Origin of the sequence: Stenotrophomonas sp. VV52, assembly GCF_002893095.1 — a bacterium.
GTDB lineage: Bacteria > Pseudomonadota > Gammaproteobacteria > Xanthomonadales > Xanthomonadaceae > Stenotrophomonas > Stenotrophomonas aracearum.
On the sequence record NZ_PKQQ01000011.1, the window covers coordinates 1 to 115,343 of the forward strand.

At 66.5% G+C, this 115,343-nt stretch carries 104 protein-coding genes (1 of these 104 running past the window's edge); 41 read left to right on the forward strand and 63 right to left on the reverse strand.

Going from position 1 to position 115,343, the window contains the following annotated elements; genetic code table 11:
• The 24 genes from C2U58_RS16115 to C2U58_RS16235 form a co-directional block, all read left to right on the forward strand.
• Positions 1-1,496: copper resistance system multicopper oxidase (locus C2U58_RS16115; protein WP_102946793.1), on the forward strand; the 1,496-nt coding region annotated here is incomplete at its 5' end.
• Positions 1,493-2,770, forward strand: a complete 1,278-nt coding sequence (locus tag C2U58_RS16120; RefSeq protein WP_017354984.1) for a copper resistance protein B — start codon at positions 1,493-1,495, stop codon at positions 2,768-2,770. The genes C2U58_RS16115 and C2U58_RS16120, both read left to right, overlap by 4 nt.
• A 12-nt stretch (positions 2,771-2,782) precedes the next feature.
• Positions 2,783-3,553: a cytochrome c gene (locus tag C2U58_RS16125; RefSeq protein WP_026070603.1), complete on the forward strand. Its 771-nt coding sequence runs from the start codon at positions 2,783-2,785 to the stop codon at positions 3,551-3,553.
• Positions 3,554-3,572: 19 nt separating this feature from the next.
• Positions 3,573-4,082, forward strand: a complete 510-nt coding sequence (locus C2U58_RS16130; protein ID WP_026070602.1) for a DUF4440 domain-containing protein — start codon at positions 3,573-3,575, stop codon at positions 4,080-4,082.
• A gap of 14 nt (positions 4,083-4,096) precedes the next feature.
• Positions 4,097-4,621, forward strand: coding sequence for a DUF411 domain-containing protein (locus C2U58_RS16135; protein WP_229301210.1), 525 nt, complete (start codon positions 4,097-4,099; stop codon positions 4,619-4,621).
• Between the two features lie 52 nt (positions 4,622-4,673).
• Complete coding sequence (locus tag C2U58_RS16140; protein ID WP_017354980.1) at positions 4,674-5,042, forward strand: four-helix bundle copper-binding protein; 369 nt, start codon at positions 4,674-4,676, stop codon at positions 5,040-5,042.
• Positions 5,043-5,204: 162 nt separating this feature from the next.
• A complete protein-coding gene (gene copC, locus C2U58_RS16145; RefSeq protein ID WP_102946794.1) occupies positions 5,205-5,588 on the forward strand; it encodes a copper homeostasis periplasmic binding protein CopC in 384 nt (127 codons plus the stop codon).
• 10 nt (positions 5,589-5,598) lie between these two features.
• Positions 5,599-6,528, forward strand: a complete 930-nt coding sequence (gene copD, locus C2U58_RS16150; RefSeq protein WP_017354978.1) for a copper homeostasis membrane protein CopD — start codon at positions 5,599-5,601, stop codon at positions 6,526-6,528.
• Between the two features lie 61 nt (positions 6,529-6,589).
• On the forward strand, positions 6,590-9,016 hold the full coding sequence (locus C2U58_RS16155) for a heavy metal translocating P-type ATPase (RefSeq protein WP_082746427.1): 2,427 nt from the start codon (positions 6,590-6,592) through the stop codon (positions 9,014-9,016).
• Positions 9,017-9,556: 540 nt separating this feature from the next.
• Positions 9,557-10,936, forward strand: coding sequence for a TolC family protein (locus C2U58_RS16165; RefSeq protein ID WP_253256769.1), 1,380 nt, complete (start codon positions 9,557-9,559; stop codon positions 10,934-10,936).
• Complete coding sequence (locus tag C2U58_RS16170) at positions 10,933-12,342, forward strand: efflux RND transporter periplasmic adaptor subunit (RefSeq protein ID WP_062165798.1); 1,410 nt, start codon at positions 10,933-10,935, stop codon at positions 12,340-12,342. Before C2U58_RS16165 ends, C2U58_RS16170 begins: the two co-directional genes overlap by 4 nt.
• 1 nt (position 12,343) lies before the next feature.
• The gene (locus tag C2U58_RS16175; protein WP_102946796.1) at positions 12,344-15,493 is read left to right on the forward strand and encodes a CusA/CzcA family heavy metal efflux RND transporter; all 3,150 of its coding nucleotides are present in this window, start codon (positions 12,344-12,346) and stop codon (positions 15,491-15,493) included.
• Positions 15,494-15,665: 172 nt separating this feature from the next.
• Positions 15,666-16,178: a MerR family DNA-binding protein gene (locus tag C2U58_RS16180; protein ID WP_102946797.1), complete on the forward strand. Its 513-nt coding sequence runs from the start codon at positions 15,666-15,668 to the stop codon at positions 16,176-16,178.
• Positions 16,175-16,489 (forward strand): DUF2933 domain-containing protein, encoded by a 315-nt coding sequence (locus C2U58_RS20405; RefSeq protein WP_065427866.1) that lies wholly within the window; start codon positions 16,175-16,177, stop codon positions 16,487-16,489. Before C2U58_RS16180 ends, C2U58_RS20405 begins: the two co-directional genes overlap by 4 nt.
• Position 16,490: 1 nt before the next feature.
• Positions 16,491-17,156 carry an isoprenylcysteine carboxylmethyltransferase family protein gene (locus C2U58_RS16190; protein ID WP_017357195.1) on the forward strand — a complete coding sequence of 222 codons (666 nt, stop codon included), beginning with the start codon at positions 16,491-16,493 and terminating at the stop codon, positions 17,154-17,156.
• The gene (locus C2U58_RS16195; protein ID WP_253256770.1) at positions 17,153-19,540 is read left to right on the forward strand and encodes a heavy metal translocating P-type ATPase; all 2,388 of its coding nucleotides are present in this window, start codon (positions 17,153-17,155) and stop codon (positions 19,538-19,540) included. The genes C2U58_RS16190 and C2U58_RS16195 overlap by 4 nt, the downstream gene beginning before the upstream one ends.
• Complete coding sequence (locus C2U58_RS19900) at positions 19,537-19,944, forward strand: hypothetical protein (RefSeq protein ID WP_049436410.1); 408 nt, start codon at positions 19,537-19,539, stop codon at positions 19,942-19,944. The genes C2U58_RS16195 and C2U58_RS19900 overlap by 4 nt, the downstream gene beginning before the upstream one ends.
• 82 nt (positions 19,945-20,026) lie before the next feature.
• On the forward strand, positions 20,027-21,412 hold the full coding sequence (locus tag C2U58_RS16205) for an MBL fold metallo-hydrolase (RefSeq protein ID WP_102946798.1): 1,386 nt from the start codon (positions 20,027-20,029) through the stop codon (positions 21,410-21,412).
• The gene (locus C2U58_RS16210) at positions 21,409-22,926 is read left to right on the forward strand and encodes a thymidine phosphorylase family protein (RefSeq protein ID WP_049404647.1); all 1,518 of its coding nucleotides are present in this window, start codon (positions 21,409-21,411) and stop codon (positions 22,924-22,926) included. Before C2U58_RS16205 ends, C2U58_RS16210 begins: the two co-directional genes overlap by 4 nt.
• Positions 22,923-23,837: a ribose-phosphate diphosphokinase gene (locus tag C2U58_RS16215; protein ID WP_017355176.1), complete on the forward strand. Its 915-nt coding sequence runs from the start codon at positions 22,923-22,925 to the stop codon at positions 23,835-23,837. Before C2U58_RS16210 ends, C2U58_RS16215 begins: the two co-directional genes overlap by 4 nt.
• Positions 23,834-26,299 (forward strand): hypothetical protein, encoded by a 2,466-nt coding sequence (locus C2U58_RS16220; protein WP_017355175.1) that lies wholly within the window; start codon positions 23,834-23,836, stop codon positions 26,297-26,299. Before C2U58_RS16215 ends, C2U58_RS16220 begins: the two co-directional genes overlap by 4 nt.
• Positions 26,300-26,324: 25 nt before the next feature.
• Positions 26,325-27,917 (forward strand): AarF/UbiB family protein, encoded by a 1,593-nt coding sequence (locus C2U58_RS16225; protein ID WP_102946880.1) that lies wholly within the window; start codon positions 26,325-26,327, stop codon positions 27,915-27,917.
• A gap of 63 nt (positions 27,918-27,980) precedes the next feature.
• Complete coding sequence (locus C2U58_RS16230) at positions 27,981-30,056, forward strand: heavy metal translocating P-type ATPase (protein WP_082316348.1); 2,076 nt, start codon at positions 27,981-27,983, stop codon at positions 30,054-30,056.
• 19 nt (positions 30,057-30,075) lie between these two features.
• Positions 30,076-31,179, forward strand: a complete 1,104-nt coding sequence (locus tag C2U58_RS16235; RefSeq protein WP_036196077.1) for an acetate/propionate family kinase — start codon at positions 30,076-30,078, stop codon at positions 31,177-31,179.
• A gap of 36 nt (positions 31,180-31,215) precedes the next feature.
• Here the strand turns inward: C2U58_RS16235 and C2U58_RS16240 are convergent, their stop codons facing one another.
• From C2U58_RS16240 to C2U58_RS16255, 4 genes are all read right to left on the reverse strand, one after another.
• The gene (locus tag C2U58_RS16240; RefSeq protein WP_017355170.1) at positions 31,216-32,415 is read right to left on the reverse strand and encodes a hypothetical protein; all 1,200 of its coding nucleotides are present in this window, start codon (positions 32,413-32,415) and stop codon (positions 31,216-31,218) included.
• A 94-nt stretch (positions 32,416-32,509) separates the two neighbouring features.
• A complete protein-coding gene (locus C2U58_RS20325) occupies positions 32,510-32,722 on the reverse strand; it encodes a GDCCVxC domain-containing (seleno)protein (protein ID WP_080354540.1) in 213 nt (70 codons plus the stop codon).
• On the reverse strand, positions 32,715-33,002 hold the full coding sequence (locus C2U58_RS16250) for a heavy-metal-associated domain-containing protein (RefSeq protein ID WP_017355169.1): 288 nt from the start codon (positions 33,000-33,002) through the stop codon (positions 32,715-32,717). The genes C2U58_RS20325 and C2U58_RS16250 overlap by 8 nt, the downstream gene beginning before the upstream one ends.
• A gap of 8 nt (positions 33,003-33,010) precedes the next feature.
• The gene (locus C2U58_RS16255) at positions 33,011-33,367 is read right to left on the reverse strand and encodes a mercuric transporter MerT family protein (protein ID WP_017355168.1); all 357 of its coding nucleotides are present in this window, start codon (positions 33,365-33,367) and stop codon (positions 33,011-33,013) included.
• Positions 33,368-33,408: 41 nt separating this feature from the next.
• Here C2U58_RS16255 and C2U58_RS16260 point away from each other — a divergent pair, with 41 nt between their 5' ends.
• Positions 33,409-33,834 carry a MerR family transcriptional regulator gene (locus tag C2U58_RS16260; RefSeq protein ID WP_017355167.1) on the forward strand — a complete coding sequence of 142 codons (426 nt, stop codon included), beginning with the start codon at positions 33,409-33,411 and terminating at the stop codon, positions 33,832-33,834.
• A gap of 18 nt (positions 33,835-33,852) precedes the next feature.
• Here C2U58_RS16260 and C2U58_RS16265 read toward each other — a convergent pair whose 3' ends face one another.
• Entirely contained in the window at positions 33,853-34,254 is a 402-nt protein-coding gene (locus C2U58_RS16265; RefSeq protein ID WP_102946799.1) for a hypothetical protein, read from the reverse strand.
• Between the two features lie 167 nt (positions 34,255-34,421).
• Positions 34,422-34,859 carry a hypothetical protein gene (locus C2U58_RS16270; protein WP_102946800.1) on the reverse strand — a complete coding sequence of 146 codons (438 nt, stop codon included), beginning with the start codon at positions 34,857-34,859 and terminating at the stop codon, positions 34,422-34,424.
• 171 nt (positions 34,860-35,030) lie between these two features.
• Between C2U58_RS16270 and C2U58_RS16275 the strand changes: the two genes are divergently transcribed.
• Positions 35,031-35,399 (forward strand): hypothetical protein, encoded by a 369-nt coding sequence (locus C2U58_RS16275; RefSeq protein ID WP_146033486.1) that lies wholly within the window; start codon positions 35,031-35,033, stop codon positions 35,397-35,399.
• Positions 35,400-35,465: 66 nt separating this feature from the next.
• Here the strand turns inward: C2U58_RS16275 and C2U58_RS16280 are convergent, their stop codons facing one another.
• Positions 35,466-36,851, reverse strand: a complete 1,386-nt coding sequence (locus tag C2U58_RS16280) for an amidohydrolase family protein (protein ID WP_216362410.1) — start codon at positions 36,849-36,851, stop codon at positions 35,466-35,468.
• Positions 36,852-37,010: 159 nt separating this feature from the next.
• Here C2U58_RS16280 and C2U58_RS16285 point away from each other — a divergent pair, with 159 nt between their 5' ends.
• Positions 37,011-37,589 (forward strand): DUF308 domain-containing protein, encoded by a 579-nt coding sequence (locus C2U58_RS16285; RefSeq protein WP_102946802.1) that lies wholly within the window; start codon positions 37,011-37,013, stop codon positions 37,587-37,589.
• Between the two features lie 14 nt (positions 37,590-37,603).
• On the opposite strand, the gene C2U58_RS16290 is transcribed toward C2U58_RS16285, so the two are convergent.
• From C2U58_RS16290 to arcA, 6 genes are read right to left on the reverse strand one after another with little or no spacing between them, the layout of a single operon-like run.
• A complete protein-coding gene (locus tag C2U58_RS16290) occupies positions 37,604-39,010 on the reverse strand; it encodes a MipA/OmpV family protein (protein ID WP_102946803.1) in 1,407 nt (468 codons plus the stop codon).
• Between the two features lie 8 nt (positions 39,011-39,018).
• On the reverse strand, positions 39,019-40,482 hold the full coding sequence (locus C2U58_RS16295) for a DcaP family trimeric outer membrane transporter (RefSeq protein ID WP_102946804.1): 1,464 nt from the start codon (positions 40,480-40,482) through the stop codon (positions 39,019-39,021).
• Between the two features lie 47 nt (positions 40,483-40,529).
• Positions 40,530-41,948 (reverse strand): efflux transporter outer membrane subunit, encoded by a 1,419-nt coding sequence (locus C2U58_RS16300; protein WP_102946883.1) that lies wholly within the window; start codon positions 41,946-41,948, stop codon positions 40,530-40,532.
• The gene (locus C2U58_RS16305) at positions 41,941-45,096 is read right to left on the reverse strand and encodes a multidrug efflux RND transporter permease subunit (protein WP_102946805.1); all 3,156 of its coding nucleotides are present in this window, start codon (positions 45,094-45,096) and stop codon (positions 41,941-41,943) included. The genes C2U58_RS16300 and C2U58_RS16305 overlap by 8 nt, the downstream gene beginning before the upstream one ends.
• Positions 45,093-46,256 carry an efflux RND transporter periplasmic adaptor subunit gene (locus tag C2U58_RS16310; protein WP_102946806.1) on the reverse strand — a complete coding sequence of 388 codons (1,164 nt, stop codon included), beginning with the start codon at positions 46,254-46,256 and terminating at the stop codon, positions 45,093-45,095. Before C2U58_RS16310 ends, C2U58_RS16305 begins: the two co-directional genes overlap by 4 nt.
• 22 nt (positions 46,257-46,278) lie before the next feature.
• On the reverse strand, positions 46,279-47,529 hold the full coding sequence (arcA, locus tag C2U58_RS16315; protein ID WP_102946807.1) for an arginine deiminase: 1,251 nt from the start codon (positions 47,527-47,529) through the stop codon (positions 46,279-46,281).
• Positions 47,530-47,840: 311 nt separating this feature from the next.
• Here arcA and C2U58_RS16320 point away from each other — a divergent pair, with 311 nt between their 5' ends.
• From C2U58_RS16320 to C2U58_RS16330, 3 genes are all read left to right on the forward strand, one after another.
• Positions 47,841-48,302, forward strand: coding sequence for a glycine zipper 2TM domain-containing protein (locus tag C2U58_RS16320; RefSeq protein WP_102946808.1), 462 nt, complete (start codon positions 47,841-47,843; stop codon positions 48,300-48,302).
• Positions 48,303-48,381: 79 nt separating this feature from the next.
• Complete coding sequence (locus tag C2U58_RS16325; RefSeq protein WP_102946809.1) at positions 48,382-48,882, forward strand: DUF6491 family protein; 501 nt, start codon at positions 48,382-48,384, stop codon at positions 48,880-48,882.
• A complete protein-coding gene (locus C2U58_RS16330; protein WP_102946810.1) occupies positions 48,882-49,445 on the forward strand; it encodes a TIGR00645 family protein in 564 nt (187 codons plus the stop codon). Before C2U58_RS16325 ends, C2U58_RS16330 begins: the two co-directional genes overlap by 1 nt.
• A 1-nt stretch (position 49,446) precedes the next feature.
• Here the strand turns inward: C2U58_RS16330 and C2U58_RS16335 are convergent, their stop codons facing one another.
• The 13 genes from C2U58_RS16335 to fusA all read right to left on the reverse strand — a co-directional run bounded on the left by C2U58_RS16335 (position 49,447) and on the right by fusA (position 63,281).
• Entirely contained in the window at positions 49,447-51,144 is a 1,698-nt protein-coding gene (locus C2U58_RS16335; RefSeq protein ID WP_102946811.1) for an alpha/beta-hydrolase family protein, read from the reverse strand.
• Complete coding sequence (locus tag C2U58_RS16340; protein ID WP_102946812.1) at positions 51,144-52,556, reverse strand: basic amino acid/polyamine antiporter; 1,413 nt, start codon at positions 52,554-52,556, stop codon at positions 51,144-51,146. Before C2U58_RS16340 ends, C2U58_RS16335 begins: the two co-directional genes overlap by 1 nt.
• A gap of 6 nt (positions 52,557-52,562) precedes the next feature.
• Entirely contained in the window at positions 52,563-53,987 is a 1,425-nt protein-coding gene (locus C2U58_RS16345; RefSeq protein WP_102946884.1) for a basic amino acid/polyamine antiporter, read from the reverse strand.
• A gap of 93 nt (positions 53,988-54,080) precedes the next feature.
• Entirely contained in the window at positions 54,081-54,749 is a 669-nt protein-coding gene (locus C2U58_RS16350) for an ATP-binding cassette domain-containing protein (RefSeq protein WP_102946813.1), read from the reverse strand.
• Positions 54,739-55,419, reverse strand: coding sequence for a molybdate ABC transporter permease subunit (modB, locus tag C2U58_RS16355; RefSeq protein ID WP_102946814.1), 681 nt, complete (start codon positions 55,417-55,419; stop codon positions 54,739-54,741). Before modB ends, C2U58_RS16350 begins: the two co-directional genes overlap by 11 nt.
• Before the next feature lie 3 nt (positions 55,420-55,422).
• On the reverse strand, positions 55,423-56,175 hold the full coding sequence (gene modA / locus C2U58_RS16360; RefSeq protein ID WP_102946815.1) for a molybdate ABC transporter substrate-binding protein: 753 nt from the start codon (positions 56,173-56,175) through the stop codon (positions 55,423-55,425).
• The gene (locus tag C2U58_RS16365) at positions 56,172-56,675 is read right to left on the reverse strand and encodes a molybdenum cofactor biosynthesis protein MoaE (protein ID WP_102946816.1); all 504 of its coding nucleotides are present in this window, start codon (positions 56,673-56,675) and stop codon (positions 56,172-56,174) included. The genes modA and C2U58_RS16365 overlap by 4 nt, the downstream gene beginning before the upstream one ends.
• Positions 56,672-56,932, reverse strand: coding sequence for a MoaD/ThiS family protein (locus tag C2U58_RS16370; protein WP_102946817.1), 261 nt, complete (start codon positions 56,930-56,932; stop codon positions 56,672-56,674). Before C2U58_RS16370 ends, C2U58_RS16365 begins: the two co-directional genes overlap by 4 nt.
• The gene (gene glp, locus C2U58_RS16375; RefSeq protein WP_102946818.1) at positions 56,929-58,188 is read right to left on the reverse strand and encodes a gephyrin-like molybdotransferase Glp; all 1,260 of its coding nucleotides are present in this window, start codon (positions 58,186-58,188) and stop codon (positions 56,929-56,931) included. Before glp ends, C2U58_RS16370 begins: the two co-directional genes overlap by 4 nt.
• Positions 58,185-59,183 carry a bifunctional molybdenum cofactor biosynthesis protein MoaC/MoaB gene (gene moaCB, locus C2U58_RS16380; RefSeq protein ID WP_102946819.1) on the reverse strand — a complete coding sequence of 333 codons (999 nt, stop codon included), beginning with the start codon at positions 59,181-59,183 and terminating at the stop codon, positions 58,185-58,187. Before moaCB ends, glp begins: the two co-directional genes overlap by 4 nt.
• Before the next feature lie 7 nt (positions 59,184-59,190).
• Positions 59,191-60,195, reverse strand: a complete 1,005-nt coding sequence (gene moaA, locus C2U58_RS16385; protein ID WP_102946820.1) for a GTP 3',8-cyclase MoaA — start codon at positions 60,193-60,195, stop codon at positions 59,191-59,193.
• Positions 60,196-60,238: 43 nt separating this feature from the next.
• Entirely contained in the window at positions 60,239-61,168 is a 930-nt protein-coding gene (locus C2U58_RS16390; RefSeq protein WP_102946821.1) for a M14 family metallocarboxypeptidase, read from the reverse strand.
• Between the two features lie 70 nt (positions 61,169-61,238).
• On the reverse strand, positions 61,239-63,281 hold the full coding sequence (fusA, locus tag C2U58_RS16395; RefSeq protein WP_102946822.1) for an elongation factor G: 2,043 nt from the start codon (positions 63,279-63,281) through the stop codon (positions 61,239-61,241).
• Between the two features lie 508 nt (positions 63,282-63,789).
• On the opposite strand from fusA, the gene C2U58_RS16400 reads away from it, so the two are divergent.
• Positions 63,790-65,973: a TonB-dependent siderophore receptor gene (locus C2U58_RS16400; RefSeq protein ID WP_253256771.1), complete on the forward strand. Its 2,184-nt coding sequence runs from the start codon at positions 63,790-63,792 to the stop codon at positions 65,971-65,973.
• Between the two features lie 132 nt (positions 65,974-66,105).
• Here the strand turns inward: C2U58_RS16400 and C2U58_RS16405 are convergent, their stop codons facing one another.
• The 28 genes from C2U58_RS16405 to C2U58_RS16535 all read right to left on the reverse strand — a co-directional run bounded on the left by C2U58_RS16405 (position 66,106) and on the right by C2U58_RS16535 (position 93,539).
• Entirely contained in the window at positions 66,106-66,402 is a 297-nt protein-coding gene (locus C2U58_RS16405) for an antibiotic biosynthesis monooxygenase (RefSeq protein WP_102946823.1), read from the reverse strand.
• Positions 66,399-67,412, reverse strand: coding sequence for a zinc-dependent alcohol dehydrogenase family protein (locus tag C2U58_RS16410; protein WP_102946824.1), 1,014 nt, complete (start codon positions 67,410-67,412; stop codon positions 66,399-66,401). Before C2U58_RS16410 ends, C2U58_RS16405 begins: the two co-directional genes overlap by 4 nt.
• Positions 67,413-67,473: 61 nt before the next feature.
• Positions 67,474-67,776 (reverse strand): metalloregulator ArsR/SmtB family transcription factor, encoded by a 303-nt coding sequence (locus C2U58_RS16415; protein WP_102946825.1) that lies wholly within the window; start codon positions 67,774-67,776, stop codon positions 67,474-67,476.
• Between the two features lie 68 nt (positions 67,777-67,844).
• Positions 67,845-69,059, reverse strand: a complete 1,215-nt coding sequence (locus C2U58_RS16420) for a DUF1120 domain-containing protein (RefSeq protein ID WP_102946826.1) — start codon at positions 69,057-69,059, stop codon at positions 67,845-67,847.
• Positions 69,056-71,533, reverse strand: coding sequence for a fimbria/pilus outer membrane usher protein (locus tag C2U58_RS16425; RefSeq protein ID WP_172448167.1), 2,478 nt, complete (start codon positions 71,531-71,533; stop codon positions 69,056-69,058). The genes C2U58_RS16420 and C2U58_RS16425 overlap by 4 nt, the downstream gene beginning before the upstream one ends.
• 123 nt (positions 71,534-71,656) lie before the next feature.
• Complete coding sequence (locus C2U58_RS16430; RefSeq protein WP_102946828.1) at positions 71,657-72,289, reverse strand: DUF1120 domain-containing protein; 633 nt, start codon at positions 72,287-72,289, stop codon at positions 71,657-71,659.
• Positions 72,290-72,316: 27 nt separating this feature from the next.
• Entirely contained in the window at positions 72,317-72,952 is a 636-nt protein-coding gene (locus C2U58_RS16435) for a DUF1120 domain-containing protein (RefSeq protein WP_102946829.1), read from the reverse strand.
• Between the two features lie 37 nt (positions 72,953-72,989).
• Positions 72,990-73,631, reverse strand: a complete 642-nt coding sequence (locus tag C2U58_RS16440; protein WP_102946830.1) for a DUF1120 domain-containing protein — start codon at positions 73,629-73,631, stop codon at positions 72,990-72,992.
• 183 nt (positions 73,632-73,814) lie between these two features.
• Complete coding sequence (locus C2U58_RS16445) at positions 73,815-74,543, reverse strand: fimbria/pilus chaperone family protein (RefSeq protein WP_102946831.1); 729 nt, start codon at positions 74,541-74,543, stop codon at positions 73,815-73,817.
• A 221-nt stretch (positions 74,544-74,764) separates the two neighbouring features.
• Entirely contained in the window at positions 74,765-75,406 is a 642-nt protein-coding gene (locus tag C2U58_RS16450; RefSeq protein WP_102946832.1) for a DUF1120 domain-containing protein, read from the reverse strand.
• Positions 75,407-75,600: 194 nt separating this feature from the next.
• Positions 75,601-76,236, reverse strand: coding sequence for a DUF1120 domain-containing protein (locus C2U58_RS16455; RefSeq protein WP_102946833.1), 636 nt, complete (start codon positions 76,234-76,236; stop codon positions 75,601-75,603).
• A gap of 214 nt (positions 76,237-76,450) precedes the next feature.
• The gene (locus C2U58_RS16460) at positions 76,451-77,083 is read right to left on the reverse strand and encodes a DUF1120 domain-containing protein (protein WP_172448168.1); all 633 of its coding nucleotides are present in this window, start codon (positions 77,081-77,083) and stop codon (positions 76,451-76,453) included.
• Positions 77,084-77,108: 25 nt separating this feature from the next.
• Complete coding sequence (locus C2U58_RS16465; RefSeq protein WP_102946835.1) at positions 77,109-77,744, reverse strand: DUF1120 domain-containing protein; 636 nt, start codon at positions 77,742-77,744, stop codon at positions 77,109-77,111.
• A 77-nt stretch (positions 77,745-77,821) separates the two neighbouring features.
• A complete protein-coding gene (locus C2U58_RS16470; protein ID WP_172448169.1) occupies positions 77,822-78,460 on the reverse strand; it encodes a DUF1120 domain-containing protein in 639 nt (212 codons plus the stop codon).
• A gap of 268 nt (positions 78,461-78,728) precedes the next feature.
• Positions 78,729-79,493, reverse strand: a complete 765-nt coding sequence (locus C2U58_RS16475) for a heme ABC transporter ATP-binding protein (protein WP_102946837.1) — start codon at positions 79,491-79,493, stop codon at positions 78,729-78,731.
• Positions 79,490-80,485, reverse strand: a complete 996-nt coding sequence (locus C2U58_RS16480; protein WP_102946886.1) for an iron ABC transporter permease — start codon at positions 80,483-80,485, stop codon at positions 79,490-79,492. Before C2U58_RS16480 ends, C2U58_RS16475 begins: the two co-directional genes overlap by 4 nt.
• Before the next feature lie 58 nt (positions 80,486-80,543).
• Positions 80,544-81,590, reverse strand: coding sequence for an ABC transporter substrate-binding protein (locus C2U58_RS16485; RefSeq protein WP_102946887.1), 1,047 nt, complete (start codon positions 81,588-81,590; stop codon positions 80,544-80,546).
• A gap of 55 nt (positions 81,591-81,645) precedes the next feature.
• Entirely contained in the window at positions 81,646-83,028 is a 1,383-nt protein-coding gene (locus C2U58_RS16490; RefSeq protein ID WP_172448170.1) for an ATP-binding protein, read from the reverse strand.
• Positions 83,029-83,113: 85 nt separating this feature from the next.
• The gene (locus tag C2U58_RS16495; RefSeq protein ID WP_102946838.1) at positions 83,114-84,112 is read right to left on the reverse strand and encodes an alpha/beta hydrolase-fold protein; all 999 of its coding nucleotides are present in this window, start codon (positions 84,110-84,112) and stop codon (positions 83,114-83,116) included.
• Positions 84,113-84,261: 149 nt separating this feature from the next.
• A complete protein-coding gene (locus C2U58_RS20100; protein WP_172448171.1) occupies positions 84,262-84,420 on the reverse strand; it encodes a hypothetical protein in 159 nt (52 codons plus the stop codon).
• Positions 84,421-84,600: 180 nt separating this feature from the next.
• Entirely contained in the window at positions 84,601-85,962 is a 1,362-nt protein-coding gene (locus tag C2U58_RS19905) for a hypothetical protein (RefSeq protein ID WP_146033487.1), read from the reverse strand.
• Entirely contained in the window at positions 85,901-86,512 is a 612-nt protein-coding gene (locus C2U58_RS16505) for a hypothetical protein (RefSeq protein WP_146033488.1), read from the reverse strand. Before C2U58_RS16505 ends, C2U58_RS19905 begins: the two co-directional genes overlap by 62 nt.
• Positions 86,513-86,617: 105 nt before the next feature.
• Positions 86,618-86,902 carry a hypothetical protein gene (locus C2U58_RS19910; protein WP_146033489.1) on the reverse strand — a complete coding sequence of 95 codons (285 nt, stop codon included), beginning with the start codon at positions 86,900-86,902 and terminating at the stop codon, positions 86,618-86,620.
• A 209-nt stretch (positions 86,903-87,111) separates the two neighbouring features.
• On the reverse strand, positions 87,112-89,655 hold the full coding sequence (locus C2U58_RS16515) for a TcfC E-set like domain-containing protein (protein WP_172448172.1): 2,544 nt from the start codon (positions 89,653-89,655) through the stop codon (positions 87,112-87,114).
• A gap of 61 nt (positions 89,656-89,716) precedes the next feature.
• A complete protein-coding gene (locus C2U58_RS16520; RefSeq protein WP_102946843.1) occupies positions 89,717-90,217 on the reverse strand; it encodes a CS1 type fimbrial major subunit in 501 nt (166 codons plus the stop codon).
• 68 nt (positions 90,218-90,285) lie between these two features.
• Complete coding sequence (locus C2U58_RS16525) at positions 90,286-91,044, reverse strand: CS1 fimbrial subunit B flags: Precursor (RefSeq protein ID WP_216362412.1); 759 nt, start codon at positions 91,042-91,044, stop codon at positions 90,286-90,288.
• 338 nt (positions 91,045-91,382) lie between these two features.
• Positions 91,383-92,831: an amidohydrolase family protein gene (locus C2U58_RS16530; protein WP_102946844.1), complete on the reverse strand. Its 1,449-nt coding sequence runs from the start codon at positions 92,829-92,831 to the stop codon at positions 91,383-91,385.
• Between the two features lie 102 nt (positions 92,832-92,933).
• Entirely contained in the window at positions 92,934-93,539 is a 606-nt protein-coding gene (locus C2U58_RS16535; RefSeq protein WP_102946845.1) for a glutathione S-transferase family protein, read from the reverse strand.
• 116 nt (positions 93,540-93,655) lie between these two features.
• Between C2U58_RS16535 and C2U58_RS16540 the strand changes: the two genes are divergently transcribed.
• The 4 genes from C2U58_RS16540 (at position 93,656) to C2U58_RS16555 (ending at position 98,718) form a co-directional block, all read left to right on the forward strand.
• Positions 93,656-94,636 carry a WYL domain-containing protein gene (locus C2U58_RS16540; protein ID WP_102946846.1) on the forward strand — a complete coding sequence of 327 codons (981 nt, stop codon included), beginning with the start codon at positions 93,656-93,658 and terminating at the stop codon, positions 94,634-94,636.
• Positions 94,637-94,675: 39 nt separating this feature from the next.
• The gene (locus C2U58_RS16545; protein WP_102946847.1) at positions 94,676-95,557 is read left to right on the forward strand and encodes a LysR substrate-binding domain-containing protein; all 882 of its coding nucleotides are present in this window, start codon (positions 94,676-94,678) and stop codon (positions 95,555-95,557) included.
• Between the two features lie 210 nt (positions 95,558-95,767).
• Positions 95,768-96,370, forward strand: a complete 603-nt coding sequence (locus tag C2U58_RS16550) for a response regulator transcription factor (RefSeq protein ID WP_253256773.1) — start codon at positions 95,768-95,770, stop codon at positions 96,368-96,370.
• Entirely contained in the window at positions 96,367-98,718 is a 2,352-nt protein-coding gene (locus C2U58_RS16555; protein WP_146033490.1) for an ATP-binding protein, read from the forward strand. Before C2U58_RS16550 ends, C2U58_RS16555 begins: the two co-directional genes overlap by 4 nt.
• Here the strand turns inward: C2U58_RS16555 and C2U58_RS16560 are convergent.
• The 6 genes from C2U58_RS16560 to C2U58_RS16585 form a co-directional block, all read right to left on the reverse strand.
• The gene (locus C2U58_RS16560; protein ID WP_070207989.1) at positions 98,663-98,935 is read right to left on the reverse strand and encodes a hypothetical protein; all 273 of its coding nucleotides are present in this window, start codon (positions 98,933-98,935) and stop codon (positions 98,663-98,665) included. The genes C2U58_RS16555 and C2U58_RS16560 overlap by 56 nt on opposite strands.
• A gap of 178 nt (positions 98,936-99,113) precedes the next feature.
• On the reverse strand, positions 99,114-99,518 hold the full coding sequence (gene crcB / locus C2U58_RS16565) for a fluoride efflux transporter CrcB (protein WP_102946890.1): 405 nt from the start codon (positions 99,516-99,518) through the stop codon (positions 99,114-99,116).
• A complete protein-coding gene (locus tag C2U58_RS16570; RefSeq protein WP_172448173.1) occupies positions 99,518-100,819 on the reverse strand; it encodes a replication-associated recombination protein A in 1,302 nt (433 codons plus the stop codon). Before C2U58_RS16570 ends, crcB begins: the two co-directional genes overlap by 1 nt.
• A gap of 112 nt (positions 100,820-100,931) precedes the next feature.
• A complete protein-coding gene (gene lolA / locus C2U58_RS16575; RefSeq protein ID WP_102946851.1) occupies positions 100,932-101,570 on the reverse strand; it encodes an outer membrane lipoprotein chaperone LolA in 639 nt (212 codons plus the stop codon).
• Between the two features lie 64 nt (positions 101,571-101,634).
• Positions 101,635-103,536 (reverse strand): DUF3857 domain-containing protein, encoded by a 1,902-nt coding sequence (locus C2U58_RS16580; RefSeq protein ID WP_253256776.1) that lies wholly within the window; start codon positions 103,534-103,536, stop codon positions 101,635-101,637.
• Positions 103,537-103,686: 150 nt separating this feature from the next.
• Complete coding sequence (locus C2U58_RS16585) at positions 103,687-106,053, reverse strand: DNA translocase FtsK (protein ID WP_070207994.1); 2,367 nt, start codon at positions 106,051-106,053, stop codon at positions 103,687-103,689.
• Between the two features lie 234 nt (positions 106,054-106,287).
• Here C2U58_RS16585 and trxB point away from each other — a divergent pair, with 234 nt between their 5' ends.
• Complete coding sequence (trxB, locus tag C2U58_RS16590; protein ID WP_070207995.1) at positions 106,288-107,259, forward strand: thioredoxin-disulfide reductase; 972 nt, start codon at positions 106,288-106,290, stop codon at positions 107,257-107,259.
• Positions 107,260-107,318: 59 nt separating this feature from the next.
• Here trxB and C2U58_RS16595 read toward each other — a convergent pair whose 3' ends face one another.
• Positions 107,319-108,923 carry an N-acetylmuramoyl-L-alanine amidase gene (locus C2U58_RS16595; protein WP_102946853.1) on the reverse strand — a complete coding sequence of 535 codons (1,605 nt, stop codon included), beginning with the start codon at positions 108,921-108,923 and terminating at the stop codon, positions 107,319-107,321.
• Between the two features lie 131 nt (positions 108,924-109,054).
• Between C2U58_RS16595 and C2U58_RS16600 the strand changes: the two genes are divergently transcribed.
• From C2U58_RS16600 to C2U58_RS16615, 4 genes are all read left to right on the forward strand, one after another.
• Positions 109,055-110,185: a GNAT family N-acetyltransferase gene (locus C2U58_RS16600; RefSeq protein ID WP_102946854.1), complete on the forward strand. Its 1,131-nt coding sequence runs from the start codon at positions 109,055-109,057 to the stop codon at positions 110,183-110,185.
• The gene (gene aat / locus C2U58_RS16605; protein ID WP_102946855.1) at positions 110,182-110,916 is read left to right on the forward strand and encodes a leucyl/phenylalanyl-tRNA--protein transferase; all 735 of its coding nucleotides are present in this window, start codon (positions 110,182-110,184) and stop codon (positions 110,914-110,916) included. The genes C2U58_RS16600 and aat overlap by 4 nt, the downstream gene beginning before the upstream one ends.
• 194 nt (positions 110,917-111,110) lie before the next feature.
• Positions 111,111-111,329: a translation initiation factor IF-1 gene (infA, locus tag C2U58_RS16610; RefSeq protein WP_005409596.1), complete on the forward strand. Its 219-nt coding sequence runs from the start codon at positions 111,111-111,113 to the stop codon at positions 111,327-111,329.
• Positions 111,330-111,546: 217 nt separating this feature from the next.
• Positions 111,547-111,918 carry a hypothetical protein gene (locus tag C2U58_RS16615; RefSeq protein ID WP_102946856.1) on the forward strand — a complete coding sequence of 124 codons (372 nt, stop codon included), beginning with the start codon at positions 111,547-111,549 and terminating at the stop codon, positions 111,916-111,918.
• Positions 111,919-111,983: 65 nt separating this feature from the next.
• Here C2U58_RS16615 and clpA read toward each other — a convergent pair whose 3' ends face one another.
• Both clpA and clpS read right to left on the reverse strand, forming a co-directional pair.
• Positions 111,984-114,266 (reverse strand): ATP-dependent Clp protease ATP-binding subunit ClpA, encoded by a 2,283-nt coding sequence (gene clpA, locus C2U58_RS16620; protein WP_102946857.1) that lies wholly within the window; start codon positions 114,264-114,266, stop codon positions 111,984-111,986.
• A gap of 456 nt (positions 114,267-114,722) precedes the next feature.
• Positions 114,723-115,052, reverse strand: coding sequence for an ATP-dependent Clp protease adapter ClpS (clpS, locus tag C2U58_RS16625; protein WP_070208114.1), 330 nt, complete (start codon positions 115,050-115,052; stop codon positions 114,723-114,725).
• Between the two features lie 94 nt (positions 115,053-115,146).
• On the opposite strand from clpS, the gene C2U58_RS16630 reads away from it, so the two are divergent.
• Positions 115,147-115,343, forward strand: the 5' end (the start) of a protein-coding gene (locus tag C2U58_RS16630; protein ID WP_172448174.1) for a hypothetical protein. It continues 268 nt past the right edge of the window; only the first 197 of its 465 coding nucleotides appear in the window; the start codon lies at positions 115,147-115,149; its stop codon lies off the right edge, out of view.

The window sequence follows — 115,343 nt, forward strand, 5'->3', positions numbered from 1 at the left end:
CCAACATGGACGGCGTGCCGGGCCTGAGCTTTGACGGTATCGGACGTGGTGAGACCTACCACTACCGGTTCACCCTGCATCAGGGCGGCACCTACTGGTACCACAGCCACTCGGGGTTCCAGGAACAAGCCGGGCTCTATGGCCCGATCATCATCGACCCATTGGAGCCGGAGCCCTTCAGCTTCGATCGCGACTACGTCGTGATGCTGAGCGATTGGACAGACCTGGACCCGACGGCCCTGTTCGATCGTTTGAAGAAGATGCCGGGCCATGACAATTACTACAAGCGCACGGTCGGCGATTTTGCGCGCGATGTGAAGCGCAACGGCCTGTCGGCCACGTTGGAAGATCGCAAGATGTGGGGCGTGATGCGGATGACGCCCACGGATCTGTCCGACGTCAACGCCAACACCTACACCTACCTGATGAACGGCACGACCTCGCTGGGCAACTGGACCGGTTTGTTCCGCAGTGGCGAGAAGGTGCGCCTGCGTTTCATCAATGGCTCTGCCATGACGTACTTCGATGTGCGTATTCCGGGGCTAAAGATGACCGTGGTGGCAGCAGATGGCTTGTATGTCCATCCGGTTTCCGTCGACGAGTTCCGCATCGCGGTAGCAGAAACCTTCGATGTGATCGTGGAGCCCTCCGGGCAGGACGCATTCACCATCTTTGCCCAAGACTCCGGTCGCACCGGCTACGTCAGCGGCACGCTCGCCGTGCGCGAAGGATTACGCGCGCCCGTTCCGTCTGTGGATCCCCGGCCGCTGCTGACGATGGCAGACATGGGCATGGATCATGGATCGATGGATATGTCTGGCGGCAGCAAGGGCATGGAAGGCGGCTGTGGTGCGGCCATGGGCATGCCTGGCATGACCCCACCTGCCAGCGGTAACGCGACCTCGGCCCATGCAGGCCATGCGATGCCCGCCGCCGGCGATGGTGCCATGGCAGGCATGCAGCACGGGGGCATGCAATCACACCCTGCCAGCGAGACCAACAATCCCCTGTTGGACAACCAGGCCATGAGCGTGAGTTCGCGCTTGGATGATCCGGGTAATGGCCTGCGCGATAACGGCCGTCATGTACTGACGTATTCCATGCTCAAGAGCACCTTTGAAGACCCTGACGGACGCGACCCCGGTCGCGAGATCGAGCTGCATCTGACCGGACATATGGAGAAATTCTCCTGGGGCTTCAACGGTCAGAAGTTCTCCGATGTCAAGCCGCTGCGGCTGAACTACGGCGAGCGTATGCGCATCGTATTGGTTAACGACACGATGATGACCCATCCCATCCATTTGCACGGCATGTGGAGTGACGTGGAGGACGACAACGGCAACTTCATGGTGCGCAAGCACACGGTGGATATGCCGCCGGGTAGCCGACGCACGTATCGCGTGCGTGCCGATGCGTTGGGCAGCTGGGCGTTCCATTGCCACCTGCTTTATCACATGGAAGCCGGAATGATGCGCACGGTGAGGGTCGACGAATGAACATCAATAGACGCGATACCACCCTGACTGCGCTGACGCTGGCTATCTCGCTGGCCCTGGCCAATGCGGCCAGCGCCCAATCCATGCAGCACGGCTCCATGCCGATGGAGCAGGGCGCGCAGACCCAGACTCAGGATCACTCTGCACAACAGGCGCCGACATCAAAACCTGCGCCAGCCCAAAAGCCTGCAACACCGGCCAAGCCGAGCGAAGCGACGATCGATCATGCGACGATGGGCCACGCCGCGCCGCAGGCTAAAGCAGCCGAGCCTGCCATGCAGGGCATGGACCATTCGCAAATGGGGCACGTCTCGCCCGCGAGCACACCTGCGGCGCCCACAGCACAGGCGCAGTCGATGCAGGGCATGGATCACAGTCAGATGGCACAGCCCGCTGCAGCCGACACCTCTAGTACGGCCACGCCTGCGATGCAGGGGATGGACCATTCCAAGATGGGGCACGGCGCGCCTCCGAGCACGCCCGCAACGCCCAAAGCGCAGACACAGTCGATGCAGGGCATGGACCACAGTCAGATGGGACACGGGCCTGCAGTGCCAACGCAGCCGCGCACCCCGATACCCGCGGTGACGGACGCGGATCGCAAGGCGGCCATCGCGCCGGAACACGCGCATCCGGTGCATGACAACTCGATCAAGAGCTACGTGCTGCTCAATCGCCTGGAAGCCTGGGATGCCGATCCGGGCACCGGGCTGGGCTGGGAGGGCCAGGCTTGGATCGGTACGGACCTCAATCGCGTCTGGCTCCGCAGTGAAGGCGAACGCACGGATGGTCAGACCGAGTCGGCTGATCTGGAAGTGCTCTACGGCCGCAGTATCTCCACGTGGTGGGATGTGGTGGCCGGTGTGCGTCATGACTTCAAGCCTGGGGCATCTCAAAACTTCGCCGCTATCGGTGTACAGGGCTTGGCGCCGATGAAGTTCGAAGTGTCCGCCACAGCCTATCTCGGCGAAGGGGGCCAGACTGCCGCCAATGTCGAGGCCGAGTACGAATTGCTGCTAACCAACCGGCTGATCTTGCAGCCGCTGGTGGAAGTCACCGCCTATGGCAAGAACGATCCATTGCGCGGGATAGGTTCGGGTCTGAGTACCGCTGAGGCGGGGCTACGACTTCGTTATGAGTTCACCCGAAAGTTCGCTCCCTACATCGGCGTGGTGTACGAGCGCGCGTTTGGCAATACCGCAGACATGCGACGCGAGCATGGCGAGTCCTTTGAAGACACGCGCTTGGTCATCGGCCTTCGTACCTGGTTCTAAGGGGAACTGACAATGAAATCCAACAAAAGGATGTGGGTATGGCTCGGTGCCGGCGTGGGATTGGTTGCGGTCGCGGCAACTGCCACGGTCTCTCTGGGCGTGTACAACGTGGCCGCCGACGATCCGCATAGTCGCCCGGTGTATGCGCTACTTGAAACGGCGCGCGAGCGTTCCATTGAGGTGCGCGCCGCCAAGCTTCAGGTGCCCACGAACCTGGATGATCCTGAGCGTATCCGCCAGGGTGCGGGCAACTACAACGCCATGTGCGTGACCTGCCATCTTTCGCCAGAGGCGGCGGCCACCGAGATGAGCAAGGGCCTGTACCCCGCGCCACCGAACCTAAGCAAACAGTCGGTCGCTCCAGCTGAGGCGTTCTGGGTGATCAAGCACGGCATCAAGGCCAGCGGCATGCCCGCGTGGGGCGGCAGCATGGACGATGAGTTCATCTGGAACATGTCGGCCTTCCTGCAGAAGCTGCCCACGCTGGACAAGGCCGGTTACCAGGCGTTGGTGGCCAGCAGTGATGGTCATTCGCATGGCGGCGGCGAGACGCAAGGCCACCATGACGACGAAAAGGCCGAGGATCACCCTGCCCTATTCGAGCCGGGCAACAACTCCATGCCGCATGCGCACCCGCCGGGCGTGGACGACGATCACCACGGCCCGACACCCAGCGACACGGAAGTCGGGTTGGTGAGCCACGGCCATCCCGACGGCAAGGTGGAGTCGCACCCTGCACCACACACGCCCGTGGCCGATGACGGCCATGCGCACACCCATTGATCTCCTTGGAGCCCACGCAATGAACGCAACAGCAATCTCGTTCACCCTCGCACTGGCACTGGCCGTCGTGTCCCCCGCAATGGCGCAGGCGACACAGCCGCACGCACATCACCCCGCTGCCGCGGCATCTGCGGACGTCGACGTCCCAGTCACTGCAGAGGCCGCGGTCGCCGTAGCGGAGCGTTTCAACAGGGCCCTGTCTAGCGGCGATCTGGCCACGGTCGAAGCCCTGCTCGCTGCCGACGTCCTCATCCTCGAGTCCGGGGGTGCCGAGCGCAGCCGCGAGGAATATCTGGGTCATCACGCAGTCAGCGATGCGGCATTCCTCAAGGGCGCCCATCGCCAGCTGCTCCGTCAGCGTGCACGCACCGCTGGTGAGTTCGCATGGGTCGGAACCGAAAGCGAGCTGCACGCCCAGAAAGACGGTAAGCCACTGACCGTCCAGAGCACCGAGACCATGGTGCTGAAGCAGACCACCGACGGTTGGCGGATCGCCCACATCCACTGGTCTTCGCGGACCAAGCGCTAAGCGGAGAACCAGAAATGAAAACCTGCAGATTGAACCGACTGGCGTGGGCGGCTTTTGCGGTCGCCGGCCTGGGTGCCTGCACCCAAGCGGCTACACCCGCGCAATCCACCATCGCGCCCACTGCACAGGTCGTCCCGGAAACAGCCGACGCGACTCCAGCCGCCCTGCCACGCATGACCGTCCACAAGACCCCGACCTGCGGGTGCTGCGGTAGCTGGATCGACCACGTGAAGAAGGCGGGGTTCACCGTGGATGTGCATGACATGGATGACCTGGGTCCGGTCAAGGAGCGCCTGGGTGTCCCCTATGCAAAGGGCTCCTGCCACACGGCCGAGGTCGACGGATACGTCATCGAAGGCCATGTCCCGGCCGAGGACATCAAGCGCCTCCTCGAAGAAAAGCCGGACGCACGCGGCCTGGTCCTGCCCGGAATGCCGCTCGGTTCGCCGGGCATGGAGGTCCCGGAAGGACGCCAGCAGCCGTATACGGTCGAGCTGGTCCATCACGACGGAACCACCGAACCCTTCGCACAGCATTGATCCGCAAGAGCAACAGGGGGCGGTGTTGCGGGCGCGCCGATTCTCGTCCGCGATGAAGCAGGAGATCCACATGACTCACCATTCCGAAGACCACCGGTCTCAGGCCATGAACGAGTGCATCGACAACTGCACGCAATGCCACGCGATTTGCCTTGAGACCATCAACTATTGCCTGAGCAAAGGAGGTGCCCACGCAGCCCCGGAGCACATCGCCCTGCTGGCGACGTGTGCCGATATCTGCGCCACCAGCGCCGACGCCATGTTGCGTGGCGCCAGCGCTCACTCGGTGGTTTGCAGTGCCTGCGCGGAGATCTGCCGCCAGTGCGCCGAAGCATGCGACGCCATGAACGACCCGGAGATGGCGCGCTGCGCCGAAGTTTGTCGCCGTTGCGCGGAAAGCTGCAGCGCCATGGCGGCTTGACGCGTCGAGGATCCCGCCTGAGCGGCGGGATCCTCATCTCAAATATCAAAAGCCGACCAACCGTGGTTTCGGTGACAGCCCGACACCTAACGCTTGTCGGATCCAACACAGCACGGCGCCGAACGGGGCTTTGCATCACATTCGCAATGAGGATTTATCCCTATGAAATCATCAAACGTCCTTCGCTCCTTCGCGCTCGTCCTCGCGATTGCGGCTGGGCAGTTCTCCCTGCAGATCGCGCACGCCCACGCCCCGCTGCAGCAGTCCACACCGGCGGCAAATGCGGTGGTGGCTTCGCCGGGCCAGATCGATCTCGTGTTCAACGAAACATTGATTCCGCGGGCGTCGCGTCTCAAGTTGCTCATGAAGCACGGCAGTTCCACCATGCCGATCGAGAATTTCACGACCGAGATCGTCAACAACGGTAAGACCCTGCGTGCCAAGTTGCCCCAGCCGCTGACTCCGGGCGTCTATACCGTGGAATACCGCGCCGTCGGTGGTGACAACCACCCCATGCCGGGCAGCTTCAGCTTCACGGTGCGCTGAGGAGTCGCGAATGTTCGACCTGTCGGCTTATGCACTGAGATTCCTGGAATACCTTGTCATCATGGTTCTTTTCGGGGTTCCACTCTTCGGTTGGTACGGGTCGCGTCGATCGGCACTCGCCGACGCCTTGGCCGGGTGGTCACTCATGGGCGTTCTATTGGCGGGTGCCGTAGCCGGTCTCGTGCTCACCGGGCTCGATGTCGTCTTCAAGACCGCGGGCATCATGGGAATGCCGCTTGCCGAGGTTGATCGCGCATCGCTTGGCTGGTATCTGCTCGAGACGTCCGCGGGCCGGGCAGCCATGGCGAGAGGCGCGCTGCTGGTCGCCCTGATGTTCGTGCTCGGATGGCATCGTCGCCGCGGGAAGGTGGAGACCGCCTTCCCGCTGGGGGCGATGCTGGCGGGCGGCGCACTCGCTTCGCTGGCATGGAACGGCCACGCCGCCGCTGGCGAGGGCTTGGCAGGCGCGGTCCGGCTTGCTGCAGGCATCGTCCATCTTCTCGCGGCAGGCGGCTGGATCGCAGCGGTCCTGATGTTCCTTGCCATGCTGCTGCGCGGCAAAGAGACGAACGGCAGCGGGCGTCTGCGATCAACGCATGACTTTCTGCATGGTTTTTCGACGCTGGGAACGATCTTCGTTGGTGCGCTCATCGTGTCCGGCATCGCGCACTACGGGGATCTCACCGCGTGGTCGTTTTCGGCCCTGTTCCAGAGCACCTACGGGAAGTTGCTGCTGTTCAAACTGGCCCTGTTCGCTGGAATGCTGGGTTTGGGAGCGCTGCACCGATGGACGCTGGTGCCGCGCTTGGAACGAGCGCTGACCAGCGGAGATCCCGCGCAGGAGGTGCGGGCTTTGCGGCAGAGTGTTACGGCTGAGGCCGCGCTGGCCATCTTGATCCTGATTGTTGTTTCAGTGCTCGGGACGCTCAGCCCCGAATAGCTGTGTAACCCGCAATGGCACACTGCCTTGGCAGTCCATCCCCACTAAAGCGAGCATCGGCATGAACTCACCGTCGTCCCATGACCATCACCATTCTGCAGGCGCAGCCCCTGTCGAGGCTGCGGATGGACGGGTCACCGATCCGGTCTGTGGCATGCAGGTCGATCCCGCCACGACGCAGCATCATGCGACCCACGCCGACACACCTTTCCACTTCTGCTCGGAGCGATGCCGCGCGAAGTTCGTGGCCGATCCGGAGCGCTATCTGACGCCCCAGGACGAACCCGAGGTGGCACAGCCCGGCGCCATCTACACCTGCCCGATGCACCCGGAAGTCCGGCAACAAGGTCCAGGCAACTGTCCCTTCTGCGGCATGGCGCTGGAGCCGGAAATGCCGAGCCTGGAGGACGATGACAATCCGGAACTTCGCGACTTCTCGCGCCGGTTCTGGTGGACGCTTCCGCTGACTGTGGTGACGCTCGTGCTGGCCATGTTCGGCCAGTACCTCCCGCGTGTCGTGCTGGGCGACGTGCAGATCCTGCCGTTGTCGATCGACGTGCAGACCTGGGTCGAGCTGGTCTTGACCACACCAGTCGTGCTGTGGGCCGGCTGGCCGTTCTTCGAGCGCTGCGTGCAGTCGATCCGCAACCGCAGCCCGAACATGTTCACCCTCATCGGGATTGGCGTTGCGGCCGCCTTTGGCTACAGCCTGGTCGCCACGCTGGCACCCGGCTTGTTCCCACCGTCGTTTACCGAACATGGGCGCGTCGGCGTGTATTACGAGGCGGCGGCGGTGATCGTGTCGCTGACGCTGCTCGGCCAGATGCTGGAGCTACGGGCGCGTTCGAAAACGTCCGCGGCAATCAAGGGCCTGCTTGGTCTGGCGCCCAAGGAAGCCCGGCGGGTCAATGCCGACGGCACCGAGGAAGACATCCCGCTAACCCACGTGCATGTCGGCGACCACCTGCGCGTGCGACCCGGCGAAAAGTTGCCGGTGGATGGCGAAGTGGTGGAAGGCCGCTCCAGGGTCGACGAGTCGATGCTCACCGGCGAGCCGATCCCGGTCGAGAAAACCACTGGCGATCAGGTCATCGGCGCGACCCAGAACGGCACCGGCGCGCTGGTGATCCGCGCCGCCAAGGTGGGTTCCGACACTGTGCTGTCGCAGATCGTGCAGCTGGTCGCGCAGGCGCAGCGCGCTCGCGCGCCGATGCAGCGGATGGCCGATACCGTCGCCTACTGGTTCGTGCTCGCGGTCCTGGCGATCGCGGTGGCCACCTTCTTCATCTGGGGCTTCTTCGGCCCGGAGCCGGCCTGGACCTTTGCCATCCTGAACGCGGTTTCGGTGTTGATCATCGCCTGCCCCTGCGCGCTGGGTCTGGCCACGCCGATGTCGATCATGGTCGCCACCGGCAAGGCGGCACAGGTGGGCGTGTTGTTCCGCGATGCCGAGGCCATCGAGCACATGCGCCGCATCGATACCCTCATCGTCGACAAGACCGGCACCCTCACCGAAGGACGCCCCGCGTTCAAGGAAGTCGTGGCCTTCGAGGGCTTCGACGCCGACCAGGTGCTGCACCTGGCGGCCAGCCTGGACCAGGGCAGCGAGCATCCGCTGGCCGATGCCATCGTGGCCGAGGCCCGACGCCGGAACTTCGAGTTCGACCGCGTGGAGGACTTCGACTCGGTGACCGGCATGGGTGTGCGCGGAACCGTCGCCGGTCGCGCGCTTGCGCTGGGCAATACCGCCCTCATGGATGATCTGGGCGCCGATCCCGGTGCGCATGTCGACGTCGCCGAGCGTCTGCGCCGCGAGGGTGCGAGCGCCATGTTCCTCGCCGTGGACGGTCGCCTGGCGGGTCTGATCGCGGTCGCAGACCCGATCAAGGCGTCGGCCGCGGCCGCCATCAATGAGCTGCACGCCGCCGGGCTGCGCATCATCATGGCCACCGGCGACGGGCTCACCACCGCACGGGCTGTGGCCACAGAGTTGGGCCTGGACGAAGTGCATGGCGAGGTCCGCCCCGAGGACAAGGCCGAACTGGTGCAGCGCCTCAAGCGCGAAGGCCGGCGGGTGGCGATGGCGGGCGACGGCATCAACGACGCGCCGGCGCTGGCCGCCGCCGACGTCGGCATTGCCATGGGTACTGGCACCGACGTCGCGATGTCGAGCGCGCAGATCACCCTGGTCAAGGGCGACCTGCGCGGCATCCTGCGCGCCCGGAAGATCTCTCAGGCCACCGTGGCCAACATGAAGCAGAACCTCACCTTCGCGTTCGTCTACAACGCGCTCGGGGTTCCGCTCGCGGCCGGGGTGCTCTACCCCGCGTTCGGGATCCTACTGAGTCCGATGGTCGCGGCGCTCGCCATGAGCGTGAGCTCGGTGTCGGTGGTGGCCAACGCGCTTCGCCTGGCCAAGTCGGTGGCAGTCCCAGCGGCAGCGAAGACGACCGAGCCGGACCGGGCCCCCGGACTGACCAGCGGTTGATTTGGATCAACTACACCCTCCTTGGCAAGGGGTAAGCTGCGGTCATGGCCCGCCTTCGCCACCGGAAATGGTTCCAGCGCACCGTCCTCCTCGCGATGGCGGCGCTGCTCTGGTCCCAGCTCGCATTAGCCGGACATGGCGAGTGCCTGGATCTCCCAGGTTCGCCGGCCGCACTCGTCACTGCCGCCAGCGACGCCCGACACGGCCACGGCCATGACTGCGATGCCTTGCTCCCCTCGGCGAGCAAGGCGCTGTGCGACGCACACTGCACCGAAGGTGACATCTCGGCGAACAGTGGGCGTATCCCACCGGTCCCGCCGCTGCTCGCCGGCGACTGGCACTCCTGGGTCGCGGTGGCTGATGGCGCGGATGGCTCCCACGTGGCCACGTCCATCCGGGTCGACTCGCCCCCCAGACCTGCCTGGCACCGACCAACCGCCCACCCAGCGGCCCTCCTGCTGATTTGATGCCCGAACGCTGACTGCCCCGCACCTCCTGTGCGGCGCAGTGCTCTGCGTTCGTGCCGTGCTGCATCACGGCATGTGCTCCTGCCCTCGTCCGAGCGACCTGCGTCGCTTCGGCCCAAGGACATCTGACATGGCATCCCCGTTCGACCGACTGCAGGCCAGGCGCCTGCTTCCTCGCCCGCTGTTCCGCCGGCGGCCACCGCTCCGGCACCTGCTTCCCTGCCTGCTCGCCAGCACCTTGTGGACGCTGGCGCTGCCTGTGTCGGCCACCGACCCTGTCCCGGGGCACAGCCTCGAGTCGATCCGCGTCTGGGTTCTCGAACACAACCCCGAGCTGCGGGTACTGGACCTCGAAGCCCAGGCCGCCGAGGCGCGAATCCTGCCTGCAGGCGCACTGCCTGATCCGTCTGCGTCGGTGGGCTTCAGCGGCCTGGATCCGGACAAGCCCTGGCGGACTCCCGATGCCGGTCGCGAAGTCTCCTACGCCCTGCGCCAGCGCTTCCCGCTCTGGGGCAAGCGCGGCCTGGCGCGGACCGTCGCCAGCCAGGACGCGGTCGCGCTCGGCCTCGACCGCGTCACCGCGACGCGCGACCTCTTGGCTGATGCCGAGGCGGCCTACGCACGCTACTGGCACGCAGACCAGGCGGTCGCTGTGCTCGATCGGCGCATCGTCCTCCTCCGCCAGATCGAAGAGATCGCCGGCGTTCGCTACGCCCTGGGCCGTGCGGCACAGCAGGACGCGATCCGTGCCCAGGTCGAGCAGACCAGCCTCCAGCGCGAGCGGATCGAGCGCCTCGCGGCCAAACAGGAGGCAGTCGCTACGCTCAACGCCGTGCTCGGCCGCCGCTCCGATGCGCCGCTGACCACCCCCGATGAGGCGCCCCGCCTCTTCGTTCGCAGCGCTTCGCTGGCCGAAGCGCTGGATGGCGCCGATGCGCATCCGGCAGTGCGTTCGCAGCGCGCCCGCGCCGAGGCCGCCCGCACGAACGTGGTGCTGGAGCGTCGCAACCGGTATCCCGATATCACCGTGGGCGTGGGCGCGATGCAACTCGGCAATGGGATCGAAAGCACCGAGCTGATGCTGGAGGTGGAGATCCCGTTCCAGCAGCGCGCCCGACGCGAGCGCGAGCGCGAATCCCGTCTGCTCGAAGACGCAGCACTCGCCCGCATGGACGCCACGCTTCGGAACGTCGAAGAGCGCGGCGCCTCCGCCTGGGCACAGTGGACCAGCGCACGCGAACGCCGCGGACTGATCGAAAACACGCTGCTGCCGCAGGCGGACGCCACCTGGCAGTCCGCGCTGGCCAGCTACCAGGTCGGTGAAGTCGACTTCGGGACGCTGCTGGAAGCACTCAATGAATGGCAGGGCGCCGACCTCGCACGGGTCGACGCGCTGCGTGACGAACTGTTGGGCGCCGCCGCCGTGCGCGCCATCGAAGGAGAGATCCGATGACCCGTGTCCAGACCCTGTCGCTCGCCATCGGCGTCGCATTCACCGCCCTGGCCATCGGCTGGATGGCCGGCCGCGCCACACAAGACTCCTCGTCCGCCGACACCTCTGCCGAGGCGACGACGGAACGCAAGGTGCTCTATTACCGCAATCCCATGGGCCTGCCAGACACTTCGCCCGTGCCGAAGAAGGATCCGATGGGTATGGACTACGTCCCGGTCTATGCCGACGACGCACCGCCGGCGGCACCGGGCACGGTGGTGCTGCCGCCGGACAAGGTGCAGGCGCTGGGCGTGCGCACCGAAGCGGTCAAGCGCGGAGCCCTGTCCGCTACCGTGCGCACCAGCGGCACGGTCGAGGTCGACGAGACCCGGCAGTACGCGATCGCCCCGCGCTTCGAAGGCTGGGTGGAGCGGCTGTACGCGAACCAGACCGGCATGCGGGTCAGCGCCGGGCAGCCGCTGCTCTCCGTCTACAGCCCGCAGCTGGCCGCGGCGCAGCAGGAATACCGGCTGGCCGACGAGACCGCCCGCAGGCTGGCCGGGTCCGATCCCGCGAGCGCGGCGTCGATGGTCCGCCTGCGCGATGCCGCCCGCACCCGCCTGCGCAACTGGGAAATCAGTGACGCGCAGATGGGCAAGACGGGCCTGGTGCTCACCGCGCCCGCGGACGCGGTCGTGATCGAGAAGCCGGTGGTCCAGGGCGCGCGTTTCGAGCCCGGCGAAACCATCCTGCGCCTGGCGGACCTGTCGAAGGTGTGGGTGATCGCCAAGGTGCCGGCGGCGCAGGCCGCGGGTATCCAGCCCGGCCAAACGGCCCGCTTTGAAACCGTGGCCCTGCCGGGCCAGGTGGCCGAGGGCGAGGTCACCTTCGTGCAGCCCGTCATCGATGCGATGACGCGCACCGTGGATGTGCGCATCGCCCTGCCCAACCCCGCTGGCGACCTGCGGCCCGGGCTGTATGGGACGGTGGTGCTGGAGGAGCCGGGGGCTGGACCGGTCCTGACCGTTCCGCGCTCGGCCGTGCTCGACAGCGGCACGCGCCAGGTGGTGCTGGTCGAGACCGGCCCTGGCCGCTTCGCACCGCGCGATGTCAGCCTGGGGCGGCGCGGCGGCGATCGCATCGAGATCCTCGACGGCCTGACCGAGGGCGAGCAGGTCGTGGTCTCCGCCAACTTCCTGATCGACGCCGAAAGCAACCTGCAGTCGGCACTCCAGGGTCTTGAGGGTCACACAGGACACGGCGCGCCTTCGGGCACCGCTGAGGATCCACACGCCGGGCACGGCGAGGACGCCGCCGACCCGCACGCAGGTCATGGTGACGAAGCCGCTGATCCGCACGCGGGTCATTCGATGCCGGCCACCCCGGAGGAGGCTCCGCCCTCCGCCACCGGCCACGAGGGGCACTGACATGCTTGGTCGCCTCATCGAGTGGTCGGTACGCAACGTCTTCCTGGTGCTGGTGATGACGCTGGCGATCGTCGCCGGCGGCATCTACGCACTGATGAACACGCCGCTGGACGCACAACCGGATCTGTCGGACGTGCAGGTGATCGTGTTCACGGAGTACCCGGGGCAGGCGCCCCAGGTGGTCGAGGACCAGGTCACCTATCCGCTGACCAGCGCCCTGCTCGCGACGCCGAAGTCGAAGGACGTCCGCGGCTTCTCGTTCTTCGGCGCCTCCTTCATCTACGTCATCTTCGAAGAAGGCACGGACCTGTACTGGGCGCGCTCGCGCGTGCTCGAGAACCTCAACGTCGCGTCGAAAAACCTGCCGGCTGGCGTGGCACCGGCACTGGGACCCGACGCGTCCGGCGTGGGCTGGGTCTACCAGTACGTGCTGCAGAGCGACCGCCACTCGCTGGACGAGCTGCGCGCGATGCAGGACTGGTACCTGCGTTACCAGCTCACCACCGCGCCCGGCGTGGCCGAGGTCGCCAGCGTCGGCGGCTTCGTGCGCCAGTACTCGATCACCGTCGATCCGGTCCGGCTGCGCGAGTTCGACATCCCGATTTCACGCGTGTCCGAGGTGATCGCCGAGAGCAACCGCGACGTCGGCGGCCGCGTGATCGAGATGGCCGAGACCGAGTACATGGTGCGGGGCCGCGGCTACCTGCGCGGTATCGAGGATATCGAGAGCCTGGTTCTGCGCGCCGAAGGGGGCGCACCGGTGCTGATCGGCGACGTCGCCCGGGTCGAACTGGTACCCGATGAGCGCCGTGGCATCGTCGACCTGGACGGCGAAGGCGACGTTGTGGGCGGGATCGTCATTGCGCGCTTCGGCGAAAACGCCCTGGCCGTGATCGGGGGGGTGAAGGACAAGATCGCCCAGCTTGCGAGTGGACTCCCCGAGGGCGTCAGCGTCCAGGCGGTCTACGACCGCTCCGATCTCATCGTGCGCGCGATCAAGACGCTACGCACGACGCTGCTCGAGGAGAGCCTGATCGTCGCACTGGTGTGCCTGGTATTCCTGTTCCATGCGCGCAGCGCGCTGGTCGCGATCGTCATGCTGCCCGTCGGCGTGCTGATCGCGGTGATCGCGATGCGCATGCTGGGCATGAACTCCAACATCATGAGCCTGGGCGGCATCGCGATCTCGATTGGCGTGATGGTCGACGCGGCGATCGTGATGATCGAGAACGCGCACAAGCACATCGAGCGCTCCGACGGCTCCCGCAGCCGGACCCAGCTGATCATCGATGCCTGTCGCGAGGTCGGGCCGGCGCTGTTCTTCAGCCTGATGATCATCACCGTCTCGTTCCTGCCCGTGTTCGCCCTGGAGGCTCAGGAAGGTCGCCTGTTCAAGCCGCTGGCCTTCACCAAGACCTTCGCGATGGCCGGTGGCGCGCTGTTGTCGATCACGCTGGTACCGGTACTCATGCTGCTGTTCGTGCGCGGCAAGATCGTGCCCGAGCACAAGAATCCGGTGAACCGGTTCCTGGTTGCGGCCTATCGGCCGGTGATCAACGTCGTTCTGCGGCATCGCATGGCCACAATCATGTTTGCGTTGGCCGCCCTGTTTGCAAGCCTGTGGCCTGCATCGCGGCTGGGCAGCGAGTTCATGCCAACCCTCAACGAAGGCACGCTGCTGTACATGCCCGCGTCGCTTCCGGGCATGTCGGTGACCAAGGCCTCGGAGCTGCTGCAGCAGCAGGACCGGATCATCAAGGGCTTCCCGGAAGTGGAGTCGGTGTTCGGCAAGGCGGGCCGTGCCCTGACGGCCACCGATCCCGCACCGCTGGAGATGTTCGAGACCGTCATCAACCTCAAGCCCGAGGACGAATGGCGGGACGGCATGACCACCGACAAGCTCATCGCCGAGATGGACGCGGCGCTGAAGTTCCCGGGCGTCGCCAACTCCTGGACGATGCCGATCAAGGCGCGCACCGACATGCTGGCCACCGGCATCCGCACGCCCGTGGGCATCAAACTCTTCGGCACGGACCTTGAGCAACTCGACGCGCTGGCCACCGAGATCGAAGCCGTGGTGCGCGAAGTGCCGGGCACGACCAGCGCGTTCGCCGAACGCCTGACCGGCGCCTACTACCTCGACATCACCCCCGACCTTGGCAGCCTGGCCCAGTACGGCGTCACCCTGGGCGAGGTGCAGAACGTGGTGGCCGCCGCGCTGGGCGGCGAGATCGTCACCACCATCCTCCAGGGCCGCGAACGCTTCAGCGCGATCGTGCGCTATCCCCGCGAACTCCGCGACGATCCGCACCGGATAGGCAGCCAAGTCCTTGTGCCGGTGCCCGGCGGCGCCCAGGTGCCGCTGGGCGAACTGGCGCGGATTGAGGTCAGGAAGGGTGCGCCGAGCATCCGCACCGAGAACGCGATGCTGGCGGCGTACATCTACGTCGACACCCGAGAGAGCGATCTCGGCCGCTACGTGAAGGCTGCGCAGGAAGCGGTCACCGAGCAGGTGCAGTTCCCGCCTGGCTACTACGTGACCTGGAGTGGACAGTACGAATACATGCAACGTGCCGCGGAGAAGATGCGTGTCGTCGTTCCGGTGACGCTGGCGCTGATTTTCCTGCTGCTGTACCTCAACTTCCGCCGTGTCACCGAGTCGCTGATCGTGATGCTGTCGGTGCCCTTCGCACTGGTCGGTGGCATCTGGCTGATGTGGATGCTCGACTACAACACCAGCGTCGCGGTGATCGTGGGCTTCATCGCGCTGGCGGGCGTCGCCGCGGAAACCGGCGTGGTGATGCTGATCTACCTCGACCACGCACTTGAAGCGCGTGCCGCGCAGAGGCAGGCCGAAGGCCGGGCACTGGATTCACGGGACCTGCGCGAGGCCATCATCGAAGGCGCGGTCGACCGCGTGCGCCCGAAGATGATGACCGTGGTCGCGATCATGGCGGGCCTGCTGCCCATCATGTGGAGCAGCGGTACTGGCTCGGAAGTCATGCGCCGAATCGCTGCGCCGATGGTAGGTGGCATGGTGTCTTCGACCATCCTCACCCTGGTCGTGATCCCGGCGCTGTACTCGCTGATCAAGCAGCGGCAGCTGGCCAGGAAGCCGCACCCCTCCTCCGCACTACCCAAGGAGAAGTAGTGATGGGGCCGTTCAACGCAGGCAGGGACCGACGGCTCATGCAACTGTGGCCGCGAACATCCGTCCGTCCACGGCCAATTCGCGCGTTACTGGCTTCGCCCACCGCAAGGCCGGTTGACCTGTGTGCGAGACACAGGTCTAGCCTGATCAACACCTCGCCGGGAGCAAGCCGATGACGACCAAGGAAGAAGTGACGCTGCCGCTGATGACGGTCCGCCAGCTGGCACGGCAGGGCGATGTCACGGTGTATGTGGTGCGCAACTACCTGCGGCGCGGTCTGTTGCAAGCGGCCACGCATACCGAGGGCGGCTACCAGTTGTTCTCCACCTCGGAGCTCCTTCGCCTGCACTTCATTCGCACGGCGCAACACCTTGGCTTCACGCTGGGGGAAATCGAGGAAATCATCCACCACAGCCTGCTGCGACATAGTCCCTGTCCGCTTGTGCGGGACATCATTCGGCGCAGGCTCGACGACACCCGCCAACAACTGGACAGGCTGCTCGCCATGCACGGACGAATGGAGCGTGCCATCCACGCCTGGGCGGAGCTTCCGGACTCCATTCCGACTGGCGATGACGTCTGCGCATTGATCGAATCTGTTGCCGCTGCTGAAGGCGGCGGGTTCGTCAAGTCCACCCCCCGGCGACTTCTTGGACGCCGCCCCACAGAGGAGAATTTGCCATGACAGCCTCCAGTCCTGCCCCCTCAGGCTCCCGACGCTGGGTCTTCTGGATCTTCCTGGCGCTGGCCGTGTTCTATCTCGCCGTCGAGCACCGCGCCCACCTTGGGGGGACGCTTCGCTGGTTGCCCCTGGCCATCCTGCTGCTATGTCCCTTGATGCATGTGTTCATGCACAAGGGGCATGGCGGTCATGGAGGTTCCGGAAGTCATGGGCGCGACGGCAATGCCGACGACACACCCCATGGCCAGCATGAGAGCCGTAGCAAGCGGGCACTGAACGACGAAACGTCCGACACCTCGAACGGAGGGCACTGACATGCAGGCACCCGACTCCGGCTACGGTCTTTGGCTCCTCGCCGCCATCAACGCCGCGTTCTTCATCTTCTTCGCCTGGAGCTTCTACAAACCGCTGACCCGTTGGGACTGGCGTGGGTTCGGTATGTTCTCCGCCTTCGTCGTGGCCCTGTTCGCGGAAATGTATGGCTTCCCGCTGACGCTGTACGTCCTGGGCGGCTGGCTCAGCGCCAACTATCCGCAGGTGGACTGGCTGAGCCATGACGCGGGCCATCTGCTCGAGATGTGGTTCGGCTGGCGCGCCAACCCGCATTTCGGCCCATTCCACATCGCAAGCTTCGTCCTGATCGGCGGCGGCTTCTGGCTGCTGTCGGCCGCCTGGCCGGTGCTGTATCGGGCACAGCGTGAAGGCCGGCTCGCCCGCGAGGGCGTGTATGCGCGCATGCGTCACCCGCAGTACGTCGCCTTCCTGCTCGTGCTGACCGGTTTCCTGCTGCAGTGGCCCACGCTGCTCACGCTCGCCAGCTATCCAGTGCTCGTGTGGGCCTATGCCCGCCTGGCGCGTCGTGAGGAAAAAGACTGCTTGAGCCGCTTCGGCGACGACTACGTCCGCTACATGCAGGAAGTGCCGGCCTTCATCCCGCGACGCCGGCGCGGCCCCGCTCCATCCCAAGGAGAAACCCGATGACGCACGTCCACAAACCCACTGTGCGCACGCGCACCTGGCCCATCGGCGACATGGTGAGTGCCGGCTGCGCGCGCACGCTGGAGAAGGCCGTGGCCGCGCTGCCTGGAGTCAACGCCACCAGCGCGAATTTCGCTACCGCGACCCTGCAGGTGTCCTACGACCCGGCCCGCCTGTCGGCGGGCGCGGTCGCCACCGCGATCCGCGACTGCGGCTTCCAATGCAACGCGCCGATGCCCGATGCCGACCCCGCCGCAGGCGCGCACGCCCATGCTGCGCATGCCGGGCACGGACAGGAATTGGCCGCAGAGCGCCCCGCTGACGCCCACGCCGGCCACGGCGATGACGCCACGGATGCCGGGGGCCACGACGCCCATGCGGGCATGAACCACGGCAGCGATCTGCACGCCGCGGCGCGCGACATGGGCCGCCGCTTCCTGGTCGCCCTCGCCTTCGCGATCCCGGTATTCGTGTGGTCGCCCATGGGCGGGCTGATAGAGCCGCCGCCGGTGCCGTTCGGACTGCGCGAGAACGTCTGGTTGTTCCTGCTGGCGACCGGCGCCGTGCAGTATCCGGGCTGGCCATTCTTCAGCGCCGCGATCCGGTCCCTGCGACGGGGTGTGCTGGACATGGCGGTCCTGGTGCTCCTGAGCGTGGGCACAGGTTACGGTTTCAGCATCGCGTCGACGTTCTTCTTCGACGGGCCGAACTTCTACGAGGCCTCGGCCGTCCTGCTGACCTTCGTCCTGCTTGGCCACTGGCTCGAGATGCGGGCTCGCGCCGGCGCCTCGGACGCCATGAAAGCGCTGCTGAAGCTGTCCCCACCCCGCGCGGTCGTCCGGCGCGAGGGGCAGGAGCTCGACATTCCCACCGCTGAAGTGCTGGTCGGCGAGACCGTGATCGTGCGGCCCGGGGCGAAGATCCCGGTCGATGGCATCGTGACGGAAGGCAGCTCTCAGGTCGACGAATCCATGCTGACCGGCGAGTCGATGCCGGTGCGCAAGGATCCCGGAGAGTCCGTCGTCGGCGGATCGATCAACAAGAGCGGCGCATTCGCCTACACCGCCACCAAGATCGGCAGCGACACGGCACTGGCGCAGATCATCAAGCTGGTCCAGACCGCGCAGAACTCCAAGGCGCCCGCGCAGCTGCTCGCCGACCGCGCCTCGCAATGGCTGGTGCTGGCTGCGATCGTGATCGGGCTGCTGACCTTCGCGGTCTGGTTCTGGTGGCTGGGACAGCCGCTGCTGTTCGCGCTCACGCTGACGATCACCGTCTTCGTCATCGCCTGCCCCGATGCACTCGGTTTGGCCACGCCGATGGCGATCATGATCGGCACTGGCCTGGGGGCACGACACGGCATCCTCTTCAAGCATGCCGAATCGATTGAGAAGAGCGCACGCCTGGACGTGGTGATCTTCGACAAGACCGGCACCCTGACGGTCGGCGCCCCCGAGGTGGTCGACATGGCGGTCGCGCCGGGCTGGACGCAGGAGCGGTTGCTGGCCGCGGCCGCCGCGGTCGAGGCGCACTCCGAGCACCCGCTGGCGCAGGCCATCCTGAAGCGTGCCGGTCCGGTAGCCGAGCGCGCTACCGCGTTCACCAACATCGATGGCCAGGGCGCTACCGGCGTGGTTGACGGGGTGCAGGTGGTGCTGGGCAACCGGATCCTGATGGTCGAGCACGGCATCGACCTCTCGGTATTGGAAGCGGAGGCTGCGCGCCTCACCGGTGCCGGTCGCACGGTGATCTATGCCGGGGTGGGTGACCGGCTCGCAGGCTTCTTCGCGATTGCCGACGCGATCCGGGAGACCTCGCGCGCGGCCATCGACGAATTGCACCGGCGCAACATCAAGGTGGCGATGATCACCGGCGACAACCGCCCCACGGCCGAGCGCGTGGCACAGGACCTGGGAATCGACATCGTGCTGGCCGACGTGCTGCCGGGCGGCAAGGCCGATGAGGTCATCAAGCTGCAGTCGCAGGGCCTCAAGGTCGGCATGGTGGGCGACGGCATCAACGACGCACCGGCGCTCACCCAAGCCGACGTTGGGTTCGCGATCGGCGCCGGCACCGACGTCGCCATCGAGAGTGCCGACATCGTGCTCATGCACAGCGACCCTTATGACGTCGTTCGCGCGACCACCATCGCCCACGCCACTCTGCGCAAGATGCATCAGAATCTGGGCTGGGCCGTGGGCTACAACGTGCTGGCCTTTCCGCTGGCGGCCGGTGTGCTCTATCCGTTCGTGCTGTCGCCAGAAATCGCCGCGCTGTCGATGTCGGGCAGTTCGGTGATCGTCGCCCTCAACGCGTTGCTGCTCAAACGCCTTCCACTGGCGGATGCCGCCACCCCTCGCAGCCCATCTAAGGAGTCCACACCATGAATACGGTCACACACGTCGCCCATTCCAGACCCCGAGGTACCAATCGCAGCCATTGGGTCGCCGCACTGGCCCTCGCGCTCGCGTTCGCATTGCCGGGGGTCGTCTCCGCGAACGAGGGTGGGTTCCGCCACAACGTGTTGATGCGCGGCCAGGTGCTGGAAAAGCAGGACGGAACGCTTGTGGTCTGTGTCGGGCAGGCCGACGGTGCCCAGGTCGGGCAGGTGCTGGACGTGATCCGGCACAAGCGCCGTATCCGGCATTCGCGGGCCGGCGGTCCACGCTACCGCCGCGAGAACGTTGGCCAAGTGCGCATCGTCGAACTGTTCGACAGCCACTACGCGGAGGCTGAAGTGATCTCCGGGAGCCCCAAGGTCAACGACACAGTGGAGCTGATCCGCCCCTGACAGGCGCGCGGGCGATGCAGATGCGCCTCGGCCCTCGCCATGCCCTCCGCAATCACTTCCCTTCCAGAACAGGAGCCACACCATGACAGCGTCTTCCAACCCCACCCTGCAATTCCTCGGTGCCGCGGGCACCGTGACCGGCTCGCGCTACCTGGTCGAGGCCAACGGTCAGCGCGTGCTCGTGGACTGCGGCCTGTTCCAGGGCTACAAGCAATTGCGCGAGCGCAACTGGGCTCCGTTTCCCGTCGAGGCGTCATCAATCGACGCGGTGGTCCTGACCCACGCCCACCTGGACCATTCGGGCTACTTGCCCGCACTGGTCAAACAAGGGTTCCGCGGCCGGATCCACTGCACCCATGGCAGCGTGGCCCTGTGCGGCCTGCTGCTTCCCGACAGCGGACACCTGCTCGAAGAGGAGGCCAAGTACGCGGCCCGCAAGGGGTACTCCAAGCACAAGGAACCACGGCCGCTTTATACCGAGGATGACGCCTGCCGCAGCCTGAAGCAGCTCAAGGGGCATGACTATGGTCGCGACATCGAGGTCGCATCAGGCGTCACGATCCGCTTCCATCCTGCCGGCCACATCCTGGGCGCTGCCCATGTCAGCCTTGACGTCCAGGGCCAGCGCCTGCACTTCAGTGGCGACCTGGGACGGCAGCAGGAGTCGCTGATGAATCCGCCGACGCCCCTGCCCGCCTGTGACGTCCTGGTCTGCGAATCCACATATGGCAATCGGGAACACATTCCGATCGACCAAGAAGCCGAGCTGGCACCGATCATCCGCCGCGTTGCCGCCCGCGGGGGCGTGATCGTCATTCCCGCCTTTGCCATCGGCCGCGCCCAGGCGCTCATGCTGCATATCGCCCGGCTGCGTGAGCGCAAGGACATCCCTCGCGTGCCGGTCTACCTCAACAGCCCGATGGCGATCAACGCGACCCGGCACTACCACGACCACCACTCCGAGCACCACGTGTCCGACGAGGACTGCCAGCGGATGTTCGACGTGGCCACCTTCGTCAACACTGTAGAAGAGTCGAAGGCACTCAACCGCCAGCGCGGGCCGATGATCATCATCTCGGCCAGCGGCATGATCACCGGCGGGCGCGTGCTGCACCACATCGAGGCGTTCGGCCCCGATGACCGCAACGCGATCCTGCTCGCGGGCTACCAGGCCGGAGGAACACGCGGTGCCGCGCTGGCGGCAGGCAAGCGCACGTTGCGCATGTTCGGCCGCGAGGTCCCCATCCGCGCCGAGGTGGTGCAGCTGGAGGGCTTCTCCGGCCACGCCGACGCCGGGGAGCTGCTGGACTGGATGCGCACCGCGCCGTCCGCGCCGCGCATGGTCTACCTCACCCACGGCGAGCCCGACGCTGCAGACACGCTGCGCGGGCGCGTGCAGCGTGAACTGGGCTGGCGTGCGCGCGTGCCGGGGCACCTGGAGCAAGTCGGATTGGAGGATGCGAGATGACCACGCAGGCCCCGGGCCACACCCGCCTGCGCGTCACCCGTGCCGGCATCGACACCTACCAGCAGCCGGTGGTCTATATGCACCGCGACTGCGAGGTCTGTCGCTCGGAAGGCTTTGCCGCGATGACGCGCGTCAGGCTGGACGTGGACGCCCGCACGCTGGTGGCGACGCTGAACGTGGTCATCGACGATCGGCTCGGCCTGGACGAGGTGGCGTTGTCGGAGGCCGCGTGGACGCTCCTCGATCCCGCGCCCGACGCCCTCGCCGGCGTCAGGCACGCGGAACCCGCGGCGTCGGCGGGCGCGCTCCGTGCCAAGGTGTTCGGCGCCCGGTTGGACGACGCGCAGTACTTCGCCCTGGTGCAGGACGTGATGGAAAGCAGGTTGTCGGACCTGGAGCTTGCAGCTTTCGTCACTGCCAGCGCGGGTGACCGCCTGGACCATGCGGAGACGACCGCGCTGACGCGAGCCATGATCTCCGTGGGCCAGCGCCTGGACTGGGGCGAAGGGCCGGTGCTGGACAAACACTGCGTAGGTGGCCTGCCGGGCAATCGCACCACCCCGATCGTGGTGGCCATCGTGGCTGCGCTGGGCTACCGCATCCCGAAGACCTCGTCGCGCGCGATCACGTCGCCCGCGGGCACCGCCGACACCATGGAAGTGATGGCGCCGGTGGCGCTCGACCTGGCGGCGATGCGCCGGGTGGTGGAGCGCGAGGGCGGCTGCATCGTGTGGGGTGGCAACGTGCGCCTGAGCCCGGCCGACGACATCCTGATCCGGGTCCAGCGCCCGCTGGATTTCGACAGCGACGGCCAACTGGTCGCCAGCGTGCTGTCGAAGAAGATAGCCGCGGGCTCCACCCACGTCCTGATCGACATGCCGGTGGGTCCGACGGCCAAGGTGCGAGGTGAGGCCGCGGCCCACAGCCTCGGCACGCGGCTTGCCCACACCGCGGGCGCGCTGGGATTGCAGTTGGGCATCCATCGCTCCGACGGCACCCAGCCGGTGGGTCGGGGAATCGGCCCGGCGCTCGAGGCGCACGACGTGCTCAAGGTGCTGCGCAACGCGGCCGATGCACCCGCCGACCTTCGCGAACGCGCACTTGCGCTGTCCGCGGCGCTGCTGGACATGGCAGCGGGCAGCAACGCCGGCACCGGACTGGAGCGCGCGCGCGGCGTGCTGGATTCCGGGGCGGCGCTGGCCAAGTTCCTGGCGATCTGCGAGGCCCAGGGAGGCTTCCGCGAACCGCCACGGGCGGCGTTCACCGCCGACGTCCCGGCGCCTGCATCGGGCCGCATCGCGGCGATCGACAACCGCAGGCTGGCCAAACTGGCCAAGCTGGCCGGCGCCCCGACATCCCCCACCGCCGGCCTCGAAACCGGTCTGCGGATCGGCGATACGGTCGAGCGCGGACAGCCCATGATGACCCTGCATGCGGAGTCGCCGGGAGAACTGGCCTACGCCCTGGAGCACGCCGCGACGCTGCAACCCTTTGTGCTTGGAGAGGTTCCATGACCCGTGTGCTGATGCCCTTCCCGGCCGATGCAGTGTTGGCCGGCACCATCAACCAGCCCCTGCAGGCGCGCATTGCACCCGTGGCCTGGCGGCACTTCCCCGATGGCGAGTCGCTGGTCACTCTGGACGACGCACTGGACGGCGCCGATGTGGCGATCCTGGCCAGCCTGCGCAACGCCGATGCCCTGGCCCTCCCGCTGCGCTTCGCCGCCCGGACCGCGCGCGAGTTCGGGGCTCGTTCGGTCGGCCTCATCGCACCCTACCTGGGGTATATGCGCCAGGACACCCGCTTCCATCGCGGCGAGGCGGTCAGTACACCGCTGTTTGCGCAATTCCTCGAAGAGGCTTTCGACTGGCTGGTGACCGTGGACCCGCACCTGCACCGCGTCGAGCGCCTGCAGTCGCTCTACCGCATTCCGACGGTCCACGTATCGGCGACGCCGGCCGTGGCCCGCTGGATCGCTGAGACCGTCCCCGACGCTGTGCTGATCGGCCCTGACAGCGAGAGCGAGCAGTGGGTAGCGGACATCGCCGCCCTGTCCGGCATGCCCTACCAGGTGCTGGCCAAGGAGCGGCACGGCGACTACGACGTGCGCGTCAGCCTGCCCGACCCGCAGGCCGTGGCGGGCCGGACCCCGGTCCTGATCGACGACATCGTGTCGTCCGGCCACACCATCCTGGAGACCCTCGCACACCTGCGCCGGTTGTCGTTGCCGCCGCCACTGCTGGTCGCCATCCATCCGGTGTTCGCCGGCGATGCCTATGCCCGCCTGCAGGAAGCAGGTCTGGCCCGCATCGTCAGTACCGACACCATTGCCCACCCGTCGAACGCGATCGCGCTCGGCGCGGACCTCGCTGACGCGGCATCGACCCTGATGTCCGCTTCGGCCGACTCCCCGGAGGACCCATGAACCTGCATCTCAACTGCTGCACCGCCGACCAGCTGTCGGCCGCCGAGCGCCAGCGGACCCTTGAACTCGCCGACGCCCACCGGCGGGCCGATCCCGCGTTTGACCATTGGGCGGCCGGCTACGGCGTGATCCGACATGACCCGCTCACCCAGCTCCGGGTCCGCCAGATGGTGCACGAGCTGGTGGCCCTGGGCCGCACGCCCGATGCCGGCACCGCCTGGCAGCGGCTCGCCGCGGCCGATCGCGTCACCAGCGCCGGCATGTGGCTGGTGGCCCACATGACCTACAGCCAGCGGGTCCGCACCGACGGCGCGGCCCTCGAGGCCGATGACTTCAAGGCCACGCCCGAAGGCCACACTGGCGGGTCCCTCAACATGGTGCCGGCCTACGCCGGCTACCTGCTGATGGACGCCCTGGATGGCGTCACCCGCGCATGGATGATGGGCCAGGGGCACTGCGTGGCCGCCATCGACGCGCTGAACGTGCTGGTTGGCAACATGACCGCCCGGCACGCCGAACGTTACGACCGCTCCGACGCGGGGCTGAGCCGGTTCGTCGGCGACTTCTATGCCTACACCCTCAATCCGGACGGAACACCGGCGTCGCCCCTGGGCTCCCACGTCAATGCGCACACCGCCGGGGGCGTGATGGAAGGCGGCTATCTCGGCTTTGCCGAACTGCAGTACGTGCATGCACCGCTCAAGGACGAACGCCTGGTGGCGTTCCTCAGCGACGGTGCGTTCGAGGAACAGCGCGGCAGCGACTGGGCGCCGCGCTGGTGGCGTGCCGAGGACAGCGGGCTGGTCAGCCCGATCATCATCCTCAACGGGCGGCGCATCGAACAGCGCAGCCAGATCGCCCAGCAGGGCGGCGAGCGGTGGCTGGACCGGCACCTGCGATTGAACGGCTTTGATCCGATCGCGCTGGACGGGCGCGATCCGGCCAGCATCGCGTGGGGTATCCATGTGATGGAGTCGCGCCTGCAAGCGGGCGCCGCCGTTCCCGATGCCGACGTGCGGCTGCCCTATGGCATTGCCGAAACCGTGAAGGGCTTCGGATTCCCCGGCGCCGGGACCAACGCCTCGCACAACCTGCCCCTGCCCGGGAATCCGTCGAAGGAGGCCGAGGCACGCGCGCTCTTCAATCAAGGCGCCGCGGCGCTGTTCGTGGCCGCGTCCGAGCTCGAGGAGGCTGTTGCCGCACTCAACAGCCACGACCTCCAGCAGCGCGTGCGCGAGCGCGACCATGCGCTGGCCGATCGCCAGGTGGAACCGCCCCGCGTCCCGGCGATCGCCGACCGCGGCGCCGGCGGCGAGAGCTCGCCGATGACCGCGCTCGACGAGCAGTTCGTCGCCATCGCCGAAGCGAACCCGGGGCTGCGCGTGCGCGTGGGCAATCCTGACGAGCTGCGCAGCAACAAGCTCGATCGCACCCTGGACGCAATGAAGCACCGGGTGCACGAGCCCGAGCCCGGTGTCGCGGAATCGACCACTGGCGCGGTCATCACCGCGCTTAATGAGGAAGCCGTGGTATGCGCCGCGCTCGGCAACAAGGGCGGGCTGAACCTGGTGGTCACCTACGAGGCGTTCGCACCGAAGATGCTTGGCGCCGTGCGCCAGGAATTGATCTTCGCGCGTCACCAGGCACAGGCGGGGCGACCGCCCGGCTGGCTGGGCGTGCCTCTCGTGCTGACCTCGCACACGTGGGAGAACGCGAAGAACGAGCAGTCCCATCAGGATCCGACCATGGCCGAGGCGCTCCTGGGCGAAATGGCCGACATATCGCGCGTGGTGTTTCCCCCGGACGCCAACGGCGCCGCCGCGGCCCTCGCCCACGCCTACGCGCAACGCGGCACGGTCACCACCCTGGTCGTCCCCAAGCGACCGGTGCCGCACGAGCTGACACCGACGCAGGCGCAGGCGCTGGCCACCCAAGGTGCGCTATGCCTGGCCGGCAACCCGGCGACAGCGGCGATCCTGCTGGTCGCCACCGGTGCTTACCAATTGCAGGAAGTGCGCCACGCGCAGGTGCGCCTCGTTGAACGTGGCGTGTCGGCCGCGATCGTCTATCTCGGCGAGCCCGGCCGGTTCCGCACGCCGCGCGATCCGGACGAGGCGCGGTACGTGCACTCCGACAGCGAGGTCCATGCACTGTTCCCGGCGGAACGGCCGCGCATATTCGTCACGCATACGCGGCCCGAGCCCTTCCTGGGCGCGCTGCGCCGGCTCGACACTGGCCCGGCCACGACCGCGGCGCTCGGCTTCGTCAACCGCGGCGGCACGCTGGACGTGCCGGGACTGCTGTTCGCCAACCGCAGCACCTGGGCGCACGTGGTCGATGCGGCCGCGGGCGTCCTCGGCCAGTCCCGGGGCGGCCTGTTGTCGGAAGCGGAGCTGGCGGCAGTGGATGGTCGGGGCGATCCGGCCACGATCCTGCGTCCTGCAAGTGGGTCGACGCCATGAGTTGTCCAACCGGGAGCGCGCGTTGATGGCGGGCACGGTGCGGCGCGGAGGCCAGATTGCCTGGGCGGGACTCAAGCTCGGCGTCGCCGTGCTGCGCCTGCGCCGACGTGCACCCGACCTGCTTCCGGCATACGTCAGCACCACACTGGTGGGGTTGGGCACCACCTTCGTCAAGCTGGGCCAGGGCTTGAGCCTGCGCTGGGACCTGCTGCCGGCGCCCTATCGCGAGGCGCTGTCGCGATTGCACAGCGATGTGCCCCCCTTCCCGGCGGAGGAGGCCATGCGTATCGTCGAACAGGCGTTTGGCGCGCCGGTCGGCGAACTTTTCGCCAGCTTCGATGACAAGCCCCTGGCCGCGGCTTCAGTGGCCCAGATCCATCCAGCGCGCATGCATGATGGTCGCGATGTGGTCGTCAAGATCACCCGCCCCGGGATCCATGCCCAGGTGCAGGCGGATCTGCTGCTCCTGCGGCGCACGATGCGCATCGCCCAGTGGATCTGGCCGCCACTGAAACGCCACCGGCCGCTCGAACTGGTGGACGAACTAGGCGCATTCCTGCGTGACGAGATCGACATGCGTCACGAGGCGCAGAACATGCGGCGCATGGCCAAGGTGCTGGATGCCCTGCCCGGCATCACCCAGCCGCACGTCGTCGAGCCGTATGCCACCCGCAACGTGCTTGTGCAGGATCGAAGCCACGGGACCCGTCTGGAGGCCGCGTACGGCACAGCGGCCGCTCCCGCACTGGCAAGGGCGCTGCTCGGTGCCTACGTGCATCAGCTCTTCGGCGCCGGCGTCTTCCATGCCGACCCGCACCCGGGGAATCTGTTCTTCTTTGACGACGGTCGCCTGTGCCTGCATGACTTTGGATCGATCGGCGTGCTCGACCCTGCATCCCGGCTCGCGCTCGGCGGCATGGTCGAGGCCATTGCGGCCGACGACGCCGAGGGCGTGCTGGATGCAGCGATCGCCATGGGCTTCTTCCCGTCGCAGGTCGACCGCCGCTCGCATGTGCGCGAGATCCACCTGATCCTGGCCGAGATGGCCAGCCGTCCGCTGGCGCAGTGGTCCATTGCCGAGGCAATCTGGCGCGTGGCACGCATTGGGCAGGGCGCTGGCTTCCGGCTTCCGGCCCACCTGCTGTCCCTGATCCGGACGCTGTTCCTGGTCGAGAACACGCTGCGGGCGCTGGATCCGAATCTGGACCTGCTGGGGACGCTGTCCGCGCAGGCGGCCGCGATCGCCGACATTGCCGAAGCCAGCCGCCCCAGCGGCAACAGGCCGCTTGCCATGCGGCTGGCCCGCACTGCGCGCCAACTGCCACAGATCGCCACCGACCTGTTGCGGCAGGCGCAACTGAGCGACGGACGACCCGCCTTCTCCGTACACCACCATGGCCTGAGTTCCACGCAGGAGGCAATCGCGCGCACGGGCAACCGGCTGGCGTTGGCCCTGGTCACCTTGGGCCTGTACGTAAGCGGTGCGCTGTTGAGCCTGCATTCCGACGGCCCGCAAGTGTTCGGTCACATGCCTTTCCTGGCTATGGTGGCTTTCGCTGCTGCGGGATTGCTCTCACTGCGGCTGGTGATGGCCATCGCCAGATCGGGACACTTGTAACAGAACACTGATCTATCTCCCCGCTGGTGCCCGGCGCATCAGTGCATCCAGGAAGGCAGACCCATGACGCAACACAATCATCATCATCAAGATCATCAGGCGCACGGCGAGCAACCGCCGCATCCCCGCACGGGTGCTGAAGGTGACGTCCATGCCGGGCACGACAAGCATGCCGGCCACAGCGTGGCGAGCTTCCGCGACAAGTTCTGGCTCACGCTGCTGCTGACCATCCCCACTCTGATCTGGAGCGGGATGATCCAGCATTGGTTCGACTACACCGCACCACAGTTCCCGGGGTCGGCGTACATCCCGGCGGTGTTCGGCACGATCGTGTACTTCTACGGCGGCTCGCCGTTCCTCCGCGGCGGATACCACGAGCTGAGAAATCGCCTGCCGGGCATGATGACGCTGATCTCGCTTGCGATCACCGTCGCCTTCCTTTACAGCGCGTTGGTCACGCTCGGCGTTGTCGAGGGCTTGGACCTGTGGTGGGAGCTGGCGACGCTGGTGGCGATCATGTTGCTCGGCCACTGGATCGAGATGCGTTCGATCAACCAGGCACAGGGCGCTCTCAAGGAACTCGCGAAGCTGCTGCCTGATATGGCGGTGCGGTTGGATGAGGCCGGTACCGCGAAGGAAGTCCCTGTCGCGGAACTGAAGCGCGGCGACCTGCTGCTCATCAGGCCCGGCGCGAGCATTCCCGCCGACGGCGTCGTGAAGGAAGGGACCAGCGCCGTCAACGAAGCGATGATCACCGGCGAGTCCAAGCCGATGGACAAGTCGACGGGCGACCGGGTGATCGCCGGCACCGTCAACGGACAGGGCTCGTTGCGTGTCGAGGTGACGGGAACCGGCGACGAGACCGCGCTCGCGGGTATCATGCGGCTCGTCGAGCAGGCCCAGACGTCGCGCTCGCGCGCCCAGGCCCTGGCGGACCGGGCGGCGTTCTACCTCACGATCATCGCCATCGTCTCCGCCGCGGTTACCGCCATTGTCTGGCCACTCCTCGGTCGACCGTGGAGCTTCACGATCGAGCGCGTAGTGACCGTGCTCGTGATCGCCTGTCCCCATGCGCTGGGTTTGGCCATCCCGCTGGTGACCGCCATCTCGACCACGATTGGCGCACGGAACGGCCTGCTCGTGCGCGATCGACGCGGCCTGGAAGAGGCCCGTTTGCTGAACACGGTCGTGTTCGACAAGACAGGCACGCTCACGCTCGGTTCGCACCGCGTCGTGAAGACCACTGCCGCCGATGGACTCACCGACGACGAGGTGCTTCGCGTGGCCGCGTCGGTCCAGCGCGACGCTGAACATCCGATCGCGCAGGCGCTGATGACCAGCGCCAAGGAACATGGCATCGACGTTCCGATGTCGCAGGACTTCGAGTCCATGCCGGGACGCGGCGTGCGCGCAGTCGTCGAGGAGCGCTCGCTTCACGTTGGCGGGCCGGGTCTGTTGAGAATGCTCGCGGTCGAACCGCCGGAGACGCTTCGGCGGGCTGCCGAATCAGCGGCAGCCGATGGTCAATCTGCAACCTACCTGGTGGAAGGCGACCGGGTGCTCGCCGTATTTGCGATCGCGGATGCCATCCGTCCCGAATCGTTCGACGCGGTCAAGCGGCTGCACGACGAAGGACTGGAGGTTGTCCTGCTGACGGGTGATTCCACGGCGGTCGCAAACGCGGTCGCGAAGGAACTCAACATCGACACCGTCTTCGCCGAGGTATTGCCCGAGGACAAGGTGGCAAAGATCGAGGAGCTGCAGGCCCAGGGCAAGCGCGTCGCGATGGTGGGTGACGGTGTCAATGACGCTCCGGCGCTGCTCACGTCCGACGTCGGCATCGCCATCGGCACAGGGACGGACGTCGCGGTCGAGGCCGGCGACGTCGTACTCGTGCGCAGCGACCCGCGCGACGTGCCAGCGATCATCGAATTGAGCAAGGCCACCTATCGCAAGATGATCCAGAACCTGTGGTGGGCCGCCGGCTACAACATCGTCGCCATCCCTCTCGCCGCTGGCGTTCTCGCCGCATGGGGGATCCTGCTGCAACCTGCGCTTGGGGCAGTGCTCATGTCGCTGAGCACCGTCGTTGTGGCAATCAATGCGCAGTTGTTGCGCCGGGCGGTGCGGTCCCCATGAACATGATTCGGGGACACCTGTGACCACGCGCCGGCTTCTTGCACTCAACGTTGGCTCGTCCACCCTCAAGGGCGCGTCCTATCTGTTCAACACTGAGGGACACGGCGCGCAGTCTCGTCTGCTCGAGCGCTCCCGGGCCGAAATTCCAGTCGGCGTGGATGCGCAGGAGCGCCTTGCCACCCTGCTCGAGGCATTGTCGGAGCCGTGGCCCAGCCCCGACGTGGTGGTGCACCGAATCGTACATGGCGGTGACCTGCACGACGCCCGCGAGCTCGACGAAACCGTGCTCGCGAAACTGGATGCATTGGTGCCGTTCGCACCCTTGCACCAGCCGGTAGCCCTCGCTTTCGCGCGTGCCGCGCGCATGCGTTGGCCGCACGCGCGCCAAGGCGTGGCCTTCGACACCGACTTCCACGCGTCGCTCGCGCCCTGGAGCCGGCGCTTGCCTGTCCCTGAAGCATGGGATGCGCTGGGCATCCGCCGCTACGGTTTCCATGGACTCGCCTTTGCCTCCGCGCTCCGCATAGTGGCCAGCCACGACGCTGGAATCCTGAAGGGCCGCGCTGTCTTCGCGCATCTGGGGGGTGGCTGCAGCGTCTGCGCCGTCGAGGGCGGCCGCAGCCGCGACACCACCATGGCGCTCACTCCGCTGGGTGGAATCCCGAGCCCTACCCGCTCCGGAGATCTCGATCCCGGCGCGTTGCTGTATCTGCTGAGGCATGAACGCCTGGATGCGCAGGCGCTTGAAAACGGCCTGTACCGCAGTGCAGGCCTTGCCGGAATCGCCGGCCATGGCGACATGCGCGTGTTGCTGACGGATCCCGGCCCGCAGGCCCAGCTTGCCGTGGAGCTCTTTGCAGTCCGGATTGCGCAGTCCATCGCGGCCATGGCCACGGCAATTGGCGGTCTCGACCATGTCGTCTTTTCCGGCGGCATCGGCCATCGCGCGCCGGTTTTGCGGGCTCGCATCGTCGCGCGACTGGCCTGGCTCGGCCTGGCGCTGGCACCTGACGTCAACGATGCTGGAGCCACGCGGATCGACCGCGGGGGCGGGCCGAGCATATGGAACGTCGCGATCGATGAGGAGCGCGAACTGGCTGAATCGGCACTCGCCTGGCTGTAGCCACGACACGCCCCAAGGGTCGGCTCCGGTGGGGAATCACTCCTCGATCCGTGACGACGTGAGCACCGCTGCGAATCCACCACCGGGGGTGCGCATGTTCGTGGTCTGGCCCTGGTACAGCCTGGCCGCGAACAACAGGACACCCGCCTCGGACGCGAAGCAGCGCACATCCGCCTTGAGGGACTGGCCCCCATGCACGATCCGCATGCTCGGTGGCGCGAAGGCCTGTGCGATGTAGGTCGCCGACGCCATAGACGCCCAAGTCCGCCGGGTCAACTTGTCGCCCCGATAACTCCCACGGCTGCCAAACCCTGCTGCAGGCTTGAAGAAATATCCGTTGCGCACTGCCCACAACGCATCCCGGTTCGCGGGCACGAGTTCGACCGTGGGCGGGATCACCTGGCCCAGCAGTGCCGTCGAACCCGCATCGACCCCGAACCCGCCGAGCAGAGCCGGGTCCCCGAGCACCGCAAGGTTGCGCTTGTCGGCAAACAGCGCGTGTGCTCGGGGATGCGGCATCAGCGCGACGTCCCCTGCCAGGTAAGCCTCACGAATGTCTGCATGCGAGGCATCCTCGAGCGCGAAATCGGTCAACCGGTTGTAGACAGTGTCGATTCGACCGTGGGCATCCTCAAGCCCGTCCGAACCAAACGACAAATCCTCGGGAGCGCTGATCACGCAGTCCACGCCATGGTCCCGAAACGCGTTCGCGTACAGCACAAACTCGGGGTAAAGGAACTGCGCTCGCGGAGTGCTGTCCACGATGGCCAGGCGCGACGGCGTGCGCCCGGATTGCTGCCGAGCATCCTCCATCCAGGCCGTGACGGCCGCATCACGCGCTTGGGCCGCGTTGGTCCAGGTGGCCCATGCTGGCGGCGCGCAAGACCGCACGGCATCGAGCAACAAGGCATTGAGGAGCAGACCGCCTGGATTGGTGTTGACCTCGATCAGCCGCGGGCCATCGACCGTCAGGTGAAAGTCCAGACCCAGGACGCCCCCCGCCGAACCCGGATCATGGGTTGCAATGTCAGGGGCCCATTGCAGGACCCGTTGGCTATATCCCGGGTTTCCTGCGACGTCGAAGACCGCCGCCGCGACTCGTCCCATGGCCTCCAACGCGGGCCGATCAACGAACAAGGCATAGGGTGAAAATAAGTGCGCGTGTACGGCGGGATCAGTCGTGAACTCCGGAAAGGCACCCCGGATCGACTCGTGCAGACGGAGGATGTCGACCACTTCGCATGCACACCGCTGGTTGAGCGGCGCGCTTTCCAGGGTGGCACAGTCGATCTCGCAGCCTGTCTGTCCAACTATTATCGGAGTCCGCGGTTCAACCACAACAGGGATTGTTCTGTTGGATCGGTGGACATGGCACTGTTCCGAACGAGCAGAACACACAGCAGTCGCCTTGATGCGGACGCAAAACCGCTCCACAGCCCGTGCACTCATAGAAGAATTGACACGCTGTGATGGGCATTGTCTCGGTCGCCCGATGGCCGCACTCCGGGCAGGTCAAGATGCTTTCCAGCTTGACGTCACTCACCGCCAGTCCGCACCTTGGCCGGGAAGCCTGCTTCCGTGACTGCACGCGCGATTCCGGCTGCATCCGTCTGGCTCGATTCGAACGTCACCGTGACTGTTTCAGCCCGGGTGTCCACCTTCACATCGGCCACGCCCGGCACCTTCTCCAGCGCCTTCCTGATGGTGATGCCGCAGGCGGGACAGGTCATGTTCTCAGCATCGAGCATCACTACGGTTGCGGGCGTCGCAAGAGCGGCACCGACCGACAGAGCAGCCACCAGGGCCAGTATCCACTTGTGCATCGCGCCTCCTACAGAATCCAGACGATGTAATAGGGAAACAGCAGCAACAGGACGATGAGGGCTGTCGCCAACCAGAGCCAACGTCGCCTGCGTCGCAGAGCGTCCGGGGCGATGCAACTGCCATCCACACCGCACCGTGCCGCCGGTCGATACAGCATCCAAAACGCCACGGCCAAGGACAGTACGGCGGCGGCGCTGAACCAGGGCCTCAAGGGATCGAGAGCTGTCAGGGTGCCGATCCAGGCGCCACTGATGCCCAGCAGGACCAGCACCAGCGGCACGACGCAGCAGACCGATGCGCCAATGGCGGCGATGCTCGCGCCAACGATGGCTGGAACAGACGATTTGGCCGGGGTTGTTTGCATCAGAGCATACTAGCCTCTGTACCTAGGTACGGAGTCAAGCCGTGCGTCCGAACACGTTTACGATCAGCCGGCTGGCGGCGGCGGCCGATGTGCACGTCGAAACCGTGCGCTACTACCAGCGGCGTAGGCTGCTGCGTCAACCCGAGCGACCCATAGGAGGCGTGCGTCGTTACGACGAAAACGATGTCAATCGGCTTCAGTTCATCCGGCGCGCTCAGATGATGGGATTCAGCCTCGACGAGATCGCTGGCCTGCTAGAGATCACAGGCGAAGGTTCTTGCGAGCAGACCCGTCAGCTGACCGAGCGAAAGCTCGTCGATGTCCGTCTACGAATCCGCGAGCTGCGACAGCTGGAGAGGGATCTCGAACAGAAAATAGCGCGGTGCGCCCAAGTGCCGGCGGGAGAGTGCTGCCCAACCCTCGATTTTCTGGAGCGGCCAATAAAGCCAGCTGCGACAGGCAGTTAGCTCACTTTCGGCCCGTTTTTACACGAATCCCTGCCGACCCTCAATAGCCACGCTTCCTTCACTGACGGCCACTGCGCGCACGCCGATGGCCGTGCTGTTGCTAGCCAGGGCCTGCGCGGCAGCACCGACTGCGGTCGCGTTGGTGCCGTTGGCCCACGTCACCTCATTGGGGTCCACTGCGCCGTCATTGTCCAGGTCCACCCAGGTGCCCACGGCGGTGCTGCCCTTGCCGCTGGCGCTGGCATCGGTGCCGCAGGCCAGGCTCTGGTCGCCGGTAGCGGTGCTGTCGATCGGCAGTGGCGCGCCGTTGTCATCCAGCAGCTGGCAGTTCACGCCGGCAGCGTATGCCGGCAGGGTCAGGACGGACAGGAGCGCGGCAGTCAGCGCTTTGCGATGCAGGGTGCGGGTGGTCGGAAGCATGGGCGGGCTCTGGGTTGGAAGACCCTAGAACGCCGCATCCGCGCCAGGAACGCATGACGCTGTCGTGACATTGACCACAAAAGTGGTGTCATCGAGGTGACAAAGGTGACATTGTTGTGAAATCGGAGCGAATACGCCTCAAGGACCGACGTGACGCGTCACGTGAATCAGGCTTCGTCTTCGTCCAGCAGCTGCTCCACGTAATGTGCTGCGTGCCGCATGACCTCCTCGAAGTCGGCCCCTTCGGGGATGTTGGGCTGCAGGAATTTCCGCTCACCGATCGCCAGCAGGAACACGAACGCCGGCTTGCCCTGGGGCTGCCAGGCGGTGACCCGGTAGCTCGCGCCGCGGTAGCTTCCATCCAGCGTGGCGCTCGAAACAGGCGCGGAGGGCGGTTGCCCGCCGGGCGGTTCGTTGCCGTCACCGGTGCCCTCGCCTTCGGTCGGGCACCCGGGTTCGGTCGCGTAGCGGACCGCGCGCGTGGTGGGATACCGGCTGTAGCGACGGGACCCAAGATCGGAGATACCACACAACGCCCCCGGCTCCGGTCCGACCGACGACTCCATCGACGCATACAACGCCCGGTTCGAAGCTACCTTGGCCATGTGCCCTGCCCCATACGGATCACCTGGACAAAGTCTGGGCCGGTGTGGCGCATGCGCGCATCAGTAAAGCTACCTAGTCGCACGCGATGCACGCGGGTCGTCCACGCGGGCTTAATGGGGTGCGGACAACCCTGTGCCTGACCCGGCACATACGCCGGCAAGGGGTGAGCCATGCTTCCTGCTTCGATCAGGCGTATCGCCGTTCAACTCTTCGACAACGGCGTGCTGCGCCTGATATTTGAAAACACCCGCAACATGGCGGTCTCCACGCTGATCACGGCGGCCGGGCTGGAGGTGGTGCGGGAGGGGCCGGGGGAGCTGGACCTGGTGAACCCGACGTTGGTGGGGTACGTGGTGGTGGCGATCGGAGGCTCGTTGCTGCTGCTGAACCTGCTGGATGGGCTGTGGCGGTTGAGCCGGATGAAGTCGCACCTGCTGCTGCAGATCCTGTTGTGTGCGGCGTATGCGTTCATCTTCTGGCGGGTGGTTCTGCTGGTGTTGAACTTCAAGGCGGGGGGTGGGATGGGGATGGGGAACTGACTGCGTGGAGGGCGTTGTTCCGTGGGACACGCATGGCGTGTCGCTACGCGTGTTCCGGCGGCATTTTCAGAGGTCTTCCTTGTAGATCCTGCCGTCTTTCATGATTAAGTTGAAATTTGCGTCGGGGTTGGTGATGACCGCTATGTCCGCCAACGGGTCGCCATTGACCAGCAGCAGGTCGGCCAGGGCGCCCTCTTCCACCACGCCAAGGCGGCCGGCGTAGGGGCTGCGCTTGCCGGACAGGGCCAGTAGCTGGGCGTTGGTGCCGGTGGCCATGATCAGGGTCTCGGCCGGGGTGTACCAGCGGGTGAGGCTGGCCAGGATGCGGTTCTGCTGGCCGGCCAGCGCGCTGGAGAACAGCACGTCGGTGCCGAAGGCAGTCTTGAGCTTGTACTTGATCGCGAAGCGGTAGGTCTGGTCGGTGCCGGCGAACACCTCCTGCGCCTTCAACCATTGCTCCGAGCCGCGCGGGAACGCGTTGGCCAGTTCCTCCGGCAGCGGCTGGGTGCTGAGCCAGGTACCGGTGTCGCGGATGCGTCGGGCGGAGGCGTCGTCCATCAGGCTGCCGTGCTCGATGCACTTCACCCCGGCGCGGATGGAGCGCTGGACGGCTTCCGGGGTATAGGCATGCACGGCCACGTAGGTGCCCCAATCCGTAGCGGCCTCGACCGCCGCCCGCAGTTCCGCCTCGGTGAACGTCACCGCGTCCAGCGGGCTATGTGGTGAGGATACCCCGCCACCGGCGGTCAGCTTGATCTGGCTGGCGCCGCGCATCAGCTGCTCGCGCACGCGCATGCGCAGTTCGTCGGGGGAATCGGCAATGGCGCCGTCGCCGAGCAGGTCGTGGCGCGAGCCGGGCGCGCCCAGCGTGCGTGGAAGGTCGGAGGGTTGGCGGAAATCGCCATGACCGCTGGTCACGGTGATCATCGCGCCGGACGGGAAGATCCGCGGCCCTTCCACATGCCTGGAATCCACCGCTGCCTTCAGGCCCCACACCGCCCCTCCGACGTCACGCACGGTGGTGAACCCACGCATCAGCGTCTTTCGCGACTCGGCGCCTGCCACGATGTTGATGTAGCCGTTGTCGGCGGTCATCAGCGTCTGGATCGGAATGCCGGCGAACATGCTGTGCCAGTGCGCGTCGATCAACCCCGGCATCAGCGTGCGGCCCCGGCCGTCGATGACGCGCGCGCCGGCCGCGTCGATGGCGCCGGTGGAAATGCGGGTGATGGTATTACCCTGCACCAGCACGTTGCTCGGACCGGAGAGACGTGCGTGGGTGCCGTCGAAGATCCGTACGTTGGTGAACAGTACCGCTGGAGACGGCGCAGCCGCAGGCTCCGCCAGCGCGCCACCGGGATCCTGCTGGATGACGGAGTGCGCGGAGGTGGCCGTGGCCAGGCCCAGTGACAGCGCGACGCCCAGGATGCGGAACGAAAGCCGGTTCATCATGGCACTACTCCCCCGTAACGACGGTCTGTTGGGTATAGGAGCGGTGGCGTTACTGCGATGTGCAGCGTGCACCGTTCTGCGGGATTTACTGGTCGCCATTTCACCAACGCGTAACGGCGGGCGGGAGGTAATTGAGCGATCCACCCCGGAGCGACCGTGATGACCGTCCTCTCCCGTCTTGGCAAGGATCCCGGCTCCATCGGCATGGCCATGAAATCGAGCTGGCCGCGCCTGCTGATCGTGGGCATTCTGCTGCTGGGGCTGGGCGCATTCGGCATCTACGCCTCGTCCTTCATGGTGCGCACCATGACCGTGTTGATCGCCGGCTTGCTGGTGATTGCCGGTGCGCTCCAGCTTACCGAGGCCTTCCTGCTGCATGGCCTGCCCAGTTTCGCCATGACCATTGCACTGGGCGCGGCGCAGATCATCGGCGGCATCGCCATCTACACCCACCCCGAATGGGCCGCCTATGCGGTGGCCACCACGGTGGCCGCGGTGCTGGTGGTGCAGGCGATCGCCCAGATCAGCCTGGCATTCCGCTTCAAACCGGGCGGCAAGCGCTGGATCTCGCTGGTCTCCGGCCTGGTCGCGCTGGTCGCGGCCGTGGTCTGCGTGAGCGGCGTGGCCTGGGCCGGACGAGCATCGGCCTCGTGGGGCGTGGGGCTGGCGCTGGTCGCCATGGGCGCGGCTTACATCGCCATCGCCCTGCTGTTCCGACAGGATCGCGCCCCCGGCTAGTTCCGGAACCTGCATCAGAAGGCGCCTTCCAGGTAGGTGTAGATGTAGTTGGAGCCACCGTCGACGGTGCCCAGCATCTGCGCCGAACCGAAGATGCCCGAGCGGTGCGAAACACCGAAGCCGAAGTACAGCTCGTGCCAGCGCTCGCTGCCGAAGATATCGCCCAAGCTCACGTCGATGCTCGGATCCAGGTAGTTCAGCACCTTGGAGGTATTGCGCTCGCGCTGTGCCTGCGCCTGCACTTCCGCATACGGCACGCGTTCGGCATAGGACACGCCGAAGCCGAAGCCGATCCGGGTCTTGACCCGGTGCGACCACGGAAAACCGTAGTAGAAGCCTTTCATGTACGCGTCGATCTGCCACGCATCGGGCTGGTGGCCGCGTTCGTTGTGCCGCAGGACGCCCACATAGCCGATCAGGTCCAGCGGCCAGCCGTTGAGCCCGGACACGAACGGCCGGCCCACGTGCACGCCCCAGATGTCGGTGGGGTCGTCATCGTTGAGGCTGACGCAGCTGAAGGTCATGATCTTGACCAGGTGGCAGCCATCGGCGGAGTCGCGGCCGTAGAACACTTTCACATAGGTCGGGGTGTGGTCGTCGTCCCAGCGCACCTGGCCGTTGCCGAAGTCGTAGGCCGCGCCAACCATGCCGCCCCATTCGAGGTTGCTGTCCACCAGAGGGCTGTTGCGCACGGTGCTGGAATAGCGCTTGGCATACACGCCACCGAGCAGGCTCCAGTTTTCCAGGATGCGGTAACGGCCGTACAGCCCGGCGACGACGTCCACGCCGCTGCCCGCCGAGTAAGCACTGCGCTCAGGCGTTACTTCGTAATCCTCTACGCCGAAGTAGTAATCGTTGAGCTTGGAGCTGCGCCAGTTGAGACTGATCACCGGCTGCAGGGCCCAGCGGTCGCCACGCCAGGTGTGGCCGTAGGCGGCGCGGATCTCGGTGCCGTTGGAATTGTTGGAAAGGTCCTGGCGTACGCTGAGATCCAGCGCATGGTCGTTGTGCTTGAAGTAGTAGCGCGCCCCGATGTCCGCTTCGCTGTTGCGGGTTTCCATGCCTTCCAGGATCTCGGGGGTCTCGTCTTCCGGATACCCTTCCAGCCGGCGTTCGACGAACAGCTCGAGCCCCTGGTTGTCCTGCGTGGCGAAGCGTACGCCGGCCGCGTTGGAGCGCAGGAAGAAGCGCTCGCCTTCGTACAGGTAGAGCGGCATCAGGTCGACACGGTCGTCGGCGCCCTTGTACGGCGACGACTCGATGCGGCTGAGGAAGCCGAGCCCAGCCGCACCGGGTTCTTCCAGGATGGTGCCGAGCATGGCGTCCTGCGCAGCCAGCGGCGCGGACGCGGAGAGCGCTGCGGCCAGCAACGCAGGCTGCCAGCGGCGCGCACTGTGGCGGTATCGGGTTCGGGCAGACATGGGGCCTCCTACTTCACGAAGTCGTACTTCAGCGCGGTCTGCAGTCGGAACACGTCGCCACTTTCACCACTCTGCTCCTGCAGCTTGCCGTACAGCAGTTCGGCGCCCCAGCTCCAGCTGGGCGCCGGCTGCCAGACGATGTTGGCGGCGGCATAGTCGCTGCGCCGGAAAACGCTCGGATCGAGCAGGTCTTCGCGCTCCAGGTACAGACGGCTGTAGGTCAGCGTGGAGCGCCAGCGCTGCGACCAGTGGTGGGTGAAACCGACCCAGCCGCCGTACTGCTGCAGCAGCTTCAGGTCGCCCTGCGGGTCGACGATGCCATCCAGGTTCAACCCGCCGAGGTCGCCGAGGAACGCGGCGATGCCCTCGCCGCCGACCGCACCGAACACCACGTAGTCGCCCCGGTCGCCGCCGCCCCAGGTACCGCTCAGGGCCAGGCCGCCGGCGGTGGCGCTGTCGCTGCCTTCGTTGCTGTCCTTGGCCGAGTCGTAGGCCAGGTAGCGCAGCAGGCCCGACGCCTGCAGGCTGCCCCACCCTGCTTCGTGGCGCGCGGCCAGCACCAGGTTGGGAGTGGCGGTGCGCGAACGCTGGGTTACGGCATTGAACTGCAGTTCCGGGGCACGGTGTTCGGCGGCGAGAATGATCTGGTTGCCGTTGCCCAGCGGAAAGTACTGGCGGATGCTGGCCAGCCGTGCCGACGGCGATGCCGGCGGACCGGCGAAGTCCAGGGTGTCCGGCCCGGAGTCGAGGTCCATGAAGGCCGACCAGCCGAAGCCCACGTACGTGTTGCCTAGCTGGCCCCAGGCGTGCCGCAGGCGGTAACCATAGCTGCCACCGGAGCCGAAGAAATCATTCTGGACCAGGAAGCGCAGCTGGCCGGCACCGGTTTCGCGGCGACCTTCGATGGTGAAGCGGGTCTGCCGCGCGTGCATGTTGAAGCGGGTGCTGTCGCGGCCGCCGTCGACCGGGATTTCGGAGGTGATGAACTGGTCGCTGTCGCCGGCGTCGCCGCTGTCGAACATCGCATCGAGCTTGGCGTACCCGCCCAGACGCAGCCACGTGCCGGTACCGGGAATCTGGAAGAAGCCCTCCAGTTCGTCCCCGGGAGGCACCTCGTTGTCGACACGGGCGCTGGCCTGCTCGTCTTCGTCGAACGTGTCGCGCGTGGGCAGCGGCGACTCCGGCACGTTGAGCGTCTCGGGCGTGGCGGCAAGCAGTGGCGCGGCGGGCGCGCTGGCAACCGGCGCTGTGCCGGGTGGCGCGGTGGGCGCTGGCGGTATGGCAACCGCAGCTGCCGCCGGTGCCGTTCCGGCCTGCCCGGCCTCCAACGCCTGGATGCGCGACGTCAGCATCTCCACGGTCTGGCGCAGGCGCTGGATCTCCGCGTCCTGGCTGGCGTCGCGGATCTGGGCGGCGGCAGCGCCGGGCAGCAGCACGGCGGCCAGGCAGAGCGATCGGGCGGGAATGCGCATGGAAGGTGTACCTCACTGGAGTTGCGGATCACGGGTGCACTGCACGATCAGTCGACGGGTCGCTCCCGCAGGTCCTGGCCGCCACCGAGTGCGGCGTACAGGTTCACCGCGTCCTGCAGCGCGGCGGCGCGCAGCTGCAGCAGGTTCTGTTCGGCGGCGAAGTGGTTGCGCTCGGCGTCGAGGACTTCCAGGTAAGGCGTGAGGCCCACGTCGTAGCGATCGTGCGCGGTCACCACCAGCGCCTGCTGCACTTCCACGGCACGCACCTGCGCGGCGATCTGCAGGTCGTTCTGTTCGGCCGCGACCAGTCCACTGGCGACTTCACGGAAAGCGTTCTGCACGGTGGACTGGTAGGCCACTTCGCGTTCGTCGCGCCCGGCGTTGGCCGCATCCACGCGCGCGCGGCGGGCGCCCCAGTCGAGCAGCGGGAGCACTGCGCCCGCGCCGAATGACCAGACCCGGTTGCTGTCCGAAACCAGGCCGGAAAGCTCGGTGGACGCATACCCACCCGCGCCGGTCAGGGCGATGATCGGGAAGTACAGCGCCCGTGCCACGCCGATGTTGGCGTTGGCCGCGCGCAGCTGGTGCTCGGCCAGTCGGACGTCCGGGCGCGCTTCCAGCAACGCCGAGGGCAGACCCGGGTCGAGCCGGGTCAACTGCGCGTCGGGGTCGAGCGGCAGCCCGGCCGGCAGGGTCGCCGGCAATGGAGTGCCGACCAGGAACTGCAGCAGCTGCAGCGCCTGGCCCTGGGTACGACGCAGCTGCGCCAGCTGCAGCTCGGTCTGGGTAACCAGCGCATAGGACTGGTTGAAGTCGATCGACGAGGTCAGCCCGGCATCCATGCGCAGCTGCGCCAGTTCCAGCGTTTCGTTGCGGCTGGTCAGCGACCGCTCGGCCAGCACGATGCCCTCCTGGCTGGCCCGCACCGCGTAGTAGCTCGCGGCCACGTTCGCCACCAGCGAGAGCTCGGCGGTGTTGCGCGCTTCCACCGTGGCCAGGTACTGCCGCCGCGCGACCTCGCTGAGGTTGGCCACGCGGCCCCAGAAGTCGAGTTCGAACGAGGGAATGCCCACCTGCACGCCGTAACTTTCCAGCGTGACCCGTGGCGCGTTGTCAGCTGGGCTCAACGGCCCGCGCTGGCGCTGGCCCGAGGCACTGGCATCCAGCCCGGGCAGGCGCTGGCTGCGCTGGATCCGGAACTGGGCGCGCGCCTGTTCGATGCGGGCGGCGGCACCGGCCAGGTCGCGGTTGTACGCCAGCGATTGACCGATCAGGTCGCGCAGTACCGGGTCGTGGAAGTAGGTCTGCCACGGAATCGACGGCGCGACGCTACCGTCCACGGCCGAGGGCGGATACGTTGCCGGCACGGGTGCTTCGGGGCGCTCATACGTGGGCGCCAGGTTGCACGCACACAGCTGGCACGCCAGCAGCGCCACCCCTGCCCGCCCGAGCATGCGCTTATGCATGGTCACCCTCGCGCTTCACTGGGTCGGCGGTCGCCGGGTCCACCTGCTTAGCCCGCGCACGCCGGCGCAACACGTAATAGAACAATGGGGTAAAGAAGATGCCGAACACCGTGGCGCTGAGCATGCTGCCGAGCACGCCGGTACCCACCGCTTGGCGGCTGGCCGCACCGGCCCCGGTGGCGATCACCAGCGGCACCATGCCGACGACGAAGGTCAGGCTGGTCATCAGGATTGGACGCAGGCGCTGCTGCGCAGCCTGCAGGATCGCATCGCGTACCGGCACGCCGCGCGCTTCTTCGTCCAAGCCGAACTGCACGATCAGGATCGCGTTCTTCGCTGCCAGGCCGATGATGGTCACCAGGCCCACCGTGAAGTACACGTCGGCGGACATGCCGCGCGCGGCGGTGAACACCACCGCGCCCAGGATGCCCAGCGGCACCACCAGCAGCACGATCACCGGGGTCACCCAGCTCTCATACAGCGCGGCCAGCAGCAGGAACGCCACGATGAAAGCCAGGCCCAGCAGCATGCCGACCTGGCCGGACGCCTCGCGTTCTTCGCGTGCCGTGCCAGTCCATTCGTGGCGCATGCCGGGTGGAAGCACATCGTCGGCGATGCGTTCCATCTCCACCAGCGCCGCGCCGCTGGACACGCCCGGCGCGCCCTGCCCCGAGACCGTGGCCGAGAGAAAGCCGTTGTAGCGCTCCACCTGCTGCTCGCCCACCGTCCAGCGGGTGGTGGCGAACGCCGAGAACGGAACCGACTGCCCGTTGTTGCCGATCACGCGCAGGTCGGAGACATCCTCGGCGCGCATGCGCTGTTCGGCATCGCCCTGGATGAACACCCGCAGCACGTTGCCTTGGCGCACGAAATCATTCACGTAGGCCGAGCCGAACATGATGCCCAGCGCCTGGTTGACCTGTGAAAGCTGCACGCCCAGCGCACGCGCCTGGGTGCGGTCGATGTCGACGAACAGTTGTGGCGCGCGTGGCATGCCTTCCGGGCGCACGCCGGTAAGCCGGTCGCTGGCGGCGGCACGGGCGGCAATGCCCATGGCCGCAGCGCTCAGCCCCGGCCCGCCAACACCGCTGCGGTCCTCGATCTTCATGCTGAAGCCGGAGGCATTGCCCAGCGACTGGATCGCAGGCGGATTCAGCGCGAACACCTGCGCCTGCGGAATGCGGGTGAACGCCGCACTCATGCGCGCGGCCAGCGACATCGCGCTGTGGTCGCTGCCACTGCGCTCGGCCCACGGGTGGAGGTCGACGAACGACATGCCCACCGCCTGGCCCTGCCCGAAGAAACTGAAGCCGATCACGGTGGCCACGTTGCGCACTTCCGGCTGCTGGCGCAGGATCGCCTCGGCCTGCTCGGCGGCAGCACGGGTACGCTCCATGGTGGCGCCGGGCGCGGCGTTGTAGGCGACGAATATGTAGCCCTGGTCCTCGGTCGGCAGGAAGCCGCCTGGCAGTCGCGCATACAGCAGCCCGGTGAGCAGAGTCACCACCGCGAACACGCCGATCCACAGCCACGGCCGCACCAGCATGCTGCCCACCCAGCCGGCATAACGGCGGCGGCTGCGGTCCAGCCCGGTGTTGATCGCAGTGAACAGCCGCCGCGCGGGGCCGCCCTTGCCCTCCTGCTCCTTGGCTGGACGCAGCATCGCGCCGCAGATCGCCGGCGCCAGGGTCAGCGACAGGATGGTCGAAACCACCAGCGAGACGCTGAGCGTGACCGCGAACTGGCGATAGATGCCGCCCGCCGAGCCGGGAAAAAATCCCATCGGAATGAACACCGCCAGCAGCACCAGCGTGGTGGCGATGATCGCGCCGGAGAGCTGGCCCATCGCCTTGGCGGTCGCTTCGCGCGGTGGCAGGTCCTCCTCGCGCATGATCCGCTCGACGCTCTCCACGATCACGATGGCGTCGTCGTTGAGGATGCCGATCGCCACCACCATCGCAAACAGCGACAGCAGGTTGATCGAGACCCCAAAGGCCAGCAGGCCCAGGCAGGCACCGAGCAGCGACACCGGTACCACGATCGTCGGCAGGAACACCGCCCGCCAGCTCTGCAGGAACAGCAGCACCACGATGGAGACCAGCACCAGCGACTGCAGCATGGTCATCGCCACGCCGTTGACCGACTCGACGATGAAAGGCGTGGTGTCGAACGGGGTGCTCCACTGCATGCCGTCCGGGAAGCTGGATTCCAGCTCCTGCATGCGCTGGCGCACCGCCGTGGCGGTGGACAGTGCATTGGCGCCAGTGGCGAGCGACACCGCAAGGCCCGCGTTCTCCTGCCCGTTCAAGCGCAGGTTGAAGGCATAGTTGTCGTTGCCAAGCTCCACCCGCGCCACGTCACCAAGCCGCACCGTGGCCGCGCCGGGCGTGGCGCGGATGATGACCTGGCGGAACTGTTCCGGGGTGCTGAAACGCCCCCGCATCACGATCTGCGCAGTGGTCTCGGTCGAAGGGGTGGTCGGCTGCAGGCCCAGGCCGCCACCGGCGGTCTGCGCGTTCTGCTCGCGCACGGCCGCCATCACCTCACCGGGTGAGATGCCATAGCTGACCAGCTTCTCGCGGTCCAGCCAGATCCGCATCGCGTAGCTGGAGCCGAACAGGGTCACATCGCCCACGCCGTGCACGCGGCGCAGTTCGTCGGCGACGTTGCTGTTGGCGTAGTCGCCGAGTTCCAGCGCCGAATAGCGCCCCTTGTCCGACTGCAACGAGACCAGCATCAGGAAGCCGTTGCTGGCCTGGGTCACGCGCACGCCCATCTGCCGCACTTCGTCGGGCAGGCGCGGCTCGACCCGGGCCAGGCGGTCCTGCACCTGCGAACGGGCGATGTCCAGATCGGTGCCGCTGCGGAACGTGACCCGGATCTGCGCGGTTCCATTGGCGCGGCTGGTCGAGGTCATGAACAGGAAATCGTCCACGCCGCTCAGCTCGTTCTCGATCACCGAGGTCACAGTGCGATCAATGGTCTGCGCGTCGGCGCCGACGAAGGTGGCCGAAATGCTCAGGCTGGGCGGTGCCACGTCCGGGTACTGTTCCACCGGCAAGGTGCTGAGCGCGATGCCGCCGAACAGGATCGCGAACAGCGCGATGACCCACGCCAGGACCGGGCGGTAGACGAAATAACCGCTCATGGAGCCTTGGCCTTCGCCTTGGGAATCGGCTCGGACTGGATGGAAACCGGCTGCCCCGGCTGGATCTTGTGCCAGCCGTCCACGATCACCCGGTCACCGGGGGTCAGGCCACTCTGCACCACCCAGCGACCATCGGCTTGCCCGGCGAGCGTCACCGCACGGCGTACCGCCACGTTCTCATCGTTGACCAGCATCACGCTGGCCTCGTCTTCGCCGACCTGGATCGCGCGCTCCGGCAGGCTGGTGCCGTTGCGGATGCTGCCCATCTGCAGGATGCCGCGCACGAACTGCCCGGGCAGCAGCCGGCCATCCGGATTGGGGAAGCGCGCACGCAGGGTCCGGCTGCCGGTGGCGGGGTCGATCGCGGTTTCGCTGAAATCCACCACGCCCTGGGTGGGCAGACGCTCGCCACCGTCGAGCAGGATGGTCACCTTCACCTGTTTGTTGTCGCCCACGTCGATACGGCCGTCGGCCACGCCGCGCTGCAGTTCGTTCATCGAAATGTTGGACGGATTGAAGATCACGAACGCCGGGTCGACCTGGTCGATACGGGTCATCAGCGTGGCCGCCGCCGCACTGACCAGCGCGCCTTCACTGACCTGGGCGCGCCCGGTGCGGCCCTTGATCGGCGCGCGCACGGTGGCATGGTCCAGTTGCAGCTGGGCGCGGTCCACCGCCGCCTGCGCTTCCATCAACGCGGCGTCGGCCTGGCGGAACGAGGCCTGCGCCGATTCGTACTCCTGCACGCTCACCGCCTTGCGCTGGACCAGCGTGGACAGGCGCGCGCGCAGTGAGGACGTCTGCGCCTTGGCCGCGCGGGCCGAGGCCAGTGAGGCGCGGGCCTGCTGCACCCGTGCCTGCAGGTCGCGCGGGTCGATCTGGAACAGCGGTGCGTTGGCCTCGACCTCGGTGCCGTCCACGTACAGCTGGCGCTCGACGATGCCATCGGCGCGCGCCCGCACCTCAGCCGAGCGGCTGGCCTCCACCCGCCCCGGCAGTTCCACCATGTTGGGCACGCTCTGTGCCTTCACCACTTCCACCGCGACCAGGGTTGGGGGCCGCTCACCGCCCGCCGGCCCGCCGCCCCGCCCGCAGGCCGCCATTCCCAGCGCAACCGCCGCCAGTACCGATGCACGCGCCATCCACCCTGGGAATCGCATCCTTCCGGCCTCCGTTTAAAGACTAGAACGTCACCGCGTCCCGGATCAGCGGACACGTCATGCAGTGGCCACCGCCACGCCCACGCCCCAGTTCCGCCCCGACGATGCTGATCACTTCAATACCCTGCTTGCGCAGGTCGGTGTTGGTCTGGGTGCTGCGGTCGTAGGCCACCACCACGCCCGGTGCCATCGCCACCAGGTTGTTGCCGCTGTCCCACTGCGAACGTTCGGCCGCATAGCGGTCGCCGCCGGATTCGACGATGCGCAGCTGCTTGAAGCCCAGCGCTTCGGCGACCACGTCGTTGAAATGCTTGGTTTCGAACACGATCTCGAAGCCCGGGTCCTTGTCGCTGGGATACAGCGAGACCGTGCGGATCTGGTCGACGATGCCCGGGAACACGGTCACCACGTCGCGGTCGGCGAAGGTGAACACCGTGTCCAGGTGCATGGCCGAACGCAGCTTCGGCATCACCGCCACGATCACCCGCGTGGCCGCACCGTTCTTGAACAGCGACTGCGCCAGCTGGGTGATGGCGGTGCGCGAGGAGCGCTCGCTCATGCCCACCAGCACGATGCCGTTTCCGGGAATCAGCACGTCGCCGCCTTCCAGCGTGGCGTTGCCGTAGTCCACGGTCGGGTCGCCGAACCAGATCGGGAAGTCGGCCTTGGTGAAATCGGGATGGAACTTGTAGATCGCCGTGGTGAGGATGGTCTCCTCATGCCGCGCGGGCCAGTAAAGCGGATTCAGGGTCACCCCCTGGTAGATCCAGCAGGTGGTGTCGCGGGTGTACAGGGTGTTGGGCAGCGGCGGCAGGAGGTAGCCGACCAGGTCGGGTACCTCGCGCACCTTCTGCAGGGTCGGGCCGGCGAAGTCGTCCGGCAGGTCGAGCACGCTCAGGCCGCCGATCAGGGTTTCGGCCAGTTGCCGCGCCGGCATGCCCTGCAGGTAGGCACGCACCTCGGCCATGAACTCCACGCCTACTTCATTGGCGTTGATCTGGTGGTCCAGGATCCAGTTGCGCGCCTCGTCGATCTCCAGCGTCTCGGTGAGCAGGTCGTGCATCTCGACCACGTCCACGCCACGGGCGCGCATCTTGGACATGAAATCGAAGTGGTCGCGTTTTGCGTTGTCGACCCAGATCACATCGTCGAACAGCAGGTCGTCCTTGTTGCGCGGGGTCAGGCGACTGTGCGCCATGCCCGGGGAACAGACCATCACCTTCCTGAGGACGCCAACTTCGGAATGAACGCCATACACCGGTGCAGTGGACATGTGCGGACCTCTCTCGATCACGGAACGTGGGGAAGACGCGGCCCCGCGTGCCGTCGCGGTCGGCCATTGGATGCAGTGAGCGTGCGTGAAGAAGTAGCCCTGAAAAGGTAATGCGCAGGTGAACGTCGGTTTTCGGACAGTGCTGTAAAACCGCTGTAAGTCGAGGATCTGTTGCCGCGCTAGGCGTTTGCAGCGTCTTCACATCCGCATTACCCCGCAGGTAGTTAATCGCTGCTGCAAGGACCCGAATCACGCACAGGGACGGCGACATTCCTTCCGTGTTCCGCGCATTCACTCGATGGAGACACACAATGAAACTTCCTCATGCAGGCGTTGCCACGGCGCTGCTGGCGTCTGCCCTGTTCATGGCAGGCTGCGCCACCCACACCACGCCCAGCACCTTCAACCGGTCTGAAGTAGGCCGTGCCCAGGACGTACAGATGGGCACCATCCAGTCGATCCGTGGCGTGCAGATCCAGAACGACTCGCGCGGCGTGCCCACCCTGGTCGGCGCGGCGATTGGCGGCGTGGCCGGCAGCTCGATCGGCGGCGGTAGCCGCGCCAATGCGGTCGGTGCGATCGCCGGCGCCGCAGCAGGTGGCGCCGCAGGCAATGCGCTGTCGCGCAATGCGCGCAATGGCGTTGAGATCACCGTGCAGCTCGAGAATGGCCGCACGGTGGCCGTGGTCCAGGACGGCAGCGCCAACGATTACCGTGTCGGCGACCGCGTGCGCGTTTCCAGCGACGGCACCACCACCCGCGTCACCCGCTGATCCGGGTGTACCGAACCAGGGCTGGCCCGTCCCGACAGGGACGGGCGACCTGCTGCACCACTCACGTGAGGGAACCGCCATGCGCCGCCTGCTGACCGCACTGCTTGCCGTGACCGTGACTACCCTGGTCGGATGTGCCACCTCGCCTACCCTGAGCACCCAGGACCGCTTCAATCTGTACGTGCAGCATGCCGGGCCGCCAGTAGCCTCGTTCCGCCTTGCGCGCTTCGTGCGCCAGACCCAGTGGACACCGCTGGGCGATCGCGCACTGGCGGTATGGACCAGCCAGAGCGTAGGCCACCTGCTGGAACTGCGCGGCCGCTGCACGGGCCTGTCGATCGCGCACACGGTGGAGATCACCAACTCTTTCGGTACGGTCAACGCACGCTGGGACAGCGTGATTCCGCGCACCTCCAGCGTGGCCATGCCGCAGTCCTGCCGCATCATCCGGATCCGCCCGCTGGACGGCACCGCGATCCGCGACGCACGGCGTGAAATGCGCAACACCATCTACGGCGAGCGTCCGGCCGACCTGATGGAAGACACCGGTCCGGACATCACCGACCGGCCGGTCGATTGATGGAAAAGCTGCGCAGCCTGATCCGCCGCAATGTATCGCGCAGTCTGTTCGATGCGCGATGGCTGATGGCACCGTTCTATTTCGGGCTGGTGGTGGCGCTGCTGTTGCTGCTGTTCGTGTTCCTTCGCCAGCTTGCCAACTACGCGCTGCGCATCACCGACCTCGGCGCTGCAGATGCGGTGCTGATGGCGCTCTCGCTGATCGACCTGTCGCTGGTCGCCAACCTGCTGCTGATCGTCACCCTGGCCGGCTACGAAAACTTCGTGACCCGCATCGACTCGGGAGGCGAACGGCGTCCACAGTGGATGGGCATGGTCGACTTCGCGGCGATGAAGAACAAGCTCATGGGGTCGATCATCGCGATCTCGGCCATCGCCCTGCTGCGCATCTTCATGAAACTGGAAGAAGGCAGCCGGATCGACCCGGAAACACTGCGCTGGATGTCGGCCATCCACGGCATGCTGCTGCTTTCGGCCCTGGTGCTTGCGGTGACCGAGCGGTTGGCCCGCCATCGCATGCTGCCGCCGCAGGATCCGCCTCCGAACGTGCCACCGCCGTCCTGACTCACCCGCCGCTGGGGTTTCGCCGCCGTTCGATCTCCTGGCGTCGCAGCGGGTCCAGCAGGTCCTGCAGGCGGCGGGTGTCGCCGTCGCTCCAGTCGCCCCTCCCCAGCACCGCCTGCCAGCCGACTACATAGTGCGCCGGTGCGAACACATGGCCATACCCCATCGGGGTGCGGTCGGCCAGCAGCATGTCCAGCGCCAGCTGCAGCATGCTCACCAGCGGGTACCAGCGCACTTCCTTCGAGACGTCCGGCGCACGCGGTTCGGCCATCCAGTCCGGTTGCCGCCACGCGTCGTACGGCGTGAAGAACGTGATCGGATCGCTGGCGTACTGCAGGTACACCACGCGCATCCTGCCCCACGGCGCATCGGCGGGCACCGGCGTGCCCTGCTGGTTCATGAAGCGCACCGAACGGCTGTCACGGAACACGGGCAGCCACTCAGGCGAACCGCGGTTGCGCTGGTTGGTGGTCTGCCGCCAGATCCGCGTGGCAAATGGCGGCCCGCTCCACAGCGCGCCGTCGATCGGCGTATCGATCATGTCGAACAGGTTGACCGAGCGCTCTGAATTCATCGCGCCCAGGCTCAGCCCATGCACGAACAGACGCGGCCGGGTATCCACGGGTAATGTCCGCCAATACGCGTAGACCTCGGCGAACAGCAGGCGCGAGGTCTCCTCGCCATACTCCGGTTCGACCAGCAGCGAGAGCGGACTGGACAGATACGAGTACTGCACCGCCACACTGGCCACGTCGCCGTGCAGCAGGTACTCCAGGCTGTCGGCCGCCGCCGGGTCGACCCAGCCGGTGCCGGTGGGCGTGATCACCACCAGGTTGGCGCGCTCGAAGCCGCCCTGGCGTTGCAGTTCGCGCAGTGCCAGCCGCGCACGTGCACGCGCAGTACTGGCAGACGGAAGGCCCGCATAGACGCGGATCGGCTGCAGCGCCGGCTTACCAGTGAAGGCTGCAATCTGTGCCGCTTCGGGACCGTTGCGTACGAAATCGCGACCGGTACGGCCCATCTGTTTCCACGCCACCAGCGAACCGGGCCCGCCGGTGCTGCCCGGTCGCGTCGGCGCCGTCGCTTCCGGCGGAATCAGGGCATCCGCCCTGCGGAACGACGCATCGGCCGCGTGCAGCGCGCCACGCAGCAGCACGCCGTTGGCGATGTTGAAGAACAGCACGGCGGCCACCACGATGCCCAGCAAGCGCGCCACCGGCGCCGGCATTACCCGCCGCGACAGCGCGCCTACCCGTCGCGCCACCCACGCGAAGGCACGCCCCACCAGCAGCAGCACGCCGAACACCAGCAGCGCGATCGCCAGCAGGCGCAGCGAAAACCCTTCGTCCATCGGCGGCAGGCCCATCACCGCGCGTACCGAATCCTGCCAGGGGCGCACCCACCACGCAGTCAGCACGCAGGCGAGCAGGCTCACCCACGGCAGCCAGCGCAACAGCCGTTGCAGCCGGCCTTTCCCCAGCTCCGGCAGCATCAACCGGTGCCACAAACCTGCCAGCGCCACGCCCAGAAGGTAGCCCAGCGCAAAACACACGCCACTTAACAACCCCTGCGCCACATACCCGCGCGGCACCAGGCTGGGGGTCAGCGATGCAATGAAAAACAGCGCACCCAGCACCTGTCCAGTACGGCACAGTGGCCCCCGATACGGTGCACTCAGACGGTCGAATACGCGACGCATCACAGCCTCAGCCATCCGCTGCCCATCCCGACCAACGCCATCACGGCCATCGTACACAGCACTACCAGCACCAGCAGTTCCAGCGGCCGGAACGCAATGCCGCGCTGCCGCTGCCAGACCCAGAACAGGATCGAGCCCGGTACGTACAGCAGGCTGGACAACAACAGGTAACGGCTGCCGCCGGACAGCAGCATCGCCGCCGCATAGGCCGTGGCGATGCCGGCGATCCAGCGCATCCGCGCATGCCCGCCCTCGCCGGCCAAGGACAGCTTCAACTGGTAGGCGGCCACCAGCAGGTACGGCACCAGCGTCATCGCGCTGGTCATCTTCAGCGCCAGGGTGAAGGCGTAGTCGGCGAACCAGCTGACCAGCAGGAACGCCTGGATCACGCCATTGGTCAGCCACAGCGCCGCATCCGGGACGCCGGCCTTGTTCTCGCGCGCCAGTGCCCGCGGCATCGCGTCGTTCAACGCGGCCGAATGCAGCACCTCGGCCGCCAGCAGCGACCACGAGAGGTAGTTCCCCAGCACCGACACCAACAGCCCGATACTGATGAACAATGCGCCCCAGCGCCCGGCAATCGCCTCCATTACCCCGGCCATGGACGGCGTGGCCAGCGCGGCCAGGTCCGGGCGAAGCAGCACGCCATAGGAGAGGATGGTGACCATCACCAGCAGGCACAGCACACCGAGGAAGCCGGCAACGGTAGCGATGCCCACGTCCTCGCGGCGACGCGCATAGCGCGAGTACACGCTGGCGCCTTCGATGCCAACGAACACGAACACGGTCAGCAGCAGCGTGCCCCGGGTCTGCTGCCACAGGGTGGAGGCGGCCGGCGGCTCGAAGCCCCACAGGTTGAGCGCGAACACGTCGGCGCGGAAGCCAATGAAGAGGAACACCACGAACACCGCCAGCGGTACCAGTTTGGCTACCGTGGCGATGGTGTTGATCAGCGCCGCTTCCTTGATCCCGCGCAGGATCAGGAAATGGAAGCCCCACAGCAACAGCGAGGCCGACAGGATCGCGATGACCGTGGTGCCATCGCCCAGCGCCGGAAAGTACTGGCCCAGCGTGGCCTTGATCAGGATCAGGCAGGCCACGTCGGCCAGGCAGCAGCCGAGCCAGTAACCCACCGCCGACAACAGGCCGGCGTAATCGCCAAAACCGGCCTTGGCGTACGCGTAGATGCCGGTGTCCAGTTCGGGCTTCAGCCGCGACAGCGACTGGAACACGAACGCCAGCATCAGCATGCCGGTACCGGCGATCAGCCAGGCCAGCAGCGCGCCGTACACGCCGGTCGTGTTGCCGAACGCGCCGGGCAGCGCGAAGATGCCCGAGCCGATCATCGAGCCGACCACCAGCGCGGTCAGCTCGAGCAGCGAGAGCCTGCGGTCGCCTGCAGTGGGCGCCATGGCCGGTCAGATCTGGATGTAGCCGGTCGCGATCCAGTAGACGCCGACCACGGCGGCAACCACGGCCACGCCCAGGATGATGAAGTCCGACGCTTTGGTGAAGATCTTTCCGCCCTGCTCGCGGCGCGCCCAGAAGTACAGCAGGCTGCCCGGGGCATACAGCACCGCCGAAAGCACGATGAACTTGATCCCGCCCGCGTACAGCAGGAACACCGTGTAGAGGGTGGCCAGGATGGCCAGCACCATGTCGCGGCCGCGCTCGTTGGGTCGTTCGTTGTAGGTCTCGCCGCGCCTGGTGAGCTGCAGCCCGTAGGCAGCGACCAGCAGGAACGGGATCAGCGACATCGCACTGGTCAGGTTGAGCATCAGCGAGAATGCATCGCGCGACCAGTACGTACTGATCACGATCAGCTGGATGATGATGTTGGTCGCCCACAGCGCAGCCGAAGGTACGCCATTGGCATTCTCACGCGCGAAGATCGCCGGCATGTCCTTGGTCCGCGCCGCAGCCGACAGCACCTCGGCACAGATCAGCGACCAGGTCAGGTACGCACCCAGCACCGACACCAGCAGGCCGACGCTGACGAAGATCGCGCCCCAGCGCCCCACCACCGCCTCCAGCACCGCTGCCATCGACGGCTGGCGCATGCCGGCGATGTCGGCGCGCTCCATCACCGCGAACGGCAGCAGGGTCACCAGCACCATCAGCGTGGTCACCACCAGGAACCCGGTGATGGTCGCCGCACCCACGTCCTTGCGGTCCTTCGCGTAGCGCGAGTACACACTGGCGCCTTCGATGCCCAGGAACACGAACACGGTGACCAGCATGGTGGCGCGGACCTGCTCGAAGATGCCTCCGGAGAGGTCGCCGCCGTAGAAGTTGAAGCGGAACACGTCCATCTTCATCGCAAACGCAATGATCACCAGGAACACGATGATCGGAATGACCTTGGCGATGGTGACGATCTTGTTGATCGCCGCCGCCTGCTGCACCCCACGCAGGATCATGAAGTGGAATAGCCAGATCCCGGCGGACGCGACCAGGATCGCCACCACCGTGTTGCCGTCGCCGAAAACCGGGAAAAAGGCCCCCAGCGTCGACTTGATCAGCACCCAGTACGACACGTTGCCGATGCAGCTGCCGACCCAGTACCCGAATGCGGACAGGAAGCCCGGATAGTCACCGAAGCCCTCCTTTGCATAGGCGAACACACCCGCGTCCAGGTCCGGTTTGCGCTCGGCCAGCAGTTGGAACACCCGTGCCAGGGTGTACATGCCCAACCCGGCGATGGTCCACGCCACCACCGCACCCAGCGGACCGGTCGCCCCGGCGAAGGTGCGTGGGAGCGAGAAAATACCCGCCCCGATCATGCCGCCCACCACCATGGCGGTCAGCTGCATCCGGGTCATTTTCACGACATTGGAGGACATGGCCGGCACCCGCATCGGTTGTGAGGGTTCAGGATGGAGAGGATTTCGTAAATGAGGCGTGAGACGTGCGTGGACTATCCGATTGCCGACACGTCAGGCGCGACTGACCTTCCCGTCCGCCAGTTCAACCACCTGCTGGCCGAACATCGCCACGTCCGCCGGATCATGGCTGATCAGCAGCAACGGCACGTCGGTGGCCTCCAGCACCTCCTGCAATTCCTGGCGCAGGTGCGCGCGCAGGTCGTGGTCAAGCGCGGCGAACGGCTCATCCAGCAGCAGGGCCTGCGGGCGGGTCACCAGTGCCCGGGCCAGCGCGGTGCGCTGGCGCTGCCCGCCGGACACCTGCGCCGGCAGCATCTGCGCCAGGTGCTCGATGCGCAGCGCCGCCATCCAGCGCTCCACCTCCGCGTCCTTCTCGCGGCGGGACGGATTCAACCACCCGCGGTGCAACCCAAATGCAATGTTCTGGCGCACGGTCAGGTGCGGAAAAAGCGCGTAGTCCTGGAACAGGTAGCCGAGCCGCCGTTGCTGCGGCCGCAGGTTCACGCCCTGCCCGGCGTCAAACAGGGTCGCGCCACCCAACCGCACATGCCCGGCCTCGGGCCGTAGCAGTCCCGCAATGGCCTTCAGGGTCAGGCTCTTGCCTGCGCCGGACGGCCCGAACAGCACCACCTGGCGCTGGGTGCACCGCAGCTGCACGTTCAGTTCGAACTGCTGGCCCGGCGCGCTGAAGCGGCGGCGGATGTCGAGGTCAAGCCACATCGCGCGGCTCCGGTCTGCGCCCCACCAGCCGCGCGGCGGCCAGCAGGATCACGATGCACACCACCGACGTCAGGATCACCAGCCCGTTGGCCTTGCTGTCCTGCCCGGCCTGCACCGCTTCGTAGATCGCGATCGACAATGTCTGGGTGCGCCCCGGAATGCTGCCCGCCACCATCAGCGTGGCCCCGAACTCGCCCATGGACCGCGCGAACGCCAGCAACAGCCCGGCCAGGATCCCGCGCCACGCCAGCGGCAGGCTGACCCGCAGGAACAGCGCGAACTCGGACACGCCCAAGGTGCGCGCGGCCTGCTCCAGCTGTCCGTCCACAGCTTCAAACGCGGCGCGTGCGGGCTTGAACACCAGCGGCAGCGAGGCCACCGCCGCGGCAATCACCGCGGCCTGCCAGGTGAACACCAGGTTGATCCCGAAGGTGGACTGCAACCAGGCGCCGAGTGGGCCGTTGCGGCCGATCACCACCAGCAGGTAATAGCCCAGAACGGTCGGCGGCAGCACCATCGGCAGGGTCAGCAGCGTGTCCAGCAGCTCACGGCCGGGAAAGCGGCGGCGCGCCAGCAATGCGCCCAGGGCCACGCCCAGCACCAGGTTGATCGCCGTGGCCCAGCCGGCTACCTTCAGCGACAACCACAAGGCGGTCCAGTCCAACGCCATCGATCAGGGCGCGCCGAAGCCGTGCTTCTTCAGGATCGCCAGCCCCTGCGGCGAGCGCACGAACGCCACGAACCGCTTGGCTTCGGCGGCATTGGCGCTGTCCTTGATGACGGCCAATGGGTAGGTGATGGGCGTTTTCAGCGGTACCGCGAACGCCTGCCGCACGCGGTCGCTACCTGCGTTCACGTCGCTGGAGTACACGAAGCCTGCATCCACTTCGCCACGCGCCACGTAGTCCAGCGACTGCCGCACATTCTGTGTCGAGATCGTCTTGGAGCCCATGGCCTTCCACAGGCCGGCATCCTGCAACGCAGTGCGTGCGTAGCGGCCTACCGGCACGCTGTCCGGGTTGCCAATTGCCACGCGCTGCACGCCTGCCCCGCCCAACGCTGCCAGCGAGGTCGGCGCGTTGCGCGCCGCCTTGGGCACCACCACCACCAACTGGTTGCTGGCAAACAGTTGCCGCGTGTCGGCCGCGAGAAGGTTCTGTTGCGCCGCCTGGTCCATGGTCGCGGTGTCGGCCGTGGCCAGCACGTCCACCGGTGCCCCGCGCGCGACCTGCTGCAGCAGCACACCGGATGCGGCGAAGTTCAGGTCCACCTTGGTGCCGGGGTGGGCACGTTCGTACGCCGCGCCAATCTCGCGGAAACTCTCGGTGAGGCTGGACGCGGCCGACACCGTGAGGCCGGCCGCCCCGGCCGGCAACGCGGTGGCCAGCACCGCCAGGCAAAACAGGGTACGCAGGGTACGGATCATGATGCGGTCCTGGGTTCGTTGGAATGATGATCGACCGCCGAGTCCGGCTGGCACAGCGAGCAGCCTTCGCTCCACACGCTGTCGCCGTCTTCGTAATGCTCCTGCTTCCAGATCGGCGAGCGGTGCTTGACCGCTTCAATCAGGGCACGGCACGCGCGGAATGCCTCATCGCGGTGCGGACTGCCTGCCGCTATCACCACCGCAACATCGCCCACCGCGAGTCGGCCCTTCGCGTGGCCCACATACAGCTTGAGCCGGGGTCCGAACTCCGCCTCCACCTCATCGGCAAGCTGCTGGAACGTGTTCAGCACCAGTGGCACGAACAGGTCATAGCTGATGCCCCGCACCGCGCGTCCGTGATTGAGGTCGCGCACCTTGCCGATGAACACATCGATGCCACCGAAACCAGGATCGGACACAAACGCGATCGCGTCGGCCGGATCCAGCGCCTCGTCGGTGCGCTCCACGACATGCAGCCTTTGTCGGGCACCCGCGCTCATCCGCCACTCACCGGCGGCAGTACCGCCACCCGCCCATCGCCCGGCAACGGTTCGCTGTCGCGCAGCACCCGCTGCTCATCAGCAAACGCACTGTAGGCCAGCAGTCCACAGCGGAACGAAGGCCAGCCCTGCATCAGCTGCACCTGCATCGCCCTGCGCAGATCCTCCACCCGATCACCCTCCACCTCCACCTGCAGCACCCGCCCGGGCACCAGTTCAGAGAATGCGCCGAACAGCTGCACCTGGATCGTCCTCATGCCTCCTCCCTCGTGGCCAGCTGCACCGGCTCGCGGTGCCCCCAGCCCACTACCTGAACCGGCGTGCCCGCGCGGGCCACCTCGTCGCCATCGATCTCCAGCACCACCCAGCCATTCGCCTGCAGCGTCGTCATCAGCCGGAACGATTCCTGCCCTGCCAGCACGCGCGCCGACACCTGGCCGGTAACATCCAGCTCGACCCGCGCCCGCGCGTGGAAGCGCAGGCCGGTCGGCTTCCGCGTATCTGCCTGCAACGGCACCTGTATCGAACGCTCGGGCGGCAGTCCCAACTGCCGGCGCAACACCGGCTCGATGAAGAAGCGCTGGCCCACGGCCGCCGACACCGGGTTGCCGGGCAAACCGAAATACAACGCGCCTCCGGGCAACTGCGCAAACAGCAGCGGCTTGCCCGGCCGGATCGCGACCTTGTGGAAGTGGAGCGTGGCGCCGCGCGCACGCAGTGCCTCCGGGATGAGGTCGTAACGCCCCTGCGACACGGCACCGGTGCTGACCACCAGCTGCGCACCTGCCGCCAGCGCAAGGTCTACGGCGGCATCGAACGCGTTGGCATCGTCGCCCACAACCCCGTGCCAGACCACCACCGCCCCCGCCTGCTGCAGCCGTTCGAGCAGATAGGGACGATTGCTGTCACGGATCTGCCCGTCATCCAATGCCTGGCCGGCGTCGGTCACCAGTTCCCGCCCGGTGGTGATCACCGCCACGCGCGGTTGCTGGCGCACCTCCACCTCGGCGATGCCCGTAGCGTGGAGCACGGTGAGCGCGTTGGTCGCCAGCGTACTGCCTGCCGCGAGCAGCAGGTCGCCGGTTCGCACGTCCTTCCCGCGCTGGCGGACGAACTGGCCCGGCGCGACCGCCTGCAGCAGTTCAATGCGTTGCGGAGACCCGTCGGCGCGCGACACCACCCGCACCTGCTCGACCGGAATCACGCTGTCCAGCCCATCCGGCATGCGTGCGCCGGTCATGATTTCCCACGCGCCGCCACCGCCTTGGCTGGCACCATCACCTGCTGCCTGCGAACCCTGCACCTCCACCATGGCGCCGACCGGCAGGGGTATGCCTGCGCAGCGCAGCGCGAACCCATCCATCGCCGAGTTGTCGAACGGCGGCAGGCACTGCGGACTGGTGACATCACGTGCCAGGACGCGGCCGCGGGCGTTGCCCAACGATATCGTTTCAGCGGGCAGCACGTCGGCACAGGCCAGCATTCGCCGCAGCGCCTCTGCGTAGTCGATCATCGGTGGTCGGCTCCTTCGACCATGGCCAACGCGTGGCCCAGCACCGGAGCCAGGATCTCCAGGCATTGCGCCGCTGCACGCGGACTGCCCGGCAAGGCGAACACCAGCATCTGCCCCAGCTGCACCACCTCGGCACGACTCAACCAGGCCATCGGGGTGTGCTGCGCGCTCAGGCTGCGCACCATCTGCGCCAGTCCCTCCACGCGGCGACCGCCCACCGAGAGCAGCGCTTCAGGGGTCAGGTCACGTGGCCCCAGGCCGGTACCGCCAGTGCACAGGCACAGCCTTACCCCGGAAATTTCCAGCGCCTGCAATCGGCGCGCCAACGGTTGCACGCCATCGGGCAAGACCTCGGCCGCGCTCACGCTGCCGCCCAGTGCCTGCAGACCCTCCACCAGAAGCGGGCCGGAACGGTCCTCGTAGCTGCCGTCGCTGGCACGGTCGCTCAGGGTGATCACCGCACACGCCACACCGTGCAGGTCGCGCGGCGACCGAGGCTGGTAACGCGCGCGCTCTGCATCGTCCATGCCTTTGGGATGGATCCACAGTCCACGCTTGCCGCCTTCCTTGAACAGCAGGCGCACCGGGCCGATCTCCAGCGCGGGCTCGACCGGCTTGCTCAGGTCGTACAGTGTCAGCAGCGCGGCATTCACGCCGGCCAGGGCTTCCATTTCCACGCCGGTACGCGCTTCGCTCGCACACTCGCACCAGACCCGGATCGCCTGCCGCTCCGGCACCGGGGCGCAGTGCACCCGCACCAGCTCCAGCGGCAAGGGATGGCACAGCGGCATGAGCGCCGATGCCATCTTGGCGCCCTGCAGTCCGGCAATCTCGGCCATCACCAATGCGTCGCCCTTCGGCAGGCGGCGCTCGACGATCAGCGGGTAGGCCACCGGACCGGCCTGCAACTCGCCCACGGCAACGGCGCGCCGACGGGTTACGCGCTTGTCGCGCACATCGGCCATGTGGAACGCTGCGGACATATCGCCACTCATTCGGTACTCATCCTCCAATCGATGCCAGGTTCGGCACCAGGCCGGTCTGGTTCTGGTGCAGCCCGTGCCCGGCCGCCTTCAGGCCAAGCTGGGTGGTGATGCGGGCCAGCAGCGCGTCGCGGTCGTCGTCGTGTTGCAGAAGCGCGCGCAGCGGCACCCCGAACTCACCGAACAGGCACAATCGCAGGTCGCCGCGCGCAGTGACCCGAAGCCGGTTGCAGCCCTGGCAGAAATCCTTCGAATACGGCGCAATCACGCCGATGCGGCCGCGATGATCGGGATGGGTATATTCCCGCGCAGGACCGGCGTCGACAGCACGCGGGCGCAGTCGCCAGCCGGCCGCCAGCAAGTGCTCCACCACTACGCTGGCGCGCAGGTGGTGGCGTTCGAAATAGTCGGCGTTGTCGCCGGTGCGCATCAGTTCGATGAAGCGAACGCTGATCGGGCGGTCGCGCAGGAAGTCCATCCACGCCGGCAATTCGTCGTCGTTGAGTCCGCGCAGCAACACGGCGTTGATCTTCACCGATTCCATCCCGAGCGCCTGTGCCAGCGCCAGGCCTTCCTGGATCTCCGGCAGGCGGTCATGCCCGGTGATCGCGTGGAAGCGCTTGCGGCGCAGGGTGTCCATGCTCACGTTCAACGCGGTGAGCCCGGCGCGGTGCCAGCCCGGCAGGCGCCGCGGCAAAAGGGTGCCATTGGTGGTGATCGCCACCTTGCGGATGCCCGGGACGTCGGCAACGCGCTTGATGATGGTGCCCAGGTCCTTGCGCAGACTCGGTTCCCCACCGGTCAGGCGGATCTTGTGCATGCCCAGCGTTGCGAAGGCGCTCACCAGCCGCCCGATCTCGTCCACCTCAAGGAAACGCGGGCGGCCGTCGGCCTGGTAGCCGTTGGGCAGGCAGTAGCTGCACGAAAAATTGCAGGCCTCGGTCAGCGACAGGCGGAGGTAGGGAAAGCGACGACCGAAGCCATCGGTGAGCGGGTTTTCTGCTGGGGCAGCTCGCTCGTGCACCGGTTCATCCCCCTGCGTTGCCGCCTACCTTAAAGCAGCAACCCTACGGGGGGGACAGTGACGACAATGCAAAATCCAGTCCCGCGCACACCGCCGCCACCTGGGCGGCATTGCACTCCGGGGGCGAGGTCCGCGGGCTGTCCGGGTAGACCTCGGTGGTAGTGGCGAAGCGCGCATCGGTGAAACCGGCACAGGCGCCGATGGAGCGCGACTCACCCCAGACCACGCCGTTGGACTGCAGCGGCAGACCGACCAGGTTGCCCTGCGCGTCGGCCGGGGCAATGTGGGTGATCGGGGCCACGGCCGCGATGAGTGCCTTCTGGAAATCCGGTTCGGGATTTTCGCTGTTGCCGATCACGTAGAACCCGTCCGGAATGGACTCGGGCACCCACGCCTTGCCATCGCGCGAGGCCAGCGCCGGGTCGAATTCATGCGCGTCGCTGTCGGTGGTTTCGTGCAGGTCGAGGTGCACCTGCAGGTTGTCGTTGCGTGCGGCGATCCACGCCATCAGCGCGGCCGACTCGGTGATCAGGCCGCCGTCACGGAAACTGCGGTTCGGGTCGAACGCATCGTGGTTCCAGCGCTGGATGCGCTCATAGCCCCAGGGGCAGACACACGGGGCGACGATCAGGTTGAAGCGGCCCGCGTAGGCGCTCGCGTGGTCGCGCAGGAACTGCAGCGCGCCATGCACGCCGCTGGTTTCGTAGCCGTGCACGCCACCGGTGACCAGCGCGGTAGGCAGGGCGAGGTTCCAGTCGCGGGTCATGGCCAGCAGCAGCGGGTAATCATCGTTGCCCGCCTGCAGCTTGCCGTACTGGACGACGGAAAATTCGTCAGGCAGCGCGTTCAGTGCGGCCACCACATCATCCGCGTAGCTGCGCTGCACGACCTGTCGTGCGCGCCAGGCCGCGCGCTCGTAATCGCCCCAAGGCTGGCCGGGCGTGCCGACGGGATAGAAATGGGGGGTGTTCATGGGGACTCCGGCAACGATTGCGCCCATTATAAAGTGGGCCGGCATTGCCGGCCCCCGCCTGTTTCCAAAGTTACGCAGCCTGCACCTCTTCATACCCATTGAAGCGCATGTCGCTGGATGCCCTGCCCTGGGTCAACGACCGCAGTGACGTGGTGTAACCGGACAACTGCGCCAGCGGCGCATAGCCCACCACTTCCGCCCGGCCGCCCTGGTCCTCGATGGACGCGACGCGGCCACTGCGGCGGTTGAGGTCGCCCACCACGTCGCCGACATTCACCGACGGCACGTGGATGGCCACTTCCATCACCGGCTCCAGCAACGTGGTCCCGGCCTGCACCAGCGCGGCTTTCACCGCTTCGGCACCGGCACGGTGGAAGGCCATGTCCGACGAATCCTTGGCATGGGTCTGCCCGTCGACCAGCGCCACCTCGATGCCCACCACCGGATGGCCACGTGGCCCTTCCAGCAGCGCGCTGCGCACGCCCTTCTCCACGGCCGCCACGAACCCGCGCGGAATCACGCCGCCCACGGTGCGGTCGACGAAATGCACCTCGCCGTCCTCGCGCGGGCTGACATCCAGCACCACCCGTGCGTACTGGCCCTGGCCGCCGGTCTGCTTGACCACCTTGCCTTCGACACCACGCACAGCCTGCCGGAGGGTTTCCTGGTAGGCCACCCGCGGCGCACCGGTGCGGACGTTGACGTTCCACTCGGTGCGCAGCCGCTCCACCATCACCTCCAGGTGCAGCTCGCCCATGCCCCAGACCAGGGTTTCACCGCTGTCCGCCTCGGTTTCGACGCGGAACGACGGATCTTCCTGGGCCAGGCTCGAAAGGCCCTGCGCGATGCGGATCAGGTCGGCCGCCTTTTCCGCGGTCAACCGCCACGCCAGCACCGCCTGCTGTGCCCGGATCGCATCGAGCAGCAGCGGGCGCGACGGCGCGCTGAGCGTCTCACCGCTCACCGCGTCCTTCCAGCCCAGCACCGCCACGATGTCGCCGGCCACCGCCTGCTTGATGTCGTGGGTCTGGTCGGCCTGCACCCGCACCAGCCGGCTGACCCGGCGTCCCTGCGCATGCTGCGAACTGGCCAACGCATCGCCGACCTTCAGCGTGCCCGAATACACCCGCACGAAGCTCAACGCACCATGGTGCTGGTGGGTGATCTTGAACAGCAGCGCCGCGAGTGGACCGTTCGGGTCCGGTGGCAGGCTGACCTCGCCGTGCTCCGCGGTGGCGACCACGGGCGGCCGGTCTTCCGGCGCAGGCAGGTAGTCCACGATGGCGTCGAGCAGGGTTTCGATGCCCTTGCTCTTGAACGCAGCACCCGCGAGGACCGGTACGCCGGCACCGGCCAGCGTGGCCCGGCGCAACGCAGCACGCAGCGACGCGGGGTCCACCGCCTCACCGGCCAGCCAGGCCTCGGCCAGCAGCTCGTCATGGTCGGCCACCGCTTCCACCAGTTCTTCGCGACGCGGGTCCCACTGTTCGTGTTCGGCGGGCGTCCATGCGCTGCGCGTCGGCTGGCCGGCGTCGTCCCACAGCACCGTGCTGCGGTCGACCAGGTCGACCCAGCCGTGGAAATCGCTTTCCGCGCCGAGCGGCCAGCCGATCGCCCACGGACGCGCCTGCAGTTTGTCCTGCAGCTGCGCCAGCACGCGCTCGAAGGACGCGCCGATGCGGTCCATCTTGTTGACGAACGCAATCAGCGGCACGCCATGCCGGCGCGCCTGGTGCCACACGGTTTCCGACTGCGGCTGCACGCCGTCCACGGCCGAGAACACCGCCACCGCGCCGTCGAGCACGCGCAGCGAGCGCTCAACTTCAATGGCGAAGTCGATGTGCCCAGGCGTGTCGATCAGGGTCAGGTGGTGGGTGGGTTCGTCGCGCGGCGCCCAATGCGCCTGCACGGCGGCCGCACCGATGGTGATGCCGCGTTCGCGCTCGATCGCCGAGAAGTCGGTGGTGGCGGCGCCGTCATGGACTTCGCCGACGCGATGGATCTCGCCGGTTTTCCACAACAGGCGTTCGGTGAGCGTGGTCTTGCCAGCGTCGATGTGGGCAATGATGCCGAGGTTGCGACGGAGGTTCCGGGTCTGGGTCTGGGTGTTCATATGAGTATCTCGCTGCCAACTCTGGGGAGCCGCACGCCGCCGTTGGCTATCGGGCGTGCGGCCAGGTTTGGGGCTCGGCGATCTGGTGCATGGCACGTTCTCCTTCGAATGGTTGTGGAGCGGCTGTGGGAAAGGCAGAAACGAAAAGAGCGCCCGGTGGGCGCTCTGTCTGGGGTCCTGCGGTGATCGTGGATCGATCAGCCGCCCGTGGAGCCTCGAGGCAGACGCGCCCGTTCCGCGCAAGCGCGGTTACGAGTAAAGAACGTCAGGAGCGGCATCGAAGTCATCACGGTGGATCAGGAAGGTGTGCCGCGCATTCTAGACCTGTGGCAGCCGGGCGCAAGCGGTTTTTGGCCACACCCGTGGAACGCTGAACCACTTGAAGTGGCAATCTCTCTCCCAGCAGAACACCTGCCAGGTCACCAAGGTCGGTCGAGACCCGCGACAAAGCGTCACATGCGAATAGGTCGCAATTGCATTGAATGCGCAAGTCCCAGAAAATACGGGAATGAATCTCTCCCCCGCATCGTCCCGCCGCCACCTGCTCACCCTCGCCTGCTGGCTGGCGCTCACGCCGCCCGCCCTGGCCCAATCCGCCACCGACCTCGACGCCGTCCGGGTCAACGCCTACCGCGCCACCAACAGCACCAGCGGCGCCACGAAAACCAGCACCGCCATCGCCGAAACCCCGCAGTCCATCGCCGTGATCGAGCGCGCCGAACTGGACGCGCGTGGCGTGCAGTCGCTCAACGACGCCATGCGCTACGTCGCCGGTGTCAGCCTGGAAAGCAGCGGCATCGACAACCGCGTGGACGACTTCCGCATCCGCGGTTTCGACGCCGGCAGCTGGGCCAACAACGTGACGCTCGACGGCATGCGCGCCCCGCAGGGCAGCCAGTGGAACCGCAGCATGTTCGACAGCTGGAACCTGGACCGGGTCGAAGTGCTCAAGGGCCCGTCTGCGGTGATGTACGGCCAGGTCGCCCCCGGCGGCATGGTCAACCAGGTCAGCAAGACGCCTACGCCGGACCAGGTCCAGCAGCTACGCCTCGGCGTGGAAGCCAACGGCCAGTACAGCGCCGCGTTCGATGTGGGTACCGGGACGGAAGACAACGCACACCTGGGCCGCCTGGTCGGGCTGTACCGCGACGGCAACACCCAGATCAAGCACACCGCGCAGGAGCACTGGTTCCTCGCCCCCAGCTACACCTGGCAGATCGCCGAGCGCACCCGCCTGACCCTGCTTGGCATGTACCAGAAGGACGACGGCGGCTCCACCTACCAGTTCCTGCCGATGGCCGGCACGCTCAACCCCACGCAATACGGTCATATGAAGAACAGTACCTTCATCGGCCAGCCGGACTGGAACACGTTCGACCGCACCCTGTGGACCGCAGGCTGGATGTTCGAACACGCCTTCAACGACCACCTCACCCTGACCCAGAACGCGCGCCGCACGCATGTGGACTCGCTGTACCGCGGCGTGGTCACCTTCGGCGCGCTCAACGCCGACGGCCGCACCCAGAACCGTCGCGGCGTACAGGGCACCGGCGACTCGGACGGCGACACCTTCGACACCCGCCTGCAGGCATGTTTCGCCACCGGCGCGGTCGACCACACCGTGCTGCTCGGCTGGGACTGGCAGCGAGCGGACTGGGGGGGCGTGCGCAGTGCGATGAGCAACCCGCGCCCGATCGACATCTTCAACCCGGTGTACTACCCGTACAACCCCACCATCACCAGCGAGACCCCGACCAGCGGCATCAACCGCCAGAGCGGCATCTACCTGCAGGACCAGCTCGCGGCCGGCAACTGGCGACTCACCCTGGGCGGGCGTTACGACTGGACCAAGGACGACACCCTCAGCGCCACCCGCAACATCGCCACCGGCATCTCGCAGCCGGGGCCGCACAACGTGATCAAGAACGAAGCCTTCACCGGTCGCGGTGGACTGCTGTATGTATTCGAGAATGGGCTGACGCCGTACATCAGCTATGCCGAATCGTTCCAGCCTGCCACCAAGTCGCCGCTGGACAGCTTCACGCAGACCGCGTTCGAACCGGTTACCGGCGCGCAGTGGGAAGCAGGTGTGAAGTATCAGCCGGCGAATGTAGACGGCCTGGTCACCCTGGCCGTGTACGACCTGCGCCAGGAAAACATGATCGTCGACGACCCGGTCGCCAGCCATCGTAATTGCGGCGCCACCGGCACTGCCGTGTGCTCGATCCAGGGCGACGAAGGCCGCGTACGCGGTATCGAACTGGAAGGCCGCATTACTCCCATCGCCGGCCTGAGCCTGATCGGTGCGGCGTCGCGGATGGATTCGGAAATGCTGCGTTCGAGTGCTTACGGCGGAAAGCAGCTGGCCATGGTCCCGGACCTGACGGCCTCGTTCTGGGCCGACTACACCTTCCAGGCCGGCGCCCTGCGCGGGCTCAGCCTGGCGGCAGGTGCGCGTTACAACGGGGTCAGTTATGGCGACAGCGCGAATCTGTACCGTATTCCTTCGTACACCCTGTTCGATGCCGCGATCCGTTACGACCTTGGCCAGTTCGGCAGCACCGACGTCAAGCTTGCGCTCAACGCCAGCAACCTGGCCGACAAACGCTACGTGTCCACCTGCACCGGCGTCTCTTCCTGCTACTACGGCAGCGGCCGCACGGTAATGGCCACCGCCACATTTGGTTGGTAAGGCGCGCGCTTCGGCAGGTACCCTGCGTCCCAGCACCGATCAGCATGGTCGGCAGTTGTCTGGGGACCAACTCTACCAACGGACGAACCACCTGCGGTCGTGCCGGCCCCTGCCGGCACGACCGCGCGCGGTTCAGATCACAAGAGTGCTTTCGATGTGTTGTACCGTCGGTTCTCCAGACAACAGATCCTGCAGCCCAAGCATGAAGACGCGATGGTCTTCGCTGGCCTCGAACATCGGCGTGTGATCGTGCAACGACCGCCAACGTACGATCAGGGTGAACACCTGCGGTGATTCAACGCCCTGCCCCAGCACATGCCCCTGGTAACCATCGGCCCGGCGCAGCAGTGGAGCAACGGCGTCGAAGGCTGCGCGGAAGTCATCCACGCACTCCGGTCGCACCGGCAGTACCGCGATCTCGTGGATCACGCGGCACGCTCGCGGTTGGCCGCAGGCCGCGCGCCTGCAACATCCGCCAGCGGTCCCACGGCAATCGCCACCTTGCCCAGCAGCCCATTGTCCGGCCGCTGCAGGAACGCATGCGCCGCCGCGATCTCCGCCAGCGGGAACACGGCACCCACATGCGGGCGCAGCTGGCCGCGTTCGATCAATGCGCTGAGCTCATCCAGCTTGCCGCGGTTCTGGCGGGTGAACACAAAGTGGTAGCTCGCGTTCTTTCCCCACGCCTGGATCAGGTTCTGCGGTTGTGCGATGTCCACGATCGACACTACCCGCCCCAGCTGGGCCAGCACGTCCGCACTGCGCGCCAGCGTGTCGCCGCCTACCGTGTCGAACACCACATCCACACCGCGCCCACCGGTCTCGTGCTGGATCACCTCTACGTAATCCTCATTTTCAAAGTCGATCACCACGTCCGCACCGAGCGAGCGCACGAATTCGAACTGGCTTTTCCGCGCCGTCGTGTAGACCCGCGCCCCGATGGCCTTGGCCAGCTGGATCGCCACATGGCCCACGCCGCCCGCACCGCCATGCACCAGGATGCTCTCGCCCACCCGCAGCCCCGCGCGCACCGTCAGCGCTTCCCACGCGGTGCCACCCACCAGCGTCACGCTCGCCGCTTCCAGATGGGTCAACGACGGCGGCTTCAAACCGATGATGGCTTCGGCCACCACGTGGTACTCGGCATAGCTGCCCGGGCCGTCGAAGATCTGCGGCGTGTACCAGACCTCGTCGCCCACGCTGAAGGAAGAAACGCCCGGCCCCACCGCCTCTACCACGCCCGACACATCGTGCCCGGTGATCGCCGGCAACGGCACCAGATCGGCGTAGTCGCCACGCCGCACCTGGTAATCCAACGGGTTGATCGAGGTGGCCTGCACCCGCACCAGTACGTGCCCCGCAGGCGGCACCGGCACCGGCACCTCCCGCAGTTCGAACGCTTCCGGCCCACCAAACGACGTCAGTACAACTGCTTTCATGTCAGATCCTGGATTCAATATAGCGACATATCGGGAATTGTCGATATGTCTGGACAAAAGCTCACAGCTCTTTCCCGATGATCTCGGCAAGAGCCCGCAGGGTTGTTTCATTGCGCTTGTAATACGTCCACTGCCCGATACGCCTGACCTCGACCAATCCGGCGCGCTGCAGGGTTGCCAGGTAGTCCGACACCGTCGACTGCGACAGACCGACCCCTTCCTGGATGCTGCTCACGCAGACCCCAACCGCATGCACATCGCCCTCGTCCTGCGGGGGGAAGTGTTTTTCCGGGTCCTTCAATCCTTTCAGGATCTCAAGGCGGGTACGGTTGGAGAGGGCTTTGAAGACATCGAGCAGTTCCATGGCGCCAATGTATCGGGATTTCCCGATATGTCAATGAGAGCCTGCTGGAACGCTGAAAACTGGCAGCGTCACAGATACACGATCTCGATCGTTACCGAGCCATCCAGCAGGATTTCATCCCCGTCCTCCAGAGTGGAGGCAGGCGCCAGCTGCACGTCCACCTGCAGCGGTGCGCTCAGATTGTCCACCGCGGCGGGAACCGCGTGTCCGGGCTGGGCAAAGCCATACACCGTCGACTGCGCATCGAAGCGCTGCAGCGGCGAACCTTCCGGGTGAACCGCCCAACTGCTGGCGCGTTCGCCGCTGCCCTGCACTACCTGCATCAACTTGCCGTCCGCGATGGCCGCACCGAACGACAGCACATAGATGCCCGCCACCCCACCTTCGCGCGGCGTGATCGCAAAGCGTCCGGGGTCGGGAACACCCGCTGCCCATCCGGCGGCGTCCGCACCAGCCCGGTTGTCCAGGAGCTTCACCGCCAGCAGCGCCGGCCCGCTGCAGTTCAACTGCAGCTGCACCGTGCGCGGTGGCAATCCGGTGGCCGCATCCGCGTGCAGGCTGCTGCGTGGCACCGTGCCCAGGTCGAGCGAGGCCGGGCTCAGCCGTGGCGTGCAGGCACTGGGCATCGCCTGCGCACGCTGCCCCAGCGCCACGAACTGGCGCGCGTCCTCCGCGTCGATGATGCCTTCCGCTTCCCACGCCTGCGCGTCTCGCACCGACGCCAGGTCCGTGGTCACCCAGGCCTGCACGTCGATCTGCGCCGACAACCGGCTGCCCGGCACCTGCATGCCCGCGCGCATCGGCACCCAGGCATGCTCGGGCACCCATTCCAGCACCTCGGCAATGGTGCTGGGCGGCTCACCGGGTACCGTCACCAGCCCGATGTCCACCGGCTGTTCGTCCACCCCCACGTCGTGCACGCGCAGGGTGTAAAACCCCGCGCCGCCCAGATCGAACGTGGACGGGTCGCGCGACGGCGCATGGAACAGCATGGTCAGGTTGATCGGTTGCGGGCACACCAGGTTGAGGAACAGGGTGTGCGCCGGCAGTGCCATCCCGCTCGGTCTTATCAGCCCAGGCCCGCGCGCCAGGCCCGGTCCCTGCCCTGGCAGGAACGGGCGGCTGATTCCCTGCGCACGGGTAAGCTGCCCGTAGTCGATCATCCCCGGCGACAGGGTCATCGTGCAGCGCTTGAGCGGGTCGATCCGCCCCTGCGCCGGCAGCCAGGCCGCCAGCAGCAGCGCGCACAGCAGGATCCGTGCTGCAACGCCGTGCATACTCATTGGGAAGGCTCCGCTGCGCCGGGCATGCAGGTAACCGTTGCAACCGGCATCATCACGTCTCCATCCTCGTCCTCATCCAGCCGATAGGTGAGCGTGCAGACGCTTTCATCAGGCAGGTGCAGTTCCAGTGTTTCGCCGTCCACCGCGTCGTACACGAACAGCGAGCCACCGGCGGTGACCATGCCCACCAGGTCGTCATTGGTGCGGAACGCGGTGGTGCCGCGCGGCAGCGCGCTGCCGTCCGGATGCTTCGGCAGCAGCTGCATGCGCCGGCTGTAACGCGTCGCCAGGTCGACCTGCGCGACGGCACCGCGGCCCGCCTCCAGCGATATCGCGCCGTTGTCCAGCAGCATGTTGCGCGGCAGGCTGGCGGTGTCCACCTCCACCATGCTGGTGGCATAGGGCGTCAGCTGTGCCACCACCGCCTTGCCCCAGGAATCGGTCCACACCGGCCCATAGGGCGTACTGATCTCCACGCCTGACACCTTGTCGCTCAGCGCAACGATGCCGAACGTGTCCTGGATCGGGTATGGCGACACCGTCACCCCGCGGCCGTGCATCGCCACGCCGCCACTGAGCAGCACTGAACTGGACGAATTGCCCAGGCTGGAGCGCGTGTACGACGCACTGGTCTGCAGGTAGCGCGGCAACCACGCCGCCGAGGCACTGGTGTCGGTCCTGCCGCTGAACGTATCGCGGTCCACCCCCAGCCGATAGCTCAGGGTGTTGCTGGGCGCGTCGGTGTAGGACAACCCGATGCGCTCGCCGGAGCGATCATGCTGCACATTGGTGCGCGCACGCCGACGCTCACCCAGCGGCACGCTCACGCTCAGGTACACCCGGTACGCGTCGCCCTCCACGGTGTCGTTGCGGCTGTCCGGCACGTCGCGCTGGGCCAGGTCGCGCTCGGCATTGAGCGACACCGTGGCCCAGCGGAAATTCCGGCCCCACGACAACGATGCGCGCGAGGTCGGGCGACCGTCGAAGACGGTAGCGCGCGAGTACCCCGCGCTGATCGAACCCAGCCAGCGCGTGGACCAGCTCAGGGACACATGGGCCTGCTCCCGGTAGCGCGCGCGGCTGGTGTCGTCGGTGGTGGCTGACACCACATCGACCAGCTCACGGTACTCGCGCGACTGCATTGCCACGCCAGCGTTCAAGGACAGCTGGCTGCCCAGCGTCTGCTGCAGCCCGAGCCCCGCATGCCAGCCGCGGCGCGTGCCTTCGTCATCCTTCGCATGTGAGAGCAGCACGTACGGGCTCAGCGACGTTCCGAAGCGCCAGCCCACGAAGCCGCTGGCACCCAGCGCGGTGTAGTCCTGCGCCGCCATCGCCGCCACGCTCCCGGTGCCCCAGCCGCCCAGCGCCCCACTCCAGCTGGCGCTGGCCACCCACGGTTGCCGCCCCGGCGCCAGTTCCACGTTGCGCACCCGCCCCACTGCAACGGTATATCCGCTCTGTGGCCGCACCAGTCCGGCCAGGGCCACGGCCGGCACGGTGAAACCATGCTCGCTGCCGTCGGCCTCGACCACCTTCACATCCACATCGGTCAGCGCCGACAGCGGCGGCAGTCCGGACAAGGTGAAACGCCCCGCCTCGACCACGGTGACGTACAGCAGCACGTCGCGCTGGCGCACTTCCACCCGCGCGTTGGAATTGGCGATGCCGGTGATCACCGGGCCGTCGCCCACCTGCAATGCCGCTTCGGGCAGCAGCTGGATACCGGTGATCGAGGTACCGGGCAGCACCGGGGTCAACATGTCCAGCTCACCCAGCTGCACCACCGTCTTCCAGCGTGCGAATGTACGTTGCGCGTAGCTCTGGGTGACGTCGAACGTGGTCTTCTCGTCCGACCGCGTGTAGCTCTGGCGGCTGCGCAGGATCCAGTCGCCGGCATTGAAGCCGGCCTCGGTAATGGCGGCCACGTAGGTACTGGCGCCGCTGCTGCTGTCGCTGCGGGTGGTCATCACGCTGTAGTTGAACAGCGCGCCCACCCCACCCTGCACATAGCCGCCCACGCCTTCCCGCCCGGGTAGGCGGCTGTCGCCGGGCACCAGCAGGGTCACCGTGCGCTTGCCCGGATCCTTTTCAACCACGGTCGCCGGATAGGCGTTCCTGAAGTCGTCGCAGGCTACTGTGCCGCCGGGTCCTGTGGCCTTCGGCAGTTTCAGTGCAGCGCGTTCCAGCAGTGCCTCGTCCAGGCACAGCCTGCCCTCCTCGTCGAAGGTGACCTCCGCCTGGCCGATCCGCTGCTGGTTGACCATCAGCGTGACCGTCTGCTTGCCGGGGGTGTAGCGCGCGCCCCGGCTCAGGTACTCGCCCAGCTTTGGGTCCAGGCCGCGCTGACGCAGCAGGTCGGCGTCGAACACAAGTACGTCGTCGTCCTCCGGCTCATCCTGCGGTTCTTCGGCCGTCGCTTCCTGCCCGCGCGCAGGCGTGGCCAGCAGGCAGCCGCACAGCAGCAGGCCGCTCATCCATGTCGCCGCTTGAACGGTCGGTGTTTGGCCCATCGCCCCGTGCCTGCTGCCATGAATCCCCCGATTCACCCGCCGCCACAACCGCGCCCGGCGGTTGCAGCCTTACCGCGCATACACTGCTTACAGGTAAATCACATTGAGCGTGATGTTGCCGGTGATATCCACTTCACCGGTCAGGCGCATGATGTCGGTGGGCTGGATCCTGACCCCGACCACCAGATTGCCCGTCAACGACGTGATCGGCGCGGGCCCGGTCGACACGCCCTGTTCCGTAGTGAATCCGCGCAACGCATCGGGAATGATCGGACTCAGGGGTGCCGCGGCGGACGCGTCCCAGGTGGTGCCGCTGTCCAGCGACTGGGTGCCGTAGGCGGCAGCGTCGTCAGCCGTGGCATCCCCTACGCTCAGCTCGGCGCCACCGATGCGCTCCGATTCCGGGGTCATGCCCAGGCCATACATCTGCGTGTAAATGGAGCTTTCCTGCCGGTTGTCGATGCCCTCCAGTGCGAAGCGCATCGGGGAATCGCAGCTCACCGCCAGGGTCATCGTCCGCGGCTCCAGATCCGTAGGCCGATCGGTATTGAGATTGGCGGTATTGAGCGTGCCCAGATCGACAACACCGTTGCCGCCGAGCTGGATATCGCACGACCCCGGGTGGATGATGCCGGTGACGGAGACGTCGGTTGACTGCGCCAGGGCGGTCGGAGCTGCGACAACAAACGCGAGCGAAAGCAAGGTCGTGGCGAACTTCATGACGGCATCCTCATCCGGTAGGGGTGCTTACAGATAGATCAGGTCGACGGTGGCGCTGCCGTGGATTGGCACGTTGTCGTCGATGGTCAGTTCGTTGGTGGGCTGGATGTAGGTGCGGACCTCCAGGTTCACCTGGAGCGACGCGAGAGGATCCGGCCCCGTGGTTGCACCCGAGGCCGTGGAGAACCCATTGATGGATTGCTTGCCCAGCCAGGTGGAGCCCGCATTGCCGCTGGGCTCCCATTGCTGCCCGCCATCTTCAGAGCGTGTGTAGTGGACCGTCGCGCCATCGGAGTTGGGGTCCTTGAAGCTGATCACGGCACCGCCGATCCTCTCGCCATCCGGTGACAGCCCCAGCCCGTAGCGGGTCCCCACGGAAGCGCTGTCGCCGGTATTGTCGATTCCCATGAACGCAAACCGCACCGGTATCTGGCAGGTTACAGTCATGGGCACCAGCACGGACCCCAGCGGCGTCTCTTCGTTCGGGTTGAGCTTCTCCAGCAGCGTCGTACCCAGATCGACCACGCCACCGCCTTCCAACACCGTAGTGCAGGCACCCGGAAGCAGGTTTCCGATGATGGTCAGCTCTGCAGACTGCGCAAGGACTCGCGGCGCCGCCGCGAACAGTCCGAACATCAACAGAGCCTTGGTGAACTTCATCATCGCAACCTCCGTAGGCACAGACGTTCCGGGGTGACGGTTACAGGTACATCACGTTGATGGTGGCGCTGCCCCGGATCGGAACTTCGCCGGTGATGGTCATCCCGGCCGTCGGGGCGATATATGCCTTTACCTCAAGTGTGCCCTGCAGGGACTTCACGGCGTCGGGACCGGTGGTAACACCCTGGGTCGTCGCGAAGCCGATCATTCCATCGCGCGGGATGGGCGCCGGACCAGGCACCACGCTGTCGGACCAGGTTTCACCCTGGTTGTACGAAGTGGTCGCAAAGCCGCTCGCGTCGTCGACGGTAACTGCCTTCAGGCCAATCGTTGCACTGCCGATCTTCTCGTCATCGGCGGTACGGCCAAGCCCGTAGCGGTTGGTGACGAACGAGGTGTCGCCGGTGTTGTCGACACCCTGCATCGCGAACCGCACCGCCGAATCGCAGGTCACGGTCATGGTCAGGTCTTTCGACCCGATCATGGTGCTGGTGTCTTCCTCAAGCGAGTTTGAGCGAATGTCGCCGAAGTCGGCAACGCCGCCTTCGCTGAGCGCGACGTTGCAGGCGCCGGGCAGAATCTTGCCGACGATGGTCAGCTCGGTCGACTGCGCAAAAGCATTTGGAGCGTAGGCGGCCGCAGACGCAATGGCCAGCGTCAAAAGCGTGTGGGTGAGCTTCATGGTGTGGTCCTCGTGACGGGTTTGGCGAGCGATATGTTTGGTCAATGGAGTACGAATGCCTGATAGACCCTATTGATCGCCGCAAAGAGTACGGGTCGATTGCGCCACGCCACATGCAAGGTGTTTCAAAACGGGATGCAATGTGTTGCATCCGCATGCAGAGCAGGCGCCGGAAGGCATCCGCTACTTCTCGCCAGTAATCGGCGCCTCGAAATGATCGGTCTGGAACCCGTACACGGTCGCCGGGTGGATACGGACCCTCGTGTCATTCTTTGCGCCAGCCGGCACCTGCACGATGAGCGCTGTATTCGGGCGCACGTATGAATTGCTCAGCCCCAGCACGGTGTTTGACGGCAATGATTCAAACTCCTGGGAGAGGCGGACCACGTAGGGACTGTTGTTCTCCACCTTCAGATCATCGCCGGACCTGGTCCACTTCAGAAACTTCCATGGCTCCCGCTCCAGCGGCAGTCCTTTCGGATGGATGATCAGCGGCAGGTTCTGGCGCACGCTTACGCCCACTTCGTTACGCTTCTGCGCACGCTTGGGCGTGCCCTTCGCTCCCTCGAACACCACCCGGCGCAGGCGCTGTTGTGACGAATCCTGGACGCCCTCAATCGCGGTGAAGGTCACCTGCTGTGTCCCGTTGGGCTTCACACGCGCCGTGGCCGACGCCGGCGAAACCACCACGATATCCGCCGTGTCCTCGTCGATCGGCAGGACATCCACCAGCAGCATGTCCTCGGTCCCGCCCGTGTTGGTAACGTTCATGACGGTGGGATGTTTGGGGTCGGTCGACACGATCACGATCGACTTTTCGGGCTTCATCCCGTCGGCGCAGGCGGTCTGCGCGCTGCCCAACACCACCAGGCCCGCGACAAGGGCGGGAACAGCGAATCGTGCAATAGCCATGGGACCAGCTCCTCAAGGGTGTCCTGGCTGCGTACTACCCGCGCGATGAGGTGAAGCAATGCGCAGCCAATGAATCCCCCGATTCACAAGCCACCCGGCCTGGTGCCGGGACGATGCTGTTGCCTTGCTGGGCGCATTCATGCGCCTGCAGGCGTGAAGTGGCGGTGAAGGTGTGACGCCGACGCACCTCGGGGGAGGTGCGCCGGCGCGCAGTGCAACGCTTACAGGTAGGTCAGGTTGATCGTGGCGCTACCGTTGACGAGCACATCTTCATCGATGGTCAGTTCATCGGTCGGCTGGATCTGCGCAATCACCTTCAGGCTGCCCTGCAGGTTCTTGATCGCGGCCGGGCCGGTGTCGACCGACTGCTCCTTGGCAAAGCCCAGCATGTCGGGCATCGCCAGGGTGAAGTGGCCGCCGGGGTGGCTCTCGTTCCAGGTCAGGCCTTCATCGTAGGAGAAGGTACCGTGCGCGGGCACGCCGTCCGCAGTGACGTCGGCCACCAGGATATTGGCATTGCCGATCTTTTCCTCATTGGCGGTCATGCCCAGGCCGTAGCGATCCGGCTGCGTCGAGGTCTCGGCGGTATTGTCCACGCCCTGGAGGGCGAACCGCACGTCAGACTCGCAGTCGACGTTCATCGGCAGGGTGACCGGCGCCAGCAGCGTGGTGGTGTCCGCGTTGAGCGTATCGGCACGGATATCGCCCAGATCGGCGACGCCGCCGTTGCCGACGCTCACGGTGCACGCACCCGGGAAGATGTTGCCGGTGATGGAGAGATCGGCAGACTGCGCGAAGGCAGACGGGGCGATGGCGGCCGACGAGGCGATGGCCAGGGCAAGCAGCGTGGTGGAGAACTTCATGGGGTATTCCTTGTGGTGGGTTGTCAAACAATCGGATTGGTCAATCGCGAGCGAATGCTTGATTGACCCTGTGGAACGCTGCAAAGATTACGGGCCGATTGCGCCACACCACATGCAATTTCGTTCAAAACGAAGTGCAACTTATTGTATTTAGGGTCGGAAGCGACACGACCGCCCCAGGCCGCCTGGGCCGGTTACAGATAGATGATATTGAGGGTCGCGCTGCCGTTGATCGGCACGATGCTGGTAAGCGTCAGGTTGCGCGCAGGCTGGATATGGGCCAGCAGGCTCAGGCTGCCTCGGAGTGACGCGATCGGGGTCGGGCCGTTGACCGTGCCGGATTCCTTGTTGAAGCCCAGCAGCGAGACCCGCAGGATGCTGGAGCCGCCGCCGCCGCTGGGCTCCCAGGTGGTGCCGCTGTCCAGTGAGGCGGTGCCGTAACCGGGCACGCCATCGGCGATCACGTCGGTCAGCAGCACGTTCACCCCGCCGATCTTCTCACCGGCCGGGGTCAACCCCAGCCCATAGAAATGGATCGCGGTCGAGGTATCGGTGTTGTCGGTCCCCTGCAACGCATACCGTATCGGCGAGTCGCAGGTCACTGCAATCGCGAGCGGATACGGCCCCAGCACGGTGTTGCTGTTGGTATTGAGCATTTTCGCGGGAATCTCGCCCATCTCGACAACGCCGCCATTGTCCAGTGTGACGGCGCACGATGCTGGAGAGATCCGACCTGCAATGGTGACGTCCGCGGACTGTGCGAAAACCGTTTGGCTGATGGCAGCCGTAGGAAGGAACGCCAATGCGAGCAATGTCACGGAACGGTTCATGGTCGGCTCCCTTGGCCAGCCAATCCCCCGATTGACACGTGGGCTCCCTGCAGAGGCAGCCAGGCTTGGACGGACGTCCACGCGCAGGATTGATGCGCCTGAAGACGTGAACTCGCGGTGAAAACCTCCCCGCAGACCCGCCGTTGGTGCGCTCGGGCGCCCCGCATTCCACGGGACGCCCGAGCGCACAAGTCACGTCAGGGGAAGACACCCATTACAGGTACAGGAAGTCGACCGTCATGCTGCCATTGACCGGCACGTCGCCTTCGATGGTCAGCTCATCCCGTCCCTGCAGGTACGTCTTGACTTCAAGGTTGACTTGAAGCGACTTGAACGGATCAGGGCCGGAAACGACCCCCGAGGCGGCGGAGAACCCTGTGAAGCTGTTCTTCCCCAACCAGGTCAGATTGTCGTTTCCGCTCGTCTCCCACTCCAGACCGAGGTCCGGAGAGCGGGTGTAGTGCACGGGTGCGCGGTCCCCAAGGGGATCTCGGTAGCTGATGACGTAGCCGCCGATCTTCTCACCACTTGGAGAGAGCCCCAAGCCGTACCGGGACGCTTCTGATGCGGTGCCATCTGCGTTGTCGATGCCGATGAACGCGAATCGTACTGCGGACTGGCAGGTCACCGTCATTGGCACCACCGTAGCACCCCAGAAGGTCTCACCGGAGGCGTTCAGTTTCTCGGCAAGGATGTCGCCGAGCTCGATGGTGCCGCTGTTTCCAAGCTCGGTGGTGCAGGCGGCCGGAAAGATCTTGCCGGTGATGGCCACGTCGGCCGACTGCGCGGAAGCGCCCGACGCCGCAGCGAGCAGCGCAAGGGCAAGCAGTGATTTGGCGATATTCATTTTCATGCTCCAGTTGCTGCAAGGTTTACAGGTACGTCAGGTTGATTGTGGCGCTGCCATTGATGGCAACGTCTTCGGTCAGAGTCAGCTCTGCAGCAGGCGCAATCCTGGCGACCACACGCACCTGGCCCTGCAGCGCCTTGATCGGAGCAGGCCCGGTGGTGGCGCCCGTCTGGGTTGTGAAGCCCAGGATGTAGTGCTGCATCAGGGGCGGCTGCATGAAGACGTCGTCGCCGGGGCTCCAGGTTTCGCCGTCGTTGTAGGAGCGCGTCCAGTAACCACGCGCACTATCGATATCGATGTCGAAAAAGCGGATGTCCGCACCACCGATCTTCTCGCCCGCAGGCGTCAGGCCCAAGCCGTATTGGTTCTCGACCAAGGTGCTGTCAATGGCGTTGTCGACGCCCACGAACGCAAACCGCACCGGCGATTCGCAGACCACGCCCAGCGACATGTCCACCGGCGCAAGCTCGGTGGTGGTGTCATGCGACAGGGTATCGGTTCGGATGTCGCCCAGGTCGGCGACACCGCCGCCACCCAAGGTCACGGTGCAGGCACCCGGGAAGATATTCCCCGTGATGGAAAGATCGGCCGACTGCGCGAGCGCACCCGGGGCAGCCGAGACCAGCATGAGGGCAAACAAGGTGTTGGAAAGCTTCATGGTAGTTATCTCCCGGATGGTCCCCAGTGTCGACTCCGACGCACCGCAGAGGCGACGCGCCGGAGTCCTTGAAACACTTACAGGTAGGTCAGGTTGATGGTGGCATTGCCCTGGACCGGAACGTCTTCCGTCACGGTCAGCTCGCTGGTCGGGGCGATGGTGGCGCGCACCTTTACAGTGCCCTGCAGGTCCTTGATCGGACTCGGTCCCTGACCGGTTTGTCCAACCTGGAAGCCAAGCATGCTGCCCTTTCCGATCGTGACACTGTCGGGGAACAGGTGAACAATCCAGTTGTCGCCGCCATCGTCCGAGTACATCGCCTTGGCTGCTTCACCGTCGGCGGTGACGTCAACCAGGCCAAGGCGCGCACTGCCGATCTTCTCGTCAGCCGCGGTGACGCCCAACCCATACTGGGCCGGGGCAATCGAACTGTCATTGCTGTTGTCGACACCGTCCAGTGCGAAACGCACTGCAGACTGGCAGGCAACGGTCATGCTCAGATCGACATCGTCGAGCACGGTGGTCATATCCGCCTGCAGCGACTCCAGGCGGATGCTGCCCAGGTCGGCGACACCGCCGTTGCCAAGATCGACAACGCAGGCGCCCGGGAAGATGCGGCCGGTGACGGACAGGTCGGCCGACTGCGCGAAGGCAGACGGGGCGATGGCGGCCGAAGAAGCGATGGCCAGGGCAAGCAGAGTGGTGGAGAACTTCATGGGGTAATTCCTCATAGTGGGTTGTCAAACAATCGATTTGGTCAATCGCTAGCGAGTGCTTGATTGACCCTTGTGGAACGCCGCAAAGATTACGGGTCGATTGCGCCACTTGAGATGCAATTACGTTCAAAAGGGGGTGCAATAAGTTGCATTCGATCCAGATGCGTCACGACCGTGACGTGAATGTACGCGAACGTCGCCTCCCACCCTGGCGGCAGACGTTCCGGTGTGCCTGTGTCTGGTGTGCGCGGCCGGGCGGAGCCCGGCGCTAGGTCACTACGACGAGTGGCACGTCGCGTTGCGGATGTCTCAGCACTACTACTGGCTGCTGGTATACACGCTCGATGTGCTCGCGGGTCAACACCTGGTCCGGCGTTCCGTCCGCCGCTACGCGTCCCTGTTCGAGCAGGACGATGCGGTCGGCGTAACCCGCGGCCAGATTGAGATCGTGCAGTACGACAATCACGCACGCGCCAGCATCGGCCAATTGCCGAACCGCCTTGAGCGTGCGCTCCTGATGGCGCAGGTCGAGTGCCGCTGTCGGCTCGTCGAGCAGCAGCAGTGGCGTGTCCTGGGTCAACACCCGCGCGAAGGTCGCGCGGGCCGCTTCGCCGCCGGACAACGTCTGCATCTCCCGCGCGCGCAGGCCTGCCATTTCCGCCTGGCCCAACGCCTGTTCCACCAGTGCGGCGTCACGCAGTGCGTCGGCGGGGTGTGGCAGGCGCCCCATCGCAACTACCTCTTCCACCGTGAACGCGAAGCGCACGGCATGGTCCTGCGGCATCACCGCGCGCTCGCGCGCCAGCGCCATCGCCTTCCAGTGCGCGATGGGCTGGTCGTGCAGGATCACGCTCCCCGCATCGGCCGGTACGTCGCCGCTGGCTACCGCCAGCAGCGTGGACTTGCCCGCCCCGTTCGGGCCGACCAGCGCGGTCAACGTGCACGGCACGAAACCCAGGTGGATGTCATGCAGGATGGTGCGCTCGCCGAAGCGCACCCCAACTCCGTCCAGGTGCAGGAACGGCGCGGTCATACCGCCCCGCTCCGCCGCTGGTGCAGCACCAGCCACAGGAAGAACGGCGCACCCAGCGCAGCCGAGAACAGACCCAGCGGAATCTCCGCCGGCGGATCCAGGGTCCGCGCAGCCGTGTCGGCCACCACGATCAGCAGCGCCCCGGTCACCGCCGACACCGGCAGCAGCCAGCGATGCCCAGGGCCAACCAGCATCCGCACCACGTGCGGCACCACCAGCCCGACGAATCCAATCGACCCTGCGAACGCCACCGCCGCCCCCACCAGCAGCGCACTGAACGCGATCAGTTTCAACCGCGTGCGCTTCACGTCCAGCCCCAGGTGCTGCGCCTGGCGCTCCCCCAGCGCCAGCATGTCCAGTGGCGTGGCCAGCCGCAGCAGCGCAAACGTGCCCAGCACGAACACCGGCAGCGCGGCGGCCACGTCGGCCCAGTCGGCCTGCGCCAGCGAGCCCATCTGCCAGAACACCAGCGACTGCAGCTCGCTTTCGCTGGCAATGTAGGTAAGGAATCCGATCGCCGCCGAACAGAATGCCGCCATCGCAATGCCCACCAGCAGCAGCGTTGCGGTGCCGGTATTACGCCCCGGCCGCGCCAGTGCATAGGTCAGGCTGATCGCCGCTGCACCGCCGGCAAATGCCGCCAGCGGCAACGTCCAGCCGCCCACGCTGCCTGCGCCCAGCACGATGGCCGCCACCGCGCCGAGTGCCGCTCCCTGCGTCACCCCCACGATGCCCGGATCGGCCAGTGGATTTCCAAACAGCCCCTGCAGGCTCGCCCCGGCCATGGCCAGCGACGCGCCCACCAGGGCACCCAGCAATGCACGCGGAATGCGCAGGTTCCAGACCACCGCCATGTCCCGGGTGCTCACCTGCGATGCATCCAGGAGGCCCAGCTTCACGCCCACGGCCTGCACCACCTCCAGCGGTGGCAGGCGCAACGGCCCCACCGCGAACGAGGCGAGGATGGCGCCAAGCAGTGCCAGCGCCATCATCGCCAGCACCCAGCCCCCGGCACGGCGTCGCGCGGTACGCCCTTTCACGCTGCACGGCTCACGGCGAAGGCAGCGCCGCCAGCGCCTTGGCCAGGGCCAGCGCGCCGCTGCCCGAACCCACGCTGGCGGACTTGAGCTGCACATCCGGCATCACCCAGACCCGGTTGGCCGCGCCGGCCGGGGTCTGCTTCAGGGTGGGATAGGCCTTCCACAGACCGGCTTCCCCACCGAACAACTGCAGGTCGTTCTCGGTCACAAGGATCACATCCGGCGCGGCGGCGACCACGCCTTCGTTGCTCAGCGCAGAGTAATTGGCCACGCCCGCTTCGGTGCCGATGTTGATCCCACCGGCCAGCCCGATCAGCTTGCCCGATGCGCTGTCCGCCCCCGCCACGGTCGGCGCGCCGCCGGCGCCGGTGGCCGAGAGATGAATCACCCGCGGGTGCACGTTGCTCGCGGCGGCAATCGCAGTCGCTTCATCCAGCTGCGCCTGCACCTGTGCGGCCAGCTGCGTGCCCGCCTCGGCCACGCCGAGCGCGGCCGCCACCTTGCGCACCTTGTCCGGCGCCGGCTGCAGGTCGTCGATCACCACTGCCGCTTCGCCGGCACCGCGCAGCTTTTTTGCCAGCTCGGTGTGGCGGCGCAGGCTGTTGCCGAGGAACAGCGTGCCTTCCAGGCTGAGCACGCCCTCCACGCCCGTGGTGCGGTTGAACAGGAACTGCTTCGGCGCGTTGCGCCCGGCCTCCGTGGCCGAACGCAACGGCGCGGCGTACACCTGCGAGCCCATGCCCAGTGCTTCGATCACCGCGATCACATCGTCGCCGCCGGCAACGATCCGCGAGCTGTCCTTCACCGTCACCTGCTCACCGTCGTCGGAGGTGACCGTGACCGGCAGGACTGCCGTGAGCCCGGTGCTGGTCGGCACGTCGGTGCCAGCAACGCGCAGCCAGCCCTGCGGCAACGCCGTGGTTGCAGCTGCATCAGTCGGGTTGGCCGTGTCGGGCGCGCCAGTGGCCGCAGGTTCGACCGGCTTGCCACCACACGCCACCAGGGCGGCCGTCATGGCCAGCACCAGGGCGCCTCGCTGCAGGGACAGGGAATTCAACATGTATCGCTCCAATCAGGCGCGCGCAGGGCCACCGCCCCGCGCGCGCGGGTCATCAACGTTTGGCCGGGGTAATGCGGGTGATGCGGTCGCCCTTGGGATCTTCGGCGCCGCGCGACTTGTTGACCGCAAACACGTTGCCCTTTCCGTCCTCGCGCACGTGGTTGGGGAAGGTGCCGCCGTCCAGGTTGCCCACCACCTTGCCCTCGCCGTTCACCACGGTCACCGTACCAGCGCCGCGATTGGTGACATACGCCAGACCCGAGACCGGCTCGAACGCCACGTTCAGCGCGCCGGCACCCACCGGCACGTCGTGCAGCACCTTGCCGCTGGCAACGTCGACGATCAGCAGGTTGTCGGTGCCCTGCGAGGCCACGTACAGGCGATTCTGCTTCGCATCGAACGCAACGCCCGAAGCGCTGATCGCGTTGCCCAGGTCGATCACCTTGTCGACCTTGCCGCTGGCCACGTCGATCACCGCCGCTTCCGGCGTGCCGATGCTCACCGTGAACAGCTTGCCGCTCGCTTCGTCCAGCACCAGGCTCATCGGCACGAACTTCTCGTCATCCACGCCCGAGGCCAGGGTGATGGGTTCGAGCGCCTTGAAGGTCTTTGCATCGAACACCGACAGATGGTCCTCACCGGCCGCCGAGGCGAACACCTTGCCGTGCTTGGCATCGACCACGACGTCGCGGGCATGCGGCACCGCGCCCACCGGGAACTGATGGACCAGCGAAAGATCCGACTGGCGATACACCGCCACCGTATCCTGGCGGGTGTTGCTCACCCATACGTTGCCGTTGGCATCGTCCACGCCCACGCCATACACGGCGAACACGCTGCCGCCCTTGGCATCGGGCACCTGCGCCGGGGTGATCGCCGTGACCACCTTCAGGGTCTTCGGGTCCACCTTCAGCAGCTGCGACTGCGTCACCGGCGGGCGGCCCACGGCGGAAGTGACGAACAGTGCATTGCTGCCGGCGCTGTAGGCGCTCTGGTACAGGCCCTGGACGAGCTTGCCGGAGGTCTGCTGGAAGTCCCCCTGCCCGCTCAGCGGCAGGTGCGGCGATACCCGCAATGCCACCACCGCTGCAGCGGCCGGGTTGCTGGCGCGCACCACCAGCGGCTGCTGGCCCGGCACTGCATCGGCCGGCACCTGCACGCTGGCCTTGAAGTTGCCCTGCGCGTCGACCACGTACGGGGTGTCGTTGAGCACGGTGGCGCCGCGCAGCAGGGTCACCCGCTGGCCCGGCACGAACGCACGACCGGTAACTTCGGCGGTGCTGCCCGGCACCACGTTTTCATTGCGGGCACTGACCTGGCCACGGAAGCCATTGGCCGGCGCGTCGAACACCGGCTCGGCCGACACCGCGCCGGTGACCAGCGACAATGCCAGGGCAAGGCCGGCAACACGCGGCAGGGAAACGAAACGGGACATAGCAGACTCCTTCTGTAGGGGCGCGCCAGCGGCGCGTGTCACAAGGGTTGCCTTGGCGTTGCCGCCTGGGTAAGGGAAAGAACGGTCACTCGGCGGCGGCATCGGCAGCGCCCGCCGGGGCGGGGCCACTGCGATCTGCAGTGCCATACAGCGCTGCCAGCGTCGCCTTCAACGAGGCCGGCAGCATCGGGCCATGGCCGAGCCCCGGGAATTCGCGGTAGGTCACCTGCACGCCCGGCACCTTGGCCAGGCGTTCGCTCAGCACGTGCGCAGCATCCGGGGTGGCGCCGGCAATACGGCGCAGGTGGGCCACCACGCGCGGGTTGCTCATGTCGCGCACGCCGCGGTTGCCGCTGCGTTCGTCGCCGCCGAGCATCAGCCACACGTTGGCCGGTGCGGGCTTGGCAAGGAACGCCCGCTCCATCGCACCCTGCGGCGCGCCCTGGCTCCACCATAGCGATGGGCTGGCGCTCATATAATTCTGGAATGCGGTTGGCTGCGTATACAGGGTGCTAAGCACGAAGAGCCCGCCCAGTGAATGGCCCCACAGCGACTGCTGCGCGGTATCCACGCGCGCGCGGCGCTCCACCTCGGGCTTGATCTTGTGCTGGATCACCTCGAGGAACGCCTGCGCGCCACCGCCACTGGACTGCGGCGTGCCGGTTTCATCGTCAGCGGTATCGACCCACGCGGTGTAGTCCAACGTGCGCGCGGCCGAATCGATGCGCAGGTCGTTGTCGTAGCCGATGAACACCAGTACCGGCGCGGCGTGCGCGGCCAGGTCGCTCAAGAGCGCCTGGTCGAAGACCATGGCCGCGGCGTTGCCGTCCAGCATGTAAAGCACCGGCGACGGCGTTGTGGATGTCCTGGTCGGCACGCCAAGATTGACCCGCCACCTGCGCGCGGGCTCCCCACTTTCGATCACGAAACGCTCGAAGCGGTAGCTTTGCGCGGGCTGGTCCAGCACCGTCTCGCCCACCTTCTGAAGCGGGTTGCGTTGCTGGGCCGCGACCGGGGCGGCTGCCACCATGCCCAGCACTGCTACCGCGCCCACGTTGCGCAACCAGGGGGAAAACGAAGACATCAGGCTGGAAAGCACGGCAGGCGGGACTCGGGCAAGGCGATCGCCCCAGTGTACCTCAAATGCGAATGGGTATCACTTGCTACGCCCGACCGGTAAACAAAAAGTCCGGCCGTGAGGCCGGACTTTGGTTATTCCGTTGGGGCAGCAGCTTATTCTTCTTCGTCCTGGCTGCCCTGCTGGTTGCGCTCGCGCTTCTGGTCCTGCTGTTGCTGCTGCTGGCCCTGGCGCTGCTGGTCCTTCTGGTTCTGCTGGTTCTGCTGACCCTGCTGGTTCTGCTGGCCCTGCTGCGGATTCTGCTGGTTACCCATGTCGTGTCTCCGAGTGCCCGACATCGAAGTGAGGCCGGTGACCCCACCGTAGGGATTTCCGCGTTACCAACACGTGCGCGAAACCCCTCTGGGCGTAGACGTACCGCGCATATCGGTAAACAGTTCAGCGCCGCCATCGGCACCGTCACGCTGTTGTCGCATGCACATGACGCAGTACTGCTACGGACTTGCGTCGAAGATCACGGTAACGTCACCGCGGTAGTGGGTGCCGGGATGATCCAGCATCCTGCGCACGGCCTCGCCATTGACTGCGAAGTGCAGCCTTGAAGGCCGACGGACGATGAACACATCGGCTGCCAGCACCGGCGGCACCATCGTTGTGGTCAACGGCATGTCCACCACATCGGCACCCGTCGCAGAATCGTGGAAGCCGGGCAGCGTCAGCTGGATATCCAGCGGCGCCTCCTCCGCCACCCCGGTCACGTTACGAATGGCACACCGCCCATCGGCCAGCGGATGCTGGCACTGCAGCGACACCTCGAACTGCCCCGAGCTGCTCAGGCTGAAGGGCACCTCGCGCTCCAGCGACTTCGGCGCGATGCCGTGATCGCTCCATTGCGTCCACCCACCTTTGGGCGCCAGCACCGCACGCTCGCTACCCGGCGGAAGATCCAGTTGGAAGGCATGCTCCACGGTGAGCTCGAAGTGGACGTTGACGATGTTGTCCTCCAGCGCCACCCCGTTGCCAAGGTCGAAGTCCGCGCCCTCGCCGGTGCCACCGATCCGGTAGGTGGTCATGCCCCGGTACACCCCGCTCCGCATTCCCAGCGGCTGGGGCGTGGTGAGCTTGTAGGTGAAGTCGAACTCGCTCATGCGGTAGTTGTTGGTGGCCAGCCAGTGCAACGCGCAGGCCACGGCACCCTCGCCGCCATCCCGGCGCAGGAGCATCCGCATGGCGCTGTGGTTGCCGGCCTGGCTGTTGGTCAGGCCCAAAGAGCAGTTGTTCGGCCCACCCGTGGACGCCGGTTGCGCTGGCCCATCGCCCTCCCGGTCCCACAACCGCATTGCAGCGCCGATGATGTTGAATCCCAGCTCGAACGTCTGCGCCCCGTCGTCCGAGGTAACGGCTACCGTTCTGGAACTCGGCATTCCGATGTAGAAGCCGTTCGGACCGTAGTTCGCTTCCTTGATCCCATCCTTGGTGCCGCGGATCCTGGTGTCGATGCTCCACCAGTTGTTGCGGATGCAGGTCTGCAGGTGCGTGTCGGCGCATACGCCCGACCAGGGCGTGGTGTTGGTGAAGGCGCGCTTGTCCGGATCATTGATGTCCGGCTTGAACTCGGCGCTGATGTAGATGTCGGCTGCATGGGCGGCAGCGCCCGTGAAGAGCAGGAGAGCCAGCGGAAGTGCTGCAGCGCGCCAGCGACTTGGCCGCGGTGTCGAAAGGGTTTCAGTAGAAATGGCACTTACTCCTTCCAGGGGTACGATTACTACAGGGCGCCCGTCGACGTCACGGGCTTTACAGGGCGGCGTCGAACACCACGGTGACCTCTCCTCGCCACGTGCTTCCAGGCGCGTCAAGCATTCGCTGCAAGGGCTCACCGGAGACCGAGAACCCGAGCCGAGAAGGGCGTTTCTGCATGTACTCACGCACCCGGAACCCCGGTGGCGCGCCGCCTGCCGTAAGTGGATAGCGATCCACGGGGGCACCAGTTGCTTCGGCATACAGGCCGGGAATGGTCAAAGAAACATCAAGTGCCGCCTGTTCGCCGTTCTCGCTGCGAATCGCGCAGCGCTCGCCAACCTGCAGCTCGCACGCCAGGTGAACGTTGAAGTCGCCGGAGCTGGTCATCAGGAACGGCAGTTCCTGCCGGATCGTCCTCGGCGGCCTACCCCGGTCGACCCAGTCTCGCCAGCTGTTCTCGGGCTGCAGCACGATCGTGTCCGTTCCCGGCGGCCTGTCGACCTTGAAGTCGTGCTCCACGCGGAACTCGAAGTGCATGGTCAACACGTTATCGGACATTTCAACGTCGTCACCGAAATCGATGTCCGAGCCAAGGCCTCCGACCGTGTACAGCAACTGTCCCCGGTAGAGACCATTCTCCATACCCAGTGGAGACGGTGCGGTCACCGTCAATCCAAACCCAAGGAAATTCGATGCGTACACGCCTGTGAAGCCATTCGGCCCTTCTCCCACCGAATGGCATGCGTCCGGCGCCTGTGGATTGCGGACGTTCTACCCAAATCGCGCCCAGTGCCCCACCGCAGCCGTGTGTACATAGCTGCACCCTCCACCCGGGTACCGAGCGAACACAGGGTTGGTTCTGTCACCGGGAGAAAGTTCGCCAGCGAGGGAGCTGATCACCACATCGACCTCGATCGACTCCCCTGACTCGTTGGTGACGATCACCCGGCGTGGCGAAGGCAGCCCTACATAGAAGCGCTTGCGGAGGTCGGACCCTTTGACATACGTCTTGGAGACAATGTTGATCGGCAGGTCGACGACGTAGGAGTTCAGCATGCTGCAGTACTCCGGCTTCCACCCGCAGTATGTGCCGCGCGGCGTGGTGTTGGTAAAGGTGTTCCGGCCTGGATCCAATGCCGACGGCCTGAACTCAGCTGTGATCAGCAGGTCTGCGGCATTCGCACCGCCTGAACCTCCCAGCAGACCGAGCGCACAGAAAGCGCCAAGGACCCTGCGAGTCATTGTTCCCATGGAGGCATGAGTCTTCACGGCATTGCTCCAGTAGCCGACGCAGTCGTCTGTGACTGCGCAGTGGACAAGGTGGATGACGGGCACTGCAGGACGCCGGCCAGCCAGGTGTGACCGTCGGGACGGGTTGAAGTGCCATCGAGCTCGAAGCTGCAACCGGTCACGGTGGGATGACGCACTTCCATGTTTGGCGCGCGGGCGCTCATCTCGAGCGCGAAGAAGCCGTCGGCTTCCGCCACGCTGCGGCCGGCATGGTTGATCACATGCGCGCCGGCCAGCGGCTTGCCGTTGGCGTCCTTCAGGTGACCCATCACGGTGAAGGTGTTGAGCACCTCGACCTTGCCGTAGGACACCCCCCCTTTGTTGAGGTGGTAATCCAGCGAGGCCGGCTGGATGGTGGCCGCCGGTGCGGCGCGACCGTGGAAGTCGATCTGCAGCGACCCGGTGCGGTACGCGGTGACCGGCAGGAAGTTGCGGCCCGGGTGCAGGGTGTAGGAACCGCCTCGGCTGTCATGTGCACGCAGCTCCACCTCCGGCAGCTCGGAACTCACGTCCACGATCATGCCGGTGCTGGTGCTGCCGACCTGCGCCGCACCTGCAATCGCGAGCTTGCCGCCGCCGATGGCCATGGTGCTTTCCAGGTTCACGCCGCCACTGAGCTGGCCGCCGAGCGAGGAGCGCTGCGCATGCACGTCGCCGCGCAGTGCGGGATGTTCGAACAGCGCGGTGCCGCTCAGGCCCAGGCCATCGCTGTCGGCAGTGGCCTGTCCACCGATGCTGCGCACCAGTCCCTGCTCGAAGCTCTGCTGCGCACCGGCGCTGGCGTACAGGCTGCGGCCGCCGTCGGTTGCGGTGCGGCTGCCCAGGCTGCCGGTGTAGCGGCGGCCGTCCTCGCCGAGCGCGATGTTGAGGGTGAAGTCCACGCCACGGTTGCGACGCATGCCGCTGCTGCTGTTCGCCGGGCGGTCGAACACCGAAGCGCGCCAGGTGGCGTCGCTGCCAAACAGGGTCTGGCGACGACTGAACGACAGATCCACGCCGACGCCGTCACTCACGCCACGGTTGTGGGACACGCGTGCGGCCACGTGGCTGCTGTCGCCAAGACGATGGTTCACGCTCAGGGCGCTGGTCTGCAGCCAGCCCGAGCGGGTCTCAGGCATTTCGGCATCGGGCGGGTACGGCGCATAGCCTTCGTCCCACGGGCGACGGCGCTCCTGCCAGGTGCGGTTGTGCGAAACGATCACGGTGCCATGGCGGTAGCGCCACAGGCCCTGCAGGTCAACGCCCCGCCCCTGTTCGCTGGTGTAGGCATTGGTGAACAGGTTCGCGCTGTCGCTGATCTGCCAGTCCACCGAACCGGCGAACGCATTCGCGCCGTCCAGGTGCTGCGCGGACAGCCCGACCACCGCACGCGGATGGGCCAGGTAATTGATGATGCCGCCGGCCGCAAACGCGCCTGCATTCGGGTCGTCGATGCTGTCCAGCAGGGTGTGCTGCATGCCGGCGAAGGCGCTGTAGCGCCAGCGGCGGCTCGGATCGCGCCAGTTGCCCGGCTTGTGTATCACGGTGGTTTCGCGGGAGCTTTCGCGGCCATCTTCGATGACCCGCAGCTCCACTTCGTAGATGCCACCTGGCAGGCGCCGGGTGTCCAGCTCCTGCAGGCCGGGCTGCAGCGGCTGGGTGAGGATCAGGCTGCCGTCGCGGAACACCTCCACGGTGCCCTCGCGGTTGGCGGTCACGTACACCGGGTACAGGCTCGGTGCGCGTGCATCGATGGCCAGGCTGTCGGACGAACCGGCCAGGACGCCCACGGTGGTGTGGTTGACCGACCCGGCCGCGCGCGGTTGCCGGGTGACGCCCTGGAAGTTGGGCAGGAAGTAGCCGGCACGCAGGAAGTTGTCGCGGAACTCGCGCTGGGCGTACAGGCTCTGCACCGAGTGGCGCAGCTCCCCGTCCAGATCGCCGCTGCGGTCGACCTGGTAGTTGCCGGCCAGGGTCCACTGGCCCAGGCTGCCCTGCAGGTCCAGCGCGTACCGACCGGACGCGTCCATGCCCTCGCCTGCATAGGCATTGAGCTGGTGGCGCAGGATCAGGCCGCGGCTGCCGCCTTCGGGAAGCGCATGGTGGCGTACGTCGCTCGCGCTGCGGCCGCCGTTCGCGGTGGCGATGGACAGAAGCGAACTTTCAAGACTGTAATGCAGGCGCACCAGGCCGGCGTCGCAGGACTGGGCGCACGCGCCGAGCGGGCGCGGCGTTGCCAGCACCTGCAACCAGCGCGCACGCTCGGCGGCCGGCTCGGTGCTGTCGTGGCTGTCGGTAAACTCCAGCAACGACAAGGTATTTTCGCGGGTCAGCAACGCGCGGGCATCGCCGAGGAACTGACCATCGCGCTCAACGCGTACCACCAGAGGTACGTCGAAGAAGTGGTCGCGGAAGTCGTCGGGCAGGCCGCCTGCCTGGTCGAGCAGGGTCAGGCTCTCCAGAGCGGCAGGCGCAGCGGATGCTGCAGCACTGCTGCAGTAGAGCATCACGGCGGTGGCGATCGGAAGCAGGCGCGACATGGACATTCCTTGGGAAGAAGAGAGGGGCGCGGGAGCGCCCCTCGGGTAACAACAGAAACGCTTACGGGGTGCCGCTTTCGAACATCATGAAAACGTTGCCCTGGTAGGTACCGTGCACGTAGCCGTCGCCGGTCGGGGCGGCAGCGGTGATGGCAACCGCAGCGCGCTTGCTGGCAGCGGCTTCGGTCGAGGTGGCCACTTCAACGGCATTGCCGGCACCGACCTTCAGTTCCTGGCCGGCGACATTGACCGCGAGGTCGATGGCGTTGCCGGCGCTGGTCAGCATGGCTTCGGTGGTCAGGTAGGCGTTGATGGCACCCAGGCCGCTCTTCATGTCGACCTGCTGCTGGATCGGGGCGAGGCTCTGGGTCGCGATGTTCCAGCGCATCTGCTGGGTCTGGCCGGCCCAGTCGCCAACCGGCGAGATCTGCAGGCCGGTGGCCGACGGCACGGTGGCTTCAACAGTTACCTGGATCGGGAACTGCTCAGTGGCGGCCATGGCAGCGGCCGGGGTCAGGATCAGGGCGGCCGCAGCAGCCAGGACGGTGGTCTTGAGGTTCATTGCTTCATATCTCCAACGGGAAGGTGTCGCCTGGAGTCCGGCGACGGGACGGCGGTTCCGGGCGGAACCTAGGGGCTGAGCAGGACGTCCTTCCGGCTGTCCCCCTCAACGATCTGGAAGCGGTGCACGTGCTCGGCACTACGGGGGAAGCGCTCGGTGCGCTCCGGGAGCAGGTGGATCTTTCGGGTGGGCGAGCACTTGGCGGTCTTGTCGGCCGCGCTGCACTGGCGCACGTCATCGAGCAGCACCGTGGTGTTGCCGGCATTGCGCAGCTGCACGTGCTCGCCGGTGGTTTCGGTCTGCACGTCGTAGCGGGCCTGGTCCGGGTGCACGATCACGAACACGCCGTAGCCGGTCAGCACATTGACGCCGGCCGAGAGCTCCTTGCGGTAGTCGTCGCGCTGCGCGTCGGTCAGGGCGAACTCGTCTTCGGACTGCGGCAGCACCGGTACGAACCGCACGCGGTAGTAGCGCTCGCTGCTGCGGTCACCCTGCACCAGCAGGCGCGTAGCCTGCTGGCCCTGGGCCGGCACGATCATCCGCGACGGGCTGGCGACCAGTCCGGCCTGGCTACCGTCCGCCGTGTCGACGGGGATCTCCTGGTGGCTGCCGTCGGCGGCGTAGCGCACTTCGCTGATCTGAACGCGCACGAATGCGGTCGCGTTCCCGGTGTTGCGAACGCGCTTCAGAAGCGCCCCCTTGCCCGGCTCGGCGTACTCGTACATCGCGCCCACGTGGATGTTGGGTGCGGCGGCCTGGGCCGAATGAGGCGATGCCGACATCGCCATGGTCATGGCTACCGCCAGCGCGGTCATCAGACGCTTCATCGAAGCTGCTCCTGTGATTAACGGGGTGAATGCGAAGGCCAGTTGTCATAACTGCCTTCAATCGAGTGCGCAGCGTAGGCGTCAGCCACCGGTCGCCCCATGCAACTTTTTTCAAGCTGCACTACAACAAGTTGCAAAAGTTGATGGATTGGGTGATTGCCAACGCCGGAATGCCGGTCGGCGTTGACCAGGTGCGCATCGTAGATTTGTGCTGCAACGCGGCACATTCAATTTTCATCAATGCGCTACTGCAATTTGTTGCAGGAACGCGTATACGAAAACGCCCCGCAGATGCGGGGCGCCGGGTTTTCTCTCTTATTGATGGAGTGTGGCGGGCGTTACTGCTTCGCCGCCTGCTGCCATTGCGCGACCTTCTCGCGTGTCTGCGCCAGCAAGGCATCCAGCGCCTTGCGGTCGTACACCTGGCCGCGCAGCACCACCGTATTGATGGCACGGGTGGCCTGGATGTCCTGCAGCGGGTTCGCATCCAGCAGCACCAGGTCCGCCGCCTTGCCCTGCGCGATGCCGCCGTAGCGGTCCAACGTACCGAACCACGACGGACCGGCGCGGGTCGCAGAAGACAGCGCCTGGGCCGGGGTCAGGCCTTCCTTGACGAACAGGCTGAGCTCGTCGTGCAGGCCGATGCCCGGGTAATTGAACGAATTGAGGAAGCCGGCGTCGGTACCCGCCATCACGGTTACGCCTGCCTCCTGCAGCATCGGCAGCACCGCCGCCACCTGGTGGTACTGCTGGTGGCGCTGCGCGATCTGTTCCGGGCTGGCCTTGGCCGTCCGCTCCACCCGCCACTGGTAGGTGGCCTGCAGCCTGGGACCGATGTAGGCGAGGTACGGGTCGTTGGCGTGGTCGTCCTGGTCCAGGAAGTCCAGGATGCGCCCGCCGTTGAGGGTCGGGGTGACATACACGCCCTTCGCGGCGAAGCCCCGGTACGCAGCCATCGCGGTGTCGTGGTCGAAGCCGGCATCCAGGCGGCGATTGGCTTCGGCGCGGTCGATCCGCTTGGCGGCGAAGTCGGCGGCGATGGCCGCTTCGTCCTTGACCCCGGCCTTATATGCATAGTCCAGGTGTTCGATCGAACTGATCCCGGCGTCCACCGCCTGCTGCACGGTCAGCGCCATTGGAATGTGGCCCGAAGCGCGCAGCCCGTTGGCGCGCGCGCCGCGCACGGCCTCCAGGAACAGCGGCGGAGTCAGCGTGCTGTCGGTGATTTTCACGAAGTCGACCCGGTCGCGCTTGAGCTTGACGAACGCCGCATCGAGGTCGGCCTGGCTGCCCACTTCGATGGTGCCCTTCCAGACCGGCTTGATGCCTTCGATCTTGGCGCCGGAGCTGAAAAGCTGCGGGCCTTCCAGCGTGCCGTCGGCAATCTGCCCGCGCCACTGCAGCACCTGTTCGGGGAGGTCGCCGGAGCAGTCGCGGATGGTGGTGATGCCATGGGCGATATACAGCGGCAACAGTGCCTTGTTCTCTTCGATCAGCTCGTGACCACCGCCGAAGTGCACATGCATGTCCCACAGGCCGGGAATCAGGTAACGCCCCTTGCCATCGATCTTCCGTGCCGCGGTCCACGCCTTGGCGATGGCGCGGTCATCGCCCACCGCCACGATATCGTCGCCACGCACCACCACCGCCTGGTCGGCCACGGTGGTGGCGTGCTCGACGTCGATCACGGTGGCGTGGCGGATGATCAGGTCGGCCTGCTCGGCGGCCAGGGCGGAGGGCGCCAGCGCAAGCAGCAGCGGGAACGCAGAGAGCACGATGGATTTCATGGCAGGACGCAGTAACGGAAGGACCACCGCACCATACGGCGCGGCGGCCCCCATTCACCAGTTAAATTTTGGCATGCTGCACATTCACAATCCAAATACCGTTCAAACCTCGCCCTGCATCGCCGGGCGTGCCTGCACCGTGGCGAGCCACGCGGCCACCGCCGGGTAGGCGGCCACGCTGGCGCCGACATACGTCCCATAGCCCACCACCTGCGCCACCACCAGGTCCACCAGCGAATAGGCATCACCCACCATCCAGGCCTGGGTGGAGAGGCGATCTTCCAGCAGCGCCAGCAGCTGCTGCGCCGCCTCACCTGCCGCAGCGGCTTGGGTAGCGTCGCGCAGCGGACCGTCCGTGCTGGCCAGGAACATCCGGTTGATGACCGCCGCGTAGGTCACGTAGGCCCACGCGCACCAGGACAACGCCTGCAGGCGTTCCGGGGTGTCGGCCGCCGGCCACAGCCCGCGCGCCACGCCAAAGCGGTCGCCCAGCCACAGGTGGATGGCCAGTCCTTCGAAGATCGGCGTGCCATCCACCACCAGGCACGGCACCTTGCCGTTGGGGTTGATCGCCAGGTACTCCGGGGTGCGCTGCTCACCGTTGCGGATGTCGATTCGCACCCGGTCGTGGGCCACGCCGAGTTCGGCCAGCGCGCACGCCACCGGGGTGGCGCTGGACATCGGATGCCAATAGAAGACGAGGGACATGCAGTACTCCTTGTAAGTGTGGGGGAAGAGGTGCGCCGGAAGGCCCTTGCACCGTGGCCACAGGCTAGCCACCATTGCGGACAGATCCTGTCCTCGACAGGCGCGACCCTGCCGCCATGCTTACGACCTCTGCCCGTCTGTTGCGCCTGCTGGCGCTGCTGCAATCCCGGCCGCACTGGCCCGGCAATACGCTGGCCACCGACATCGGCGTGCATCCGCGCACGCTGCGGCGCGACATCGAACGCCTGCGCGAACTGGGCTACCCGATCCAGGCCAGCAGCGGCGTCGCTGGCGGCTATGCATTCCGTGCCGGTCGCGCGTTGCCGCCGCTGCTGCTCGACGACGAGGAAGCGTTGGCAGCGGCACTCGCCCTGCGCATGGCGGTGAGCGGCACCATCAGCGGCATCGAACAGACCGCGATCACCGCGCTGGTCAAGATGGAACAGGTGATGCCGGCCCGCCTGCGCCGTCGCCTGGACGCGCTGCGCACCGCGATCCTGCCGATTGACCAGAGCGGCCCGCTGGTGGACGCGCGCCTGCTGGCGACGCTGGCCGGCGCCTGCCGGGACCAGTTGCAGCTGCGCTTCGACTACGCCGACCGCCAGGGCCAGCCCAGCCATCGCCAGGTGGAACCGCAGGGCGTGGTGCATGCCGAGAAGCGCTGGTATCTGGTGGCGTGGGATACCACGCGCAGCGACTGGCGCACTTTCCGCATCGACCGCATGACCAGCACGCCCGAGGTAGGCGTGCACTTCCGTCCCCGCCCCTCCCCGGCCAACGGCGACCTGCGCGCCTTTGTGAGCCAGTCGTTGACGATGGGTCCGCACGGCGACGAAGCGCGGATCGTCCTGCACGCTCCGATCGAGACGGTGCGCGAGCGCATGCCCGGCTCGGCCGGTGTGCTCGAGGCGCTGGATGCGCAGCGCTGCCTGCTGCGCTGCGGCGCGCATCCGCAGGGCGCGGTCGTGTACTGGCTGCTGGCGCTTGAACTGGAGTTCGAGGTGCTCGGTCCACCCGCGCTGCACTTGATGATGCGCGACGCCGGTGCGCGCGTAGCGCGCAGCCTCGCCCGCGCCAGCGCGGTGGTCGCGGACTGACTATGCTGCAGCTTCCGCATTCGTTTTCTGGATAGCGCCATGCCACCCAGTGCCGCTTCGCATCGCACCCTGTTCGAGCTGGACCTGCTGCGCGCGATGGTCATGGTCGCCGACTGTGGCAGCTTCACCACCGCCGCCGCGCGCCTGCATTCCACCCAGTCCACGGTCAGCCAGAAGATCCGGCGCCTGGAGCAGCTGGCCGGCCACCCGCTGCTGGTGCGCGGCAACCGCGACGTGCACCCCACCGATGCCGGTCATTCGCTGCTGGGCATCGCCCGCCAGATGCTGGCCCTGAACGACCAGATGGGCGAAGCGCTGGCCGGGGCTACGGTGGCGATAACGGTGCGCTTGGGCGTGCCCGAGGATTTCGTCAACCCGCGCACGACTGCCCTGCTCGGCCGCTTCACCCGCCGCCACTCGCAGGTGAAGCTGGAAGTGACCAGCGGGCTCAGCCGCGACCTGGCCGCGGCCTACGACCACGGCGAACTCGACCTGGTACTGGTCAAACAGCGCCGCAACAGCCGCCAGGCGATGGCGTGCTGGGCCGAACCGATGCGCTGGGTGGACAGTGCGCGCAGCCCCTGCATCGCGCTGGATCCGGTTCCGCTGGTGACCTTTCCACCGCGCGGGCTGTACCGCGACGAGCTGATCGCGGCGGTGGAGGGCCTGGGCCGGCGCTGGCGGATCGGCTTTACCAGCTCCAGCCTCGGCGGCATCCAGGGCGCGGTGGCCGACGGCATGGGCATCAGCCTGCTGCCGGCGCGCGCGGTGACCCGCGAGCATCGCGTGCTCACCGCGAAGCAGGGACTGACACCGATTGACAGCATCGAGATCGCGATGCTGTATCGGCCGACGGCCGATGCGCTGGTGGTGGAGTTGGCGTCACAGTTTGCACGCCTGCTGGACCGCGAGCGTCGGTGACCGTTTTCCTGTGCATCATTCCGAAGGGAGCGTTCGGATGCGCGCAGAAAGTGACGGAGCTCTCGTACCGGGCATAGGAATAGTCCTAATCTGACATCAGAGTATCTCTGCAGTACGGCGAAGCAGTAAGAATGGCGCAAATCCCACGATTGCGTGCCTCCATTGTCCCGACGCTATCCCGGCCCCGTGTACGGACCCCTGCAACCCGCCGTGTTGAACATCGCGCTGCTCGATGATCACGACGTGGTGCGGCATGGCAGTTACGTGCATCTCTCCCAGGACCCGCGCTTCCACGTGGTCGGCAACCATGCCACCACCCGGGCGCTGGTCAACACGCTGCTGCACCACCTGGTCGACGTGGCGGTGGTCGACTACACGCTGGCCGAAGGCGACCTGCAGGGCATGGAACTGCTGCGCATGCTGCGGCGCCGCTTTCCCCGGGTGCGCGTGCTGATGTTCTCGGCCAACGTGCACCACGTGATGATCTCCAACACGCTGGCGGCCGGCGCGGCTGGCGTGATCTCCAAGGCTGAAACCCTGGATGAGCTGGCACGGGCGATCGGCCGGGTGGCCGCCGGCCATGACCACGTTCCGCTCAACTACCGCGACGAACACGCCGAACACCGGCTCTCGCAGGCCGAGCGCGAAGTGCCGCAGTTGTGCCTGAGCGGCTTGACCGTGACCGACATCGCGCAGCAGCGCCACCGCAGCATCAAGACCATCAGCACCCAGAAGCATGCGGCGTTCCGCAAGCTGGGCCTGCGTACGGATCGCGACCTGTTCACTCTGCGCCACCAGCTGGCGGTGTGGTGAGAGGCGACCGGATCGCGGCTGGCATCCTGGCCGGGGTGCTGGTCGTCGCGCTGATGCCGGCCGTCCTCGGCCAGCCGGAGCCACGCCTGGTGCGTGTAGCCACCGACCCTACCCAGCACCGGCTGCTGGCCGCCGACAGTCGCGCCGCGCGCGATGCCAACCTTATCAGCGGCTATGCGCAACTGGTCTCGGAGCAGACCGGCATGCGCTTCCAGGAACAGCCGGTGGAGTCGACCACGGCGGCCCTGGAGGCCATCTGCAACGGCCGCGCCGACCTGATGCTGCTGCTGGGACCGCTGGACAATGCGCCATGCACGGCCTTGGCCGCCTCGCCCGCCTACTACCGTGGACAGACCCTGCTCGCCAGCCGACACATCCATGCGCAGCCGCCGGAGTTCGCACATCTGCGTCGCGTGGCCGTGATAAAGGGCAGCCGCCTCTCCGAATGGCTGGCCGCCTACCACCCGCATTTGCAGGTGGTCGGCCTGCCTACCCTGCGTGAAGCCCTCACCGCGGTGGAGGCCGGCGTAGTCGATGTGGCGATGGAGCTGGACGTGGCCATGCGTCCGGCGGTGCGGCGCGAATTCGGCGACAGCCTGCTGTTGCATGGCGGTCCCGCCAGCCTGCCGGGCAGCCTGCACCTGGTGGTACGCCACCGCGACCGCCCGATGCTCGACCAGATCCACCAGGCGATGCGCTCGATCAGCCCGCAGGAGCACGCCATGCTGATGCAGCGCTGGACCAAGGCCACCTACCTGAGCGGACCGTCGCTGCAGGTGATGTCGCGGCACTTCCAATGGGAGCTGGTGACGATGGGCCTGACCCTGTCCCTGCTGCTCGGCGCCGGCGGCTGGATGTACCGGGCGCGACAGTCGGCACGCCGCAGCGAACGCCAGCAGGCGCGCTTCCTCGCCACCATGAGCCATGAGGTCCGCAATGCCGCGCAGGCACTGGTGACCTCGGTCGACCTGCTGCACCAGTCGGCGCTCGACCACGGCCAGCGCCAACTTGTCAACGCCGCCCGCTCGGCCGGTGTCAGCCTGCGCCACCTGCTCGGCCACGCACTGGACTACGAACGCGTGGCCAGTGGCGAGTACCTGCCCATCCCGGGCTGGCAGGACCTGCGCCAGCTTGCCCGCGAGTGCATGAGCGTGGCCCGCCCGGCGGCAGACACCAAGGGACTTTCCATGGTGCTGCTGCAGCACACCGAGCCGCTGCCGCGCATCTGGATCGATGGCGATGCGCTGCGCCAGGTGCTCAGCAACCTGCTGGGCAACGCCGTGAAATTCACCGACGTCGGCGAGGTGGAAGTGACCCTGTCGCTGCAGCAGCGCGACGACACCGCGCAGCTGCTGCTGGCAGTGCGCGACACCGGCATCGGCATCCCCGCCAACCAGCATGAGGCCGTGTTCAAGCCGTTCTCGCAGGCGCATGCCCGCCACTCACGCGAACTGGGCGGCGCCGGTCTCGGGCTGTCGATCTGCCGGGACCTGGTACGCGGCATGGGCGGCCAGCTGCACCTGCACAGCGTGCCCGGCGAAGGCAGCTGCTTCGAAGTGCGGCTGCCGGCGGTGATCGAAGGCGGCGGCCAGGACATGAGCGCGCAGCCGCTGGCCGGGCGCACCCTGCTGCTGGTCGAGGACCACGCCCTGAACCGCACCGTGGTGGCGCGCCAGCTGGAAGTGCTCGGCGCCTCGGTCACGGCCTGCGGCGACGGTGCCAGTGCGCTGCGCATCCAGGCCACCGAACCGTGCAGCATCGTGCTGCTGGACTGCGTGCTGGATGACATGAGCGGTTACGAGCTGGCGGTGCAGCTGCGCGACCTGGAACGTTGCCATGCGCGCATTCCGGCGGTGCTGGTGGCGATTTCGGCCAACGACTCGGCCGGGCATGAGGAGCGCTGCCGCAGCTGCGGCATGGACGCGGTGCTGTGCAAACCGCTGGAGGTGCGCCGGTTGCTCGATGTACTGCAGCTGGGCGATGCCGGCACAGCGGACGAACGGGACGCCGGGGCGATACCCCGCACCGAATCGGTCTGGAACGGCTACCTGCAGTCGCTGCAGGACGAGTTGATGGGCCTGAACGACGCGCTGCGCCAGCAGGCGGTCAACCGATTCCGCCACCACGCGCACCGCTTGTCCGGGGTATTGCGCGTACTCGGGCAGTCGGCCCTGGCGGCCATTGCAGATGACCTGCACGAACTGGAGCTGGACGACGCGACCGGCTGGGTGGAAGCCGAACGACTGCTGGGCTACCTGCGACCGGCCGTGGCCGAACTGGTGCGCGCCGCGCTTACTTCAACTGCAGTGGATAGCGCTGCCACAGCACGTGCACCAGGAACCCCGTGAGTTCGGCGTCCTTGGCGGTGATCGAGGCACGGATCTTGTCCAGCAGCACCATGTCGCTGCAGGTGCGCACATCGGCGTGGTCGGCCTGCCCGGCCCGACGGGCACGGTAGCGCGCCGCACGCTGTGCATCGGTCATCGCGTAGCCGAACGTAGGCGGACGCCCGCGCTTGCGCGGCAGCATCAGTTCCAGGGTGCCGGGATCTTCTTCATCACGCATGACAGGGCTGGTGGCGGCACGACGGGGGCGAAACAATATCGTGATCCGGCACGTAAATCCAGCGTAAACGCTGGATTTCCCGCCACCGGCTACGCCGCTGGCTTGACGGGCATGCCACCTTGACCCCGCGCCTTCGGCGCGCCCCCTTCAACAAGAAGGGGGCTCTTGCGCTGTCGAGTCAGCGCGCGACTGACGCTTCGGCGATTCGGGCACCCAGCCATACGAGCGCGAAACCGGCGACCAAGCTGACGCCGATATAGGTGGGCATCACCCACCCGCGCCCGTTCCGCACCAGCAGCACCGCTTCGAGCATCATCGACGAGAACGTGGTCAGGCCGCCGATGATGCCAACCATCGCGAACGCCCGCCAATACACCGCCGCACTGCCCCGGGTCTGCAGCCACACTGCGATGTAGCCGATGGCGAACGCGCCGATCAGGTTCGCGGTGAGCGTGCCCCACGGAAAACTACTGCCGAACTGGCGCCACATCGCATCGCCGATCACGAAACGCAGCGCCGCACCGAGCGCGCCGCCCAGCATCACCAGGCCGAGCTGCTGCCACCAGGTACCGAATCCGCCGATCACGACTGTCCCTTGCGTGCCCGGGCCTGCTCACGCTCGGCGCGCAGGCGGTCCAGTTTTTCCTTGAGTTTGATTTCCAGCCCGCGTGCCACCGGCTGGTAGTACACGCGCTCGCCCATCGCATCCGGGAACCCGGTCTGGTCCAGCGCGATGCCGCCTTCTGCGTCATGGTCGTACTGATAGGTGGCACCGTAGCCCAGCTCCTTCATCAGCTTGGTCGGCGCATTGCGCAGGTGCAGCGGCACCTCCTGGGTACCGGTCTCGCGCACTTCCTTCTTTGCCAGGTTGAAGGCCGCATAGCCGGCGTTTGACTTGGCGGTGCTGGCCAGGTACAGCACCAGCTGGGCGAAGGCCAGCTCGCCTTCCGGGCTGCCCAGCCGCTCGTAGATGTCCCAGGCCTCCAGCGCCATCGACTGTGCGCGAGGGTCGGCCAAGCCAATGTCCTCGATCGCCATGCGGGTCAGCCGCCGCGCCAGGTAGGACGGGTCGCAGCCGCCATCCAGCATGCGCGTGAGCCAGTACAGCGCCGCATCCGGATTGGAGCTGCGCACCGACTTGTGCAGGGCCGAGATCTGGTCGTAGAACTGCTCGCCGCCTTTGTCGAAGCGACGGGTGCGGTCGGCCAGCACCTGCACCAGCATCTCCGGGCTAATCCGCCCGCCTTCGCCGCCGGCCAGTTCGGCCGCGATTTCCAGCAGGGTCAGCCCGCGCCGCACATCGCCATCGGCGGCGGTGGCGATTTCCAGCAGCGCCTCCGGCGTAACCTGCAGGTGCTCGCTGCCCAGCCCACGCTCGCTGTCGTGCAGCGCCCGTTCCAGCGCTTCCACGATGTCGGCCGGCGACACTGCTTCCAGCACATGCACGCGGCAGCGCGAGAGCAACGCGGAATTGAGCTCGAACGAAGGATTCTCGGTGGTTGCGCCGACGAACACGATCGTGCCGCGCTCGATATGCGGCAGGAACGCGTCCTGCTGGGCCTTGTTGAAGCGGTGCACCTCGTCGACGAACAGCACCGTGCGCCGGCCCTCGGCAAAGCGCTGCGCCGCTTCGGCCAGCACCACCCGCACTTCCGGCAGGCCGGACAGCACCGCCGAGATCGCACGGAACTCGGCATCGGCATAGTGGGCCAGCAGCAGCGACAGCGTGGTCTTGCCGCACCCGGGCGGCCCCCACAGGATCATCGAGTGCACGTGCCCGGATTCGACCGCGCGGCGCAGCGCACTGCCCGGGGCGAGCAGGCGCTTCTGCCCGACCATTTCATCAAGGGTCTGCGGGCGCATCCGCTCGGCAAGCGGGCGCATGTTGTCCCGATCCACGCTCAGCAGATCGGGGCCTGGGGATGTCGTTCGGTTTCTGGCCACGTACGTATTGTATGGCCGAATCACGTAGCGCCGGGCCCTGCCCGGCTGCGCGTCAATTCCCGATGACGTCGGTGCCCTTCGGCGGGGTAAACGTGAAGGTACCCGGCTTGAACGCCGGATTGCGCTTCCACCCGCTGAAGCTGATCACGGTGCGCTGGTTGACTGCATCGGTCACTTCCATGCGCGCCAAGCCCTGCGCATTGAAGCCCAGCGCGGCGTACTGGAACGAGGTCTCGGTCTCACGCTTCGGGCTCAGCGACAGCCACTGGAGGCCGTCGCGCGGCGCCGCTTCTTCGCTCACGTCGTACTGCTGGTCCAGCAGCTTGGGGTTGATCAGCGCGGTCAGCGGGCTGTTCTGCTCTTCGGCGCCCTGCGCACGCTTGGTCGCCTGCTCCAGGTCCTTCTCGTACACCCAGACGTTCTTGCCGTCGGCCACGATCAGCTGCTCGTGCGGCTTGAGGTACTCCCAGCGGAACTGGCGCGGCGCCGACAGCGCCAGGGTGCCGCTGGTGGATTCCTTGACCTTGCCCTTGCTGTCGATCACCTGCTGGCTGAAGTCCCCGGACAGGCCCTTGAGGTCCTTGGTGAACTTGTTCAGTTCATCGCGGGCACCGGCCCAGGCGGTAGCCGAGCCGACGCTGGCAACCAGCAGCGTGGCGGCAACGAGGGAGCGGCGGAAGGTGCTGTTCATGCGGGTATCCAGGCAAGATTTGGAGGATGCCCGGCAGTGTGCCCGGAGCATCCTGAATGGGGGATCAGGGAACCGACTGCACGGTACGAAGATCACCGTACACGACCTGGCCGCGGAAACCGCGCCGTACCTGCTGGTACAGCTCGCGGAACGCGGCATAGTCGCCGGGCTGGCACAGCGCCTGCGCGCCACGCACGGCCCGTTGGTGCAGGCGGTGCCGGGCCACGATGGCCTGCCCTTCGCGACGCCACTGCAGCTGGTACTCGCCGGCGGCGTTGTGGAAGTCCAGGTCGCGCGGCATCGCCACGATCGGCACCCCGGCCGGGTACTGCAGCCGGTAGGTCTCTTCGCGCAGGCTGTCGTTGCAGTAGAACGGGGTCGCGTTGTCCGGCGCCGAGGTGGTGGTGTAGATGTCGCGGAACGACTCGCCGCCCGGTGGGTCCGGCAGCACCATGCCGCCGACCACGCCGAAGTCCACGTAGTCGGTGGCGTGGAAGTCGTAGCGGTAGTTGAACGGACGGGTCAGGTCCTGCGGGTCGCCTAGCAGGGTCAAGGTGCCACTGCCGTCGAAGCCGGACGAAGCCATGATCGACTCCTCCACCCGCGCCCGGTTCTGCGCATTGAGCCGGGCGAACGCGCCGCGCATGCCGATCTCGCTCACTTCGCGCGGCTGTTGCACGGTGCGGCCCTGCACGTCGCCGCCGGGCGAGAACTCGAAGGTCACCTCGAAGCCGGAGCCGTTGCGCGCCGCGTCGTTGTCCGGGGTGCGTGCCACGGTGGCCTGGCGGGTATGCAGCACCGGCGCGCCCAGGTCGGCGTCGGGCAGCTGGCCGAAGCGCGCGTAGGCGCTGGTGGAATCCAGGTACAGGTCGAACTCGGGCACGTAGGTGATGGCGTGGTTGAAGCGGCCCAGCATCGGAATCGCCGGCAGGGTCGGCCCGCCGCCGGCGCCGATCAGCACCGGCGTGCTGTCGATCCCGCGCGCGGCCAGCAGCGCTTCCAGGATCACCACGTGGTCCTTGCAGTCGCCGTAGTGGTTGTCAAGGATGCTCTGCGCCGGGTTGGGCTCCAGCCCGCCGTTGCCCAGGTACACCGCCACGTAGCGGATGTTCTGCGAGACCCAGCGGTACAGCGCGGCGGCCTGCTCGCGGCGGTCACTGATGCCGCGGGTGACCTCGTCGGCCAGCGCCTGGATGCCCGGGGTCACCTTGGCCGCCTCGCCGCCCTTGAGCTGGTAGGCGCGGGCCACCTGCGCCCAGTCGCGGTAGGTGCTGGCCATGATGGTGGGGCTGAATTCCCAGGGCTGCGCGGTCCAGTTCTGCACCGGCATCGGCTCGCTGCGGCGGTATTTCCATGTCCAGCGGGCCTGGCCGTTGCGCACGGTCGGCGCCTGGCTGCCCTGCACGCCGCGCTGCTGCACGTACATCGGCAGCGACGCCGGCGCGGTCAGGGTCACCTGCGCGTCGTCGTACTGCTGGAACACGTTGAAGGTTTCCCACAGGCTGAAGTAGCCGGGGAAATACGGCACGTTCTGGGTGCGCCGGGTCTGGTAGACCACCCGGGTGCCGGGGGCCAGGTTCGGAAACACCACCACCTTGACCTTGCGGTCGGCATACATCGCTGCCGCTGCGCTGGAATAGCTTTCCTGGGTGTAGATGCGGTCGGTCGGAACGTCGCGGCGCTGGCCATCGGCGGTGAGCGTGTAGGCCGACAGCACCTCCAGCGTTTCCATCTTCTCGCTGTAGCTCAGCCGCACCTGGCTGAACTGCTCCACGGCTGCCTTGGTCTTGAGCAGGATGTCGTAGGACTCGGTCTGCACGTTGCTGGCGTCGGCGCGCACTTCATAGTCGGCGCGGTACTGCACGAAGCTGAAGTTGTTGCTGGCCTGGGTGTCGTTGGACGCCGGGGCGGAGGTGGGGGCGATGGCGGGAACAGGCGCTGGGGCCGGAGCAGCGGCCTGCGCCATGACCTGCAGGGGCGCCCATGCCAGTGCACACGCGGCAATCCATGACATGCGAATCATCGTCGTTCCTTGGTTGTTCATGCCGTCATGGTCGCCGTGCAGCCACGCAGGGCGTGGCTCTACCGCAGTACATCGGCGCTCCCGATACAGACGTTACTTCGGCGGCGGTGGGGCCAGTACGCTGCGGTCGCCGTTGTGTTCGGGCGGGCTGACCACGCCGGCGTTCTCCATCGCTTCGATCAGGCGCGCAGCCCGGTTGTAGCCGATCTTGAGCCGGCGCTGCACGCCGGAGATCGAGGCGCGACGGGTTTCGGTCACGATCCGTACCGCTTCGTCGTACAACGGGTCGGACTCGTCGCCGGCCGCGGCGCTGGTTTCGGGCAGGCCGCCCGCGCCCACCACCACGCCGTCGCCCATCATCTGCACTTCGTCCAGCACGCCGCTGATGTAGTCGGCCGGGCCGCTGGCCTTGAGATGTTCGACCACGCGATGCACTTCTTCGTCCGACACGAACGCGCCGTGGACACGGTCCGGCAGCGCGGTGCCCGGCGGCAGGTACAGCATGTCGCCGTGGCCCAGCAGCGTTTCCGCGCCGGACTGGTCCAGGATGGTGCGCGAGTCGATCTTGGAACTGACCTGGAAGCCGATGCGGGTCGGGATGTTCGCCTTGATCAGGCCGGTGATCACGTCCACCGACGGGCGCTGGGTGGCCAGGATCAGGTGGATGCCGGCCGCACGGGCCTTCTGCGCCAGGCGCGCGATGAGTTCTTCGACCTTTTTGCCGACAATCATCATCATGTCGGCGAATTCGTCGATGAAGATCACGATGAACGGCAGCGTTTCCAGCGGGCGCGGTGCTTCACCCAGTTCCGGGTTCGGCTTGAACAGCGGGTCCATCAGCGGCTGGCCGGCGTCTTCGGCGTCCTTGACCTTCTTGTTGAAACCGGCCAGGTTGCGCACGCCCACTGCGCTCATCAGCTTGTAGCGGCGTTCCATTTCGGCCACGCACCAGCGCAGGCCGTTGGCGGCCTCCTTCATGTCGGTGACCACCGGCGCCAGCAGGTGCGGAATACCCTGGTAGACGCTCAGTTCGAGCATCTTCGGGTCGATCATCAGCATCCGCAGGTCTTTCGGCGAAGCCTTGTACAGCAGGCTCAGCACCATCGCGTTGACGGCCACCGACTTGCCCGAGCCGGTGGTACCGGCCACCAGCAGGTGTGGCATGCGCGCCAGGTCGGCCACGGTCGGGCGCCCGGCAATGTCCTTGCCCAGCGCCAGGGTCAGCGGACTGGCCGACTTGTCGTACTCCTTGGAGCGCAGCAGTTCGGACAGGTAGATCATTTCGCGGGTGACATTGGGGATCTCAAGGCCCACCACCGACTTGCCCGGAATCACGTCGACCACGCGCACCGACTTCACCGACAGGCCGCGTGCGATGTCCTTGTCCAGCGAGCTGATCTGGCTGACCTTGATGCCCGGCGCCGGCTCGATCTCGAAGCGGGTGATCACCGGGCCCGGATAGGCCCCGACCACCTGCGCATCGATGCGGAAGTCCTTGAGCTTGAACTCGATCTGGCGCGACAGCGTTTCCAGCGTGGTCTCGTCGTAGCCCTTCGGCTGCGGCTTGGGATCGTCCAGCAGCGCCAGCGGCGGCAGGTCCGAACCGTCGCCATTGACGCCACGGAACATCGGGATCTGGGTCTCGCGCTTGGCGCGGTCGCTCTTCTCCAGCACCGGCTCCGGGCGCGGCTCGATCTTGACCGGCTCACGCTTGGCGCGCACTTCGGCGTCGACCTTGCGCACTTCCTGGCGCTCCTCGCGCATGGCGCGGGTCTGCTGCCATTCGTTGGCCTGCTCCTTCTTCTTGCTGAGCAGGGGCGGCAGGGCGAGCACGGCGCGGCCGATCTTCTCCATCACCACGAACCACGAGATGCCCGTGGCCAGCGTGATCGAGGCCAGCAGCAGCACCAGCACGAACATGTTGGCGCCGAGCGCGCCGAAACCGGCACTGAGCGAATTGCCGACCAGGCGGCCAAGGATGCCGCCGGCATGGCCGACATCGCCACTGAACAGGCGCAGGTGCAGGAAGCCGGTGCCGGCGATCAGGAAGCCGACCAGCCCGACCAGGCGCAGCGCCGGGTCCAGGTCGTGCTCGCCCTTGCTTTCGCGCTTGAGGCCGAACATCGCAAACCAGGCCAGCGCCCCGAGCACGATCGGCAGCAGGAACGCCATGTAGCCGAACAGCTGCAGCAGCACGTCGGCGACCCAGGCCCCTACCCGGCCGCCCATGTTCTGGATCGGTGCGACCACGCTGCCGGTGTGCGACCAGCCCGGGTCAGACGCGGAATACGTGAACAGACTGGCAATCAGATAGAGCAGCGCCGGGGCGATCGCGATCAGGCCGAGATCGCGCCACAGACGCTGTTTGCGCGGGTTGTCGACCGGCGCCGCAGCCGCGGCACGGCGCGATGCCGCCTTGCCGTCGGCAGACTTGGATCGTTCCGGGACCTGCTTCGCCACCTTAGACCAGACCTTGGGAATGCACTGTTAGTCCTTGATAATAAACGACTGATGCCGAGGCCGGTAGGGTTCGGCGCCAATTCTCCGGCGCAGGGGTTGCGAATGCCCTGCTGGCTCACCGCGTTCCGCTGCTCGCCTTGAATCAGCCGCCCCCAGCCGCCACTCTATGACCTGTCTTGGACGCCGGGCAATGCACCGCCAGCGCCCCGCCCCATCATCTCTTTGCGAGTCTACATGAGCAATTCCAAGCCTTCCCGCCACCAGAAGCTGGTCATCCTCGGTTCCGGCCCGGCCGGCTGGACCGCCGCCGTCTACGCCGCGCGCGCCAACCTGAAGCCGGTGGTGATCACCGGCCTGCAGCAGGGCGGCCAGCTGATGACCACCACCGAGGTGGACAACTGGCCGGGCGACGCCCACGGCCTGATGGGCCCGGACCTGATGGCGCGCATGCAGGCCCACGCCGAGCGCTTCGAGACCGAGGTGATCTTCGACCACATCCACACCGCCGACCTGCAGCAGCGCCCGTTCAAGCTGATCGGCGACAGCGCCGAGTACACCTGCGACGCGCTGATCATCGCCACCGGCGCCACCGCCAAGTACCTGGGCATTCCGAGCGAAGAGGCCTTCAAGGGCCGCGGCGTGTCGGCCTGCGCCACCTGCGACGGCTTCTTCTACCGTGACCAGGACGTGGTCGTGGTCGGCGGCGGCAACACCGCCGTGGAAGAGGCCCTGTACCTGTCCAACATCGCCCGCAAGGTCTACCTGGTCCACCGCCGCGACACCCTCAAAGCGGAAAAGATCATGCAGGACAAGCTGTTCGCCAAGGTCGCCCACGGCAAGATCGAAACCGTGTGGCACCATCAGGTGGAAGAAGTGCTGGGCAACGAAGCCGGCGTCACCGGCGTGCGCGTGAAGTCCACCCTGGACGGCAGCACCCGCGACATCGACGCCCACGGCTTCTTCGTCGCCATCGGCCACCACCCCAACACCAGCCTGTTCGACGGCCAGCTGACCATGAACAACGGTTACCTGGACATCCGCTCGGGCCTGGGCGGCAACGCCACCCAGACCTCGGTGGAAGGCGTGTTCGCCGCCGGCGACGTCGCCGACCAGCACTACCGCCAGGCGATCACCTCGGCCGGCTTCGGCTGCATGGCTGCACTGGACGCCGAGCGCTACCTGGACGCGAAGGGCGAGCTGGGCTGAGCCTGAGCCAACTGAGTCAACGAAAAGGCCGGCGCCCAGCGCCGGCCTTTTTGTACCTCTCAACCATCGTTGCTGCAGGTCTGCCAGTGCTCGATGGGCGCCGAGGTCACCCCATCGGCGTCACGCATCACGGTGCTCCAGTTGACCATGCCGTAGCCGGTGCCCTGGCAACTGAGGCGCAGCTGGATCGGCGACTCCGACGCCTCGCTGATCGTCTGCTCCCCGGCCTGGCATGCCCCGGGCTGGGAGCAAAACGCGGGCGTAAAGCTCAACGTGACCGGAAACTGCGGGTTGCCCTCGAAATGCACCGAGGTTTCGGCACTGCCATTTGACGGCACGGTCACCCGGTTGATCTTCTTGATCGCAAGCGGCACGCAGGCCTTGCCATCCCGGAACAGACGATAGCCTTTCTCAACCCCTTTCATTGACGCCGCCCGGAACACAGGATCCAACAGCGCCGCTGCATCATCCGGATTGGTGTGGAAAGCCGTTTCCACGATGATCGAAGGAAGGTCCGCGAGGCGATTCTCGCCTTTGTCCTCCGGGTGCGGCGTTTGTGATACCACAAAAGACTCATAACCCGGTGCACTCTGGATAAGCTCCCTCATTGCACACAACACACTGCTCCCCAACGCGGCGTCGGGGGCCCGGCCTGGCTGGACAATGATGCGAGTGCCCCTTGCAGTACCTGCCTCATCTGCATTGCTATGCAGGTGAATGGCAACTTCCGCACTCACATGATTTGCCAGGAGCGGACGACTGTTGATGTCCTCCTTGTATTCCCGATTAGCCTCAGAGCTTCCTGCCTTGGTGTTCCATATCTCCGGATTGCCCGGATACTGCGACGCAATGGCGTATCGAGCAGCCATCCGCCACCATTCCTGACCGCTTTCCGGGTGAGGATCCACTACCCCTTGGGCGCGAGGACGAATCACCGGCATCTGCGAGCGAGCCTCAATGGCCGCCTTCAGCTCCTCCGCATAGGTAGGCGTGAGCATTCCTTCCATTACACCGTTGTGCTCTGTTCTCTGCGTCTTCCATGTGCGTTCCCCGTGGTGGAAGTAGTAGCCATGCCCGGCTGCTACGAATGCCATGCCTGATCCTTTGGGCACACCTCGACTCAATCCCTCATCTCGCTCACGTCGCTTGCGCTCCCCAGCTTCACGAGCAGCGTCATCTTCGGCCTTGATCTCGGGGAAGTAGTGATAGATATCGAACCCGCCATACAAGTACTTCACCTCCGGAACGTACTGCACACGCTCCGCGACAGCGTATAGGGCAACATTGATCAAACTCCGCTGATCCTCGAACTCTGGTCCGTAATCACGAGGAACAAACCCGCGGTCCAGATGCACGATGATGGCGTTCTGCCTCAAGTCCAACGAAGCTTTGACCTTCCTGCTTCGCGACTGCCCTTCGAGCAGGGCGACCCGCCCCACTGCAGCTTCGGCCGCCTGCGTCAGCAGCATGTCCATCTCGTTGTCGCTTTCGGGCGCAGGCGAGGCAGCGTGCAACGTCGATGGAGCAAGCCCGAGGCACACGCCTGCGGAAAGCAACGAAGCAGAAAGAAGATAGCCAAGACCACTGCACTTGCGCATTGGAAGTTCCTTGAAGACGAAATGGGTTGCGCCAGATGAGAGGCGCGATTGGAAATCTGCGCTCATTTCAGCGTCCTGTTTGCGCACTCAAGCACCCTTTTCGCACCGCCCGGAAAAACGTTCCTATCGAAATCCGCGAACCCATCGACGCTGCCTAAAATCACCCCTTTCCCATCGCCCTGGCCTATGCTTTGGGCATGTCCGATACACGCTTTCTTCATCGCCTCGCCGACCTTCCCGCTGCCGATTGGGATGCCCTGCATGACGGGTGCAACCCGTTTGTCAGTCATGCCTTCCTGGCGGGGCTGGAAGAGCACGGCTGCCTGCGGCCGGAGTGGGGTTGGCGACCGCGCCACTTCACCCTGTGGGAAGGCGACCAGCTGGTCGGCGCGGTGCCGGGCTATCTGAAGGACAACTCGCATGGCGAGTTCGTGTTCGATCACGCCTGGGCCAACGCGTATGCGCGGCATGGGTTGGGCTACTTCCCGAAGTGGCTGGGTGCGGTGCCTTATTCGCCGGTGACCGGGCCGCGCCTGCTCGCCCGGGATCCCGAGACCGCCAGGACGCTCATCGACACCCTGCGCAACGAGGTCGGACGCATGGGCTGGTCGTCGGCACACGTGAACTTCCACCCGACCGATGACGACTCCGCCTTCGGACCGGAGTGGCTGCTGCGCGAGGACATCCAGTTCCAATGGCACAACCCGGGCGACTGGTCCGACTTCAGCGGCTTCCTCGCCGCGATGGATCACAAGCACCGCAAGAACATCCGCCAGGAACGCGCCAAGCTGGCCCGCACCGGCGTCACCTACCGGATCGTGCATGGCGACGAGGCCAGCGCCGCCGACCTGCAGGCCATGCACCAGTTCTACCTGCAGACCTTCAGCGAGTATGGCAACGCACCGGCGCTGACCCTGCCATTCCTGCAGCACCTCGCGGCGACGATGCCGCGCCGGTTGGTGATCTTCCTGGCGCTGCTGGATGGCCAGCCGGTGGCCGGCGCGCTGTGCCTGCGCGGCGCCGACACCTTGTACGGACGCTACTGGGGCGGGGCCACCCTGCCCGGCCTGCACTTCGAGACCTGCTACTACCAGGGCATCGAATACTGCCTGCGTGAAGGCCTGGCGCGGTTCGAGCCCGGCGCCCAGGGCGAGCACAAGCTGGCCCGCGGCTTCCTGCCGACAACGGTGCGCAGCCGCCACTGGATCGCCGAACCGGCGTTCGCCGAAGCCCTGGCCGGCTGGTGCGAACAGGAGCGCGCCGACGTACGCCGCTATGCGAAGGTGCTGGCCGGGCACAGCCCGTTCAAGGACGCTGAACCGACATGACTCGACACCTGCCGTGGCGGCTGGACGACCGCCCCGACGCACCGTTTCCGCCCGCCGAAACCGCCCTGCGCGAACCGGACGGCCTGCTGGCGCTGGGCGGCGACCTTTCGCCGGTGCGGCTGCTGAACGCCTATGCGGGCGGGATCTTCCCGTGGTTCTCCGAGGGCCAGCCGCTGCTGTGGTGGTCGCCGGACCCGCGCATGGTGTTCCGCACCGACGGCGTGCGGCTGTCGTCACGGTTCCGGCGCAGCCTGCGGGGCAGCGGCTGGACCCTGCGCGCGGACACGCGGTTCCGCGAGGTCATCCAGGCGTGTTCGGCCAGCCCACGGCCAGGGCAGGACGGCACCTGGATCACCCGGGACATGGTCGAGGCCTACGTGGCCCTGCATGCGCTGGGATACGCCCACTCCATCGAGGTGCTGGACGGCGAACGGCTGGTGGGCGGCATCTACGGGGTGGCGATCGGCCGGATGTTCTTCGGCGAGAGCATGTTCAGCGCGGAGAGTGGCGGCTCGAAGGTGGCGCTGGCCGGGCTGGCGCACTACCTGCACCGGCAGGGCTGGCCGCTGATCGATGCACAGGTTGAGAACGACCATCTGCTGAGCATGGGAGCTGAGCATTGGCCCCGGGAGCGTTTTCTAGGAGTGGTGCGGGAGCAGGTGCAGATGCCGGAAGCGCAGGAAAGTTGGAGCGGCCGGTTTCGAACACAGGCGGCGGCAACCTTGGCGTAGTGCCGGCCGGCGGCCGGCTCCCGATATCGCCTGGAGCCGGCCGGCGGCCGGCACTACGGTTGATCGGGCCACGGTGGTTGATCGAGCCACGGTTATTTCCCCGGTTAACGCAAACTTTGCATCCCGGGGCCAACCTGCGTAAAATGCCCGCTCTTAAGGCCAGCTCGGCCGTTTATAGACCTGCACAGGACTACATGTCGAAAGACGACTCCATTGAGTTCGAAGGCACCGTCAGCGAGACGCTGCCGAACACCACTTTCCGCGTTCGACTGGAAAACGGGCATGAAATCATCGCCCACATCTCCGGCCGCATGCGCAAGAACTACATCCGCATCCTGACCGGCGACCGCGTCAAGGTTGAAATGACGCCGTACGACCTGACCAAGGGTCGCATCACCTACCGCATGAAGTAAGCGGTAAGGCGGCTTCTGCGGAAGACGCGTTCGAAGGCCAGCCCCGTGCTGGCCTTTCTGCGTGGGCGCCATTCAGCCTGACCAGGTAGGCCAACAGTCACCCTGACCGCCTTCACCCTGACATCAGTCAGCCTGCCTTGATGCAGATTCGCCTGCCGCGGCGCGCAGGCATGGTGGTATCCGGTCCGCTCCGGACCGCCACATCCCGGCCCCCGACATGAAAACCCTGATCCCGCTGTGCCTGCTGGTTGTCGCCACCGCTGCCGGCTCGGCGTCGGCACAGACCGCACCCGACACGGCTGCTGCCGCCGGTTCCGACTGCATCACGCTGGCCCCCGACCACCAGGTGGTTCGCAGGAGCGCCGCTGAAAGCATCCTGCTGCAGAACGGCAGCGACCACTACCTGGTCCGTTTCGCCCGCTCGTGCAGCAGCGCCGCCACCTCGCGCAAGGTGGAATTCGTCACCCCCGATCACCAGGGCCAGCTCTGCGGCGCCGGCGGCAGCAAGCTGCGCACCGATTCGCAGTCCTGCGAGGTCACTGCGGTGCAACCCATCACCGCCGAGGTCTTCACGCGCCGCGCGCGCTGAAGACACCGCCCAGAAAAAACGCCCCGTGAGGGGCGTTTTTCGGATCTTCGATCAGCGTCCGCAGGTCATTCCACCGTTGCCGGCAGCAACCGCTCCGGCTCGGCCTGGGTTTCCACGAACAGCTCGTCGTCGCGGACGTCGATGCTGACCCGGCCACCGTTGACCAGCTTGCCGAACAGCAGCTCGTCGGCCAGCGGACGCTTGATCTTGTCCTGGATCACGCGTGCCATCGGACGCGCACCCATCAGCGGGTCGAAGCCGTGGCGGGCCAGCCAGTCGCGCGCGGTCGGGGTTGCCGACAGGCTGACGTGCTTTTCCTGCAGCAGCATTTCCAGCTCGATCAGGAACTTGTCCACCACGCGCAGGATGTGCTCGAAGCCCAGCGGCTGGAACTGCACCACCGCGTCGAGGCGGTTGCGGAATTCCGGCGTGAAGCTCTTGCGGATGATCTCCATCGCGTCGGTGGCGTGGTCCTGGCGGGTGAAGCCGATCGACCGCCGCGAGGCCTGCGCCGCGCCGGCATTGGTGGTCATCACCAGCACCACGTTCTTGAAGTTCGCTTCGCGCCCGTTGGTGTCGGTGAGCACGCCACGATCCATGACCTGCAGCAGGATGTTGAAGATGTCCGGGTGGGCCTTTTCCACCTCGTCCAGCAGCAGCACGCAGTGGGGGGTCTTGACGATCTTCTCGGTGAGCAGGCCGCCCTGGTCGAAGCCGACATAGCCCGGGGGCGCGCCGATCAGGCGGCTGATCGAATGCGGCTCCATGTACTCGCTCATGTCGAACCGGACCAGTTCGATGCCCAGCTGCAGCGCGAGCTGCTTGGTCACCTCGGTCTTCCCCACGCCGGTGGGGCCGGCAAACAGGAAGTTGCCGATCGGCTTTTCCGGATTGGCCAGGCCCGAGCGGGCCAGCTTGATCGCCGAGGACAGCGTCTCGATGGCCGGGTCCTGGCCGAAGATCACCATCTTCAGGTTGCGCTCCAGGTGCTGCAGCACGTCCTTGTCGGTGGCGCTGACCTGCTTGGCCGGAATTCGCGCCATCTTGGCGACGATGGTTTCGATCTCCTCGATGTCGATCAGCTCCTTGCGCTCGCCTTCCGGCAGCAGCCGCTGGCGGGCACCGGCTTCGTCGATCACGTCGATGGCCTTGTCGGGCAGCAAACGGTCGCCGATGTGCTTGACCGACAGGTCCACCGCCGCCTGCAGCGCGTCGTCGGCGTAGGTCACGCCGTGGTGCGCTTCGTACTTGGGCTTGAGCCCCTGCAGGATCTCGTAGGTTTCGCCCACGGTCGGCTCGACGATGTCGATCTTCTGGAAGCGGCGTGCCAGCGCACGGTCCTTCTCGAAGATGCCGCGGTATTCCTGGAAGGTGGTCGAGCCGATGCAGCGCAGCTCGCCCGACGCCAGCGCCGGCTTGATCAGGTTGGAGGCGTCCATGGTGCCGCCCGACGCCGACCCGGCACCGATGATGGTGTGGATCTCGTCGATGAACAGAACCGCATTGGGCATCTTCTTCAGGGCAGTGAGCACGCCCTTGAGACGCTTTTCGAAGTCGCCGCGGTATTTGGTGCCGGCCACCAGCGCGCCCAGGTCGAGCGAGTAAATCACTGCGTCGGCCAGCACGTCGGGGACCGTGCCTTCCACGATCCGCTTGGCCAGGCCCTCGGCGATGGCGGTCTTGCCGACGCCGGCCTCGCCCACGTACAGCGGGTTGTTCTTGCGGCGGCGGCATAGGACCTGGATGGTGCGCTCGATCTCGTCGCGGCGACCGACCAGCGGGTCGATCCGGCCGGCACGTGCGGCGTCGTTGAGGTTGCTGGCGAACTCGGCCAGGGCGTCGCCCTTGCCTTCGCCGTCACCACCCTCGGCGCGCCCTTCGGCGTCCGACGACGGCGGCACTTCGCCCTCCTCGCCCAGCTTGGCGATGCCATGGGAGAGGTAGTTGACGATATCCAGCCGGGTCACGTCCTGCTGGTTGAGGTAGTAAACCGCGTGCGAGTCCTTCTCGCCGAAGATCGCCACCAGCACGTTGGCGCCGGTGACTTCCTTCTTGCCCGAGGACTGCACGTGGTAGACCGCCCGCTGCAGCACGCGCTGGAAGCCCAGGGTCGGCTGGGTGTCGCGGCCGTCATCTTCGGCCAGGCGGGAGACGGAGGCCTCGATGGCCTGCTCCAGCTCCTGGCGCAGGCGCTCTGCGTCCGCACCGCAGGCCTTGAGGACAGCCTGGGCGGACGGGTTGTCGAGCAGTGCCAGCAGCAGGTGTTCCACCGTCATGAACTCATGGCGGGCCTCACGGGCGCGCTTGTAGCACTGACCGATGGTGTGTTCGAGGTCTTTACTGAACATGTTCTACTCCGGCGGCAGTTGTGAACAATATGCGGCCTACCTGCTCAATTTCCATCACCCTAGCGGATCAGTGCGTTCAGACGGCGTTAGTACTCACGCGGGCGCTCCCCAGAGCCCCGGTGCCGTTACCCGGAAGGACGCTCGCCGGGGATGGAACCGGCCATGCAGGCCGTGCGCCGGTCAAACCGCCTGGGCCGGCCAGCGGCCGGCGCTACCGTACACCGCGCGAAATCCCGATCGGCTACAACCGACGCATCCCGATCCCGCCACGTTCGGAACACCGCGCGGACGTATCCCGATCTCATACCGTTCGGAACAATTCGTAGGTCCGGCCGCTGGCCGGACACCGCGCGCAGCGCGGCTCAAGCACCCGAAGTCGAAAACGCACGAAATCGGGACAATCCCACCGGCGTTCAGACATGACCGAAGCCGCCCAAACGCCTGCAAAATCCCAAATTACCCAGCCTTTTCCATCGTGCACAGCAGCGGATGCTGGTTCATGCGGGAGAACTCGTTGACCTGGGCCACCTTCGATTCGGCGACCTCGCGGGTGAATACCCCGCATACCCCACGGCCGCGGGTGTGCACGTTGAGCATCACCTGGGTGGCCTTTTCAAGGTCCATGGAGAAGAAGTGCTGCAGCACGGTCACCACGAAATCCATCGGGGTGTAGTCGTCGTTCAACAGCATCACCTGGTAGAACGGCGGCGGCGCGACCTCCGGCCGGGCCGGTTCCAGCGCTACGCCGTGGTCGTGATGGGGGTCTTGGGAGGGCTCGCGAGGCATCCAGACATTATAGCCGCCGGACCCGCCGGATTGGACGTTGGCCCCCTGCCCCCGTCACAATCCCCGCATGCAACGAGACATTCACAAGGTTTTCATGAGATCGACCGTCGCCGCGCTGCTGCTGGCCACTGCCGTGTCCGGGGCCCATGCGGCCACGCCGGATCCGTCCATCGGCAAGGTGCTGGATACGCTCAAATACCCGTACGAGATCGACGAGGACGGCGATTACAAGCTGGTGTTCGACGTGGAAGGCGGTCGCACCCAGCTGGTGTTCGTGCGCTCGGCGGTGGA

Bases quoted from the DNA above. Each gene is read 5' to 3' on its own strand.
- C2U58_RS16230 (WP_082316348.1), top strand. From the start codon at position 27,981: ATGACGCAACACAATCATCATCATCAAGATCATCAGGCGCACGGCGAG.
- C2U58_RS16135 (WP_229301210.1), top strand. From the start codon at position 4,097: ATGAAAACCTGCAGATTGAACCGACTGGCGTGGGCGGCTTTTGCGGTC.
- C2U58_RS16340 (WP_102946812.1), bottom strand. From the start codon at position 52,556: ATGGCGCCCACTGCAGGCGACCGCAGGCTCTCGCTGCTCGAGCTGACC.
- clpS (WP_070208114.1), bottom strand. From the start codon at position 115,052: ATGCCTCGCGAGCCCTCCCAAGACCCCCATCACGACCACGGCGTAGCG.
- C2U58_RS20100 (WP_172448171.1), bottom strand. From the start codon at position 84,420: ATGGGTAACCAGCAGAATCCGCAGCAGGGCCAGCAGAACCAGCAGGGT.
- C2U58_RS16170 (WP_062165798.1), top strand. From the start codon at position 10,933: ATGACCCGTGTCCAGACCCTGTCGCTCGCCATCGGCGTCGCATTCACC.
- C2U58_RS16560 (WP_070207989.1), bottom strand. From the start codon at position 98,935: ATGCGTGATGAAGAAGATCCCGGCACCCTGGAACTGATGCTGCCGCGC.
- C2U58_RS16125 (WP_026070603.1), top strand. From the start codon at position 2,783: ATGAAATCCAACAAAAGGATGTGGGTATGGCTCGGTGCCGGCGTGGGA.
- C2U58_RS16140 (WP_017354980.1), top strand. From the start codon at position 4,674: ATGAAGCAGGAGATCCACATGACTCACCATTCCGAAGACCACCGGTCT.
- C2U58_RS16205 (WP_102946798.1), top strand. From the start codon at position 20,027: ATGACAGCGTCTTCCAACCCCACCCTGCAATTCCTCGGTGCCGCGGGC.
- C2U58_RS16300 (WP_102946883.1), bottom strand. From the start codon at position 41,948: ATGCATAAGCGCATGCTCGGGCGGGCAGGGGTGGCGCTGCTGGCGTGC.
- C2U58_RS16580 (WP_253256776.1), bottom strand. From the start codon at position 103,536: ATGGCGCAGGCCGCTGCTCCGGCCCCAGCGCCTGTTCCCGCCATCGCC.
- C2U58_RS16410 (WP_102946824.1), bottom strand. From the start codon at position 67,412: ATGAAAGCAGTTGTACTGACGTCGTTTGGTGGGCCGGAAGCGTTCGAA.
- C2U58_RS16455 (WP_102946833.1), bottom strand. From the start codon at position 76,236: ATGAACCGTTCCGTGACATTGCTCGCATTGGCGTTCCTTCCTACGGCT.
- C2U58_RS16530 (WP_102946844.1), bottom strand. From the start codon at position 92,831: ATGAAATCCATCGTGCTCTCTGCGTTCCCGCTGCTGCTTGCGCTGGCG.
- C2U58_RS16175 (WP_102946796.1), top strand. From the start codon at position 12,344: ATGCTTGGTCGCCTCATCGAGTGGTCGGTACGCAACGTCTTCCTGGTG.
- C2U58_RS16440 (WP_102946830.1), bottom strand. From the start codon at position 73,631: ATGAAGCTCACCCACACGCTTTTGACGCTGGCCATTGCGTCTGCGGCC.
- lolA (WP_102946851.1), bottom strand. From the start codon at position 101,570: ATGAACAGCACCTTCCGCCGCTCCCTCGTTGCCGCCACGCTGCTGGTT.
- C2U58_RS16460 (WP_172448168.1), bottom strand. From the start codon at position 77,083: ATGAATATCGCCAAATCACTGCTTGCCCTTGCGCTGCTCGCTGCGGCG.
- C2U58_RS16210 (WP_049404647.1), top strand. From the start codon at position 21,409: ATGACCACGCAGGCCCCGGGCCACACCCGCCTGCGCGTCACCCGTGCC.
- C2U58_RS16305 (WP_102946805.1), bottom strand. From the start codon at position 45,096: ATGAGCGGTTATTTCGTCTACCGCCCGGTCCTGGCGTGGGTCATCGCG.
- C2U58_RS16120 (WP_017354984.1), top strand. From the start codon at position 1,493: ATGAACATCAATAGACGCGATACCACCCTGACTGCGCTGACGCTGGCT.
- C2U58_RS16480 (WP_102946886.1), bottom strand. From the start codon at position 80,485: ATGATGGCGCTGGCACTGCTTGGCGCCATCCTCGCCTCGTTCGCGGTG.
- C2U58_RS16295 (WP_102946804.1), bottom strand. From the start codon at position 40,482: ATGCGCATTCCCGCCCGATCGCTCTGCCTGGCCGCCGTGCTGCTGCCC.
- C2U58_RS16165 (WP_253256769.1), top strand. From the start codon at position 9,557: ATGTGCTCCTGCCCTCGTCCGAGCGACCTGCGTCGCTTCGGCCCAAGG.
- C2U58_RS16430 (WP_102946828.1), bottom strand. From the start codon at position 72,289: ATGAAGTTCGCCACGACCTTGCTTTCGCTCGCGTTTGTTGTCGCAGCT.
- C2U58_RS16370 (WP_102946817.1), bottom strand. From the start codon at position 56,932: ATGAGGACGATCCAGGTGCAGCTGTTCGGCGCATTCTCTGAACTGGTG.
- copD (WP_017354978.1), top strand. From the start codon at position 5,599: ATGTTCGACCTGTCGGCTTATGCACTGAGATTCCTGGAATACCTTGTC.
- C2U58_RS16130 (WP_026070602.1), top strand. From the start codon at position 3,573: ATGAACGCAACAGCAATCTCGTTCACCCTCGCACTGGCACTGGCCGTC.
- C2U58_RS16495 (WP_102946838.1), bottom strand. From the start codon at position 84,112: ATGTCTTCGTTTTCCCCCTGGTTGCGCAACGTGGGCGCGGTAGCAGTG.
- C2U58_RS16320 (WP_102946808.1), top strand. From the start codon at position 47,841: ATGAAACTTCCTCATGCAGGCGTTGCCACGGCGCTGCTGGCGTCTGCC.
- C2U58_RS16515 (WP_172448172.1), bottom strand. From the start codon at position 89,655: ATGTCGCGCCTGCTTCCGATCGCCACCGCCGTGATGCTCTACTGCAGC.
- C2U58_RS16520 (WP_102946843.1), bottom strand. From the start codon at position 90,217: ATGAACCTCAAGACCACCGTCCTGGCTGCTGCGGCCGCCCTGATCCTG.
- C2U58_RS16270 (WP_102946800.1), bottom strand. From the start codon at position 34,859: ATGGCCAAGGTAGCTTCGAACCGGGCGTTGTATGCGTCGATGGAGTCG.
- C2U58_RS16435 (WP_102946829.1), bottom strand. From the start codon at position 72,952: ATGATGAAGTTCACCAAGGCTCTGTTGATGTTCGGACTGTTCGCGGCG.
- C2U58_RS19900 (WP_049436410.1), top strand. From the start codon at position 19,537: ATGAATACGGTCACACACGTCGCCCATTCCAGACCCCGAGGTACCAAT.
- C2U58_RS16535 (WP_102946845.1), bottom strand. From the start codon at position 93,539: ATGTCCCTCGTCTTCTATTGGCATCCGATGTCCAGCGCCACCCCGGTG.
- C2U58_RS16335 (WP_102946811.1), bottom strand. From the start codon at position 51,144: ATGCGTCGCGTATTCGACCGTCTGAGTGCACCGTATCGGGGGCCACTG.
- C2U58_RS16275 (WP_146033486.1), top strand. From the start codon at position 35,031: ATGCTTCCTGCTTCGATCAGGCGTATCGCCGTTCAACTCTTCGACAAC.
- C2U58_RS16475 (WP_102946837.1), bottom strand. From the start codon at position 79,493: ATGACCGCGCCGTTCCTGCACCTGGACGGAGTTGGGGTGCGCTTCGGC.
- aat (WP_102946855.1), top strand. From the start codon at position 110,182: ATGACTCGACACCTGCCGTGGCGGCTGGACGACCGCCCCGACGCACCG.
- trxB (WP_070207995.1), top strand. From the start codon at position 106,288: ATGAGCAATTCCAAGCCTTCCCGCCACCAGAAGCTGGTCATCCTCGGT.
- C2U58_RS16570 (WP_172448173.1), bottom strand. From the start codon at position 100,819: ATGCGCCCGCTTGCCGAGCGGATGCGCCCGCAGACCCTTGATGAAATG.
- C2U58_RS16465 (WP_102946835.1), bottom strand. From the start codon at position 77,744: ATGAAGCTTTCCAACACCTTGTTTGCCCTCATGCTGGTCTCGGCTGCC.
- C2U58_RS16155 (WP_082746427.1), top strand. From the start codon at position 6,590: ATGAACTCACCGTCGTCCCATGACCATCACCATTCTGCAGGCGCAGCC.
- C2U58_RS16180 (WP_102946797.1), top strand. From the start codon at position 15,666: ATGACGACCAAGGAAGAAGTGACGCTGCCGCTGATGACGGTCCGCCAG.
- C2U58_RS16490 (WP_172448170.1), bottom strand. From the start codon at position 83,028: ATGTCCCGTTTCGTTTCCCTGCCGCGTGTTGCCGGCCTTGCCCTGGCA.
- C2U58_RS16285 (WP_102946802.1), top strand. From the start codon at position 37,011: ATGACCGTCCTCTCCCGTCTTGGCAAGGATCCCGGCTCCATCGGCATG.
- arcA (WP_102946807.1), bottom strand. From the start codon at position 47,529: ATGTCCACTGCACCGGTGTATGGCGTTCATTCCGAAGTTGGCGTCCTC.
- glp (WP_102946818.1), bottom strand. From the start codon at position 58,188: ATGATCGACTACGCAGAGGCGCTGCGGCGAATGCTGGCCTGTGCCGAC.
- C2U58_RS16215 (WP_017355176.1), top strand. From the start codon at position 22,923: ATGACCCGTGTGCTGATGCCCTTCCCGGCCGATGCAGTGTTGGCCGGC.
- C2U58_RS16220 (WP_017355175.1), top strand. From the start codon at position 23,834: ATGAACCTGCATCTCAACTGCTGCACCGCCGACCAGCTGTCGGCCGCC.
- C2U58_RS16420 (WP_102946826.1), bottom strand. From the start codon at position 69,059: ATGAGTATGCACGGCGTTGCAGCACGGATCCTGCTGTGCGCGCTGCTG.
- C2U58_RS16280 (WP_216362410.1), bottom strand. From the start codon at position 36,851: ATGATGAACCGGCTTTCGTTCCGCATCCTGGGCGTCGCGCTGTCACTG.
- C2U58_RS16540 (WP_102946846.1), top strand. From the start codon at position 93,656: ATGCTTACGACCTCTGCCCGTCTGTTGCGCCTGCTGGCGCTGCTGCAA.
- C2U58_RS16415 (WP_102946825.1), bottom strand. From the start codon at position 67,776: ATGGAACTGCTCGATGTCTTCAAAGCCCTCTCCAACCGTACCCGCCTT.
- C2U58_RS16350 (WP_102946813.1), bottom strand. From the start codon at position 54,749: ATGTGGCTTGACCTCGACATCCGCCGCCGCTTCAGCGCGCCGGGCCAG.
- clpA (WP_102946857.1), bottom strand. From the start codon at position 114,266: ATGTTCAGTAAAGACCTCGAACACACCATCGGTCAGTGCTACAAGCGC.
- C2U58_RS16325 (WP_102946809.1), top strand. From the start codon at position 48,382: ATGCGCCGCCTGCTGACCGCACTGCTTGCCGTGACCGTGACTACCCTG.
- C2U58_RS16400 (WP_253256771.1), top strand. From the start codon at position 63,790: ATGAATCTCTCCCCCGCATCGTCCCGCCGCCACCTGCTCACCCTCGCC.
- C2U58_RS16595 (WP_102946853.1), bottom strand. From the start codon at position 108,923: ATGAGCGCAGATTTCCAATCGCGCCTCTCATCTGGCGCAACCCATTTC.
- C2U58_RS16265 (WP_102946799.1), bottom strand. From the start codon at position 34,254: ATGCTTCCGACCACCCGCACCCTGCATCGCAAAGCGCTGACTGCCGCG.
- C2U58_RS16545 (WP_102946847.1), top strand. From the start codon at position 94,676: ATGCCACCCAGTGCCGCTTCGCATCGCACCCTGTTCGAGCTGGACCTG.
- C2U58_RS16255 (WP_017355168.1), bottom strand. From the start codon at position 33,367: ATGCAAACAACCCCGGCCAAATCGTCTGTTCCAGCCATCGTTGGCGCG.
- C2U58_RS16615 (WP_102946856.1), top strand. From the start codon at position 111,547: ATGAAAACCCTGATCCCGCTGTGCCTGCTGGTTGTCGCCACCGCTGCC.
- C2U58_RS16250 (WP_017355169.1), bottom strand. From the start codon at position 33,002: ATGCACAAGTGGATACTGGCCCTGGTGGCTGCTCTGTCGGTCGGTGCC.
- C2U58_RS16225 (WP_102946880.1), top strand. From the start codon at position 26,325: ATGGCGGGCACGGTGCGGCGCGGAGGCCAGATTGCCTGGGCGGGACTC.
- C2U58_RS16365 (WP_102946816.1), bottom strand. From the start codon at position 56,675: ATGAGCGCGGGTGCCCGACAAAGGCTGCATGTCGTGGAGCGCACCGAC.
- C2U58_RS16390 (WP_102946821.1), bottom strand. From the start codon at position 61,168: ATGAACACCCCCCATTTCTATCCCGTCGGCACGCCCGGCCAGCCTTGG.
- fusA (WP_102946822.1), bottom strand. From the start codon at position 63,281: ATGAACACCCAGACCCAGACCCGGAACCTCCGTCGCAACCTCGGCATC.
- C2U58_RS16525 (WP_216362412.1), bottom strand. From the start codon at position 91,044: ATGAAGCGTCTGATGACCGCGCTGGCGGTAGCCATGACCATGGCGATG.
- infA (WP_005409596.1), top strand. From the start codon at position 111,111: ATGTCGAAAGACGACTCCATTGAGTTCGAAGGCACCGTCAGCGAGACG.
- C2U58_RS16330 (WP_102946810.1), top strand. From the start codon at position 48,882: ATGGAAAAGCTGCGCAGCCTGATCCGCCGCAATGTATCGCGCAGTCTG.
- copC (WP_102946794.1), top strand. From the start codon at position 5,205: ATGAAATCATCAAACGTCCTTCGCTCCTTCGCGCTCGTCCTCGCGATT.
- C2U58_RS16345 (WP_102946884.1), bottom strand. From the start codon at position 53,987: ATGTCCTCCAATGTCGTGAAAATGACCCGGATGCAGCTGACCGCCATG.
- C2U58_RS16195 (WP_253256770.1), top strand. From the start codon at position 17,153: ATGACGCACGTCCACAAACCCACTGTGCGCACGCGCACCTGGCCCATC.
- C2U58_RS16425 (WP_172448167.1), bottom strand. From the start codon at position 71,533: ATGAGCGGCCTGCTGCTGTGCGGCTGCCTGCTGGCCACGCCTGCGCGC.
- C2U58_RS19910 (WP_146033489.1), bottom strand. From the start codon at position 86,902: ATGCTGAACTCCTACGTCGTCGACCTGCCGATCAACATTGTCTCCAAG.
- C2U58_RS16445 (WP_102946831.1), bottom strand. From the start codon at position 74,543: ATGGCTATTGCACGATTCGCTGTTCCCGCCCTTGTCGCGGGCCTGGTG.
- C2U58_RS16450 (WP_102946832.1), bottom strand. From the start codon at position 75,406: ATGAAGTTCTCCACCACGCTGCTTGCCCTGGCCATCGCCTCGTCGGCC.
- C2U58_RS16190 (WP_017357195.1), top strand. From the start codon at position 16,491: ATGCAGGCACCCGACTCCGGCTACGGTCTTTGGCTCCTCGCCGCCATC.
- modB (WP_102946814.1), bottom strand. From the start codon at position 55,419: ATGGCGTTGGACTGGACCGCCTTGTGGTTGTCGCTGAAGGTAGCCGGC.
- C2U58_RS16470 (WP_172448169.1), bottom strand. From the start codon at position 78,460: ATGAAGTTCTCCACCACTCTGCTTGCCCTGGCCATCGCTTCTTCGGCC.
- C2U58_RS16290 (WP_102946803.1), bottom strand. From the start codon at position 39,010: ATGTCTGCCCGAACCCGATACCGCCACAGTGCGCGCCGCTGGCAGCCT.
- C2U58_RS16310 (WP_102946806.1), bottom strand. From the start codon at position 46,256: ATGCGATTCCCAGGGTGGATGGCGCGTGCATCGGTACTGGCGGCGGTT.
- moaCB (WP_102946819.1), bottom strand. From the start codon at position 59,183: ATGAGTGGCGATATGTCCGCAGCGTTCCACATGGCCGATGTGCGCGAC.
- modA (WP_102946815.1), bottom strand. From the start codon at position 56,175: ATGATCCGTACCCTGCGTACCCTGTTTTGCCTGGCGGTGCTGGCCACC.
- C2U58_RS20405 (WP_065427866.1), top strand. From the start codon at position 16,175: ATGACAGCCTCCAGTCCTGCCCCCTCAGGCTCCCGACGCTGGGTCTTC.
- C2U58_RS16600 (WP_102946854.1), top strand. From the start codon at position 109,055: ATGTCCGATACACGCTTTCTTCATCGCCTCGCCGACCTTCCCGCTGCC.